The organism is Promicromonospora thailandica (assembly GCF_024171955.1).
GTDB lineage: Bacteria > Actinomycetota > Actinomycetes > Actinomycetales > Cellulomonadaceae > Promicromonospora > Promicromonospora thailandica.
In genome coordinates, this window is record NZ_JAMTCS010000001.1 from 110,991 (window position 1) to 225,462 (window position 114,472).

At 73.8% G+C, this 114,472-nt stretch carries 102 protein-coding genes and 2 tRNA genes (2 of these 104 only partly in view); 55 read left to right on the plus strand and 49 right to left on the minus strand.

The features are described from left to right. Positions 1–888, minus strand: the 5' portion of a protein-coding gene (locus APR03_RS00570) for a LacI family DNA-binding transcriptional regulator (protein ID WP_253831727.1). Its footprint begins 138 nt before the window's first position; the window shows 888 of its 1,026 coding nt (coding positions 1–888); the start codon lies at positions 886–888; the stop codon falls past the left edge of the window. A 167-nt stretch (positions 889–1,055) separates the two neighbouring features. Here APR03_RS00570 and APR03_RS00575 point away from each other — a divergent pair, with 167 nt between their 5' ends. The 5 genes from APR03_RS00575 to APR03_RS00595 are packed head-to-tail and all read left to right on the plus strand — an operon-like array spanning position 1,056 to position 7,839. Beyond that, a complete protein-coding gene (locus tag APR03_RS00575; RefSeq protein ID WP_253831729.1) occupies positions 1,056–2,378 on the plus strand; it encodes an ABC transporter substrate-binding protein in 1,323 nt (440 codons plus the stop codon). Between the two features lie 56 nt (positions 2,379–2,434). Beyond that, positions 2,435–3,364, plus strand: a complete 930-nt coding sequence (locus tag APR03_RS00580; RefSeq protein ID WP_253831731.1) for a carbohydrate ABC transporter permease — start codon at positions 2,435–2,437, stop codon at positions 3,362–3,364. A gap of 25 nt (positions 3,365–3,389) precedes the next feature. After that, the gene (locus APR03_RS00585) at positions 3,390–4,241 is read left to right on the plus strand and encodes a carbohydrate ABC transporter permease (RefSeq protein ID WP_253831732.1); all 852 of its coding nucleotides are present in this window, start codon (positions 3,390–3,392) and stop codon (positions 4,239–4,241) included. After that, a complete protein-coding gene (locus tag APR03_RS00590) occupies positions 4,238–6,538 on the plus strand; it encodes a glycoside hydrolase family 3 protein (RefSeq protein ID WP_253831734.1) in 2,301 nt (766 codons plus the stop codon). The genes APR03_RS00585 and APR03_RS00590 overlap by 4 nt, the downstream gene beginning before the upstream one ends. Further along, positions 6,535–7,839, plus strand: a complete 1,305-nt coding sequence (locus APR03_RS00595; RefSeq protein WP_253831735.1) for a glycoside hydrolase family 125 protein — start codon at positions 6,535–6,537, stop codon at positions 7,837–7,839. Before APR03_RS00590 ends, APR03_RS00595 begins: the two co-directional genes overlap by 4 nt. A gap of 196 nt (positions 7,840–8,035) precedes the next feature. Here APR03_RS00595 and APR03_RS00600 read toward each other — a convergent pair whose 3' ends face one another. Genes APR03_RS00600 through APR03_RS00610 form a run of 3 tightly spaced genes read right to left on the minus strand, consistent with a single transcriptional unit; the run spans position 8,036 to position 10,685 of the window. Further along, positions 8,036–9,142, minus strand: coding sequence for an AI-2E family transporter (locus APR03_RS00600; protein ID WP_253831737.1), 1,107 nt, complete (start codon positions 9,140–9,142; stop codon positions 8,036–8,038). 14 nt (positions 9,143–9,156) lie between these two features. After that, the gene (locus APR03_RS00605; RefSeq protein ID WP_253831739.1) at positions 9,157–9,930 is read right to left on the minus strand and encodes an ABC transporter permease; all 774 of its coding nucleotides are present in this window, start codon (positions 9,928–9,930) and stop codon (positions 9,157–9,159) included. Continuing rightward, positions 9,927–10,685: an ABC transporter ATP-binding protein gene (locus tag APR03_RS00610; protein ID WP_253831741.1), complete on the minus strand. Its 759-nt coding sequence runs from the start codon at positions 10,683–10,685 to the stop codon at positions 9,927–9,929. Before APR03_RS00610 ends, APR03_RS00605 begins: the two co-directional genes overlap by 4 nt. Before the next feature lie 112 nt (positions 10,686–10,797). Between APR03_RS00610 and APR03_RS00615 the strand changes: the two genes are divergently transcribed. From APR03_RS00615 to APR03_RS00625, 3 genes are read left to right on the plus strand one after another with little or no spacing between them, the layout of a single operon-like run. Continuing rightward, entirely contained in the window at positions 10,798–11,895 is a 1,098-nt protein-coding gene (locus tag APR03_RS00615) for a sensor histidine kinase (protein WP_253831743.1), read from the plus strand. Then, complete coding sequence (locus APR03_RS25120; protein WP_253831745.1) at positions 11,892–12,536, plus strand: response regulator; 645 nt, start codon at positions 11,892–11,894, stop codon at positions 12,534–12,536. Before APR03_RS00615 ends, APR03_RS25120 begins: the two co-directional genes overlap by 4 nt. Positions 12,537–12,561: 25 nt before the next feature. Continuing rightward, complete coding sequence (locus tag APR03_RS00625) at positions 12,562–13,290, plus strand: aminotransferase class IV (RefSeq protein WP_253831747.1); 729 nt, start codon at positions 12,562–12,564, stop codon at positions 13,288–13,290. Positions 13,291–13,369: 79 nt separating this feature from the next. On the opposite strand, the gene APR03_RS00630 is transcribed toward APR03_RS00625, so the two are convergent. Next, positions 13,370–17,410 (minus strand): S8 family serine peptidase, encoded by a 4,041-nt coding sequence (locus tag APR03_RS00630; RefSeq protein WP_253831749.1) that lies wholly within the window; start codon positions 17,408–17,410, stop codon positions 13,370–13,372. 500 nt (positions 17,411–17,910) lie between these two features. Here APR03_RS00630 and APR03_RS00635 point away from each other — a divergent pair, with 500 nt between their 5' ends. Next, on the plus strand, positions 17,911–18,339 hold the full coding sequence (locus APR03_RS00635) for a nitroreductase/quinone reductase family protein (protein WP_253831751.1): 429 nt from the start codon (positions 17,911–17,913) through the stop codon (positions 18,337–18,339). A gap of 3 nt (positions 18,340–18,342) precedes the next feature. Here APR03_RS00635 and APR03_RS00640 read toward each other — a convergent pair whose 3' ends face one another. Continuing rightward, entirely contained in the window at positions 18,343–19,368 is a 1,026-nt protein-coding gene (locus tag APR03_RS00640) for a helix-turn-helix domain-containing protein (protein ID WP_253831753.1), read from the minus strand. A 431-nt stretch (positions 19,369–19,799) separates the two neighbouring features. Here APR03_RS00640 and APR03_RS00645 point away from each other — a divergent pair, with 431 nt between their 5' ends. Beyond that, complete coding sequence (locus tag APR03_RS00645) at positions 19,800–23,297, plus strand: S8 family serine peptidase (protein WP_253831755.1); 3,498 nt, start codon at positions 19,800–19,802, stop codon at positions 23,295–23,297. Between the two features lie 291 nt (positions 23,298–23,588). Next, positions 23,589–24,422: an NAD-dependent epimerase/dehydratase family protein gene (locus APR03_RS00650; protein ID WP_253831756.1), complete on the plus strand. Its 834-nt coding sequence runs from the start codon at positions 23,589–23,591 to the stop codon at positions 24,420–24,422. On the opposite strand, the gene APR03_RS00655 is transcribed toward APR03_RS00650, so the two are convergent. The 9 genes from APR03_RS00655 to APR03_RS00690 form a co-directional block, all read right to left on the minus strand. Continuing rightward, positions 24,398–25,684: an MFS transporter gene (locus tag APR03_RS00655; RefSeq protein ID WP_253831758.1), complete on the minus strand. Its 1,287-nt coding sequence runs from the start codon at positions 25,682–25,684 to the stop codon at positions 24,398–24,400. The genes APR03_RS00650 and APR03_RS00655 overlap by 25 nt on opposite strands. Before the next feature lie 221 nt (positions 25,685–25,905). After that, the gene (locus APR03_RS25405; protein WP_372494718.1) at positions 25,906–26,610 is read right to left on the minus strand and encodes a PhnA domain-containing protein; all 705 of its coding nucleotides are present in this window, start codon (positions 26,608–26,610) and stop codon (positions 25,906–25,908) included. Between the two features lie 363 nt (positions 26,611–26,973). Continuing rightward, on the minus strand, positions 26,974–27,618 hold the full coding sequence (locus APR03_RS00660) for a DUF6226 family protein (RefSeq protein ID WP_253831760.1): 645 nt from the start codon (positions 27,616–27,618) through the stop codon (positions 26,974–26,976). Between the two features lie 560 nt (positions 27,619–28,178). Further along, positions 28,179–28,670 carry a hypothetical protein gene (locus tag APR03_RS00665; protein ID WP_253831762.1) on the minus strand — a complete coding sequence of 164 codons (492 nt, stop codon included), beginning with the start codon at positions 28,668–28,670 and terminating at the stop codon, positions 28,179–28,181. 479 nt (positions 28,671–29,149) lie between these two features. Further along, positions 29,150–29,491: a hypothetical protein gene (locus APR03_RS00670; protein ID WP_253831764.1), complete on the minus strand. Its 342-nt coding sequence runs from the start codon at positions 29,489–29,491 to the stop codon at positions 29,150–29,152. A 79-nt stretch (positions 29,492–29,570) separates the two neighbouring features. Then, the gene (locus APR03_RS00675; RefSeq protein ID WP_253831766.1) at positions 29,571–30,002 is read right to left on the minus strand and encodes a hypothetical protein; all 432 of its coding nucleotides are present in this window, start codon (positions 30,000–30,002) and stop codon (positions 29,571–29,573) included. Positions 30,003–30,163: 161 nt separating this feature from the next. Next, the gene (locus tag APR03_RS00680) at positions 30,164–30,616 is read right to left on the minus strand and encodes a hypothetical protein (protein ID WP_253831768.1); all 453 of its coding nucleotides are present in this window, start codon (positions 30,614–30,616) and stop codon (positions 30,164–30,166) included. Positions 30,617–31,090: 474 nt separating this feature from the next. Further along, positions 31,091–31,624, minus strand: a complete 534-nt coding sequence (locus tag APR03_RS00685) for a hypothetical protein (RefSeq protein WP_253831770.1) — start codon at positions 31,622–31,624, stop codon at positions 31,091–31,093. A gap of 145 nt (positions 31,625–31,769) precedes the next feature. Continuing rightward, positions 31,770–32,357 (minus strand): helix-turn-helix transcriptional regulator, encoded by a 588-nt coding sequence (locus APR03_RS00690; protein WP_253831772.1) that lies wholly within the window; start codon positions 32,355–32,357, stop codon positions 31,770–31,772. Positions 32,358–32,447: 90 nt separating this feature from the next. Here APR03_RS00690 and APR03_RS00695 point away from each other — a divergent pair, with 90 nt between their 5' ends. After that, on the plus strand, positions 32,448–33,401 hold the full coding sequence (locus APR03_RS00695; protein WP_253831774.1) for an NAD(P)/FAD-dependent oxidoreductase: 954 nt from the start codon (positions 32,448–32,450) through the stop codon (positions 33,399–33,401). A gap of 23 nt (positions 33,402–33,424) precedes the next feature. On the opposite strand, the gene APR03_RS00700 is transcribed toward APR03_RS00695, so the two are convergent. Continuing rightward, positions 33,425–33,985: a hypothetical protein gene (locus APR03_RS00700; protein WP_253831776.1), complete on the minus strand. Its 561-nt coding sequence runs from the start codon at positions 33,983–33,985 to the stop codon at positions 33,425–33,427. A gap of 221 nt (positions 33,986–34,206) precedes the next feature. On the opposite strand from APR03_RS00700, the gene APR03_RS00705 reads away from it, so the two are divergent. Continuing rightward, entirely contained in the window at positions 34,207–34,827 is a 621-nt protein-coding gene (locus tag APR03_RS00705; protein ID WP_253831778.1) for an amidohydrolase family protein, read from the plus strand. Between the two features lie 58 nt (positions 34,828–34,885). Beyond that, on the plus strand, positions 34,886–35,635 hold the full coding sequence (locus APR03_RS00710; RefSeq protein ID WP_253831781.1) for an alpha/beta fold hydrolase: 750 nt from the start codon (positions 34,886–34,888) through the stop codon (positions 35,633–35,635). Between the two features lie 154 nt (positions 35,636–35,789). Here APR03_RS00710 and APR03_RS00715 read toward each other — a convergent pair whose 3' ends face one another. Then, on the minus strand, positions 35,790–36,518 hold the full coding sequence (locus APR03_RS00715) for an SDR family oxidoreductase (RefSeq protein WP_253831783.1): 729 nt from the start codon (positions 36,516–36,518) through the stop codon (positions 35,790–35,792). A 59-nt stretch (positions 36,519–36,577) separates the two neighbouring features. Between APR03_RS00715 and APR03_RS00720 the strand changes: the two genes are divergently transcribed. After that, positions 36,578–36,955: a MerR family transcriptional regulator gene (locus APR03_RS00720; protein WP_253831785.1), complete on the plus strand. Its 378-nt coding sequence runs from the start codon at positions 36,578–36,580 to the stop codon at positions 36,953–36,955. A gap of 21 nt (positions 36,956–36,976) precedes the next feature. Here APR03_RS00720 and APR03_RS00725 read toward each other — a convergent pair whose 3' ends face one another. Then, a complete protein-coding gene (locus APR03_RS00725) occupies positions 36,977–38,167 on the minus strand; it encodes an AI-2E family transporter (protein WP_253831786.1) in 1,191 nt (396 codons plus the stop codon). Between the two features lie 37 nt (positions 38,168–38,204). Beyond that, the gene (locus APR03_RS00730) at positions 38,205–39,797 is read right to left on the minus strand and encodes a peptide chain release factor 3 (protein WP_253831788.1); all 1,593 of its coding nucleotides are present in this window, start codon (positions 39,795–39,797) and stop codon (positions 38,205–38,207) included. A gap of 89 nt (positions 39,798–39,886) precedes the next feature. Here APR03_RS00730 and APR03_RS00735 point away from each other — a divergent pair, with 89 nt between their 5' ends. The 5 genes from APR03_RS00735 to APR03_RS00755 all read left to right on the plus strand — a co-directional run bounded on the left by APR03_RS00735 (position 39,887) and on the right by APR03_RS00755 (position 45,167). Beyond that, positions 39,887–40,408, plus strand: coding sequence for a PadR family transcriptional regulator (locus APR03_RS00735; RefSeq protein ID WP_253831790.1), 522 nt, complete (start codon positions 39,887–39,889; stop codon positions 40,406–40,408). Next, positions 40,405–41,154 (plus strand): ABC transporter ATP-binding protein, encoded by a 750-nt coding sequence (locus APR03_RS00740; protein WP_253831792.1) that lies wholly within the window; start codon positions 40,405–40,407, stop codon positions 41,152–41,154. Before APR03_RS00735 ends, APR03_RS00740 begins: the two co-directional genes overlap by 4 nt. After that, positions 41,151–43,442: an FtsX-like permease family protein gene (locus tag APR03_RS00745; protein ID WP_253831794.1), complete on the plus strand. Its 2,292-nt coding sequence runs from the start codon at positions 41,151–41,153 to the stop codon at positions 43,440–43,442. The genes APR03_RS00740 and APR03_RS00745 overlap by 4 nt, the downstream gene beginning before the upstream one ends. A 197-nt stretch (positions 43,443–43,639) precedes the next feature. Next, the gene (erm, locus tag APR03_RS00750) at positions 43,640–44,461 is read left to right on the plus strand and encodes a 23S ribosomal RNA methyltransferase Erm (RefSeq protein ID WP_253831796.1); all 822 of its coding nucleotides are present in this window, start codon (positions 43,640–43,642) and stop codon (positions 44,459–44,461) included. A 91-nt stretch (positions 44,462–44,552) separates the two neighbouring features. After that, positions 44,553–45,167: a hypothetical protein gene (locus APR03_RS00755; RefSeq protein WP_253831798.1), complete on the plus strand. Its 615-nt coding sequence runs from the start codon at positions 44,553–44,555 to the stop codon at positions 45,165–45,167. A gap of 40 nt (positions 45,168–45,207) precedes the next feature. Here APR03_RS00755 and APR03_RS00760 read toward each other — a convergent pair whose 3' ends face one another. Beyond that, positions 45,208–45,537, minus strand: a complete 330-nt coding sequence (locus APR03_RS00760) for a nuclear transport factor 2 family protein (protein WP_253831800.1) — start codon at positions 45,535–45,537, stop codon at positions 45,208–45,210. A gap of 547 nt (positions 45,538–46,084) precedes the next feature. On the opposite strand from APR03_RS00760, the gene cysK reads away from it, so the two are divergent. From cysK to APR03_RS00780, 4 genes are all read left to right on the plus strand, one after another. After that, entirely contained in the window at positions 46,085–47,020 is a 936-nt protein-coding gene (cysK, locus tag APR03_RS00765) for a cysteine synthase A (protein WP_253831802.1), read from the plus strand. Beyond that, positions 47,020–47,616, plus strand: coding sequence for a serine O-acetyltransferase EpsC (epsC, locus tag APR03_RS00770; RefSeq protein ID WP_253831805.1), 597 nt, complete (start codon positions 47,020–47,022; stop codon positions 47,614–47,616). The genes cysK and epsC overlap by 1 nt, the downstream gene beginning before the upstream one ends. 76 nt (positions 47,617–47,692) lie before the next feature. Continuing rightward, the gene (locus APR03_RS00775) at positions 47,693–48,046 is read left to right on the plus strand and encodes a GntR family transcriptional regulator (RefSeq protein ID WP_253831808.1); all 354 of its coding nucleotides are present in this window, start codon (positions 47,693–47,695) and stop codon (positions 48,044–48,046) included. Then, on the plus strand, positions 48,043–49,056 hold the full coding sequence (locus APR03_RS00780; RefSeq protein WP_253831810.1) for an SdpI family protein: 1,014 nt from the start codon (positions 48,043–48,045) through the stop codon (positions 49,054–49,056). Before APR03_RS00775 ends, APR03_RS00780 begins: the two co-directional genes overlap by 4 nt. A gap of 12 nt (positions 49,057–49,068) precedes the next feature. Here APR03_RS00780 and APR03_RS00785 read toward each other — a convergent pair whose 3' ends face one another. Then, the gene (locus APR03_RS00785) at positions 49,069–49,461 is read right to left on the minus strand and encodes an MmcQ/YjbR family DNA-binding protein (RefSeq protein WP_253831812.1); all 393 of its coding nucleotides are present in this window, start codon (positions 49,459–49,461) and stop codon (positions 49,069–49,071) included. A gap of 99 nt (positions 49,462–49,560) precedes the next feature. Here APR03_RS00785 and APR03_RS00790 point away from each other — a divergent pair, with 99 nt between their 5' ends. Then, positions 49,561–50,673, plus strand: a complete 1,113-nt coding sequence (locus APR03_RS00790; protein ID WP_253831814.1) for an LLM class F420-dependent oxidoreductase — start codon at positions 49,561–49,563, stop codon at positions 50,671–50,673. A gap of 58 nt (positions 50,674–50,731) precedes the next feature. Here the strand turns inward: APR03_RS00790 and APR03_RS00795 are convergent, their stop codons facing one another. After that, positions 50,732–51,115 carry an MGMT family protein gene (locus tag APR03_RS00795; RefSeq protein ID WP_253831816.1) on the minus strand — a complete coding sequence of 128 codons (384 nt, stop codon included), beginning with the start codon at positions 51,113–51,115 and terminating at the stop codon, positions 50,732–50,734. Positions 51,116–51,192: 77 nt separating this feature from the next. On the opposite strand from APR03_RS00795, the gene APR03_RS00800 reads away from it, so the two are divergent. Next, entirely contained in the window at positions 51,193–52,509 is a 1,317-nt protein-coding gene (locus tag APR03_RS00800) for a GNAT family N-acetyltransferase (protein WP_253831818.1), read from the plus strand. Positions 52,510–52,546: 37 nt separating this feature from the next. On the opposite strand, the gene APR03_RS00805 is transcribed toward APR03_RS00800, so the two are convergent. Further along, on the minus strand, positions 52,547–53,560 hold the full coding sequence (locus tag APR03_RS00805; protein WP_253831820.1) for an Fpg/Nei family DNA glycosylase: 1,014 nt from the start codon (positions 53,558–53,560) through the stop codon (positions 52,547–52,549). After that, positions 53,553–54,005: a ribose-5-phosphate isomerase gene (locus tag APR03_RS00810; protein ID WP_253831822.1), complete on the minus strand. Its 453-nt coding sequence runs from the start codon at positions 54,003–54,005 to the stop codon at positions 53,553–53,555. Before APR03_RS00810 ends, APR03_RS00805 begins: the two co-directional genes overlap by 8 nt. A 49-nt stretch (positions 54,006–54,054) precedes the next feature. Here APR03_RS00810 and APR03_RS00815 point away from each other — a divergent pair, with 49 nt between their 5' ends. Next, a complete protein-coding gene (locus APR03_RS00815; RefSeq protein ID WP_253831824.1) occupies positions 54,055–56,052 on the plus strand; it encodes a M13 family metallopeptidase in 1,998 nt (665 codons plus the stop codon). A gap of 197 nt (positions 56,053–56,249) precedes the next feature. Then, on the plus strand, positions 56,250–57,296 hold the full coding sequence (locus APR03_RS00820; RefSeq protein ID WP_253831826.1) for a type IV toxin-antitoxin system AbiEi family antitoxin domain-containing protein: 1,047 nt from the start codon (positions 56,250–56,252) through the stop codon (positions 57,294–57,296). Between the two features lie 129 nt (positions 57,297–57,425). Here the strand turns inward: APR03_RS00820 and pepN are convergent, their stop codons facing one another. Then, positions 57,426–59,990, minus strand: a complete 2,565-nt coding sequence (gene pepN / locus APR03_RS00825; protein WP_253831828.1) for an aminopeptidase N — start codon at positions 59,988–59,990, stop codon at positions 57,426–57,428. Between the two features lie 209 nt (positions 59,991–60,199). Between pepN and APR03_RS00830 the strand changes: the two genes are divergently transcribed. After that, the gene (locus APR03_RS00830; RefSeq protein ID WP_253831830.1) at positions 60,200–61,261 is read left to right on the plus strand and encodes a hypothetical protein; all 1,062 of its coding nucleotides are present in this window, start codon (positions 60,200–60,202) and stop codon (positions 61,259–61,261) included. Positions 61,262–61,339: 78 nt separating this feature from the next. On the opposite strand, the gene malQ is transcribed toward APR03_RS00830, so the two are convergent. The 3 genes from malQ to APR03_RS00845 all read right to left on the minus strand — a co-directional run bounded on the left by malQ (position 61,340) and on the right by APR03_RS00845 (position 65,047). Continuing rightward, complete coding sequence (gene malQ / locus APR03_RS00835; protein ID WP_253832655.1) at positions 61,340–63,565, minus strand: 4-alpha-glucanotransferase; 2,226 nt, start codon at positions 63,563–63,565, stop codon at positions 61,340–61,342. Positions 63,566–63,653: 88 nt separating this feature from the next. Further along, a complete protein-coding gene (locus APR03_RS00840) occupies positions 63,654–64,676 on the minus strand; it encodes a mechanosensitive ion channel family protein (protein ID WP_253831832.1) in 1,023 nt (340 codons plus the stop codon). A 137-nt stretch (positions 64,677–64,813) separates the two neighbouring features. Continuing rightward, positions 64,814–65,047, minus strand: coding sequence for a PTS sugar transporter subunit IIB (locus APR03_RS00845; protein ID WP_253831834.1), 234 nt, complete (start codon positions 65,045–65,047; stop codon positions 64,814–64,816). A gap of 165 nt (positions 65,048–65,212) precedes the next feature. On the opposite strand from APR03_RS00845, the gene APR03_RS00850 reads away from it, so the two are divergent. Beyond that, the gene (locus APR03_RS00850) at positions 65,213–65,605 is read left to right on the plus strand and encodes a globin (protein ID WP_253831836.1); all 393 of its coding nucleotides are present in this window, start codon (positions 65,213–65,215) and stop codon (positions 65,603–65,605) included. Positions 65,606–65,638: 33 nt separating this feature from the next. Further along, positions 65,639–66,589 carry an acyl-CoA thioesterase gene (locus tag APR03_RS00855; protein ID WP_253831838.1) on the plus strand — a complete coding sequence of 317 codons (951 nt, stop codon included), beginning with the start codon at positions 65,639–65,641 and terminating at the stop codon, positions 66,587–66,589. Between the two features lie 51 nt (positions 66,590–66,640). Here the strand turns inward: APR03_RS00855 and APR03_RS00860 are convergent, their stop codons facing one another. The 11 genes from APR03_RS00860 to APR03_RS00910 form a co-directional block, all read right to left on the minus strand. After that, positions 66,641–67,291, minus strand: a complete 651-nt coding sequence (locus APR03_RS00860; protein ID WP_253831840.1) for a hypothetical protein — start codon at positions 67,289–67,291, stop codon at positions 66,641–66,643. A gap of 74 nt (positions 67,292–67,365) precedes the next feature. After that, positions 67,366–67,866 (minus strand): acyl-CoA thioesterase, encoded by a 501-nt coding sequence (locus APR03_RS00865; protein ID WP_253831842.1) that lies wholly within the window; start codon positions 67,864–67,866, stop codon positions 67,366–67,368. 43 nt (positions 67,867–67,909) lie between these two features. Next, a complete protein-coding gene (locus APR03_RS00870) occupies positions 67,910–69,595 on the minus strand; it encodes a GTPase (protein WP_253831844.1) in 1,686 nt (561 codons plus the stop codon). Beyond that, positions 69,592–71,520 (minus strand): GTPase family protein, encoded by a 1,929-nt coding sequence (locus tag APR03_RS00875; RefSeq protein ID WP_253831846.1) that lies wholly within the window; start codon positions 71,518–71,520, stop codon positions 69,592–69,594. The genes APR03_RS00870 and APR03_RS00875 overlap by 4 nt, the downstream gene beginning before the upstream one ends. 52 nt (positions 71,521–71,572) lie before the next feature. After that, positions 71,573–72,460, minus strand: a complete 888-nt coding sequence (locus APR03_RS00880) for a hypothetical protein (RefSeq protein WP_253831848.1) — start codon at positions 72,458–72,460, stop codon at positions 71,573–71,575. Positions 72,461–72,593: 133 nt separating this feature from the next. After that, positions 72,594–73,547 carry an aminoglycoside phosphotransferase family protein gene (locus tag APR03_RS00885; RefSeq protein ID WP_372494719.1) on the minus strand — a complete coding sequence of 318 codons (954 nt, stop codon included), beginning with the start codon at positions 73,545–73,547 and terminating at the stop codon, positions 72,594–72,596. A 139-nt stretch (positions 73,548–73,686) separates the two neighbouring features. After that, entirely contained in the window at positions 73,687–75,369 is a 1,683-nt protein-coding gene (gene ettA, locus APR03_RS00890; protein WP_253831850.1) for an energy-dependent translational throttle protein EttA, read from the minus strand. Positions 75,370–75,536: 167 nt separating this feature from the next. Continuing rightward, entirely contained in the window at positions 75,537–76,028 is a 492-nt protein-coding gene (locus APR03_RS00895) for a single-stranded DNA-binding protein (protein ID WP_253831852.1), read from the minus strand. 53 nt (positions 76,029–76,081) lie between these two features. Then, positions 76,082–77,662 (minus strand): GTP-binding protein, encoded by a 1,581-nt coding sequence (locus APR03_RS00900; protein ID WP_253831855.1) that lies wholly within the window; start codon positions 77,660–77,662, stop codon positions 76,082–76,084. Beyond that, positions 77,659–79,338 (minus strand): GTPase, encoded by a 1,680-nt coding sequence (locus tag APR03_RS00905; protein WP_253831857.1) that lies wholly within the window; start codon positions 79,336–79,338, stop codon positions 77,659–77,661. Before APR03_RS00905 ends, APR03_RS00900 begins: the two co-directional genes overlap by 4 nt. 64 nt (positions 79,339–79,402) lie before the next feature. After that, positions 79,403–79,479 (minus strand) — tRNA-Arg (locus tag APR03_RS00910). A 153-nt stretch (positions 79,480–79,632) separates the two neighbouring features. Here APR03_RS00910 and APR03_RS00915 point away from each other — a divergent pair. The 3 genes from APR03_RS00915 to APR03_RS00925 are packed head-to-tail and all read left to right on the plus strand — an operon-like array spanning position 79,633 to position 82,370. Continuing rightward, entirely contained in the window at positions 79,633–80,313 is a 681-nt protein-coding gene (locus APR03_RS00915) for a TetR/AcrR family transcriptional regulator (protein WP_253831859.1), read from the plus strand. A gap of 25 nt (positions 80,314–80,338) precedes the next feature. Further along, on the plus strand, positions 80,339–81,232 hold the full coding sequence (locus APR03_RS00920; RefSeq protein ID WP_253831861.1) for an alpha/beta fold hydrolase: 894 nt from the start codon (positions 80,339–80,341) through the stop codon (positions 81,230–81,232). Positions 81,233–81,281: 49 nt separating this feature from the next. Further along, positions 81,282–82,370, plus strand: coding sequence for a winged helix DNA-binding domain-containing protein (locus tag APR03_RS00925; RefSeq protein ID WP_253831863.1), 1,089 nt, complete (start codon positions 81,282–81,284; stop codon positions 82,368–82,370). An 85-nt stretch (positions 82,371–82,455) separates the two neighbouring features. Here the strand turns inward: APR03_RS00925 and APR03_RS00930 are convergent, their stop codons facing one another. Then, positions 82,456–83,313 carry an SDR family NAD(P)-dependent oxidoreductase gene (locus APR03_RS00930; protein ID WP_253831865.1) on the minus strand — a complete coding sequence of 286 codons (858 nt, stop codon included), beginning with the start codon at positions 83,311–83,313 and terminating at the stop codon, positions 82,456–82,458. 129 nt (positions 83,314–83,442) lie between these two features. Then, positions 83,443–84,315: an NmrA family NAD(P)-binding protein gene (locus APR03_RS00935; RefSeq protein WP_253831866.1), complete on the minus strand. Its 873-nt coding sequence runs from the start codon at positions 84,313–84,315 to the stop codon at positions 83,443–83,445. Between the two features lie 90 nt (positions 84,316–84,405). Here APR03_RS00935 and APR03_RS00940 point away from each other — a divergent pair, with 90 nt between their 5' ends. Together APR03_RS00940 and APR03_RS00945 are read left to right on the plus strand one after the other, a co-directional pair. Next, positions 84,406–85,128, plus strand: a complete 723-nt coding sequence (locus tag APR03_RS00940; protein WP_253831868.1) for a TetR/AcrR family transcriptional regulator — start codon at positions 84,406–84,408, stop codon at positions 85,126–85,128. Between the two features lie 62 nt (positions 85,129–85,190). Next, a complete protein-coding gene (locus tag APR03_RS00945) occupies positions 85,191–86,786 on the plus strand; it encodes an ATP-dependent DNA ligase (RefSeq protein ID WP_253831870.1) in 1,596 nt (531 codons plus the stop codon). A 136-nt stretch (positions 86,787–86,922) separates the two neighbouring features. On the opposite strand, the gene APR03_RS00950 is transcribed toward APR03_RS00945, so the two are convergent. The 5 genes from APR03_RS00950 to APR03_RS00970 form a co-directional block, all read right to left on the minus strand. Continuing rightward, on the minus strand, positions 86,923–87,261 hold the full coding sequence (locus APR03_RS00950) for a YciI family protein (RefSeq protein WP_253831872.1): 339 nt from the start codon (positions 87,259–87,261) through the stop codon (positions 86,923–86,925). Positions 87,262–87,481: 220 nt separating this feature from the next. Continuing rightward, positions 87,482–89,128, minus strand: coding sequence for a dipeptide ABC transporter ATP-binding protein (locus APR03_RS00955; protein WP_253831874.1), 1,647 nt, complete (start codon positions 89,126–89,128; stop codon positions 87,482–87,484). Continuing rightward, positions 89,125–89,973: an ABC transporter permease gene (locus APR03_RS00960; RefSeq protein ID WP_372494721.1), complete on the minus strand. Its 849-nt coding sequence runs from the start codon at positions 89,971–89,973 to the stop codon at positions 89,125–89,127. Before APR03_RS00960 ends, APR03_RS00955 begins: the two co-directional genes overlap by 4 nt. Continuing rightward, positions 89,970–90,911 carry an ABC transporter permease gene (locus tag APR03_RS00965; protein WP_253831876.1) on the minus strand — a complete coding sequence of 314 codons (942 nt, stop codon included), beginning with the start codon at positions 90,909–90,911 and terminating at the stop codon, positions 89,970–89,972. The genes APR03_RS00960 and APR03_RS00965 overlap by 4 nt, the downstream gene beginning before the upstream one ends. Before the next feature lie 38 nt (positions 90,912–90,949). Beyond that, positions 90,950–92,614: an ABC transporter substrate-binding protein gene (locus APR03_RS00970; RefSeq protein ID WP_253831878.1), complete on the minus strand. Its 1,665-nt coding sequence runs from the start codon at positions 92,612–92,614 to the stop codon at positions 90,950–90,952. Positions 92,615–92,899: 285 nt separating this feature from the next. On the opposite strand from APR03_RS00970, the gene APR03_RS00975 reads away from it, so the two are divergent. The 14 genes from APR03_RS00975 (at position 92,900) to APR03_RS01040 (ending at position 107,288) form a co-directional block, all read left to right on the plus strand. Next, positions 92,900–94,117 (plus strand): toxic anion resistance protein, encoded by a 1,218-nt coding sequence (locus APR03_RS00975; RefSeq protein WP_253831881.1) that lies wholly within the window; start codon positions 92,900–92,902, stop codon positions 94,115–94,117. Between the two features lie 20 nt (positions 94,118–94,137). Continuing rightward, positions 94,138–94,695 carry a hypothetical protein gene (locus APR03_RS00980; protein ID WP_253831883.1) on the plus strand — a complete coding sequence of 186 codons (558 nt, stop codon included), beginning with the start codon at positions 94,138–94,140 and terminating at the stop codon, positions 94,693–94,695. A 76-nt stretch (positions 94,696–94,771) separates the two neighbouring features. After that, on the plus strand, positions 94,772–96,199 hold the full coding sequence (locus APR03_RS00985; protein ID WP_253831885.1) for an AAA family ATPase: 1,428 nt from the start codon (positions 94,772–94,774) through the stop codon (positions 96,197–96,199). Then, positions 96,196–97,515: a GlnX family signal transduction membrane protein gene (locus APR03_RS00990; protein ID WP_253831887.1), complete on the plus strand. Its 1,320-nt coding sequence runs from the start codon at positions 96,196–96,198 to the stop codon at positions 97,513–97,515. The genes APR03_RS00985 and APR03_RS00990 overlap by 4 nt, the downstream gene beginning before the upstream one ends. Continuing rightward, a complete protein-coding gene (locus APR03_RS00995; protein WP_253831889.1) occupies positions 97,512–98,579 on the plus strand; it encodes a glutamate ABC transporter substrate-binding protein in 1,068 nt (355 codons plus the stop codon). The genes APR03_RS00990 and APR03_RS00995 overlap by 4 nt, the downstream gene beginning before the upstream one ends. Then, complete coding sequence (locus tag APR03_RS01000; RefSeq protein WP_253831891.1) at positions 98,576–99,679, plus strand: hypothetical protein; 1,104 nt, start codon at positions 98,576–98,578, stop codon at positions 99,677–99,679. The genes APR03_RS00995 and APR03_RS01000 overlap by 4 nt, the downstream gene beginning before the upstream one ends. Next, the gene (locus tag APR03_RS01005; protein ID WP_253831893.1) at positions 99,676–101,967 is read left to right on the plus strand and encodes a serine/threonine-protein kinase; all 2,292 of its coding nucleotides are present in this window, start codon (positions 99,676–99,678) and stop codon (positions 101,965–101,967) included. Before APR03_RS01000 ends, APR03_RS01005 begins: the two co-directional genes overlap by 4 nt. A 109-nt stretch (positions 101,968–102,076) precedes the next feature. Continuing rightward, the gene (locus tag APR03_RS01010; RefSeq protein WP_253831895.1) at positions 102,077–103,195 is read left to right on the plus strand and encodes a PP2C family protein-serine/threonine phosphatase; all 1,119 of its coding nucleotides are present in this window, start codon (positions 102,077–102,079) and stop codon (positions 103,193–103,195) included. A 26-nt stretch (positions 103,196–103,221) separates the two neighbouring features. Further along, positions 103,222–104,526 carry a VWA domain-containing protein gene (locus APR03_RS01015; protein WP_253831897.1) on the plus strand — a complete coding sequence of 435 codons (1,305 nt, stop codon included), beginning with the start codon at positions 103,222–103,224 and terminating at the stop codon, positions 104,524–104,526. After that, positions 104,523–105,470, plus strand: coding sequence for an FHA domain-containing protein (locus tag APR03_RS01020; RefSeq protein ID WP_253831899.1), 948 nt, complete (start codon positions 104,523–104,525; stop codon positions 105,468–105,470). Before APR03_RS01015 ends, APR03_RS01020 begins: the two co-directional genes overlap by 4 nt. Positions 105,471–105,628: 158 nt before the next feature. Then, positions 105,629–105,808, plus strand: coding sequence for a hypothetical protein (locus APR03_RS01025; protein WP_253831901.1), 180 nt, complete (start codon positions 105,629–105,631; stop codon positions 105,806–105,808). A 288-nt stretch (positions 105,809–106,096) separates the two neighbouring features. Continuing rightward, complete coding sequence (locus APR03_RS01030; RefSeq protein ID WP_253831903.1) at positions 106,097–106,246, plus strand: hypothetical protein; 150 nt, start codon at positions 106,097–106,099, stop codon at positions 106,244–106,246. A gap of 261 nt (positions 106,247–106,507) precedes the next feature. After that, positions 106,508–107,143, plus strand: coding sequence for an oligoribonuclease (orn, locus tag APR03_RS01035; RefSeq protein ID WP_253831905.1), 636 nt, complete (start codon positions 106,508–106,510; stop codon positions 107,141–107,143). A 72-nt stretch (positions 107,144–107,215) separates the two neighbouring features. Further along, positions 107,216–107,288: transfer RNA gene (locus tag APR03_RS01040), tRNA-His, on the plus strand. Between the two features lie 56 nt (positions 107,289–107,344). On the opposite strand, the gene APR03_RS01045 is transcribed toward APR03_RS01040, so the two are convergent. Continuing rightward, positions 107,345–108,241, minus strand: coding sequence for an ATP-grasp domain-containing protein (locus APR03_RS01045; protein WP_253831907.1), 897 nt, complete (start codon positions 108,239–108,241; stop codon positions 107,345–107,347). Between the two features lie 39 nt (positions 108,242–108,280). Further along, positions 108,281–109,318, minus strand: a complete 1,038-nt coding sequence (locus tag APR03_RS01050; protein WP_253831909.1) for an ABC transporter ATP-binding protein — start codon at positions 109,316–109,318, stop codon at positions 108,281–108,283. An 83-nt stretch (positions 109,319–109,401) separates the two neighbouring features. Between APR03_RS01050 and APR03_RS01055 the strand changes: the two genes are divergently transcribed. The 3 genes from APR03_RS01055 to APR03_RS01065 all read left to right on the plus strand — a co-directional run bounded on the left by APR03_RS01055 (position 109,402) and on the right by APR03_RS01065 (position 111,904). Beyond that, on the plus strand, positions 109,402–110,061 hold the full coding sequence (locus tag APR03_RS01055) for an ABC transporter permease (RefSeq protein ID WP_253831910.1): 660 nt from the start codon (positions 109,402–109,404) through the stop codon (positions 110,059–110,061). Next, positions 110,058–110,741: an ABC transporter permease gene (locus APR03_RS01060; RefSeq protein WP_253831912.1), complete on the plus strand. Its 684-nt coding sequence runs from the start codon at positions 110,058–110,060 to the stop codon at positions 110,739–110,741. Before APR03_RS01055 ends, APR03_RS01060 begins: the two co-directional genes overlap by 4 nt. Before the next feature lie 128 nt (positions 110,742–110,869). After that, positions 110,870–111,904 carry a glycine betaine ABC transporter substrate-binding protein gene (locus APR03_RS01065; protein WP_253831914.1) on the plus strand — a complete coding sequence of 345 codons (1,035 nt, stop codon included), beginning with the start codon at positions 110,870–110,872 and terminating at the stop codon, positions 111,902–111,904. Positions 111,905–111,973: 69 nt separating this feature from the next. Here the strand turns inward: APR03_RS01065 and APR03_RS01070 are convergent, their stop codons facing one another. Further along, a complete protein-coding gene (locus tag APR03_RS01070) occupies positions 111,974–113,503 on the minus strand; it encodes a dihydrolipoyl dehydrogenase family protein (RefSeq protein WP_253831916.1) in 1,530 nt (509 codons plus the stop codon). A gap of 141 nt (positions 113,504–113,644) precedes the next feature. Here APR03_RS01070 and APR03_RS01075 point away from each other — a divergent pair, with 141 nt between their 5' ends. Together APR03_RS01075 and APR03_RS01080 are read left to right on the plus strand one after the other, a co-directional pair. Further along, positions 113,645–114,355: a TetR/AcrR family transcriptional regulator gene (locus APR03_RS01075; protein WP_253831918.1), complete on the plus strand. Its 711-nt coding sequence runs from the start codon at positions 113,645–113,647 to the stop codon at positions 114,353–114,355. After that, a protein-coding gene (locus tag APR03_RS01080; RefSeq protein ID WP_253831920.1) for an alpha/beta hydrolase family protein crosses the window boundary here: on the plus strand, positions 114,352–114,472 show its beginning. The gene runs 824 nt beyond the window's last position; only the first 121 of its 945 coding nucleotides appear in the window; its start codon is at positions 114,352–114,354; the stop codon falls past the right edge of the window. The genes APR03_RS01075 and APR03_RS01080 overlap by 4 nt, the downstream gene beginning before the upstream one ends.

Genomic DNA, 114,472 nt, shown 5'->3' on the forward strand with positions numbered 1-114,472 from the left:
CGGGGCGTCGAGGGCGGTCAGGCGCGGGCGCACCAGCGTGGAGACCCAGGAGTCCTCCCACGCGACGACCGACAGCTGCTCCGGCACGCGCACCCCCAGCTCGGGGGCGTGCGCGACGATCTCCGCGGCGATCACCTCGCTGTCCACGAGGATCGCCGTCACGCCGTCGAGGCGGTCGAGCAGGTGGGCCACGGGGTCGGCGGCCGCGGCGTCCCAGACCGCGTACGTCGGTTCGATGCCCTGGTCGCCCGCGGCCTCGGCGAAGCGCTCGTCGCGCGCACGGGTGTGCGCCAGGCCCGGGGCGTCGTTGACGCGTGCGACCCGCCGGTGGCCCAGCTCCGCGAGGTGGGCCAGCACCGTGGCGAACGCGGCGTCGTCGCCCACGGTCACCGCGGGGACGGCGGGGTCGACGGACGCGCCGAGCACCACGGCCGGTGCGCCGATCTGCTGGACGAGCGCCAGGCGCGGGTCGTCCGTGCGCACGTCGACGAGCAGGAAGCCGTCGACGCGCTGCTCGGCCCACCACTCGCGGTACACGCGCGCCTCGTCGTCGACGGCGACGAGCGTGAGCGACAGCGACCAGCCGATGTCGGCCAGGGGCTGCGTGAGCCCGGCGAGCAGGCGCATGAAGAACGGGTCGCGACCGAAGGTGTCGCTCGCACGGGCGATCACCAGGCCGAGGCTGCGCCCGCCGCCGCCCGACACCTTGCGGGAGGCGTAGTTGGGGCGCCAGTTGAGCTCGTCGGCGGCCCGGCGGATGCGCTCGGCGGTGGCCGCCGACACGTTGGGCCGGCCGTTGAAGACGTGCGACACCGCGGACGGCGACACGCCTGCGCGGCGGGCGACGGCGGCGATGGTCGCGCGTTTCGGGGAGGTCTCGGACGTCACGACCCCGACACTAGGGGGTTGACCCTCCAAAGTAAAGCGGTATACATTCGCCGCCAGCCAGATTGTGTAGCGCTTTACACGCCAGTTTCCCGGGCTCGGCACGCCGACGTTCCCCGCCCGCTCGACCGATACACCGCAGTTCCGGATCGACAGCTCCAGGAGGTCCCGTGACACCGGGCACGACACAGGGCGGCACGCCCGGCAACTCGCACGGCATCACCCGCCGCACCCTGCTGGGCGCGGCGCTCAGCGGCGGCCTCATCACGCCGCTGCTGGCCGGCTGCGGCGCGCTCGTGCCCGCGTCCAGCGGTGCGGGCACCCTGAGCGTCCACACCCAGATCAGCGGCGCCGTCGCGGGCGCCCAGACGTTCGCCGACGTCGTGGCCGCCTACCAGCGCGACACCGCACGGCGGGTCGCGCTGCTCAAGAACGGCTCCGACCTGCCCATCGTCTTCGAGACGAGCACGCTGGCCGGCAAGGAGGCCGACGTCGCCGTGGTCAACATGATGGGCCGCACGCTGTCCTGGACCCGGCTGGGCGCCACCGTCCCCGTGAACGACCACCTGGACGAGTGGGGCCTGCGCGACCTGATCATCCCCGAGGCGCTGGCGGAGTGGACCGACGACGAGGGCCGCCTGCGCGCCTTCCCGTTCACCCGCACCAACTGGCCGGTGTCCTTCAACACCGCGCTGCTGGAGGAGGCTGGCGTCGGCGCGATCCCGACCACGTCGGACGAGCTGGTCGCCGCCGCCGACGCGCTGCGCTCGCACGGCATCGGCCCGGTGACCGTGGGCGGCTCGGACTGGAGCGGCCAGAAGCTGTTCCTCCAGGTCATCCAGGGTTTCATCAGCCAGGACGAGGCGCGCACCGTGTTCTCCACGGGCAAGATCTCCGAGAGCGCCGGGGCCGTCAAGGGCGTCGAGCACTTCGTCGAGCTGCGCGACGCCGGCGTGTTCGTCGACAACGTCCAGGGCTACACGTCCGACTCGGAGCTCACGCAGTTCAACACGCGCAAGGCCGCCGTCGTCCCCGCCATGTCGTCCGCGCTGGCACTCGTGCCGGCCGAGCGCGCGGCCGAGGTGACCGTCGGCGGGTGGCCCGTGCCGTCGAGCGGCGGTGTGCTGGAGCGCCCGAGCGTGATCCAGAGCTACAACGGGCACGGCATCTGGATCAGCGAGAACGGCGCGCGGAAGCTCGACCTCGTCCGGCCGTTCGTCCAGCACCTGTACAGCGCCGAGGTCACGGACCGGTTCATCCTCGAGTCCGGGCGCGACATGAGCCGGGTCACCGACACCGTGAGCCAGGACTTCCCGCTGGTCGCGCAGGCGTCCCGGCTCACGACCGACCAGGTCACCCCGGTGATGCTGCCCGACCTGCTCATCCCCGACGCCGTGTTCGAGCCGATGATCCAGGCCACCGCGCTGGCCTACGGCACGGCCCCCGCCGACCGCATCATCGACGCCTTCGAGAAGTCGTACCAGGCGGTCTGACCGCCCGCCCCGGACCTGTGCGCCCGGGGCCCCCGAGCCGGGAAAGGACCCCGCCCATGACCGCCCTCCTCGACACCGACGGGCCACGCACCGCCGTCGGCGCGCCACCACCCGCCGTCCGCCGCCGCGGCACGCTCCGCGAGCGGTTCCCCGGCCTCGCCCTGCCCGCGCTCGTCTGGTACGCGGTGTTCATGATCGGGCCCGTGGTCGCGATGTTCGTCATCGCGTTCCTCTCCTGGCCGGGCATGCTCACCACCCCGACCCCGGCGGGTCTCGACAACTTCGCCCGGGTGCTGACCGACGAGACCTTCTGGACCGCCACCGCGAACTCGGCCGTCCAGATCGTCGTCGGCCTGCCGGTCATGATCGCGCTCGCCTTCCTGCTCGCGTTCTACGCGGTGCAGAAGCCGCGGGGGCACCGCGTGCTGCGGTACCTGCTGTTCATCCCCGCCCTCATCTCCGCGCCGGCCACCGCCATGGTGTTCTACGCGATGCTCAACCCGGACGGCCTGGTCAACGGGTTCCTGCGCCCCCTCGGCCTGGAGGGCAACGAGTGGCTCGCCGACCCGGCCACCGCGCTCGGCGCCATCATCGCCGTCGAGCTGTGGAGCGGCATCGGCTACTCGGCGGTGCTCATCGCCTCGCGGCTCGACGGCGTCGAGGGCGAGATCGTGCAGGCCGCGCGGCTGGACGGGGCCGGCGACTGGCGGCTGGCCTGGCGCGTGTACTGGCCCATCGCGCAGGACTTCATCGGCGTGGTCGCGATGCTGCAGTTCCTGTCCATGCTGTTCAACTCGGCGCAGACCGTGCTGCTGCTCACGCAGGGCGGGCCCGAGAACGCGACCACGACGCTCGCGTACCTCATCTATCGCAAGGCGTTCGTCGAGACCGACCTGGGGTACAGCCAGGCCGTCGGCGTCGTGCTCTTCGTGATCGGCCTGGCCGGGATGTGGGCCATCCGCCGCCTGCTCCGCGCCACGCACTGATCCCCGATCCCGCCCAGGAGAACCCATGGCCCAGCGCACCGCCCTCCCCCTGCGCGACCGCATCGGCTCGATCACGAGCGGCACGCTCGCGTGGATCTACGCCGCCCTGCTGGTCGTGCCCTTCTACTACTTCATCGTCTCGGCGTTCAAGACGAACGAGGAGATCTTCGAGTCGCCCCTCGCCCTGCCGACGACGTTCGACCTGACCAACGTCACGACCGCGATCCGGCAGGCCGACCTCGGGCTCGCCGTCGCGAACTCCGTGCTCACCACGGTCGCGGCGCTCGTGCTCACGCTGCTGCTCGCGCTGCCCGCGGCGTTCGCACTGGCGCGGTCCACGGGGCGCGCCGGCAAGGTGGTCGAGGGCGTCTTCGCCCTGGGCTTCCTCATCCCGTCGTTCGCCGCGCTGTTCCCGACGTTCCTGCTCGCCGCGGCCCTCGGCCTGTTCCACACCCGCACGTTCGTGGTGTTCCTCCTGCCGGCGACGGCGCTGCCGCTGTCGATCGTCATCCTCACCTCGTTCATGCGCACCATCCCGCGCGAGCTCGAGGAGGCCGCGTCCATGGACGGCGCCTCCCCGCTGCAGGTGCTGCGCCAGGTCTACCTGCCCATCTGCGTGCCGGGCATCGCGACCGTGCTGCTGCTCAACTTCCTCTCCTTCTGGAACGCGTACCTCTACCCGCTGATCCTGATCGGCCCCGACACCGCGCAGCGCACCATCCAGGTGGCCCTGCCCACCCTCAAGGTCGACGCCGGCACGGACTACGGCGTGCTCATGGCGGGCACGCTCTTCACGCTGCTGCCGGTCTACCTCGTGTACACGCTGCTCCAGCGTCAGATGCAGCGTGCGCTCCTGTCGGGCGCGGTCAAGGGATGACCCGCCCCGACCCGAGCGCGGCGGCGCTCCCGCTCCGCACCCGCATCGGTCAGGTGAACCAGCGGCTCAAGGGCTGGGAGGCGGTGCGGTGGGTCGACGGCGCTCCCCGCGTCACCGACGTGCTGCGCCGCGAGGTGGACCGCTGGGGCGGCCTCGGGGCGGTGTACGGCGTACTGCGCGCCGACCCCTGGTCCGCCGTGCACTGGGGCAACGGCGTGCCGCCCGAGCGCAGCGCCGAGGCCTACGCCGCGGTCCAGGACCACGTGACCGCGTACGGCGACGGCATCCCCGTGCTGTTCGTCGAGGAGGCGCCGCACGGCCTCATGGCGCTCGGCGGCACCACGCTGCCGGTGAACCTCGCGCTGGGCGCCGGCATGGACGCCGACCTCACCGAGGAGCTCGCCGCCGCCGTGGCCGCCGAGGCCCGGGCGCGCGGCACGCACGTCGCGCTCGTCTCCGGGCTCGACGTGCTGCGTGACCCGCGTTGGGGCCGCGCCGAGGAGTGCTTCTCGGAGGACCCGGCGCTGGCCGCCGCGCTCGTGGCCGCCACGGTGCGCGGCATGCAGGGCACGACGTCGGCGAGCGACTCCATCGACGCGGCACACGTCGCCGTCGTCGCCAAGCACCTGGCCGGCCAGGGGGCGGGCATCGGCGGGCGGAACGGCTCGGGTGCGCCCGTCGGACGGCGGGAGCTCGGCGAGATCCACCTGCGCCCCGCCCACGCCGCCGCCCGCGTGGGCGTCGCCGGGTTCATGGCCGCGTACAACGACGTCGACGGCGTGCCGTGCAGCGCGAACGAGGAGCTGCTCACCGGCACGATCCGCGAGCGCTGGGGCTGGGACGGCGTGGTCATGGCCGACGGCACCGCGATCGACCGCCTCCGCGACAGCGCGCCGGACCCGGCCCGCTCCGCCGCGCTCGCCCTGCGGGCCGGGGTGGACCTCAGCCTGTGGGACGAGGCGTTCACCCACCTGGGGACCGCGATCGAGCGGGGCCTGGTCGACGAGGCGGTGCTCGACCGGGCGGTCGGCCGGGTGCTGGGGCTCAAGCGGCGGCTGGGGCTGCTCGGGGCGGTCGGCGGCGACGCTCCAGAGGACCCCGCACCCGTGCCCGCGCGCGACGTCGTCGCGCTCGCCGGGCGTGCGGCCCGCCAGGCGGTCGTCGTGGTCGACGACGACGGCGTGCTGCCCCTGCGGCCCGGTCAGACGCTGGCCGTCGTGGGCCCGAACGCCGACGACCTCGACGCCCAGCTCGGCGACTACACGCCCCCGCGCCCCACGCCGGACCCGGCGGCCTCGACCGTGCTGACCGCGCTCGCCGCGCGGTTCGGGGCCGACCGCGTACGGCACGCCACGGGCAGCCGGCTGCGCGGCCCGCTCGACGGCCCGACCGGCGGGTCCGGGGCGCTGGACGAGGTGCGGGCCGCCGCCGGCGGCGCGGACGTCTGCGTGGCGGTGCTCGGCGGTACCAGCCGACGCACCTACGAGGACGAGTTCGCCGACAACGGCGCGGTCGCCGGGCCCGCACCCGACACGACGAACGGCGAGGGCGTGGACCTGTCCTCGGTCGCGCTCCCGGAGGCGCAGCTCGACGTCGTCCGCGCGGCACGGTCCGCGGGGGTGCCCGTGGTCGCCGTCGTGCTGGACGGGCGCCCGCGCGCGCTCACGGCGCTGCGCGAGCTGGTGGACGCGCTGGTGGTGGTCCCGTTCCCCGGCCCGTCGGGGGGCGAGGCGGTCGCTGCCGCGCTGTGCGACGGCACCGCGTCGGGACGCCTGCCCGCGACGTTCCCCGCGGCGGACGGCGTGCTGCCCGTGGCCCACGACGAGCGGATGGAGACGGCGCGCGGGTACGTCGACGTGGACGTGCTGCGGCGGCTGCCGCTCGGCACGGCGCTGCTGCCGGACGTGGCGTTGCGGCTGCGCGGCGCAGAGCCTGCGACCGTGCCGGCAGCCGGGCTGGCCGACGGTGCCGCGCTGCGGCTGGTCGTCGACGTCACCAACGCCGGGACGGTCCCGCGGTCCCTGTCGGTGCCGCTGTATGGGCGCCGGCACGAGCCCGGCATCCGGCCACGCCGTCGGCAGCTGCTCGCCGTGCGGCGCGCCACCGTGCCCGCCGGCGGCACCGCCGCCGTACCCTTCGACCTGGGCCTGGACGAGCTCGGCTCGTGGGCGAGCGGCGAGCCCGTCGCCGCCCCCGTCACCCTCAGCGTCTGGTGCACGCCAGAACCAGACCCGCCGTCCGACGCCCGCACGGTCCGCGTGACCGACCAGAACGGAGCCACCCCATGGGAGCGATGACGCGACCCACGCTCGATCCCGCCGTCACCGCGACCGTGCGCGCTGCCGCCGACCGGGTCCGCGCGACGTCCGGGCCGCGTGTCGGCGACCTGGTCGAGTCCGCGCTGCTGCGCACGCTGACCGACACGGTCACGGTCGGCGAGGACGGCACCGCCTTCGTCATCACGGGCGACATCCCGGCCATGTGGCTGCGCGACTCGACCACCCAGCTCACGCCGTACCTGCGGTTCCTGACCTCGTGCCCACCGCTGGCCGACCTGGTGGCCGGCGTCGTGCGGCGGCAGCTCGCCTGCCTCGACCACGATCCGTATGCCAACGCGTTCAACGACGGCCCCACGGGCGCGCACTACGACCCGGACGACGTGTGCGACGACCCGCATGTCTGGGAGCAGAAGTACGAGATCGACAGCCTCGCCTACCCCGTGACGCTGCTGCACACCCTGTGGCGCGCCACCGGCCGCACCGACGTGCTCGACGAGCGCGCCCACCGGGTGCTGCGCACCGTCGTCGACCAGCTCCGTGCCGAGCAGGACCACGACACGTCGCCGTACCGGTTCCGGCGCGACACCGACATCCCGACCGAGACGCTGGCCCGCGACGGCCGCGGCACACCGGTGGGCCGGACGGGTATGAGCTGGAGCGGGTTCCGCCCCTCGGACGACGCCTGCACCTATGGCTACAACGTCCCGGCGAACCTGTTCGCGGCGCAGGCCCTCCTCGCCGTCGGCGAGCTGGCCGCCGACGTGCTCGGCGACCAGCCCCTGGCGGACGACGCGCGTGCCCTCTCGCGTGAGCTCGTCGCGGGTGTCGAGGAGTTCGGGGTGGTCGGGGTCCCGGGCGGTCCGGACGGCCGCCGCATGTACGCGTACGAGGTGGACGGGCTCGGCGGCGTGCTGCGCATGGACGACGCGAACACCCCGTCGCTGCTCTCCCTGCCGCTCCTCGCGCCCGACGTGCTCGACGCCGAGGTCTGGCGGACCACCCGCGCTGTCGTGCTGAGCCCCGCCAACCCGTACTGGTACAGCGGCTCGGCGGCGAGCGGCGTCGGCAGCCCGCACACGCTCCCGGGCCGGGTCTGGCCCATCGCGCTGGCCGTCGAGGGACTCACGGGCACGGCCGAGGACCGCGTGCGCATCCTCGACCTGCTCGCGCGGACCGACGGCGGCACGGACCGCATGCACGAGTCGTTCGACGTGTCGGACCCGACCGCCTACTCCCGGCCGTGGTTCTCCTGGGCGGACTCGATGTTCTGCGAGCTGGCCCTCACGGTCGCGGACGACGCCGACGCCCGTCGATCCTGAGGACCACCGTGCCGCGGGGCGCGTCTTGTCTTTTCGCCGGGTGCCGGCTGGGCTGAATCTCGTGCACCTGAGCAAGCCCGGATCACGCTGTGCCTCATTGTTCGGCTCAACCGAACTGCGTGCGGTCAGGCCGGACACAGTCGAGCGCTGCCGGCACCCCCACGAGACGCTCGGCGACGCGCCGGGGCGCTCGCCCTCAGCGACGCTCCTGGTACGGGAGCACCACACGGTTGACGACCAGGAGGCCCGCCGCCGCCACGGGGACCGCGACGAGGGCGCCCAGGATGCCGCCCAGCGCCGCACCCGCGAGCGCCGCGACGATGACCAGCGCGCCGGGCAGCGCGACGGCGCGGCTCATGACGCGCGGCGCGAGCACGTAGGCCTCGACCTGCATGTAGATGAGCAGGAGCGCCGCGACGACGACGGCGGTGACGGGGCCGACCGTGAGGGTGGCGAGCACCACCAGGATGGAGCCGATGACGGTGCCGACGACGGGGATCAGGGCCAGCACGAACGCCATCACGGCGAGCAGGATCGGCGCCGGGCTCCCCGCGAACAGGGTCAGCAGCAGCGTGAACGTCGCGTTGACGGTGGCCAGCGCGAGCTGGCCGGAGACGTACCGGCCCACGGAGTCCAGCACCTCGGTGAGGAGCGAACCGGTCAGGTCGCGGCGGGAGCGCGGCACGAGCCGCAGCAGCCCGGCGACCATGGCGGGCAGCGTGACGGCGAAGTAGATGGTCAGGGCCGCGACGACGACGACGGCGGTGACGCCGTTGATCAGCCCGCTGCCGACCTGGAGCACGCCGCCGGCGATCGCGGTGAGCTGCTGGGGGTCGGTGAGCAGCTCGGTGGCCGACGCGAGCAGGCCGTTGAGGTCGAGGGCCACCAGGTTCTCGGTGACCCACTCGTACCAGGGCTGCCGCGGCAGGTCTCGCAGGGCTCCCACCAACAGGTCCACGAAGATCCCGACCTGCTGCACCGCGAGCGGCAGCACCGTGACGACGAAGAGTGCGATGAGCAGCACGAAGCCCAGGATCGCGACGGCGGCGGCCGCCCAGCGCGGGAGCCCGCGCGCGGCGACGAACCGGATGGCGGGCTCCAGGGCGAGGGCCAGGAACAGGGCGAGCCCGACGTACACGAGCACCGTGGCGACGGCGGCGAGGGCACCGAGGATCGCGACGCCCGCGCCGACGCCGAGGGTGGCGAGCATGGCGTAGCCGAACGGCTGTGCCGGCAGCCCGACGACCGGCTCGCGCCGCCGGACGGCACGAGCACGAGCGACGCGGTGCGGCATGCGGGCCATTCGCCACACAGTACTCAGGTCCAGCGGAAGAACGCGGCTGACACAGCCGCACCGACCACCACCGTTCCCGCGAGCGCGAGCAGGTGCGCCGTGTCGACCGGTGCGCCGACCCAGGCCGCCGCAAGGGCCTCGACCGCGGCACCGAACGGCAGCCACTCCCCCACGGCGGCCAGGGCGGGCGGCAGGGTCGACCGTCCGCCGAACATCCCGCCGAGCGCGCCGAGGGCGAAGAAGCCGATGAGCCCGATCGCCACCGCGGAGTTGGGTGTCGGCGCGACGGCGGCCACGACCATGCCGACCGCGTACATCGCCGCCATGGCCAGCGCGTAGACGCCGAGGGCCGCGGCGAGGTGGGCCGGGGGCCGGGCGCCGAGGACCCCGAATGCGACGGCCAGGGCTCCGGCGAGGCCGACCAGTGCCTGGGCCACGCTCACGACGACCTGTGCGACCAGCACCATGGCCGGGGAGGCCGGAGTGGCGGAGAGTCGGCGCAGCACTCCCGTGCGCCGGTAGTAGGCCAGGAAGCTCGGCATGTTGATCACGCCGATCGTGCCGAGCACGATGGTGAGCACCAGCGGCAGCACGAACACGTCGAGGGCGGTGTAGCCGTCGGCGACGGGCTGCTCGGCGGCCGAGCCGGCGCTCATGACGAGGATCAGCAGGGGCAGCACGACGGGCACCACGAGCCCCGCGGTGTCGCGCACCACCATCTTCGCCTCGCAGACCACGAGGACCAGCCACGACCGGAGGGCGGGCCGGCGGGCGGCCACGGCGTGCACGGTGCTCATTCGACGTCCTCCAGCTGCTTTCCGGTGAGGGTCACGAAGGCGTCGTCGAGGGTGGTCGCCCCGGCCCGGGCGACGAGTCCCGCGGGGGTGTCGGTCGCCACGACACGGCCCGCGTCGAGCAGCACCACCCGGTCGCAGAGCCGCTCGACCTCCTCCATGGCGTGACTGACCAGCAGGACGGTCACACCGTCGTCGCGCAGGCCCTCGACGGTGGCCCACATGCGGCGCCGGGCCCGGGGGTCGAGACCGGTCGTGAGCTCGTCGAGGACCACGAGGCGGGGTGCGCCCGCGAGCGCCAGGGCGATGGAGAGGCGCTGCTGCTGCCCTCCGGACAGCTTCTCGAAGCGGACGTGGCGCTGCCCGTCCAGGCCGACGAGCCCGAGCAGCTCCGCGGCCGGCCGCGGGTGGGGGTAGAAGCTCCGGTAGAGCCCGACGAGCTCGGCGACGGTCAGCGCGCCGTGCAGGTACGCGTCCTGCAGCTGGACGCCGAGCACCTGCCGCACCCGGGCGCGGTCCCGCTGCGGGTCGAGGCCGAGGACGCGGACGGTGCCGCCGTCGGGGCGGCGCAGGCCGGCGATCATCTCGACGGTGGTGGTCTTGCCGGCGCCGTTGACGCCGAGCACGCCGACGATCTCGCCCCGGTGCACGCGCAGGCTGACGTCGTGCACGGCGGTGGTGCCCCGGTAGCGCTTGTGCAGGCGCTCGGCGACGATCGCGGGCGCACCGCTCGGCTCGGCGGATGTTGGTGGGCTCATGGCAGTGACGCTAGGTGTGCCGGGTGCCGCTTCGCCTGTGCCGATGGTCAGGTATCCACAGCATGACTTTCGGCACCTGCCCGCGCCGGGTGTGGACCGTACTGTGGTCGGCATGCGACGACTGGGTACGGATGAGTGGTCGGGACTGGCCATGCTCGCCGTCTCGGTGGGGGTGGGTGCACCGGTGCTGTTCGGTGCCGCGGACCCGGTGATCGCCCGGGGCTGGTGGATCGCCCTGTTCGGGGCGCTGATCGCGGCACTGCTGGTGTCCCTCGCCCTCACCGCGGGGCGGGGGCGGTACGCGGTGTTCGCGACGGCGGTCGCCCTGTCGTGGGCCGTGGTGCTCACGGCGCCGCGGATGGGTCTGCTGCCGATCCTGCTGGTGATCACCGCGGCGCTGAGCGTCTACGTCATGCCGCTGCGCGCCGGTTTCGTCGTGGCCGGGCTGAACACGGTGGTGGTCGCCCTCGTGATGGTCACGGCGCACCGGGGCCTCACGGACACCCTGGTCACGGTCGTGTTCTACCTGCTCATCCAGGTGGCGACGATGCTGAGCTCCGCGACCCTCATCCGGGAGCAGCGGCTGCGGCAGGAGCTGAGCGTGGCGCACGTCGACCTGCAGGCCGCGTCGGCCCTGCTGGCCGAGTCCGCCCGGACCGCGGAGCGGCTGCGCATCTCGCGGGAGCTGCACGACCTCATCGGGCACCAGCTCACGGTCCTGACCCTCGAGCTGGAGGCCGCCCGGCACCGGGAGGGCGACCGGGCGCGCGAGCACATGGAGCGCGCGAACCAGGTGGCGCGGGAGCTGCTGACCGACGTCCGGCACACGGTGGGCGAGCTGCGGACCACGTCCGCGGACCTGGGCGAGACGCTGCGCGGCGTCGTGCGCGACCTGCCCGAGCTGGCGGTGACCGTCGACGTGGAGCGCGAGGTGCGGGTGGACGAGGAGCAGGCGTCGGCGGTGGTGCGCGCCGTGCAGGAGATCGTCACCAACACGCTGCGGCACGCCGAGGCCCGGGCGCTGCGGATCGAGGTCGCGGCGCGGCCGCCCGGGTTCGTCCTGACGGCGTCCGACGACGGGCGGGGGTTCCACGAGCTGGTGCCGGGAAACGGCCTGCGGGGCATGACCGAGCGGTTCGAGGCGCTGGGGGGCGAGGTGGAGCTCGACGGCACGGACGGGTTCCGGGTCACCGCGCGGGTGCCCGCGTGACGCGGGTGGTGGTCGTCGACGACCACACCCTGATGCGGCAGGGCATTCGCACTCTGCTGGAGATCGCGGAGATCGACGTGGTGGGCGAGGCGGACGACGGGCGGTCGGCGCTGGCGGTGGTCGAGGACACGACACCCGACGTCGTGCTGCTGGACCTGCGGATGCCCGGGTACGACGGCCTGTGGACGCTCCGGGCCCTCCGAGACCGCGGCGTCGACATCCCGGTGCTGGTGCTAACCACGTTCGACGACGACGCCCTCGTCCTGGACGCGCTGCGCGCGGGAGCGCGCGGATACCTTCTCAAGGACGTCACCGTCGAGCGGCTGACCGGGGCGGTCCGCACCTTGGCCGGGGGCGGAACCCTCGTCGCGCCGTCCATCACCAGCCGGATGCTGCGCGCGCTGCGCACCCTCCCGGACTCCGCCGGGCCCGACGCGCCGCCCGCCCAGGCGCTGACCGAGCGGGAGCTGGAGGTGTTGCGACTCGTCGCCGAGGGCTGGACCAACCGCGAGATCTCCCGGGCGCTGTGCGTCGTCGAGGGCACCGTCAAGAACCACGTCTCCGCCATCCTCCTCAAGCTCACGGCACGGGACCGGACCAACGCCGTGCTGCGGGCGCTCCACATGGGGATCCTCGGCTGAGGCGCCGGATCGGTAGGGTCGCAGGGTGCGCATCGAGACCGACGGCCGCCCCGCCGAGCCCGGCGACCTGTTCAGCACCTACGGCCACTTCACGGCCATGCAGGTGCGCGGCGGCGGCGTCCAGGGCCTGGCGCACCACCTGGACCGGCTCGACGCCGCGCACCGCGAGCTGTTCGACCGGCCCCTGGCCGGCGACCGGGTGCGGGACCTGGTGCGGCACGCCCTGGCGGGCACGGCGGATGCCTCGGTCCGGGTGACGCTCCGGGACGCCGACCGGGTGCTGGTGTCGGTCGCCCCGCCGAACACCCCGCCGTCCGCGCCGCAGCGCCTGCGGTCGGTGCCCTACCTGCGACCGTTCCCGCACCTCAAGCACCTCGGCGGCTTCGCGCAGCTCGAGTGGGCCCGCCGCGTGCGCCGGGACGGGTTCGACGACGCCCTGCTCACCGGCCCGGACGGCGCCGTCGCGGAGTCCTCGATCGCCAACATCGGCTTCTTCGCGGCGGACGGCTCCGTGGTCTGGCCCGACGCCCCGCAGCTGCACGGCACGGCGATGCGCCTGGTCGAGGCGACGACGCCGTCGTCCCGCCGCCGGGTCCTGCCCGACGACCTGCCCGGGTTCGCCGGGGCGTTCCTGATCAACTCGATCGGTGTGGTCCCGGTCGCCTCGATCGACGACGTCCCCCTCCCGGACCCGGCCCCCCACCTGGCCGCGGTGACGGCTCGTCTCTCGACGATCCCCTGGGACCACCTGTAGGTCGGCCGCGAGAACGACCTGCGGGACGGGATCGGGGCCTGACCCGTCCCGCAGGTCGTTCTCGGACTGTCAGCGGTGGCTAGCCGCAGTACTCGTCCAGCTCGAAGTCGTGCACCACCGTCTGGCCCTTGATGATGCGCGCGTTCTTCGACTCCGGCGGGTACCCCGACGCCGAGCTGAGCAGGCTCAGCCGGTTGTTGGAGACACCCATCCAGCGGGCGTAGCCGCCGTCCTCGCCGGTCACGAGGGTGACGTCGTACTCGGATCCGTCGATGACCACGAACGCGCCCTCCAGGGGCACGGTCTCGTCGTCGCACGTGGCCCCGGTGACGGTGCCCGCGATCTTGCCCCAGCTCGCGGGCGGCGTGACCGACAGCGACACCTGCACCCGCGGCTCGGCGTACGGCGTGCTGCCGTCGGCCACCACCGCGGAGGTGTAGGTGCCCGGCTGGTCCACCCGGCTGCTGTCGAGGTCGAGCAGCACCGTGGCCGACTCGCCCGGGTCCAGCGTGAACGCCGGCGGCTGGACGTCGAGCCACGGCACCTCGACCGTGGTCTCACCGGTCACGTTGAGCACCGTGTGCATGTCGGGGAACCCGAGGTCCGCGACGGTGCTCGGCTCGGGCGTCCCGCAGTCGTCCGAGGCGATGTACGACGGCGCCGTCTCCGGCTCGGCGTTCGAGCCGATGAAGAACTCGCCGGCGGCCCCGATCACCTCGACCACGAGCGTGCTGCCCGCGGGCGCGGTGCCCGTGACCGGCACGTCGACCATGGTGAGGTCCTGCGCCTCGAGGGTCGCGTCCGCGGAGCCGAGCAGGTTCATGTTCGCGTAGACGAACTCCCCGTCCAGCTCGTAGAGGTTGACCGTGACCTCGGTGTCCGTCGCCGTCTCCACGCCGAAGGACACGTTGGTCACCGCGAACTCACCCTCGATGTCGAAGTCCTCGAGGGTGAAGGTGCGCAGGAACTGCGTCGGGCCGGCGAGGCACGCCACGGAGTTGCCCGCCGTGACGTCCTGCGACGACGAGTGGGTGATGGTGGTCCCCTCCGCGAGCAGCACCGGCGGTGCCGCCGGCGTCACCGTGCGGCCGGGCTTGCCGTGGCGGCCGAACCGGTCGTCCTTGGCCGCGGCGACACCCTTGCGGGCGGACGTGCCCGCGGTGCTCACCTCGGTCGTCTCCGACGTGGCGCCCTGGATGACACCCGTGCGGGACGCCGAGCCGAGGATCTCGAAGTCGGACGACGCAGGCGCCACCTCGACGTCCGCGGGCGCGGTGCCCTCGTTCGTCACCGTGAACCGGCCGGACCTGGTGCCGCCGAGCCGCACCTCACGGTTGATCTCGCCCGGCGAGACGGTCAGGAGCGGAGCGGCGAGCTCCACGTCCTGGCGGGTGATCTCGTCGGCCGCCACGGTGACGGTCGCCTCGGTGGCCGCGTAGTCCTTGGCCGTGTAGCCGAGCTGCTGCTCGCCCGCCGAGGTGAACAGCGAGTAGTAGCCCGCACCCACCGTCGGGTTCTCCGGGTCCGCGGACGTCGCGGTCACGTCGCCCGCGGTCACCGTGGCGCCGTTCACGCCGTCACCGGTGTTGAGGTCCTGGACGAACCCGGCCACGAGGCCGCCGTCGACCGGCTCGCACGAGCCGACCCCGACGTTGTCCACCTGCCACCAGAGCGCCCACGCCCCGTCGCCGTAGTGGAACCGGACCTGCACGTCGGACTGGCCGCCCGCGCCCGGGAGCGCCACGACCGTGCGGCCGAGCGCGTCGGACGTCTGGTGCAGCACCGTCTCCCAGGTCTCGCCGCCGTCGAGACTGAGGTCGACGTCGGCGAAGTCGCCCAGCGCACCGTACGACTGGTCGAACGTCAGCAGCGGCTCCTCGAGGCCGCTCAGGTCGAAGGACGGCGACGTGAGCGTCGTGTCCTGCGTCCCGTCCGGACCGTAGCCGTCGCTGTTCACCTCGGCGAACAGGCCCTCGCCGCCGGTCTGGTTGGTCGCGCCGAACCGGTCGTCGAACGTCCAGACCTGCTCGGTGCCGGCCAGGTCCTCGACGGTCCAGCCGTCGGGCACGTCGCCGGACTCGAACTCCTCGGTCGCCCCCGCACCGGACAGGGCGTAGCCCGGCGCGGTGCACTCGGCGAGCACGTCGAGCGCGGCGTCGGCCGTGGTCGGCTCGGTGCCCACCTCGACGTCGCCGGTGAACGTCGCGTACCCCGCGACGGACGGACGCACCACGAGCGTGTGCGTGGACGACTGCGGCAGCTCCAGCGAGTACTCGCCGGTGAACGGGTCGGTCCAGGCCACGACGCTGCTCGGCGCGCCCTGCACGGTGACCCGGGCGTCCAGCGGCCAGCCGTGCTCGCCGCCGTCGGTGACGGTGCCGCTCACGGTGGTCGTCGGTGCGGTCTCCAGCGTGACGTCGAGCGTGGTCTCCTCGCCCTCGGTGACGTCCACCGAGGCCGTCGCGTCCAAGAAGCCGAACGCCGAGACGGTCACGTCGTGCGAGCCCTCCTCGAGGCCGAGGCGGAACGCGCCGGTCGTGTCGGTCGTGTCGGAGCGCTCGCCGGCGACGACCCGTGCCCCGGCCACCGGCTCGCCGTCCGGACCGGTCACGGTCCCGGCCAGGAAGCCGTAGCCGTCGATCGGCGCGTTCTGCACCAGCGCCTGGACGTCGAGCTTGCCCTCGCCCCAGACGTTGTTGTCGGCCGGGGTGCCGCCGCAGGAGTCGTCGTCGACGTCGACCGAGGTCGAGTCGAGGAGCGCCTGGGTGCCCTCGATGTCACCGACCAGGGCCGGCGAGGCGCTCCACAGCAGCGCCACGGCGCCTGCGAGGTGCGGGGACGCCATCGACGTGCCGCTGAACTCGGCGTAGTCACCGCCGGGCACCGACGACCGCACCTCGTCACCGGGGGCGGCGAGGTTCGGCTTGGTCTCGCCCTCGGCACCCGGGCCGCGCGAGGAGAACGCGGCGATCTCGCCGTCCTCCCCGAACGCGCCCGCCGCGTAGGTGGCCACGTTCGCCCCGGGCGACGACGTCGACTGGCAGCCCGCCTGGCCGGCGTTGCCCGCCGCCCACGCCCCGAAGATGCCGGCCGCTTCCCAGGCGTCGATCTCCTCGGCCATGAAGTCGTCGATCAGGCCCGGCTGCTGCTGACCCCACGAGTTGTTCACGATGTGGGGGCGCTGGGCCGGGTCCGGGTCGGAGCCGTCGGCACGCGTCGGGGCCAGGATCCACTGGCCGGAGGCCAGCAGGTCGGCGTCCGAGCAGCTGGCGCAGCCGTTGGCCGCGATCCAGTCCGCGTCGGGCGCGACGCCGATCTGGTTGCCCGCGCCGTCGTCGCCCACCATGGTGCCCATGACGTGCGTGCCGTGGGCGTCGACGTCGCAGGGTGCACCGTCGCAGAAGCCGCCCGCGTCGAACCAGTTGTAGTCGTTGGTCAGGCCCTCGTCGCCCTGGTAGCCACGGTAGTGCTCCAGCAGCGCCGGGTGCTCGACGTCGACGCCGGAGTCGATGTTGGCCACGGTGATGCCCTCACCCGTGTACCCCTCGGCCCAGACCGCGGGGGCGTTGATGGCGTCCAGGCCCCACTCGGTGGCCAGCGGCGCGTTCGCCGTGGGCGCCTTCCGCTCGACCGGCTCGATCTGCTGGGCCGCGAAGCGCTCGTGGACCTGCTTCACCTCGCGGCTGCCGGCCACCTGCTTCGCCAGCTTCGCCGTGCCGTCCTCGACCAGGATCGCGTTGCTGATCCAGTACGACTCGTAGTCGACGCCCGCCGCCTCGAGGTCGGCGACGACACCGGCCTGGGAGGTCTTCGCGGTGCTCGTCAGGGCGTCGTAGACGAACTGGCCGCGCTCGGCCCAGTCCGTGATGTCCTTGGCCGGCTCGAGGTCCGGCGTGTCGGTGAACTGGATCCAGAAGTCCGCGGACTTCTTGGCCTCGAACCGCTGCTGGACCGCGGGAGTGATCTTGTCTGCGGCCTTCTCCGGGGTGTCGGTGCTGGTGACGGCAGGCTGGGGGCCCGTCGTCACCGGAGGGCTCGCGAGCGCTGGTACCGCGCTCACGGTTGCGGCAACGAGAGCGCCGATCGCCGTGAGGGCGATCGGCGCACTTCTGGCTGTCATGCGACCGTGCATTCTTGCCTCCGGGGTGCAAGCGCTCCCAGCCGGGAGCGCGACCACAGGCCCACGAGCGTGCGCCTGGTCACACTCTGGGGACAGCGGGCGAAAAGAGCAACGAAAGTCAGGGAACCACCCATATTCATGGACCGGTCCGCCGCGGCCTCCGGCCGGCGACGCGCGGCAGGTCGCTTCGTCTTCTGCGACTGGCCGGCTCAGCGTGACCACGTACGGCTGAGCGCCGCTCGATCCAGCCCTGCTGAACTATTCGGCTGACCCGAACTGAGCACGGCTGAGCGGTACGCCGTTCACCCGACGCGGCACCCGCTCCGCGACGAAGTTTCTCTCCGGGCCTGGTTTCTCTCCGGACCTGGTTTCTCTCCGATCCTGGTTTCTCTCCGGGCCCGCTGCCGCGAGCGCGGCGGGCGCAGCTCGCGCGGTGAGCGAGACACCGGGCGATGCGCCGACCGCGGGATGAGGGGAGCGTCCCGGCGCGTTCCCCCGGCATGGACTTCAACCAGCAGATCATCGACACGTTCCGCGCCAACGGCGGCGTCGTCGACAACCCCGTTCAGTTCGGCAAGGGCCTCGTGCTCGTGCACGTACCCAAGAAGGACGGCTCCGTCCGCGTCGCACCCCTCGCGGGGCTCTCGGACGACGGCGCCTGGCACGTCGTCGCCTCGGCCGGCGGCTCGCCGAAGAACCCCGCGTGGGTCTACAACCTGCGGCGCGCCGCGGACGCCGGCACCGCGATCGACGTCGAGGTGCCGGGCGAGCCGGTCCGCACCGTGCCGGCCGCGGTCGAAGAGGTGACCGGCGCCGAGCGCGACGCCCTCTGGGAGCGCTTCAAGCAGCGGTCCAGCGGCTTCGCCGCGTACGAGAGGACGGCGGAGGGCCGCGCCTTCCCGATCTTCCGGCTCGTGCCCACGGCGTGACGCTCACGCCCCGGCGTACTCCGGGGCCGCCGCGGCCTGCGGGCGCAACCAGCCGTGGGTCGCGGCGTGCCAGCCGAGCTGGACGCGGGTCTCGACGTCCGCGAGGTCCATCAGCGCCCGTACGCGGCGCTGCACCGTCCGCAGCGACGTGCCGAGCTGCTTGGCCACGGCCTGGTCCGTGAGGCCGGAGAGCATCAGCCCGAGGATGCGCGCGTCGTCGTCGTCCACGTGGTCCGCGACCTCGCCCGCCAGGCCGGACGCCCCGAGCAGCAGCGGGCTCGCCTGTTCCCACACGATCTCGAACAGCGCCATCAGTGCGTCCAGCAGCGTGCTCTCGCGCACCAGCAGGGCGCCCACGACGTCGCCCGACGACGTGAGCGGCAGCAGCGCGAGCTCCCGGTCCACGACGATGAGCTTGAGCGGCACGCGGGCGGCGAACCGCACCTCCTCGCCCGCGTCCGTGGCCTCCACCGTCTCCTCTACGGTCACGTCCTGGCTCTCGAGCATGCCGCGCTCGACGACGACGCGGTACTGCACCCCGCGGGCCACCGCCTGGTCCTCGGCGGAGTTCTCCTGGCTCGACGTGACGATCACGGGCGGCCGCACGAACGCGTCGACCGACTCCCGCGCCCCGAGCTGGAGCTGCTCGAACCGGTGCCGCACGGCGTCGTCGCCGCGCACCACGTCGATCACGTCCGTCGGCCCCCGGCCGGCCGCCGCCACACGGTAGATCTCCTCGAGCCGGTTCAGCTCGACCTCGGCGTTGCGCACCTCGTCCTGCCGCCGCGCGAGGAGCGCACCGAGCGCGATGGCCGGCGGCGCGGCGGAGAACCGGCGCTCGTCCCCCGTGATCCGGGCGACCAGCCCGTGGTTCTCCAGTCGCCGCAGCAGGCGGTGCGCCTCGCCGAGCGACGTCCCGTAGGGGCTGAGCGCCGCCGCCAGGTCGGCGACCGTGGCCGAGGGCATGGCGACGAGCTCGCTGTACGCGATGGTCTCGTCAGGGGTCAGTCCGAGCACGTCGCCGAGCATGGCACTCCTCCGTCACGTCGATGGCCGCCCTACTCTGGCGGAGTCACGCCATGCCGTAAAGCCGCCACGACCCGGATCTTGTGACGTGTCGCGCCCGCTGGTTGTGTCCACCCCCATGAGACCCAGACTCCGGCGGACCGCGCCGGCCCTCACGAAGGCCGCCGCGACGTTCGCGGCGGCCGCGCTGGTCGCCACGATGGCCACCACCGCGCACGCCACCCCCGAGCCCTCGACCGGCACGCCCGCCGACGCCGCCGGGCCGGGCTCCGGCGACGCCGTGACCGCCCCGGACACCGTCGCCCTGGCGGACGGCAGCACCACGGTCACCCTGGTGACGGGCGACGTCGTCGACGTCACGACCACCGACGACGGCGCGCTGACCCTCGGCCGGCGTCGAGCCCGCCGGCGACGGCGCCGTCCGCACCCAGCAGGTGGGCGACCACGTCTACGTGCTGCCCGACGCCGCGCTGCCCTACCTGGCCGCGGGCACCCTCGACCGCCGCCTGTTCGACGTCACCGCGCTCCTGGAGCTCGGGTACGACGACGAGACCCGGACCGCGACCCCCCTCATCGTGGAGCACACGGGCGCCCGCACCCGGGCGGCGCTGCCCGGGACGACCCGCACGCTCGACCTGCCGAGCATCGACGCCGCCGCCCTGTCCGCCGACAAGGACGCGACGCAGCGGCTCTGGGCGACCGTGACGGGCACCGCTGCCTCGTCCGGCGCCGCGAGCGCCCGCACGGCCCGGACGGGTGCGTTCCACGGCGGCGTGGAGAAGATCTGGCTCGACGGCAAGGCCGAGGCGACGCTGGACCGCAGCACCGCGCAGGTCGGGGCGCCCGAGGCGTGGGCCGCCGGGTTCGACGGGACGGGCGCGACGGTCGCCGTGCTCGACACGGGCATCGACGCCACGCACCCGGACGTGACGGACCAGATCGCGGGGTCGACGTCGTTCGTGCCGGGCCAGGAGGTCACGACCGACGTGCAGGGGCACGGCACGCACGTGGCCTCCACGGTGCTCGGCACGGGCGCCGCGAGCGACGGCCTGTACCGGGGTGTGGCGCCCGGCGCCGACCTGCTGGTGGGCAAGGTGCTGGACGACGACGGTTACGGCCTGGAGTCCTGGATCATCGCCGGTATGGAGTGGGGCGCCGCGAACGCGGACATCGTCTCCATGAGCCTGGGCGACTCCAGCCTCAACGACGGCACCGACCCGATGGCGCAGGCACTGAACGTGCTGAGCGAGGAGACGGGGGCGCTGTTCGTGGTCGCGGCGGGCAACAGCTACACCGAGGGTTCGCTCGGCAGCCCCGGTACGGCGGACGCGGCCCTCACGGTGGGCGCGGTGGACGACGACGACGTGCGCGCCGACTTCTCGAGCTACGGCCCGCGCGTGGGTGACCACGCGATCAAGCCCGACCTCACGGCGCCGGGCGTGGGCATCGTCGCGGCGCGCTCGCAGCAGTCGGGCGGTGCGGGGTCGTACGTGTCGATGAACGGCACGTCGATGGCCACGCCGCACGTCGCGGGTGCGGCGGCGATCGTCAAGGGGGCGCACCCGGAGCTCACGGGGGCGCAGCTCAAGGCAGCGCTGGTCTCCTCGGCCGCGGACATCGACGCCCCGGCGTACGAGGTGGGCACGGGGCGCCTCGACGTGCCGGCGGCCCTCGACGGCGTGGACGGTTCGGGCGACGGGTTCCTCGGCTTCTACGGCTGGCCGCACGACGGCGACGAGCCCGCCACGGGCACCGTCACCTACACCAACTCGACCGACGCCGACGTGAGGCTCGCGCTGAGCACGGACGTCGTCGGCCCGGACGGGGAGGCGAGCGACCTGGTGTCGCTGTCCGCCTCCGAGGTGGTCGTGCCGGCGGGCGGCAGCGCCGACGTCACGTTCTCCGCCGACGCCGACGACGCCGCGCCGGCCGGGAAGTACAGCGGCGCCGTCGTCGCGACGGACGCCTCGGGCGACGTCGTGGTGCGCACCGCGACCGCCCTGGTCAAGGAGGAGGAGCGGTACGGCCTGGACATCACGGCGCTCGACCGGTCGGGCAGGCCCGCGTCCGGGTACGTCGACTTCTACCGGTACGGCGACCAGTTCGTGAGCACGCTGCCGATCGACCCGGCCACGGGCGAGGTGCCGACGCAGCGGCTGCGGCCCGGCGTCTACTCGGCCACGGCGTTCCTCGACGTCGCCGGGTCGAAGGGTCAGGGGTCGACCGGCGTCGCGCTGGTCGGCGACCCGCAGGTGGTCGTCTCCGACGCGGACCGGTCGCTCGTGCTGGACGCCCGCGAGGCCACCGAGCTGACGCTCGACACGCCCCGCGAGAGCGACGTCGCCTTCCGGCGGTTCCAGTTCTTCAACGACTCGGGCATCGGCGGGCAGTACGCGACGTTCGGCGCCACGTACACCGTGCCGGCCGACGTCGACTCGTTCTACGCCGCGCCGACCGGCGAGGTGGACAGCGCGGAGTTCGACTTCGCCGTGCGCTGGCGGGCCACCGAGCCCGCGCTCGACGTGCGGGCGTGGACCCCGGCGCCCGTCGCGTTCGACCCCGTCTACCAGACCTGGTCCATGCGCCTGGACGGCCGGGTGTCGCTGCGCGGCGTCACGGCCGGGACGGGTACCCCTGCCGAGTACGCGGGCGTGCCGGCGAAGGGCCGCGCCGTGCTCGTGACCCGCGACGACGCGGTGTCGGCCGCGGAACGTGAGGCGGCGGCCGCCGCGGCAGGGGCCGCACTGCTCGTGGTCGTCAACGACCGGCCGGGCCCCCTGGTCGAGCGCGTCACGCAGGAGGACCTGCCCGTCGTCTCGGTGTCGCAGGCCCAGGGCGTGCGGCTGCTCGCGGCGGCGGGGAAGGGACGACTCACACTCACGGGCAGCGCGGTGGAGTTCCCGTCGTACCTGTACGACGTGTCCCGGAGCTGGCCCGGCGAGATCCCCGCGACGCTGGGTCTGGCCCCGACGAAGCGCCAGCTCGCCACGGTGCACAGCCGGTACACCGACACCGAGGGCCGGCTCGCGCTCGACGACCGGGCCGACTGCCGCGACTACCAGTGGCCGCCGTGCCTGAGCGTGCTCGCCGAGCAGCCCACGGGTACGGAGCGCACGGACTACGTCTCCACGTACGACGGCGTCACCTGGTACGAGAACGTGGACCACGAGAGCGGGTGGGGTCAGCGCGGTGTGCGCCAGGCGTACGAGCCGCGCGGCACCACGGTGCGTGACTGGTTCGCTCCCGTCACGGCGCCCCGCACGGGCGACGGCTACTGGGGCCCGTGGCACGAGGGCGACTGGTTCGCGGTCAACGTGGCACCGTCCGGCGGCCAGGACGGCCTGACCGGCGGCTTCCCGTGGGGCGAGACCCCGGTGACCTCGCGCCTGTACCAGGGCGACACCCTGGTGGACGAGGGCATCGGCCAGGCGGTCCAGACCGACGTGCCGGCGGCCGAGGGTCCGCAGACCTACCGGTTCGAGATCGACACCGACGCCGCCGACGACACCCACCGGTACTCGACCCGCACCCGCACGTCGTGGACCTTCGTTGCCGACCAGGCCGACGCCGACGTCCCGGGCGAGACCGGCACCCCGCTGCCGCTGGTCCAGCTCGACTACGACGTCGACACGGCGCTGGACGGCACGGTCCGCGCGGGCGCCGTCGTCCCGTTCGCGGTGGAGCCGTACACGGTGCCGAACGCGCCGCGCGCGGGCGACGTGACGGCCGCGACGCTCGAGGTGAGCTACGACGGCGGCGCCATCTGGACGACCGTGCGGCTCCGCGAGGACGACGGCCGCTGGGAGGCGCGCCTGCGCATCCCGTCGCGCGGCGCCGACCTGGTGTCGCTGCGCGCGACGGCGCAGGACGACGCGGGCAACTCGGTGACCCAGGAGGTCACGTCGGCGTTCGGGATCGCCGGCCGCCGGTAGGTCTCTCGCTACCCGCGGCGGGCACACGAAGGTGCGCTTCTACCCAGTCATCGGGCCCAGGATCGCTGTGATTCTGGGCCTGATGACTGGGTAGAAGCGCACTTTCGCAGCGGGGGCAGCGTGGGCGGGGCGACGCCGCGTGTGGGGCCACCTTGCCGCAGAGACGTTGCGGAGAGTAGACAACGTCTACGCAGAGTGACCGACCTGCGCGAGCAACCCTCCCCGCCGGGCCAGCAGCCGCACCAGGCGGGGCCTACGGAGGAGGACGTCATCGCCGTACAGCGTGTTCTCGTGACCGGCGCGGCCGGCCGGATCGGGCGGGGTGTCCTGGACGTGCTCGCCCGCGAGTCGGTGGCCGCGACGGCCCTCGTCCTCGAGGATCCCGGCGACCTGGCCGCGGACCGGGTGGTCGTGGGCGACGCCGGGTCGCCCGAGGTAGCGGCACGCGCGGTGGAGGGTGCTGACGCCGTCGTCCACCTCGCCGCCATCCCGACGCCGATGGCCGACCCGCCCGAGGTCGTGTTCGGCACCAACACGATGGCCACGTTCGCGGTGCTCGACGCCGCGGGCCGGGCCGGCGTGCGCCGGGCCGTGATCGCGAGCAGCCAGGCCGCGTGGGGCACCGCCTTCGCTCAACGGGAGCTGCACCCCGTCTACCTGCCGGTCGACGTCGACACCCCCGACCAGGCCGCCGACCCGTACGCCCTGTCCAAGCGCACCGACGAGCTGACCGCCGACATGATGGCCCGGCGGCACGGCATGTCCGTGGTGGCGCTGCGCTACCCGTTCGTGGGCGGCATGGACGAGCGGCTGCGGGCACGCGCGGACGAGGTGGCGCGCGACCCGGGCCTCGGCGCGCGGAACCTGTGGGCCTACCTCGAGACCCGGGACGCCGCCGAGGCGGCCTGGCTCGCGCTCGCCCACCGGGCCGACGGCGCCCAGGTCGTCTACGTGGCCGCGCCCGACACGCTGGTGCCCATGCCGACCGCCGAGCTGCTGCGCCGGTACCACCCGGACGTGCCCCTGCGACGGCCGGTCGAGGGGTACGAGGTGCCGATCGACCTCGGCCCCGCCGAGCGGCTGCTGGGATTCCGCGCTCGTCACCTGGTGGTCGGCACGCCCTGACCGTCGGGTCGGACGCCGTTCACCGCGGGCGTGATCCGCCGTCCGACCGCGAAGGCCATGGCCGCGATGCCCGCACACCCGACCACGACGACGGCGATGAACGCGCCGGCGAGGCCGTGCTCCAGCAGGAAACCGGCGGCGACCGGCCCGACGATGGTGCCCGCCTGGAACGCCCCGGAGCCCAGCGCGTTGTATCGGCCGCGCAGGTGCGCGGGCGCCATGTCGTTGGTCAGGGCGGGCAGGGTCGACTGCATCAGCGTCTCCCCCACGCCGAACACGGCGTGGAAGGCCAGCACGATGACGACGGCGGTGGTGCCGCCCGGCACGATGCCGGTGACGCCGAGCAGGAGCCACGCGGTCGCCCAGACAGCAGCCATGACGGCAAGCACGCGGGTGCGGCGTCGTCCGCTCACGCGGTTCATGACCCAGAACTGCAGCGCCACGATGGCCACGGTGTTGACCACGAAGGCGAAGCCGATGGTGCGCGTGGACACCTCTGCGACCTGCCGCGCGAACGCCGGGAACCCGCCCTCCATCTGGCCGTACCCGACGAACGCGGCGAGCAGGCCGAGGCCCGCGAGCCACAGCACCTCGGGCCGACGCAGGATGCTGAGGTAGCCCTCGGCCGCGCCGGCGTCGTCCGGCCGCTCGGCCCGTCCGTGCAGGTGGCGCAGCGGCCCGAGCAGCACGGCGACCGGCGCGAGGAACGTCGCGGCGTTCACGAGGAACGCGGCGACGAACGTGCCGGGACGATCGACGTCGACGACCAGACCCCCGACGACACCACCCACACCGACACCCAGGTTGAGCAGTGCGAAGTTGACGCCGTAGTAGCGCTGGCGCAGGTCGCCGTCGACCACCGTGGCCACCAGCGCGTTGACGGACGGCCAGCCCACGCCGAGCTGCACCCCGAACAGGGCGAGCCCCACCGCCGCGACGACGGGCGTGGTGGCCAGCGCGAGCACGGAGTACCCGGCGACCGCGAACACGAGGCCGACGAGCATCACCCGGCGCGCGCCGTACCGGTCCACGAACGCACCGGCCGGGCCGGTGACCAGCAGGCCGACCACGGCGATCAGGCCCATGAGCGTGCCCGACAGGCCGAGCGAGAAACCCCGCACCTCGTGCAGGTAGATGATCGTGAAGGGGAGGGTCAGACCGCGGCCGAAGAACTGCACGACCACGGTCGAGAGGAGCCAGCGGCCGTCGGTCGGGAGGTCCGACCAGAAGGCCAGGGCGCCGGAGCGGGGGGAGGATGTCACACGTCGATCCTCACCCCTGGCCGGGCGGGGCGGCGAGCGGTTTTCGGACGGGGTGTGGGCCGGACGTGGTACGGGGCATGGGCCGCTACCGCAACCTTTGGCGCCCACGAACCGCTACATGACAGCAAGAGTGGGGCCTGACAACGCGAAGTTCGAGGTGATTCGGGCTTGCGAGCCAACGGACAGCGTCGCGGTGAGACGCGATCCCTCGATGCCTGTGCTCATGTGTGCTTCTTGACCGACCCCGATCGTAGATACACCCAGCCCTGGCCGTCCACCCTGACGCCCACGACGCGATCGTCGGTCCTGTCGCGCGCCAAGCGAATCCCTCCCACGACAGTTCCCTTCTTCAGGATGGCCGGCGAGTTACGGAACCTGATATCGCGCGTTATCACAACGGCGCCTCCATCAACCAAGGCATCACCGTGCGCGTCTGTCACTACGAACGGTTCCTCACCCTCATGGCCAGGAGCAGGCGCTGTCAGCGACCCTGCGCGGGACTGCAGGTTCTCACGAGCATCGGATTCCCGAACCAAATCCAACCGACGCCGATACTCGCCAGGCTCCAGAAATGGTTCTCCCGCCCTGCGGACGACACGGTTCGTACGCGGGTCTACCTGGCTCAGGTTCAGATGGTCACCCTTCTTGGTCGTATATCCCGCCCTCCTCTCTGCCGGATCGACACGGTAGGTGATGACAGCGCTACACAGTGCGCCAACACTACCGGCCACGCCGATGAGCACAATAACAGTCGTCAGGAAGGGCGATCCGAGGTACCCTGTGCCGCGCAATGCGAGACCAAGAACAAACAGCAAGATTAGCATAAAGAATACCGCGGCGGCCACAATCCCGCAGATCGACAAGGTCCGCACGGAAGGACCAGAGGCGCGTTTTATCTTTATCTGCGGATGCCATTCTCCTACCATCCCGGAAGCCCCACCTTCGAGTCCACCCAGTTCCCGAACTGCCCGTCCAGATGGAACAGGGAGGCCACTCCGGTCGAGAGTTCACGGGCAAACCTCACAGCCAGCCCTCCCATCCCCGAGCCTATAGATCAAACCTACCGTCCGTCCCACTGACGGTTCAGCTTCCTCCTCCTCTGCGGATTTGCATCCGCGCAGACGTTGCGTGCGATGGGTCGGAACATGGCTCATAGATGTCCCGACTCATTGCATGGGATTGGGCTGGCGATTCTTGGCCCCCGGAAGAAGTTTTTTGCGTTGGCGCCGAGTCCACCACAGGCGGGCCCGTCGAGAGTCTTGGTCGTGCTGCGACCTATGGCTAATGCGTCACACCCAGGGGCTGTTCACCAGAACCCTGACATCCTCGGGAAACGAAACATTCTCTCCCCTGGAAAGCTGGCGGCCCCATGCCATTATCTGGTCAAACCCTGGGTGTCCAGGCCTTCCCCCCACACCTCCACCGTCGGGCGTCCATATGCCGCGCCAGTTGGCACCAAGCATGAGGACCATCCCGTTGAGCGCTTCGACGATAGTCTCATCGAGACCCTTCACCAAGTTCGCCGAACCAAAATCACATGCATCGCACCCGCAGTCGGGCACGCGCTCTATTTCTATGTCGGGTTCTGCCACACTGACACAAACCATCGGGGAGTCCCCAGTCTCGGTTAGATCTCTCTCGAGAAGGAGCAGAGGCAGCGTGTCCGCTCTCCGAGAAGTCAAGCGCACCCCTCTGTCGAAATGCGAGCCGAGCAACTCAACTTCGAGAGGTTCTGCATCGATATCGGGTAGAGGCCCGAGCACGTGTACCCAAGCTCGCGCGCGGAGTAGCGTAATGAAGTACTTCTCCGGATTGGTCACCCGCGAGTATTCCTCGGCGGTCGCCTCTCGATCCTGATGGGGGTCCGGCCACGACGTCGAATTGGAGCGCGCATAGATCGCGTTCACACGGTCGGTCAGCGCCGAAGACTTCACCTGGTGATCATAGCGGGACGTTAGCCGGGTTTTTGTCGCTGCCAACATCAACGTGGGTCAGGAACTCGATCTGTGGTATTTAGCCGCGATTCTGCACCTGGCGGGTAGCCAGGGCCCCGTCAAAGTCAGGCCTGTAGAGCTTGACGGGGTGGGTCTCGTTCCTGGCCATCTGACGGTTGGCTTCGGCGATGTTGCCGAAGCCTGCTGCGTGGACCAGATAGTTCGCGAAGCTGCGCAGGGTGGCCCTGACCTGGGGAGCGTGGCGGTGCGGACCAGAGAGCGGTCCTCGTCGTAGGTCACGGCACGCACGTGGTGCAGTCGGTTCTCCCCGAACCATGTCTGGCTGTGGGACACCTCCGAGCACCCCACCGCCCGCTCGTCCGTGAGATGGCCGCGACCGGCGCCCCGATCAGGGTGCCGGTCGCGGTGGCGTACCGGGTCCTGGGCTAGCTGTACTGATTCAGGAGGTTGTTGACATAGCGATGGCCTCCGGGTCGAGTGGGAGCTGTCTAGCGGTTAACGGACGCGGTGGCGCCGGTCCCAGCGGGGCCTGGCCGCTGTCAGGAGGAGCTCTTGTACGCGTCGTAGAGCGCCAGGACCGCCTTCTTCTTGCTCGTGCTCTGCACGCTCCGCCGGGCTTCCGTGACCCGCACGAATCCCGGCTCCCACCGCAGACGCCGTGGAACCAGGATCTTGGGCCAGTTGAGGTAGATGATCGTGAAGTCCGCGGCCACCCCGAGAAGGAGCAGGAGCATGCCGCCGAGGGCGACAAACCATTCGAACGGGCCCGGCGGGTCGAAGGCGTCCGAGACGAAGACGGCCACCGCGGCGACGGCCATGCCCCACGCGGAGATGTTGGTCGCCAGCGGCCCCCGGAGGTGCCCTCGCACCTTGTCGGCATCCGCCGAGAACACCGACATCGCCGTGGTCATCCGTTCCACCGTGCGGGGATCGCCCCGCCAGTAGCCGACCACCATGACGAGGTGCACGGCCGCGGCCGACACCAGCGCCAGTGCCAGTACGCCCGTCAGAGCAGGAGACTCACTCAGCACCTCGTCCACCTCCCTGATGCTCGACCGGGATCCACCCGTCCGGGCCGACCCTGCGCGGACCGGCGGCGAGCTCCCTGGCCGCCACCACGACAAGACCCAGCGCCCCGAGGACCACGAAGCCCCGGCCCGGTGCTCGCCCGGATGACGCGGGTGCTCCGCGGGTCGACGAGCGGCACCCAGGTGGGTCCGTCGCCGGCAGCGGTGTACCCGTCGCGGATCTCCCGTGATCGTCCGGGAGACGGGACGCCGGGTCAATGCATCAAGCGGCGCCGCCGCGAAAGTTCACCCTCGACACCAACGGCACACGCGCCACCCGGGATCAGAGCTCACTTCGGCGTCGCGCAACTCGCAGCCCAGGATCGTCTCTCATGTGTGGAGACACGAGGAACCCGGGCTTGTTGAAGTACACGATGACTGCCCAGACGATCAGCAGGATCCCGTTGACCGGGATCGACAGCAGAACCAGCCGACCCATGACATCAGGAAGTGCTCCACCGGGGGTCCGTGAAGAAGGTCAGCGCGAATCCGTCGAGAACGGTGTTCGCCCCGATGACGCAGATCACCGGCAAAGCTCTGACATGCCCCCGGGAGAGTTCCAGGTCTCCGCGCCCGATGCCGTTCTTCATCCGGGACACAAGGACATCGGTCCACCGTTCGTCGATCCACGACCGGAGGGTCGCGTAGACGGCATAGATGATCGCCGTGCCGAAGACCGTGAGTGCCACGACGGCAAGCGGAGACCCTGCTTCGACGCCTTGATCGTGCCCGTAGCCGCCCGAGATCAGCAGGATGCTGCCCTGGATCGATATCTCGCTCGCCATCTCACCCATTCTCGACCACCCATCCGTTCGCCAGGTCGGTGGAGCTGTCGGGCACGTTGCTCGCCACGGCGGCCTTGGCTCACTCGTCGCGTGCGAAAAGGCTGCGGTCGCGCCGCATGTGCGGCGGGACGAGAAACTTCGGGCGTGCGAACAGGCCGACGATTCCAGCCAGGAGCATCGACAGCGCCACGCCCGCAAGACCGACTTCCAGCATCACCGACCCGTACTCCGGCCCCACGAGCCCTGACACCGCGCACATCAGAACGAACGCCATCATGACGAGCGTCGGGACAAAGGCTCGAACCCAGCCTCGCGCCACCCGTTCGTTCCCGAGGCTCAGCCGCATCCCCAGGATGGCCGCTGTCATCCGGTCCGCCACAGAGGCCCGTCGCCAGAGCGTGACCGCAGCCCAGACGTAGACCGGGAGCGTGACGCCGATGACGACGGCGAAGCCGGCGAACGCCGCAGTCCCTTCCATCTCTCCTCCGTACCGGCAGACATCGAGATCCACCCACGCCGCGTGTCCCGCGATCGTCCTGGATGTGATCGCGCAGGTCAACGCACCGGGAACACGCCCGAACGAACTTCACCCGTGCGCCAGGAGTCGTGGGCCGCGGCGACGACGGCGAGCCATGTGCCACCTCGTCCCACCCCGGCTGCCCCCCCACCGCTTCACTCGCGCGTCACCTCCTTGCGCGCACGCCGCGCCCGGAAGCGCACCACGAGCAGCCCGGGCACGTGGCGAACCTCGCGGGGCACCGCCAGGTTCGGCCGGCCGAGCTGCCGTGCGGTCACGGTCCAGACGGCAACAACGGCCAGCGCGTTGCGCCAGTGCGACCAGTCGTCGACCTGCATCCTCGAACCGAGAACTGCCATCGCGAGGAGCTGGACGGCCGTGGCCAGCGCGCCGAGCATCGCCGGGAGGACCGTCCGGACGTCGGCGGCAACGCGGTAGATGTCCTCCCCGCGCTCCGACCCGATCTGCTCGAGGTCGACGCGCAGCCCGCGGCGTCGCCGCTGCCGCATCTCACGCGGTACGGCCACGAGGATCCAGAGTAGGAACATCGCCGAAATGCCCATCGCCGCACGGAAGACGGGGCTGCTGACCAGCACGTCATAGGCCACGACGCACACCTTCCCGGGCCCGGTCGGCCCTTCGCACAAGCCGGAGAGCCGTGTGCTCCCGGTCCCTGGTCCCGTGATCGTCCTGGACGCGGAACTGCAGGTCAATGCATCAACCGGTGGCGTCGCGGCCCTCGCCCCCGGACGCCGACAGGTGCCGGCGCCGGCCACCTGGCGGAGTCGTACGTTGAGGCAAAGGCCCAGACCAGCCTCGTGCCACCCGCTCGCTCCCGAGGCTCAGCCGCGTGCGCGGACCCAGGATCCGGCGAGGGTCGCCGCCGGCGGGAGTGCGATCCGCACCACTCCCACGCACTCAGCGCCGCGACGGCGTGGAGCGGCATCCGGCCGGCGTCGCCTCCGGTCCGCCTCGTCCGAGATCGTCGGCGACCGCCTCCGCCACCCAGGCCTTCCGCATCGCACGATCGTCCGGGACCTGATCGCGCAGGTCGACGCACCAGGAGCACGCCCCGACGCGCATCACCCGTGCGCCAGCAGCTTGAGAGCCACGACCCCCATCGCGAGCAGCGCGAGCACGCCCAGCGCCAGGAGCCGCGCGGGCCACGGCACCTTCACGCGCCGCACGCCCAGCCACGAGATGAGCACGAGCGAGGCGATCAGGATGCCCGTGCCGACGCGGAGCGCCGTCGTCACCTCCCACCAGCCCAGCCCTGCCGCCGCGAGCGCGATCAGGGGTGCCACCAGCGTGACGAGGGCGCCCGCACTCGTGCGGGTCATGGCCGTCAGGTGGGGGCGGTCGGGGAACCCGCCGTGCGCGGCGAGGTGGCCGATGAGCTGGGCCAGCCAGGCCGCGGCGACCGTGCCGACGGCGGTGATGGCCAGGGATGCCGCCGCGGTCCCGGCGCCGAGCCCGTGGGCGTGCGCGAGCAGCGTGAGGACGACGGCGAGCGACGCGAACGTGACGTAGACCCGTTCCCTGAGCCGTTCGGCGAGCTCCTCCTTCTCGGCGGCGCTGAGCGTGGCGGGATCCTGGTGCGACCGACGGCGAGCCATGCCACCCATTCTCACCCGGGCCGGCCCGTGGAAGCCCGCCGCGAGCAGGCGGTTGCGCAGGGTTTCGGCGCCGGAACCCTGCCCGATCGCCTGCTCGCGGCGGACCTTGGGGGCGGGAGGGGCCCGGGCGTGCCGAGCGGCCCGGTCAGGGCCGGGGGGTCGGGCCGGGCTCGGTCGGGTCCCGGTGTCCTCGCCGGGCGTCGCGGTCGAAGATCGCGACGATCTCGCACGGCCCGCCCTCGGCGCCGATCGCGTGCGGCAGCATCGTGGGGAACTCGGCGGCCTGGTCGGTCTCGACGCGCAGGCGGCGGTTGCCCAGCAGCAGCGTCGCGGTGCCGCTGAGCACCACCAGCCACTCCCGTCCGGGGTGGGCGCGCAGGCGGGAGGCGTCCGCGGGCGCCGGCCGGGTGAGGCGCTGGCGCACCACGGTCAGGCCGGGGTCGGCGCGGACGGGCCAGCGCTTCAGGTCGCGGGCGGCGTCGACTGTGGGGTTGACGACGACGTCGTCGGTCCCGGTCTCGACGAGCTGGTCCAGGGAGGTGTCGAGGGCACGGGCCAGGGTGACGAGCTGGTCCAGGGCGAGCCGCCGCTGCCCGTTCTCGATCCGGCTGAGGGTGGACTGGCTGACCCGGGCCCGGCGGGCCAGCTCCTCCAGCGACCAGCCCTGGGCGAGCCGCAGGCCGCGGATGCGCTGGCGTACGAGGCCGTCCAGCTCGCCATCTTCTTGCGTCATACGCAAGATCGTATGTTTCTGCGGCAAGGCGTGCCTACCGTCGACGGAGTACCGGCCCGACCCCGAGCGCCGGCACCCGAGAGGAGAACCATGCCTGAGACCCACCTCGTCGACGCGATCGTGATCGGAGGCGGCGCCGCCGGCCTGAACGGTGCGCTGATGCTGGCCCGGTCGCGGCGGTCCGTGGTCGTGATCGACAGCGGCGAGCCGCGCAACGCCCCCGCCCAGGCCGTGCACGGCCTGCTCGCCCGGGACGGCACGCCCCCGGCCGAGCTGCTGGAGCAGGGCCGCGCGGAGGTCCGCCGGTACGGCGGCACCGTCCGCAGCGGCGAGGTCGTCAAGGCGGTCGCCGCCGAGCCCGCCCCGGACGGCGACCTCCGATTCTCCGTCACCCTGGCCGACGGCGACACCCTCGCCGCCCGCCGGATCCTGGTCGCCACGGGTCTGCGCGACGTGCTGCCCGACGTGCCCGGCGTGGCCGCGCACTGGGGCGGCGCCGTCGTGCACTGCCCCTACTGCCACGGCTGGGAGGTGCGCGACGAGCCGATCGGCGTGCTCGCGACCGGCCCCGCGTCGGTGCACCAGGCGCTCCTGTTCAGCCAGCTCACCAACGACCTCGTCTACCTGTCCGGCGGCACCGCCCTGGACGACGACGCGCGGGCGCGCCTCACCGCGCGCGGTGTCCGCATCGTCGAGACGCCCGTCGACCGGGTGATGTCCGACGCCGAGGGCCGGCTGGCCGGCGTCGTCCTGGCCGATGGTCAGCTCGTGGCGCGGCGGGTGCTCGCGGTCGCGTCGCGGGTGCACGCGCGCCTGGACGGGCTCGAGGCGCTCGGACTGCCCGTGGAGGACCTGCCGAACGGCCTGGGCAACCGCGTCGTCAGCGGCCAGGCGGGCACCACCGCCGTGCCGGGCGTGTGGGTGGCGGGCAACGTGACGGACCCGTCCGCGCAGGTGGGCTCGTCGGCGGCAGCGGGCGCGCTCGCCGGGGCGCACATCAACGCGGACCTGGTCACCGCCGAGACCGAGGCGGCCATGGCCTGAGCCCGCGGCCGCCCGGGCCGACCTCAGTCGCAGTCGCAGCGGCCCGTCGCCGGCAGCTGCATGTAGCAGCTCGGGCAGCTCGCGGGCGCGGCGTCGGGAGCGTGCGCGAACGAGCTGGTCTGCTTGCCCGAGAAGCCGGCCATCAGCACGCGCTCGTACCCGCCGTCGGGCTGCTGCACGTCGACGAAGCCCTTGTTGAAGTACGCGCTCGCCTCGTGGCCGGGCCCGGCCGAGACCGCGACGTAGGAGCGGGACGACGGGATCCACACCCGCGTGGTGTCGAGGCCCTCGGCGATCACACGCATGGCGGGCCGGTGCGCCGCCGGGACCGGGAGCGCCTCGAGCGCGGCGTCGAACGAGTCGAAGTCACCGCGTCCGGGGCCGGCGAGGGACACGAGGCACTCCTTGCACACCGTGAACTTCTGCCGGTCGAGCTCGGTCGCGGGCAGCAGGGCGGCCTGGTGGTCGGCCGACAGGCGCCGGCAGCCCCGGCCGTGCAGGACCCTGCCGCGGGGCACCCGGAAGAGCAGGTCTGCCGGGATGTCGGTGCCTGCCGCAACAGGGGCCGTGCTGGACGTCGTCATCACCCCAGTATGACCCCCTCGAATGCCCCCTGATGCCACACAACCCCACCCCCCGATCGCCGAACGTAGGGCTCGTCGGCGTATAAGCCGGTGGTGGACCGACGAACCCTACGTTCGGCGGCGGGACGCCTGTGCGCGGCTCGTGTCGAGGTGAGAGCGGGCCAGGCGGGCGGCGGTGTCGGCGTCGCCCGCACGCACCGGCCTCCATCGACCGCGACCCCGTGGGCCAGCTCGACGGGCTGTTCGACATCGCGGAGCGGCACGGCGTCGGCATCGACGTGCACCTGCACGACGGCGGCGAGCTCGGCGCGTTCCAGGTCGAGCTGATGATCGACCGGACCCGGCGCGCCGGCTTCGCGGGCAAGGTGAACGTGGCGCACGGCTTCGCCGTCGGCCAGCTCCCGGCCGCGCGCCAGGCCGACCTGGTCGCCGCGATGGGCGAGGCCGGGATCACGATGACCACCGTGGCGCCGATCGGCGCGGCGCCCCTGCCGCTGCACGCGCTGCGCGACGCCCGCGTCGCCGTCGGCCTCGGCACCGACGGCATCCGCGACCTATGGTCGCCCTACGGCACGGGCGACCTGCTCGGGCTCACCACGCAGCTCGCGCGCCTGTCCGGCTTCCGGTACGACGGCGACCTGGTGACCGCCACCCGGATCGCCTCGTCCGACGCCGCACGCTTCGTGGGCCGGGCCGTGCACGACCTGGTGCCGGGCGCCCCCGCCGACGTCGTGCTGGTCGACGCCGAGAACGTGCCCGACGCCGTGGTCCGCGCCCCGCGACGCGCGCTGGTGGTCGCAGCGGGCCGGGTCGTCGCCCGCGACGGCGAGGTGCTGGTCTGAGCCGGGGCCGCCGCTAGGCTCGACCCGGATTCATCGGACGAGCTCGGCGGAGGCGGTCGTGGCGGAGCTGTGGTCGGTCCGGGAGGGCCCGGACGACGCGCCGGTCGTGCTCCTCCTGCACGGCGGGGGCGTGGGCGCATGGATGTGGCGCCACCAGGTCGCCGCCCTGCGGGACCGCTACCGCGTGATCGCGCCCGACCTGCCCGGCCACGACCACAGCGCGGCCGACCCGTTCACCTCGGCGGCCGACCTCGTGGAACGCCTCGCCGGCCTGCTGCGGCCCCTCGCGGACGGCCGCGAGGTCGCGGTGGCCGGGTTCTCCTTCGGCGCGCAGCTGGCGCTCGCGCTGGCCACGGCGCACCCGGACCTCGTCTCGCGGGTCGTCGTCGTGAGCGCGCTCACCGAGCCGGTGCCGTTCACGCGCGCGAGCCTCGCCCTCGTCCGCACGACGGCACCCCTGGGCCGGCAGCCCTGGTTCGCGCGGCTCCAGGCGCGGTCCATGTCCGTGCCCGACGCCCTGTTCGACGACTACCTGCGCACCGTGCGGGCGCTGCCGACGGCCGACCTGGTGGCGCTGCTCGCCGAGAACGCCGCCTTCCGTGCGCCGACGGCCTGGCCGGACTTCCCCGGGCGAGCGCTGCTGCTGGCCGGCAGCCGCGAGCCCCTGGCGCTGGTGCGCGGCATGCGCACCCTCCACGAGCGCCTGCCCGGCACCGAGCTGGAGGTGGTGCCCGGCGCGGGCCACGGCCTGCCCCTGGAGCGTCCGGAGTGGTTCACCGCGCGGCTCCTCGCCTTTCTGAGCTCCTGACACGCGACAGGTCGACACCGGCAGCCCTAATCGGCCGCGACGTCGACGCCCTGGCCGCACTGACCGTTGAGTGCGGGATCTTCGCCCTCCTGGCACCCGAAAAAGGGCGAAGATCCCGCACTCAACGGTGTTACTCGTAGGGGTGGACCGCCCGTCAGGCTCCCGCCATCGCCGCCAGACCGCGGGCGATCTGCGCGTCCCGGTCCTCCGGTGCAAGCTGGACCCAGGACTTGACGTCGCGGCTCCACTGGTCGGCGAGCACCTCCGTCGATCCTGCCTCGACGCCGTCGAGCGCGGCGTCGGCCAGGTCGGCCGGCGCGATCTTGGCCACGTTCATCCCCGCGGCCATGTCGGTGTCGGCCAGCCCCAGGTGCACCGCCGTGACCAGCGTGCCCTGCTCGGCCAGCTCGAGGCGGACGCCGTTGGTCATGGCCCAGGCCGCGCCCTTGGCGAGGTGGTAGGCGTTCGCCCCGCTGACGCCGAACCAGGACATGGCCGACAGGACGTTGACGATCGCTCCCCCGTCGTTCGCCGCGAGCGCCGGCGCGAGCTCCCGGATGGTCGCGAGGCTGCCGAACATGTTGGTCTCCAGCTCGAACCGCACGTCGTCGAGGGAGCCGGTCACGAGACCGGCGCCCGTGGAGATGCCCGCGTTGTTGACGAGGAGGGTGACGTCGGACGCGGCCTGGGCGGCGGCGCGTACGGAGGCCGGGTCGGTGACGTCGAGGGCCAGGACCTCGACGCCGGGCAGGTCGACCGTCTCCGGCCGGCGGGCCGTGGCGTAGACCTTCCGGGCGCCTCGGTCGAGGAGCCGCTGGGCGAAGGCGCGGCCGAGCCCGCGGTTGGCGCCGGTGACGAGTGCTACGGAGTTCTTGATGTCCATGTCGGGTACGCTAAAACCTGACGCTGACGTCAGGGTCAACCAGCGAACCGAGGAGTGTCATGACGATCACAGAGGTGGCGGCCGAGCCGCTGATCCGCATCGGCGAGGTCGCGCGGGCCGCCGGCGTCTCGGTGCGTGCCGTGCGCTACTACGAGCAGCAGGGACTCATCTCCGCCGAGCGCAGCCCGTCCGGCCAGCGCCTCTACGCCCCCGGCACCGTGGACTACGTGCGGTTCTTCCAGCAGATGTACGCCGCCGGCCTGACCAGCCGGACCATCGCGGAGATGCTCCCCTGCATGGAGTCCGGGCACACGGACGCCGCCCAGCGGGCCATCCTGCGCACGGAGCGCGACCGCATCCAGGCCAAGGTCGACGACCTGCAGAGCGCCCTGGACCGTCTCGACGAGATCATCGAGGTCACGAACGCCCATCCGTAGGCGACCCGCCACCCGGGCCGGTCAGCCCGCCGTCCCCGGGTCGCGGAGCATGTGCGACTCCACCAGCTCGTGCCGCCGGAAGTACGTGGTGGCGACGGCCTGGATCGTCGCGGCGACGGGCAGCGCCAGGAACGCGCCGAGCACCCCGAACACCGCGCCGAAGGCCAGCACGACCAGCAGGCTCACCGCGGCGTTCATCTCCAGGGCCCGCGCCGACACCTTGGGCGCCAGGTACAGGTTCTCGAACTGCTGGTACGCGATGACGAACGCGAGCACACCCAGCGCCTGCGGCCAGCCCTGTGCCGTCAGGGCCACCATCGTGGGCAGCGCGCCACCGAGGTAGGCGCCGATCGTCGGCACGAACTGGGACACCACGCCGACGAAGACGGCGAGCGGCACGGCGTACGGCGTCTGCAGAACCGCGAGGAACACGAACGTGACCACCGTGGAGACGGCGGCCAGCACCACGCGGGAGCCGATGTAGTCGGACACCTTGCCCTGCGTGACCTCCCACAGGTGCAGCATCTCCTGCTGCCGCGCGGGCGTCAGCCACCCGCAGACGGCCGCCCGGAACCGCGGCCCGGCGGCGAGCAGGTAGTACGCCACGAGCAGGATCGTCAGGGTCGCCAGCAGCCCGCCCACCAGCGTGGTGCCCACGAGCAGCGCCCCGGACGCGACGTCGTCGCCGAACTCGTCCAGCGCCTGGCGCAGCAGGTTGTCCGAGTCGGGCACCACGACGTCGAACCTGCCCTCCACGAAGGTCTGCAGGCTCGTGTAGAGCCGCGGGACCGACTGCGCGAGCGCGACGAGCTGCTGCACGAAGAGGTTGCCGAACAGCGTCAGCAGCACGGCCACCACGACGAGCGACCCGAGGAGGGTGGTCGCCGCCGCCAGGCCCCGCCGCCACCCGCGCCGCACCAGCCAGACGGTGCCGGGCTCCAGGGCGAGCGCGATGAAGACGGCGATGAGCACGTTGACGAAGAGCCCCTCCAGGGCGCCCATCGCGTTCCACGTGAAGATGCCGAGGAACACCGCGGCCACGGCCATGAACAGCGCCCGTGGCAGCCAGCGGGGCGGGCGCCGCGAGTCCGGGGCACCCGGCGGTGGTTCGGGCGGGTCCACCGGGGCAGGTCCCGGACCGGAGGGCGCCTGGGGTTCGGGCGGCCCGTCGGGGCCGGTCCCACCGGGCTCGGACGAGCGGGACGACGTCATGCCCAGACCGTAGTGCTCCGTCCGCCCGGGCGCGGCGCTACACGCCGCTGGCGACCAGCGGGACCAGCGGCACGTCCGGGTGGGCGCGCTCGAAGGCCCGCGCGTGCCAGACGTCGCGCAGCAGCACCAGCGGCGTGCCGTCGCCGCGCCGCACCACCTCGACGCCCGGGTAGGCGGCCACCGTGTCGAGGTGCGCGGGCGCGACCTCGCGGGCCAGCGAGAGCCCCAGGGTCTCCATCCGGATGGGCGCCGAGAACTCGTGCTCCATGCGGAACGTCGCCACCTCGAACTGCAGCGGGCCCACGGCGGCGAGGATCGGGTTGCCGTCGCCGCGCACCTCGGACACGAGCACCTGGACCACGCCCTCCTGCTCGAGCTGGGCGATGCCCTTGCGGAACTGCTTGGACCGGCCCGGGTCCGCGACGCGCGCGGCGGCGAAGTGCTCGGGCGCGAACACGGGCATGGGCGGGAAGGCGACCTTCGGGCCGGCGGCGTCGAACACGGTGTCGCCGACGGCGAGCGTGCTCGCGTTGACGAGGCCCACGACGTCGCCCGGGTAGGCGTCCTCGACCGTGGAGCGTTCCCGGCCGAACACCGACAGCGCGTACTTGGTGGCGAACGGACGCCCCGTGCGCTCGTGCGTGACCACCATGCCGCGCTCGAACCGGCCCGAGCACACCCGGATGAACGCGACGTGGTCGCGGTGGTGCGGGTCCATCCCGGCCTGCATCTTGAACACGAAGCCGCTGAACGGCTGGTCGACGTCGCGCGGCGCCCCCGCGGCGTCCGGCCGCGCGCCCGGGGCGGGAGCGAGGTCGACGACGGCGTCCAGGAGCTGCCGCACGCCGATGTTGGCCAGCGCCGCGCCGAACAGCATCGGCGAGGTCGTGCCGGCCAGGAACGACTCCCGGTCGACCGGGTCCAGGAGCTGCACGCTCTCGACGGCCTCGGTGTGGTCGTCGCCGAGCTCCCGGGCCGCGTCGGCAGCGGACAGGAGCGTCTCCTCCGCGATCGACGCGCCGCCCGGCGCGCGGCGGTAGGTGCGCACCTCGCCGGTGACCCGGTCCAGCAGGCCGACGAACCGCCCGGCCTCGCCCACCGGCCAGGTCAGGGGCGTGGGGCGCAGGTCGATGCGCTCCTCCAGCTCGTCGCACAGCTCCAGCGCCTCGCGGCCGGGCCGGTCCCACTTGTTGACGAACGTGATGACCGGGACGCCGCGGCGGCGGCACACCTCGAACAGCTTGAGGGTCTGCGGCTCCAGGCCCTTGGCCGAGTCCAGCAGCATGACGGCGGCGTCGACCGCCGTGAGCACGCGGTAGGTGTCCTCGGAGAAGTCGGCGTGGCCGGGGGTGTCCAGCAGGTTGATCACGACGTCGCCGTACGCGAACTGCAGTGCCGCGGAGGTGATCGAGATGCCGCGCTTCTGCTCCATCTCGAGCCAGTCGGAGACCACGCCGGCGCGGTTGCCCTTGCCGTGCACCGCCCCCGCCTCCTCGATGGCGTGCGCGTGCAGGGCCAGCGCCTCGGTCAGGGTCGACTTGCCCGCGTCCGGGTGGGAGATGACGGCGATGCTGCGGCGCCGCGCCGCCTCGGCCGCGACCGGCCGGGCGTCAGAGGTCAGGACGGTCACGTCGGACCACTCTACCGGTCCAGCTACCGGCCCAGGCGTCGCAAGCGCAGGGTTCACCGAGTGTATACACCGTGTGTATAGTGCCGCGCATGAGTGTTGGACACGCACTGCTCGGGCTGCTCGAGGGCGGCCCCCGCCACGGGTACGACCTGAAGCGCTCCTACGACGAGCGCTTCGGCGCCGACCGTCCCCTGGCCTACGGTCAGGTCTACTCGACGCTCGCCCGGCTGCTGAAGAACGGGTTCGTCGAGGTCGAGTCGGAGCCCGGGGCGGGTCCCGAGCGCAAGCGCTACGCGGTCACCGACGCCGGCGTGGCCGACGTCGCCGCCTGGCTCGCCCAGCCGGAGAAGCCCGAGCCCTACCTGCAGAGCACCCTCTACACCAAGGTCGTGCTCGCGCTGCTCACGGGGCACGACGCCGACGCCGTGCTCGACACGCAGCGCGCCGAGCACCTGCGCCTCATGCGCGAGCTCACCCGCCGCAAGGACGGCGGCGACCTCGCAGACCAGCTCGTCTGCGACCACGCCCTGTTCCACCTCGAGGCCGACCTGCGCTGGCTCGAGCTGACCGCGGCCCGCGTGCAGCAGCTCGCCGCGCACGTGCGGCCGTGACCCGCACCCCGCCCACGCCCACGCCCACGCCCACGCCCACGCCCACGCCCCGGGAGACCACCATGGCCACCGAACCCCTGCTCGTCGCCGAGAACCTGCACCTGCGGTTCGGCACCACCGTCGCCCTCGACTCGGCGTCCGTCGCGGTGCACGCCGGCGAGGTGCTCGCCCTCATGGGCCCGTCCGGGTCCGGCAAGTCGACGCTGCTGCACTGCCTCGCCGGCATCCTGCACCCCGACGCCGGCCGCGTGACCTACGCGGGCCGCGACCTGACCGCCATGCACGACTCCGAGCGCAGCGCGCTGCGCCGCACCGAGCTCGGCCTCGTGTTCCAGTTCGGCCAGCTCGTGCCCGAGCTCACCTGCCTGGAGAACGTGGCCCTGCCGCTGCGCCTGAACGGCGCCCCGCGCCGCGCCGCCCTGCGCAGCGCGGCGGCGTGGCTGGAGCGCCTGGAGGTGTCCGACGTCGCGGGCAAGCGGCCCGGCCAGGTGTCCGGCGGACAGGGACAGCGCGTCGCCGTGGCGCGGTCCCTGGTGACCCGGCCGCGCGTCGTGTTCGCCGACGAGCCGACCGGCGCGCTCGACAGCCTGAACGGCGAACGCGTCATGCAGCTGTTCGTCGCGGCGGCGCGGGAGACCGGGGCCGCCGTCGTGCTCGTGACGCACGAGGCGCGCGTGGCCGCGTACTCCGACCACGAGGCCGTCGTCCGCGACGGTCGCGTGCGGACCATGGAGCACGTCCGATGACGCGCTGGGCGGCCGACCTCGCCCTCGGCGTGCGCCTGAGCGTGGGCGGGGGCCGGTCCGGCTGGGTGCGGCTCGGCCTGATCGCCGCCGGCGTGGGGCTCGGGGTGACGATGCTCCTGGTCGCGGCGGCCCTCCCGGCGGTGCTCGACGCCCGTGCCGACCGCGCGGACGCCCGCTGGGTCGAGACGCAGCAGACCGTCGACGCCGGCGCCCCGACCGTGCTCACCGCGCCCGTCCGGTCCGTCTACCACGACGCGGCCGTGGAGGGGCGGCTGCTCCAGCCCGAGTCCCCCGACGCCCCGCTGCCCCCGGGCGTGGACCGGCAGCTCGCGCCCGGCGAGATCGTGCTCTCCCCCGCGCTCGACCGGCTCCTCGCCTCGAACGACGGCGCCGCGCTGCGGGGCCGCTGGGGCGAGGAGGTCGTGGGCCTCATCGCCCCCGAGGGTCTGACCGGCCCGGGTGAGCTGACCTTCTACCTCGGCACCGACGAGCTCACGCCCGACACCGCCGATCGCCTCCAGACGTTCGGCGCCCCGCGGGGGGACGCCGAGGCCATGAGCCCCGTGCTCGTGCTGCTGGCCCTGGTCGGCATGGTCGTGCTCCTGCTGCCGGTCGGCATCTTCGTCAGCACGGCGGTCCGCTTCGGCAGCGAGGGCCGGGACCGCCGGCTGGCCGCGCTGCGCCTCGTCGGGGCCGACGCCGCCATGACCCGCCGGGTCGCCGCCGGCGAGACGCTGGCCGGCGCCGTGCTCGGGCTCGGCCTCGGGGCGCTGCTGTTCGCCCTGGTCAGCCGGGTGGCCGGCAGCCTGGTGCCGGGCAACCTGAGCTTCTACCCGCAGGATTTCCGGCCGGTGCCGTGGCTGGTCGGCCTCGTCGTGCTCCTGGTGCCGGTCACGACCGTGCTGGTGACGCTCGCGGCCCTGCGCCAGGTAGTGGTCGAGCCGCTCGGCGTGGTCCGGCGCAGCGGCGAGCGCCGTCGTCGGCTGTGGTGGCGGCTCGTCGTCCCCGCCGCCGGCGTGGTGCTGCTGCACCCGCTGGTCACGGGCCTCGACGCGAGCGCGGGCACCCAGGTGATGATCGTGGCGGGCCTCGTGCTGCTGCTCACCGGCGTGGCGCTGGTGCTGCCGTGGCTCGTGGAGGCGACCGTGCACCGGCTCGGGCCGGGCGGCGTCGCGTGGGACCTCGCGGTCCGGCGCCTGCAGCTCGACAGCGGCACGGCGGTGCGTGCGGTGTCCGGCATCGCGGTCTCGGTGGCCGGGCTCGTCGCTCTGCAGGGGATCGTGGGCGCGATCGGCGCGCTCACGGCCGAGACGACGGCGGACACCACCACGTACCAGGCGAGCGTGCTGGACATCGACGCGGACGCCGACGAGGTCGCGGCCTGGACCCGGGAGCTCTCGGCGGCGCGGGGCGTGACCGACGTCGGCACCCTGACCTCGCTCGCGGCGGAGCCGGCGGGAGGTGGGGCTCTGGGTCCCGACGAGGTGATCCTCGAGTCGGGCCCGTGCGCCGTGCTCGCCCAGGAGGCCCAGGTCGGGGCGTGCACCGACGGCGACGTCTTCGTCGTCGTGCCGGACGGCGCCGCCGCGCCCCCGGCCGGCAGCGCGTACGTGCTCGACGGCGGCGGCTCCGCGCCGTGGACGCTGCCGGCGTCGACCCGGTCGGCGGACCCCGCCCCGGGCACGGTCGCCGTGATGGACGGCGGCGGTCCGGCCCGCATCCTCGTCACGCCCGGGGCCCTGGCCGGCGTGCGCCCGGAGGTCATGGCGGTCACCGCCTACGTCGCCCTCGACCCGGCGGTCCCCGACGCGCTCGACCTCATGCGCACGGCCGCGGCCCAGGTGGACCCGCGGGCGTACGCGGCGTCGATCGAGGCCCGCGGCATCGCCACCGCGCTCGGTGGCATCCGGCAGGTGCTGCTGGTCGGCACGGTGGCGCTGCTCGTGCTGATCGGGGCGAGCATGCTCGTCAACGTGGTCGAGCAGCTGCGTGAGCGGCGCCGGCTCCTCGCGGTGCTGGTGGCCTTCGGCACGCGACGCCGCACCCTGAGCGCGTCGGTGCTGCTCCAGGTGGCCGTGCCCGTGGCGCTCGGTCTGCTCCTGGCGGTGGCGACGGGCAGCGTGCTCGCGCTCGGGCTGCAGGTCGCGGTCGAGGCGCCGCTCTCGTTCGACTGGGCGGGCGTGGGCACGACGGCGGGCGTGGCGGCCCTCGTGGTGCTGCTCACCACCGCGGCCGGTCTGCCCCTGCTGTGGCGGCTGACCCGCCCGGAGGGCCTGCGCAGCGAGTGACGAAAAAACCTGGTGCCTGTCGCGTGCCGGCTCCTAGGGTCGGTTCCGCTATGAACGCCATGATCAGGCAGCGTTCCGCCCGCTAGCGGCGCGGAACGCTCACCACACCCAGCGCGCTCCGCGCCGCCGGCATCCGCCGGGCGGCGCGTTCGTGCTGCCCGGATTCCTCTCAGCCGACGAATCCTGGAGCACGCACCATGTCGCGCAACCGTTCCGTACGCACGCCCGTCTCCCGGCCGGCCTCTCCGCCCGGCCGCGCCACCGCCGGCGCCCACGAGCTGGGCCAGAACCTGCTGGTCGACCGCGAGGTCGTCGACCGTGTGGTCGACCTCGTCCCGGACGCCGACCGTCCGCTCGTCGAGTGGGCCGCCGGCCGCGGCGCGCTGACCCTGCCGCTGGCCCGGCTGGGCCGTCCGGTGGAGGCCGTCGAGATCGACCCGCGCTCGACCGCCCGGCTGGCCCGGGTCGTGCCGGCGAACGTCACGGTCACGCGCGCCGACATCCTGCGCCACGCACCGCCGTCCGACCCCTACGACCTGGTGTGCAACGTGCCGTTCCACCTGACCACCCCCGTGCTGCGGCGCCTGTTCACGCTGCCCGACTGGCAGCGTGCCGTGCTCGTCACGCAGTGGGAGGTCGCGCGCAAGCGCGCCGCGGTGGGCGGCGCGACCCTCCTGACCGCGCAGTGGTGGCCGTGGTTCGCGCCCCGGCTGGACCGGCGCGTCCCGGCCGCGGCGTTCCGCCCCCGGCCGAGCGTCGACGCGGGGATCCTCCTGCTCGACCGCCGCGCCGAGCCGCTGCTGCCGGTGGCCCGCCGCCGCGACTACCAGCGCTTCGCCGCCGCGGTGTTCAACGGTCCGGGTCGTGGCCTGCACGAGATCCTCGTGCGGCAGGGGCTGTCCCGGGCCGACGTGCGGCGCTGGGCCCGCGAGCACCGGGTCGCGCCGGGTGCGCTGCCGCGCGACCTGGACGCCCGGGCGTGGGTGGTGGCGTTCACGGTCGCGAGCCGCGGCCGATGACCCCTCCTCGGTGACCCTTCGTGGTGAGCCGTCACGGGATGCCCCGCGGTTCGCCATCGCTCCCGCCGATCCGTGGGGTCGAATAGGGGCCATGTCGTCGAACATCGCCGTCGCCCCGAGCGCACCCACCCGCCCCCGCCGCCGCTGGATCATCGTCGTGGCCACGGTGGTGGGGGTGCTGGTGGTGCTCGGCGTCGTCGCCGAGGTGGTGCTGCGCGGCCTCATCGACGACCGGATCGGTACCGCCGCGCGGGAGCTCCCCGCCGGGGTGACGGTCGCGCGCGACGACACGCCCGCCCTCTGGCAGGTCGCGACGGGTGCGGTCACGCTCCGCGTGCACGTCGCACCCGAGTCCCTGACGGGCATGGCGCAGTCCGCGACGGAGCTGCCCGGGCTGGAGGTCGCCGCCGAGGCCGGCGCGCTCGTGGCCCGGGTGCCGCTGCCCGTGGGCGGCAGCACCCAGACCGTGGACGTGCTGCTCGACGTGTCGGCGGAGGACGGCCGGGCAGTGGTCCGCGCGGACACGGTCCGGTTCGCAGGGCTCAGCCTCCCCGTGTCGGCGGTCGCGGACCAGATCGGCGACCCCCGGCTGAACCAGCTCACCGAGGGCGTCACGTTCCCGGAGGGCGAGAGCCAGGTGGCCATCTCGTCGGCCCGGGCCACCGAGGACGGGCTGGAGCTGGGCGCCGAGGTCGCGCTCTGGTAGTGCTTCGGCTCAGGTCTCAGCTCACGCCTCAGCTGAGGACTCAGCTCAGGACGAGGCTCGCGATCTTCCCGTCGCGCACCACGAACTTGAACGGCCCGGTGCCGTTGAAGCGGTTGCTGGCCACCGTGATCGTGGCGGTGTACGCGCCGGGCTCGGAGCCGGGCTCCGCGGAGACCAGCTCGAACTGGCTCTTCATGCCGATGTTGTCGGTCTCGTTCCAGCTGCGCACGCCGTCGTGGCCGTGGAACTCCCGGCCCCAGTCGTTGAGGTACGCGTCGTCGGTGAACGTGGCGACGAACCGCTCGGTGTCACCCGCGTTCGTGGCGTCGATGAACTCCTGGACGACGGCGGGAAGGTCGGTCTGAGCCATGTCGGGCCTCCATGCGTTCCGATCGGCATCTGCTCGGTCGGCACGACCATAAGCACGCTCGCGCGCGACAGCCAGGGATCGGTGGTCCCTCTCAGGCGGTGGTGCGGAGCTCGTAGAACCGCCAGAGGCACGAACCATCGAGATGATCGATACCTGAGACAGATCTTGTCTCAGGGTCGTGCCCCACGTAACCTGCTGCAGGCGAGCCCCCGGGCCCGCCGAGGACCACGCACCCGCGGGCCACCCGGCCCGCCTCACGCAGGGAGGACGTCTTGAGCACCGTGCGCTCCGCACTCCCCACCGCCGTCGGCCCCGACGCCGCCGTGCGCCGGACGTGCGTGTCGGACCACGACCCCCGAGGCTGTCTGTAGAGCGTCCGCGCGCCCTCACCCCCGGCCCCCGAGCCGAGGTCCGGCGGCGCGCGTGCCGCTCCAGCCCCTCGCACCCCGCTCCAGACGCTCCGCGCCGGTACCGGTTCGCCCGTGCACGAGCCCGGCGCCGACGTCGTACGACCAAGCCCCACCCGCCACACAGCGAAGGAAGAACAATGGCCCGCATCTACGACGACGCGACCAAGCTCATCGGTTCCACACCCCTCGTCAAGCTCAACCGGCTGACCGAGGGCCTCGAGGCGACGGTGCTCGCCAAGCTCGAGTTCTACAACCCGGCGAACTCCGTCAAGGACCGCATCGGCGTCTCGATCATCGACGCGGCCGAGGCGTCCGGCGAGCTCAAGGAGGGTGGCACGATCGTCGAGGGCACCTCCGGCAACACGGGTATCGCCCTGGCCTGGGTGGGCGCCGCCCGCGGCTACAAGGTCGTCCTGGCGATGCCCGAGACCATGTCCAAGGAGCGCCGCGCACTGCTGCGGGCGTACGGCGCGGAGCTGGTGCTCACGCCGGGTTCCGAGGGCATGAAGGGCGCCGTCGCGGCGGCCGAGAAGATCGCCCAGGAGCGTCCGGGCGCCGTCCTGGCCCGGCAGTTCGCCAACGAGGCCAACCCGAAGATCCACCGCGAGACCACCGCGGAGGAGATCTGGGCCGACACCGACGGCGCCGTGGACATCGTCGTGTCCGGCATCGGCACCGGCGGCACCATCACCGGCGTGGGCCAGGTGCTCAAGGAGCGCAAGCCCGAGGTCAAGGTCGTGGCCGTCGAGCCCGAGGAGTCGCCCATCCTGAACGGCGGCGCGCCCGGCCCGCACAAGATCCAGGGCATCGGCGCGAACTTCGTGCCGGAGATCCTGGACACCACGGTGTACGACGAGGTCATCGACGTGAACGTCGGCACCGCCATCGAGTTCGCGCGGCGCGCGGCCCAGGAGGAGGGCCTGCTCGTCGGCATCTCGTCGGGCGCCGCGCTGTCCGCCGCGCTCGAGGTCGCCAAGCGCCCGGAGAACGCCGGCAAGACGATCGTCGTGATCGTCCCGGACTTCGGCGAGCGCTACCTGTCCACCCCGCTGTTCGAGGGCCTGGTCGACTGATGGCGGGGGTGCGCGCGCTGTTCCGGGTTCTCGCCGAGGACCTGGACGCCGCGCGCGCCCACGACCCCGCCGCGCGGTCCCGGCTGGAGGTGGCCCTCGCCTATCCCGGGGTGCACGCCGTCTGGGCGCACCGCGCGGCGCACCGGCTGTGGCGCAACCCGGCGCTGCGGCTCCCCGCGCGGCTGCTCTCGCAGCTCGCGCGCGCGACCACGGGCATCGAGATCCACCCCGGCGCCCGGCTGGGCCGCCGGCTGTTCATCGACCACGGCATGGGCGTCGTGATCGGTGAGACCACGGTGGTGGGCGACGACGTGATGCTCTACCACGGCGTCACGCTCGGCGGCCGGTCGCTGAACCGCGGCAAGCGGCACCCCACGCTGGGCGACCGCGTGACCGTCGGCGCGGGCGCCAAGGTGCTCGGGCCGGTGTGGGTCGGGGACGACGCGCAGGTCGGCGCCAACGCCGTGGTGGTCAAGGACGTGCCCGCGGGCGCCGTCGCCGTCGGCATCCCGGCGCGCGTCCGGGTGCCGCACGCGCCCGTCGCGGAGCGGTCCCGCACGGAGGACCCGTCGGAGCTCATCGAGTACATCATCTGACGCCGCGGGTTGATCTCGTCCGCCGATCGCGGCGAGTACTTGTTCTAGTTCGAGTAGAGCAAGTAGAGTTAGGGCCATGATGTTCCGGATCGACCCCAGCAGCGACGAGCCGCTCTTCGAGCAGCTCGTCGCCCAGGTGCGCGTGGGCGTCGCCAAGGGGAACCTGGCGCACGGCGAACGCCTGCCGGCGGCGCGCGAGCTGGCCGAGGCGCTCGACGTCAACGTCCACACCGTCCTGAAGGCCTACCAGGTGCTGCGGGACGAAGGCCTGGTCGACCTGCGCCGGGGGCGGGGGGCCGTCGTGACGGGTCGCGCCCAGGCCGACCTCTCGGCCGTCGAGCGGGCGATGGCCGACCTGATCCGCGCCGCCCGGGCGGCGCACCTCTCCCCCGATGCCACAGCGACCCTCGTCAAGGAGGCGATGAGATGACCACGGGAATCCTGCTGCACCGGCGGTTCGGGCACAGCCGCGCGGGGCAGATCGCGATCAGCGCGCTCTGCGGCCTGTCACTGCTCGGCGTGGCCGCCGGCCTGGCCCTCTCCTGGCGCGACAGCCTGCCCGACCCGGTCGCGACGCACTGGCCGGGTGACGGCGGGCCGGACGGGTTCATGTCGCTCGGCGCCTTCGTCACGGTGCTCCTGGTCACGGGAGCGATCCTCGTGGCCCTGTTCTCCGCGATCGGTTTCTTCGGCGGCCGGTCCGCGGGCGCCCGCCGGCTCTCGGTGGGCCTGAACGTGTGGATCGGCGGTTTCCTGGGGGCGGTCCTCGCGGGCAGCCTGTGGGTCCAGCGCGGGCTCGCGGACGCGTCCGGGGCGGTGACGCCGGGCTGGGTGCTGCTCGGCGCCGTCCTCGGCCCCGGCGTGCTCGCCCTGGTCGCCGTGATGCTCGTGCCGGCCGATCCGCGTGCGCCCGCGTCGGGCCCGCTCGCGCCTGGTGTGGAGCGGGCGGACCTGGCGTCCGGGGAGCGGGCGGCCTGGATCGGCCGGGCGACCATCGCCCGCCCGGCGGTGGCGATCCTGGCGGCCGTGGTGCTGGCGACCGCCGCGGCGGCGGTCCTGAGCCGGACCTGGGTGCTGCTCGCGGTTCCGGCGCTGGTCGTGCTGCTCGCGCTGGCGATCTCCGCGGTCACCGTGCGGGTCGACCGGGACGGGCTCACGGTGCGGTCGGCGCTCGGCTGGCCGCGTACTCGGATCCCGGCGGACGAGGTGGTGCGGGCGACGGTGACCGCGGTGGACCCGCTGCGTCACTTCGGCGGCTGGGGGTGGCGCATGTCGTTGGACGGGTCGGGCCGCACGGGCATGGTGCTGCGCCGGGGCGAGGGCCTGGCGGTGGAACGGACCGCGGGCCGGGGGTTCGTCGTCACGGTGGACGGCGCCAAGGACGCGGCGGCCCTCCTGAACACGATGGCGGAGCGGGCGCGGACGCCGTCCGGGTCGTGAACGGGACCGGCGTCACCGCAGGCGGTCCGCGTGGCGTTCGGCGAGCGGCCGGGGCGCGGTGGCGAGCCAGGCGTCGACCAGGGCCTCGCGGAGGGCCGGCTCCGGGACGCGGTCGAGCTGGAGGAGCAGCGCCGGGTAGCCGTCGAAGTGGGTGATGGTGAAGAAGCCCGGCCTGCCTTCGGCCAGGATCGCGTCCTTCTCCTCGAGGTCCTCGACCCGCACCCCGAGGATCGGCCCCTCGGGGACGGGGTCGTCGCCGAACCGCTTGAGGTCGGCCTTGGTGAACGGGCGCTCCCACGCGAAGGCCTTGCGCCCGACCGACCAGGAGCGGTTGCCGTGGCTCAGTCCCTCGGCCGTGTCGGGCAGCGCGAGGGCGAGCCGGGCGGCGTCGTCGATGGTGGCCACGTGCCCACCGTAACCAGGGGTGCGCGGGACCGGTAGGGTGTGCGCAATACCTGGGACGCGCCGTCCCGGGTAAGCCGTCCCCCACGACGAGGTGAACCCATGCGCATCGGATTCCAGACCGGTTACTGGTCCCGCAGGCCCCCGAAGGGCATCCAGCAGTTCATCCTGGCCGCCGACAAGCTCGGCCTCGACTCGGTCTGGACCGCGGAGGCCTACGGCTCCGACGCCTTCTCGCCGCTCGCCTGGTGGGGTGCGCGTACCCGGAACGTCCGGCTCGGCACGGGGATCGCCCAGCTCTCCGCCCGCACGCCGACGGCGACCGCCATGCAGGCCCTGACCATGGACCACCTGTCGAAGGGGCGGTTCGTGCTCGGGCTCGGCGCCTCGGGGCCGCAGGTCGTCGAGGGCTGGTACGGGCAGCCGTACAAGCGCCCGCTGGCCCGCACCCGCGAGTACGTGGACATCGTGCGGCAGGTGATGCGACGCGAGGCGCCCGTGACCCACGACGGCTCGTTCTACCAGCTGCCCCTGTCCGCCGAGGCGCCGGGGGCCACCGGGCTGGGCAAGGCCCTCAAGCCGACGGTGCACCCGTACCGGCCGGAGATCCCGATCGTGCTGGCCGCGCAGGGTCCCAAGAACGTGGCCCTGGCCGCCGAGATCGCCGACGGCTGGATGGCCGGCTTCTACGCGCCGCGCATGGACGGCGAGTTCCGGGCGCTGCTCTCCCAGGGCTTCGACGCCCGGTCGGCGGAGCGGTCGCCGTCCGACGGGTTCGAGGTGTGCGCCACGGTCCCCGTCGTGGTGCGGGACGACGTCGAGGCGGCCGCCGACGTCATCCGCCCCTACGTCGCGCTGTACGCGGGCGGGATGGGGGCCAAGGAGGCCAACTTCCACAAGCAGTCGCTCGACCGGCTCGGGTACGCGGAACCGCTCGACAAGGTGCAGGAGCTGTACCTCGCGGGCCGCAAGGACGAGGCCGCCGCGGCCGTGCCGACGCAGCTCGTCGAGGAGATCGCGCTGGTCGGCCCGATCGACAAGATCCGCCGCGAGCTGCCCACCTGGGAGAGCACCGCGATCACGACGATGCTGGTGCAGGGCGACCCGTCGTCGATGCTCGCGCTGCTGGCCGCGACCCAGGACGCCTCCCTGGCCGGCCGCACCCGCGCCACGGCCGGCACCCTGCTGGCCCGGCTCGCCCCCACAAAGCCCTGACCGCTGAGTGCTGGACATTCGCCCTCTGCCGCGTGCCGGAGGGGCGAATGTCCAGCACTCAGCGGGGCGGATCGTCGTCCGGGAACCACACCGCACGGCGGAGGTCGACGCGCTGCCCGTCCCGGGTCAGCGGGCAACCCTCCGCCCGCAGCGCGTCGAGGGCCTCGGTCAGGTGGTGCCGTGGCGGGGAGCCCGCGGCGTTGACGACGCGCCACCAGGGCACCTCGCCGGCGTCGTCCGGCAGCAGGTGCGCGTACCGGGTGCCGGAACCCGCCATGACGCTGCCGACCTGCCGCGGGCCGCCGCGGCCGAGCTGCTCGCCGACGATCTCCGCGACGAGCCCGTACGTCGTCGCGCGGCCGGAGGGGACGCGCAGCACGACGTCGAGCACCGCGGCCGCGTACTCGTCGGGGCCGTCGCCCGGGCTCTCTGCAGCAGTCACGGCTCGATGCTAGACGGAGCCTCTGACGGTGCTCCCGAGACCGATATCCGCTTGCCCCGCGGTGCGAGGATCGGACCATGGCACTTCCCCGGACCGCCCTGCCCGCGGGGTACCGCTGGCGCACGCTGACCTCCGCCGACCGGCGGCTCGCCACCGAGCTGGACGCCTGGGCGTTCCCCTCCGCGCACTCGCCCGACGACCTCGACTCCACGCCGTCCCCGCTGACCTGGGAGCGCACCGTCGGTGTCGAGGCCGACGGCGCCGACGACCTCGTCGCGTTCCACGCGTCCTACCCGTTCGCGCGCTTCCCCGTCCCGGGCGCCGAGCTGCCGACGGCGGGCCTGACCTGGGTGGGCGTGCACCCCCAGCACCGGCGTCGCGGGCTGCTCTCGGCGATGATCGACCTGCACCTGGCGCGCTGCGTCGAACGCGGAGAGCCGCTCAGCGCCCTGTTCGCCGCCGAGGCCGCGATCTACGGCCGCTTCGGCTACGGCCACGCCGCCAACGACCTGCGCCTCGACGTCCCGCGCGGCGCCGCCCTGCGCGACGTGCCCGGCGCGGAGCAGCACACCGTCCGCGTCGAGGTGGCCTCCCGCGAGCGCCACGGCGAGATCGTCGACCGGCTGCACCGCGCGGCGGGGGCGGCGCCCGCGGGCGTGCCCGGCCTCAACCGGCCCGGCTGGGTCACCCGGGAGACCGAGGAGCTGCAGGCCGTGCTCTGGCACGACGCGCCGCTGCACCGCGGCGGTCGTGAGGCGCGGCGCATCATGATCGTCGAGCTCGACGGCGAGCCGCGCGGCTACGTGACGTTCCGCCGGAGCCTGGCCTGGGAGCCCACCGGTCCCCGCGGCCAGGTCAGCACCGGCGAGGTCGTGGCGCTGGACGCCGCCGCGGCGCGGGCGCTGTGGGGTGCGCTGCTCGACCTGGACCTGACGAACGAGGTCAGCCCGTTCGTGCTGCCGGTCGACGACGTGATCACGCAGCTCCTCGTGAACCTGCGCGCGGCGGCGCCCCGTACGCCGGACAACCTGTGGGTCCGTCTGGTGGACGTGGCCGCCGCCCTGGCCGGACGCCGGTACGCCGCCGACGTCGACGTCACGCTCGCGGTGACCGACTCCCGGCTGCCGGCGAACGCCGGCGTGTACCACCTGCGGGCCGAGGCGTTCGGCCCGGCCACGGTGGACCGCCTCGACGGGTCGGACCGCCTCGACGGGCAGACGACGGCGGACCTGTCGCTCGACGTGCGAGAGCTCGGGGCGGCCTACCTCGGGGGCACGTCGCTGGCGACGCTGGCGGCGGCGGGCCTGGTCACGGTGCACCGCCCCGAGGCGCTCCCCCGGGCGAGCGCGGCGTTCGGCTGGCCGGTGGCACCGGGCGCCTCCTGGGTGTTCTGACCGCGCCGGTCGTTCTCGGACGCCACGCCCACGCGGGTCAGGGCTGGCAGGTGGGGCACCAGAAGAGGTTGCGGCCCGCGAGCTCCTTGACCAGCACCGGCGTACCGCAGACCCGGCAGGGCAGGCCGTCGCGGTGGTAGACGTAGAACGCCTGGTCGGAGGGGACGGACCCGGGGGTGCCGTCCGTGTTCTGCCGGGTGCGGCCCGGCGCCGGGGCACCGTCCGGCGAGACCGGGGTCCGGTGCTCCGGGCGGGTGGTGACGATGGCGCCGTGGTCGGCGCCGTCGCGCATCAGGACCACGAGGTCGTCCCAGATCTCGCGGACCGTGGCCGCGGGGACGTCCCGGCCGGGCCGCAGCGGGTCCACGCCGGCCCGGAACAGCACCTCGGCGCGGTAGATGTTGCCCACGCCGGCGACGACGGCCTGGTCCATGAGCTGCTGGCCGATCGTCACGCGGGACCGGCCGACAGCCGCGACGAACGCCGCGGGGTCGCCGTCGTCCCGGATGGGGTCGGGGCCGAGGCGCGCCTCGACCGCCCGCTTCTCCTCCGGCGTGACGACCTCGCAGGCCGTGGGACCGGTGAGGTCGGCGACGGCGTGGTCGCCGAGCAGTCGCACGCGCACCTGCCCGCGCGGCGCCGGCACCTCCCACGTGTCGGACGCTGAGGTCACCCGGGCGACCTGAGGGCCTGGCACGGACGGGATCGAGTCGCGTTCGCCGATGCGGCGGCGCGGGGCGCCGATCGCGTGCGCCACCTCGGGCGCGTCGGGCGCGCCTGCGAAGGTCCACGCGCCGTACAGGCCGAGGTGCGTGCGCAGCCAGAGGGTGTCGGGCCCCGCGGCGGACGGGCCGGCGGCGGAACGGTCGGCGCCGGCGAAGCCGAGGAAGAGCTGCTTGCCCCAGGCCTCGCTCGCCACGAGACGCCGGCCGTCGAGCACCGCGGCGCCGTCGGCGAACCGCCCCTGCGGGCTGCTGACCCGCAGGACCTGGCCGTCGAACAGCGTGGCGAACGTCCGCGCGAGCCGGTGGACGGTATGTCCCTCAGGCACGCTTCGACTCGTAGTCGGCGAGCTGGTCGATGCGGCGCTGGTGCCGCGGGTCGCCGCTGAACGGCTCGGCCACGAAGGCCTCGACGAACGACGTCGCCTCCTCCAGCGTGTGCATGCGGCCGCCGACGGCGATCACGTTCGCGTCGTTGTGCTGGCGGCCCAGCTTCGCCGTCTGGATGGACCACGCGAGGACGGCGCGGACCCCGGTGACCTTGTTCGCGGCGATCTGCTCGCCGTTGCCCGAGCCACCGATCACGATGCCGAGCGAACCCGGCTCGGCGACGACGGCCTCGCCCGCCGCGATGCAGAACGCGGGGTAGTCGTCCTGGGGGTCGAGCTCGTGGGCCCCGTGGTCGACGACGTCGTGCCCGGCGGCGGTGAGGAACTCCGCCAGGTGCTGCTTGAGGTCGTACCCGGCGTGGTCGGCGGCGATGTGCAGGCGCATGGGAACATCTTCCCCCATCCCGGGAGCGCGTGTTGCGTACCCTGGCGCCATGACCACCGACGCCACAGGCCTCACGTCGGGCATCGACCTCGACGCGCTCGACCCCGCCACCCGCCCGCAGGACGACCTGTACCGCCACGTCAACGGGCAGTGGATCGACTCCCACGAGATCCCGGCCGACCGGGCCATGGACGGCGCCTTCCGCGCCCTGTACGACCAGGCGGAGGTGCACGTCCGGGAGATCATCCAGGACGCGCCCGCCGGTTCCCTCATCGGTGACCTGTACGCGAGCTTCATGGACACCGCCCGCATCGCGGAGCTCGGCACCACCCCCCTGGACGAGGACCTCGCCCCGATCCGGGAGGCCGCCGACACCGCCGCCCTGACGCGGGTGCTCGGCGCGCTGCAGCGTACCGGCGGCGCCGCCGGCGTGCGCTTCTGGGTCGACAACGACGCCACCGACCCCGAGAAGTACGTCGTCTACCTGCGGCAGTCCGGCCTCGGTCTGCCCGACGAGGCGTACTACCGCGAGGAGCAGTACGCCCCCATCCGGGCGAAGTACCTGCCGCACGTGGCCCGCATGCTGCGGCTCGGCGGCGTCGAGGAGACCTTCGGGATCCCCGCTGACGACGCCGCGGCGCGCGTCGTCGAGCTGGAGACCCGGCTCGCCGGCCACCACTGGGACGTCGTGCGCGACCGCGACGCGACCCTCACGTACAACCCGACCACGCTGGCGGACCTCGCGGCATCGGCGCCCGGCTTCGACTGGGCCGCCTGGGCCGACGCGCTCGGGGTGCCCGCCGGGGCGTTCGACCAGCTCGTGGTGCGCGAGCCGAGCTTCGCGGAAGGCTTCGCCACGCTGTGGCAGGAGCTGCCGGCGCAGGACTGGCAGCTCTGGATGGCGTACCACGTCGTCAGCGCCCGGGCCCCGTACCTCACCGACGAGCTCGTCGAGGCCAACTTCGACTTCTACGGCCGCACGCTCACCGGCGCCCAGGAGGTGCGCGAGCGGTGGAAGCGCGGCGTGGCGCTGGTCGAGGGCGCGCTCGGTGAGGTGGTCGGCGAGGAGTACGTGGCGCGGCACTTCCCGCCGTCGCACAAGGCGCGCATGGACAAGCTGGTCGAGGCCCTGGTGGCCGCCTACCGCGAGTCCATCGAGGGCCTCGACTGGATGACGGACGAGACCAAGGCCAAGGCCCTGACCAAGCTCGAGAAGTTCACCCCCAAGGTCGGGTATCCCGTGAAGTGGCGCGACTACTCCGGGTTCGAGGTGGACGCAGCCGACCTCGTGGGCAACGTGCGCCGCTCCAACGCGTTCGACCAGGACTACGAGCTCGCGAAGATCGGCCGCCCGCTGGACCGCGACGAGTGGTTCATGACGCCGCAGACGGTCAACGCCTACTACAACCCGGGCATGAACGAGATCGTCTTCCCCGCCGCGATCCTGCAGCCGCCGTTCTTCGACCCCGAGGCCGACGACGCCGTCAACTTCGGCGGCATCGGCGGCGTCATCGGGCACGAGATCGGCCACGGGTTCGACGACCAGGGCTCGAAGTACGACGGCGACGGCCGCCTCGAGGACTGGTGGACCGACACCGACCGTGCCGAGTTCGAGAAGCGCACGAGCGCGCTGATCGCCCAGTACGACGAGTTCCGCCCGGCGCAGCTCGCGGCGTCGTCCGAGGCGGAGGCCGCCGACGCGCACGTCAACGGCAGCCTCACGATCGGCGAGAACATCGGTGACCTGGGCGGCCTGTCGATCGCGATCAAGGCCTACCGGATCGCGCTCGGCAAGCCGCTGGAGGAGGCCCCCGTCGTGGACGGGCTGACCGCCCTGGAGCGGATCTTCCTCGGCTGGGCCCAGGTGTGGCAGTCGAAGGGCCGCGACGAGGAGGTGCTGCGCCGCCTCGCGACGGACCCGCACTCCCCCAACGAGTTCCGCTGCAACGGCGTGGTGCGCAACGTGGACGAGTTCTACACGACGTACGGCGTCGCACCGGGCGACGCCCTCTACCTCCCCCCGGAGTCCCGCGTCCACATCTGGTAACCCCACGCACCCTCGCCGAAGTAGAACCAGGGCGAAGTAGAACTGCAGCGAAGTAGAACTGCAGCGAGCTGGACGGAACCACCCACCGACCCGCGTCATGACGGCTCAAGGGTCGGAGCTCCACCACAGGCACGCCCGTCCACAGGCGGCGGCCGACCGGCACACGGTCGGCCGCCGCTTCGTCGCATCATCAGCAGGTGACAACGCCCCACGCGCTCGCTCTGCGCCGGATCGCGGTGCAGATCCAGTCGCTCACCAACGGCGAGGCTCCGCACGCTCGCTTCTACTCCGCCGACAACGAACCGCCGAGGATCCCTCCGGCCGTGCGGTACGACCGGTCGACCAGACCGATGGTCGCCGACGCCGTGGCGGCGGAGCGGGTGCTGCGCGTCCGCCGAGGTGTCTACGTGGAGCCGTCACCGATGGACCGGCCGTTCGACGCCGAGTTCCTGGCGCAGGTCAGGGGCGTGGTCGAGGCGCTCAGCACCGAGTACTGGGTCAGTCACACGGCGGCGGCCCGGCTGCACGGCCTGTGGACGTTCCGGGACCCCGGAAAGGTCCACGTCACCCAGGAGCGCAACCCCTGCGTCAAGGAGGAGGGCCGGCTGGAACGTCATTGGACCCGGGCCCTGCCGGCCCGTGACAAGACGGTGCTCGGCGACGTGCCCGTCACCACCCTCGAGCGCACCATCGTGGACGTCGCGTGCAGTGCTCCGCTCCCGTGCGCGGTCGTCACGGCGACGTCGGGGTTTCGAGCGGGCGCCGTGCCCGCGGTCGTCGAGCGCATTCTCGACGAGCGCGCCGGTGGACGCGGCGTCGTGCAGGCCCGGAGGGTGATGGAGCTGTGTGACCCGGACTGCGCTGCGCCCGGTGAGGCGCTGGTGCGTCTCGCGGCGATCGAGGGCGCGTTGCCGCTTCCCCAGGTGCAGGTGCCGGTCGCCATCCCGACCGGGACGGCATGGCTCGACGTCGGATGGCCGGTGATCAAGGCAGGACTGGAGTTCGACGGCGCGGTGAAGTTCTCCGGCGCCTTCGGGAACCCGGCCGCTGCCCGCGATCACCAGGCCGTGCGCGCAGCCGGCCTGGAGCAGGCGGGGTGGTCGGTGGAGAGCGTCGTCTGGGCCGAGAGCCTGGACTTCCAGGCGCTCCAGGAGCAGGTTCAGGGCTTCTACCGGCGGGCCGTGGCTCGCTCGGCCCGGGCCGAGACCCGCAGGCGAGGTGTCGTGGTGTCCGCTGGAACCTGACGCCCGCGGCAGACGAAAGGCCCCGCCGACCACACGGTCGGCGGGGCCTTCTTCTGGTCTGCAGTTCTATCTCGCTGCAGTTCTACTTCGCTGCAGTTCTACTTCGCTGCAGTTCTACTTCGGCGGGGGTCAGGCGTCTGTGGACTGGGCCCTCAGGGCGCGGTCCGTGCCCGCCAGGGCCTCGACCACCAGGCGGCGCAGGGCCGGGGCGGCGTCCGCGTTCGTGTCCAGCCACGTCCTCGTCGCGTCCCGGAGCTCCGCCGACGCCAGCGGCGCCGGGTAGAAGCCCTCGATGATCTCCTCGGCGATGTGGTAGCTGCGCTCGTTCCACACCTTGAGCACGGCGTCCAGGTACGGCTGCACGACGTCGGCCAGCGGGGTCGGGTCGTTGACGTGCAGGAACCCGAGCCCCGTGTTCCGGATGATCGCGTTCGGCACGTCGGAGCTGTCCACCACCGAGGACAGGGCGGCGAGCTTGCCCTCGACCGTCGGCTTCGCGGCGCGGGCCCGGGCGGCCGACTGCCGGCCCGTCGCGGTGTCGTCCGCGGCCAGCGTCGCGTCGATCTCCTCGTCGCCCGCCGCCCCGTTGAGCACCAGGCCCTCCAGGAGCTCCCAGCGCAGGTCGGTGTCGATCTCCAGGCCGTCGAGCGCGACCGACCCGTCCAGCAGCCCGGACAGCGTCGCCACGTGCGCCGGCGTCGAGGCCACGTGCGCGAAGAACTTCACGAGCTGGAACTGCGTGTCCGAGCCGGGCTCCGCGTCGCCCACGAGCGACCAGAGCGTGTCGCCCACGCCTCCGAGCGTCTCCGCGCGGGCCGCCGGCGCCACGTACTGCTTCGCGGCCAGCACGAGCTGGTTGAGCGTGGTGCGCAGCGTGGTCGACTCGGTCTCCCGGGCCACGGCGCCGAGCACGAGCCGCACGTAGTCGGACGCGGGGACCTCGCCGTCGCGCACCGCGTCCCAGACCGAACCCCACACGAGGGAGCGGGCCAGCGGGTCGGCGATGTCGGCCAGGTGCTCCAGCGCGACCCGCAGCGAGTCGGGGTCGAGGCGGATCTTCGCGTACGCGAGGTCCTGGTCGTTGAGCAGGACCAGCGCCGGCCGGTCGAGCTCCACCAGCTCCGGCACCTCGGTGCGCGCCCCGTCGACGTCCACCTCGACGAAGCGCGTCCGCACCAGCTCGCCGCCGTCCGACAGGCTGTAGAAGCCGATGCCGAGGCGGTGCGGGCGCAGCGTGGGCCACTCGGCGGGCGCCGTCTGCTCGACGACGAACGACATGATGCGGCCGTGGCTGTCCGTCTCGACCACGGGGCGCAGGGTGTTCACGCCCGCCGTCTCGAGCCAGAGCCCCGACCACGCCTTGAGGTCGCGGCCGCTCGTGGCCTCGAGCTCGGTCAGCAGGTCGGGCAGCTCGGTGTTGCCCCACGCGTGCTTGGCGAAGTACGCGGAGACGCCGGAGATGAATGCCTCCCGCCCCACCCACGCCACGAGCTGCTTGAGCACCGAGGCGCCCTTCGCGTACGTGATGCCGTCGAAGTTGACCTGGACGTCCTCGAGGTCCTTGATCTCCGCGACGATCGGGTGCGTGGAGGGCAGCTGGTCCTGGCGGTAGGCCCACGACTTCTCCATCGCGGAGAACGTGGTCCACGCCGCGTCCCACTCCGTGGCCTCGGCCGTGGCGAGCGTCGAGGCGTACTCGGCGAACGACTCGTTGAGCCACAGGTCGTTCCACCACTTCATGGTGACCAGGTCGCCGAACCACATGTGCGCCAGCTCGTGCAGGATCGTCACGACGCGGCGCTCGCGCACGGCGTCGGTCACCTTGGAGCGGAACACGTACGACTCCGTGAACGTCACGCAGCCCGCGTTCTCCATGGCGCCCATGTTGTACTCGGGCACGAAGAGCTGGTCGTACTTGGTGAACGGGTACGGCACGCCGAACGTGGACTCGTAGAACTCGAAGCCCTGGCGGGTCTTCTCGAAGATGTAGTCGGCGTCGAAGTGCTCCGACAGCGACCGGCGGCAGAACGCGCCGAGCGGGATCTCGCGGCCGTCCGACGACGTGAGCGACGACCGCACCACCGCGTACGGGCCGGCCACGAGCGCCGTGATGTACGTCGAGATGCGGCCGGTGGGCTCGAAGGTCCAGGTCGCGGCCTCCACGGCGCTGTCGGTGGCGTGCTGCGCGACGGTCGGCTCCGGCGTCGGCTCGTTGCTCACGACTTCCCACGCGGCGGGCGCCGTGACCGTGAGCTGGAACGTGGCCTTGAGGTCCGGCTGCTCGAAGCACGCGAACACCCGGCGCGCGTCCGGCACCTCGAACTGGGTGTAGAGGTAGACCTCGCCGTCCACCGGGTCGACGAAGCGGTGCAGGCCCTCGCCCGTGTTCGTGTAGCCGCAGTCGGCCACCACCACGAGCTCGTTGTCGGCCTCCAGCCCGTCCAGGGCGATGCGGGAGTCGGCGAACACCGCCGCGGGGTCCAGCTCGCGACCGTTCAGCACCACGGACCGCACGGCCGGGGCGACCAGGTCCACGAAGGTGGACGCGCCCTCGGTCGCGGTGAAGCGCACCGTGGTGGCGGACGCGAAGGTCTCGGGACCGGTGGTCAGGTCCAGCGCGATCTCGTACGACTCGACCGCCACGACGCCCGCACGCTCGACCGCCTCGGCGCGGGTCAGGTTCTCTCCGGGCACAGGCCCTCCACGTCTGTCTTCTCGTGGGCGCCGTCGGGCGCCCTGCGCGTCCGCTGGACGCGCCTTCTCGGTTGAAGTGTCGTCCGGTCTGTGAACTACCTGCGACGACTCGTCGATCATGCCACGCAGGAGTAACAGCGAGTAACGCGTTTGTGTACGATCGACCGCGGTCGCCCAGACCGACCGTTTTGACCTGAGGGAGTTGCCCGATGTCCGGCACAGTGCCGCCCCCGCCCCCGCCGCCAGACGGGGGTCCCGACGAGGAGCCGGGTGCGCCGTCCCAGGAGGACCCGCCCACCGCGCCCACCCCTGTGCAGCAGGGGCCGGTCCAGCGTGTCTCCGCGTCGAACCGCATGCCGCCGGCGATCTCCCCCGCGAACCAGTTCGCACAGGCCGTGACCCCGGCGCCCGCGGCGCCGGGCGCCCCGGTGGTCCAGTCCGTGCACAACGGCGCGACCGACCCCGGCCTGACGCAGCAGTACTACCCCGCCCAGGCCCCGCAGCAGTACCCGGGTTACGCGCAGCAGCCCGCCCAGGGCTACGCGCAGCCGCAGGGGTACGCGCAGCAGACCCCGCAGGGGTACGCGCCGCAGCCGCAGGCCTACGCGCAGCAGGCCCCGCAGACCGGCCAGTACGCCCCGCAGGGCTACCCGCCGGCGCAGGGTTACGACCAGTACGGCCAGCCCGTCTACGCGCAGCAGGCCGGGTACGCGCCCGAGCCCGAGCAGGCCCGGCGTCGGCTCAGCCCGGGCTGGATCGCGTTCATCGCCCTGGACATCGTGCTCGTGGTCGCCGCGATCGTGTTCGCCGTCAGCCTGTTCTCGTCGTCCGGCGAGGAGCCGTCCGGCGGCACGTCGCCGGTCGCGGAGCAGTCCGCCGAGCCGTCCGCGGACGGTGGCCTGGAGACGAACGGCGGTGCCGGCGTCGAGACCTTCGCCGCGCCGTCGCTCAACATCACCTGCACGCTCTCGGCCGACGCCGCCACCTGCGGCATCGCGCAGCTCGACCAGAAGCCCGCGCCCGACGCCTCGTGCGACGGCGCCTCCGGCTACGTCGCCAAGGTCGACCCGACCGGCAACGTGACGCAGCCCTGCGTGGGCAAGGCCGACCAGCCGAAGAAGGCGAAGAAGGACGTCGCGATCCTGCAGTACGGCACGTCGAAGTCGGCGCACGGGTTCACGTGCACCAGCGCGGAGAGCGGCATGACCTGCGTCTCCGACCAGACGAAGACGGGCTTCTCGATCGCCCGGGCTGGCATCGGCCAGGCCTGACCCGGCCCGGAGCCCCCGTCGCGTGCCCTGGGCACCCGACGGGGGCTCCGGCCGTTCCCGAGCGTCGTTCCCGCGCCGTCAGTCCTCGTTGAGGACCGTGACCAGGGACCGCAGCCGGGCGTTGCTGAACAGGTCCTCCAGCAGCACGACGGCACCCGCCGAGTCCGCCAGCGGCACCTTCCAGTTCGGGTACTCGGTGTCGGTCCCGGGCTGGTTCTGGGCGCGGCGCTCGCCCACCGCGTCGGTCAGGTAGACGCCGACGAGTGCGGACGGTGTGTCCTTGAGGTACCGGTGCAGGCCCTCGACGAGCTCGCGCTCCGACGGGTCGAACGTCGTCAGGCCGCGGCGGGACAGCGCCTCGACCAGCGACTCGCGCTCGGCACGCGCCCGGCCCCGCAGCACCGTGGCGTCCTCCGTGAGCAGCCCGAGCCGCTCGCGCAGGTCCACGTGCTCGCCCGCGAGGTAGCCGGCCGTGGGCGGCAGGTCGTGCGTCGTCACGGTGGCCAGGGCCGCGCTGCGGTAGGCCTCCGGCTCGATGGGCACGCCCTTGGCGTCGCGCTCGAAGAGCAGCACGGACGTACCCAGGATGCCCCGCTCGGCGAGGTAGTCACGGATCCAGGGCTCGAACGTGCCCAGATCCTCCCCGACGATCACCACGCCGGCACGCTGCGCCTCCAGGCACAGGATGCCGATCAGCGCCTCGTGGTCGTAGCTCACGTAGGCGCCGGCCGACGCGCGGGCCCCGCCGGGGATCCACCACAGCCGGAACAGCCCCAGCACGTGGTCGATGCGCAGCGCGCCGCAGTGCCGCAGGGCGGTGCGCAGCAGGTCGCGGTAGGGCCCGTAGCCGGCCTTGGCCAGCGCCCGCGGGTGCCACGGCGGCTGGGACCAGTTCTGGCCCTGCTGGTTGTACATGTCCGGCGGGGCGCCCACGGACACGCCGCGGGCGAGCGCCGCGGCGTCGGCCCAGGCGTCGGCACCGTCGGCCGACGAGCCGACGGCGAGGTCCTTGAGCACGCCCAGCCGCATCCCGGCGTCGAGCCCGGCGCGGTGCGCGGACCGCAGCTGCTCGTCGGCCACCCACTGCAGCCAGCAGTAGAACTGGACCCGCTCGGACCGGGCGTTGCGCAGCGTCGCCACGCCGGGCGACGTCGGGTCGGCGAGCTCCGGCGGCCAGTCGCGGCCGTCCAGGTGCTCCGTGATGGCGCACCACGTGGCGAAGTCGATGAGCCCCTTGCCCTGCGCCAGCACGTACTCGTCGAACGCGGTCTGGCGGGCCGCCGAGCGGGGCGCGGTGTACACGACCTCCAGCGCCGCCTTCTTGGCCTCCCAGACGGCGTCGCGGTCGATCGGCCCGGCGTCCTCGGACAGCTCGCGCACGGGTTCGGCGGCCCACTCCACGAGCGACCGGTCCGCCGCCGAGAGGTACGCCGTCTCGCGGATGTCCTCGACCCGGATGTACAGCGGGGACATGAACCGGCGCGACGTCGGCAGGTACGGGCTCGGCGTCAGCGGGGTCACCGGCTCGGTGGCGTGCAGCGGGTTGATGCCCACGAAGTCGGCGCCACCGTTGTGCGCGGTCTGCCACGCGAGGTCGCCCAGGTCGGCGAGGTCCCCGATGCCCCAGGAGTCCCGCGACCGCACCGAGTAGAGCTGGACCATGAAGCCCCAGGCCTGCTTGCGGGTGATCTTCTCGGGCAGCTCCAGGCGCCGGGGCGTCACCACGAGCTGGGTCTGCGCCGTCTGGCCGCCCGACTCCGCGTGCAGCGTGTGCCAGCCGAGCGGCAGGTCGTCGGGCACGACGAACGTCGCGCGGCCCACCTTGCGGCTGTCCACGGTGCGCGGCTCGGTGTGCACGTCGGCCTGGCGCAGCGGGATCCGGGCGCCCTTGACGGTCGCGAACGAGCCGGTCGCGGTGCCCTGCTGCGGCGCCGTCACGCGCCACGGGGTGGCGCTGGCGGGCATGACCGGCGTCTCGGACAGCTCGAGCTCCACCCAGACGGACACGTCCGCGCCGTCGGCCACGTGCACCGGCACCTGGACCTCGGTGCCCTCGCGCAGGACGACGGCGGGGGGCAGCATGCTGCGCCACGCGTCGTCCCGGCTGCGCTCCAGGCTCGCGACGACGGCGGCGGGCGTCGACGCCGGGACGTCGAGCGCCTCGAGCACCGCGACGATCGTCGAGGCGCTGACCTGCTGCAGGTTGCCGTCGTGGTCCGTGTACTCGCACTGGACGCCGTGAGCGGCCGCCAGCTCGGCGAGCTCCGGCGGCACGGTGGAGCCCTCGGGCGTGGGCTCTTTCATCGGTTCGTCGGTCACAAGGAAAGATCCTGCCATCAACCGGCGCCCACCGGGCGTAAGGCGGGCGTGTCCGACGAATTGACGGACGCTGTCAGCTCACCCCGGGCGTGTCCCCGACGGCGTGCTCCTCGGTGGGCGTCGGTGCCGAGCGTGCCACGATCCCGGCGCTGAGCAGCTCGGCGTGGGCCGCGACGCGCAGCGACCGGGCGACGGCCCACTGCTGGGCCGGCCGCACCTGGGCGTGCAGCGTGAAGGTGAGGCCCGCCCCGTCGACGGCGTCGACGCCGCGCACCGACGGCGTCTCCAGCAGGTGCTGCGCCAGCTCCGGGTCGTCCTTGATCCGGTCGGCGGCCCGCCCGAGCGCCGCGCGGACGGCGTCGACGTCGGTGCCGAGCGGAACCTGCACGGAGGCCACGGCGCGGCTCCACTCCTGGGTGCGGTTGCCCGCACGCAGGATCTCGCCGTTGCGGACGTACCAGAGCGTGCCGTCGAACGCACGCACCTGGGTGAGGCGCAGCCCCATCGCCTCGACGGTGCCGATCACGCCGCCGCCGAGGTCGACGTTGTCGCCGACGCCGAACTGGTCCTCGATGAGCAGGAAGATGCCGGAGATGAAGTCCTTGACGAGGGTCTGCGCGCCGAAACCGATGGCGACGCCCGCGACCCCGGCCGTGGCGATCAGCGGCGCGATGTTCATGCCGATGACCTGCAGGATCCACAGCACCATGACGGTGCCGATCACGACGTTGATCGTCGAGTTGAGCACCGAGCCGACGGTCCGGGCCCGCTGGGCGCGCCGCTCGGCGGCGCGCGGGTTGGCGGCCACCAGGGCGTCGGCCAGGGCCTGCGGCGTCATCAGCACGTTCTTGCGCCGCCGCTTGGCGCCCGGCACGTCGATCCCGGGAGCGCCCACCGGGTCGGCCTGCTCGACCACGGCCCGCGGCTTCTGCCCGGCGGCGATGCCCTCGGCGAGCGCGGTCACGACACGGCGCAGCACGCCGATCGCGATGGTGCCGAACAGCAGGATCAGGATGATCGTCAGCGGCTTGTCCAGGAACCAGGCCCAGAAGTCCTCGGCACTGTCGAACACGGAGGCGGCAAGAGACTCGAACACGGCCCCAACCTACCGGGGCGCGCGCCCGGGTCCGGCCTGGTCGTGCGAGGTACGAGCGACTCCCGCGCGACCTTCACAGGCCGTTCGCGTCGCGGTCTCCGGCACACGGGGCCGGGCCGCGACGCGAGCGGCGTGCCTCACACCCTGAGCGTGTCGAGCTCCGCCGCGAGGTTGTCCGCCTCGGGCCCGACGATCACCTGGACCACGCGGCCGGACCGGACCACGCCGAACGCTCCGGACGACTTCAGCCCCGGCTCGTCCACGAGGGCGGGGTCGCTCACCTCGACCCGGAGCCGAGTGATGCACGGCTCCAGCTCGACGACGTTGGACGTCCCCCCGAGTGCCGCGAGGATCTGGTCAGCCTTGGACATGTCTCCACTCCCACCGTGCGTCGCTGCAGGTCTTCGACCAGCCTATCGGCACAGGCAAGCCTTCTGCCGGACCGGCGCACGATCGGCCCCGCCGGGTGTCGTCTCGCTCACACGCGGGCGTGGTCCGGCGCGACCGGCGACGGGGTGTCACCGGCGGGTGGCAGGATGACTGGCGTGACAGAGGAATCCTTCTTCGACGCGGTCGGCGGGCACGACACGTTCGTGCGCCTGGTCGACGCGTTCTACGACGGCGTGGCGGACGACCCGGTGCTGCGCCCCATGTACCCCGAGGAGGACCTGGGGCCCGCCAAGGAGCGCCTCACGCTCTTCCTGGAGCAGTACTGGGGCGGCCCCACCACCTACTCCCAGCAGCGTGGCCACCCCCGGCTGCGGATGCGCCACGCCCCGTTCAAGGTGAACCCGGACGCCCGCGACCGCTGGCTCGCGCACATGCGCACCGCCGTGGACTCCCTGGGGCTCGCCCCGATCCACGAGTCGCAGCTGTGGGACTACCTGGAGCGCGCGGCGTTCAGCATGATCAACACGTTCGAAGACTGAGCAGCACCACCGGCACCGAAGGAGACGCCCCCTGTGGACGCCACCACCCCCCACCCCGGCGAGACGCCGGACGACCAGCCCGACGCCCTCGACCGCCTGCTGCAGGTGCTCGAGCTGCGGCACCTGGAGGGCTGGGGCCCGCGCGGCGAGGAGGACGTGCTGCGCGGCACCAGCGTGCCCGGCCCGGCCGACCGCGCATACGGCGGGCAGGTGCTCGCGCAGGCCATCCTGGCGGCGGACCGCACCGTGCCGGAGGGCCGGCTGATCCACTCGCTGCACGGCTACTTCCTGCGCGAGGGGCGCCTGGAGGAGCCGATCGACTTCGCGGTCGAGCGGCTGCGTGACGGGCGCTCGTTCAGCGCACGCCGCACCCACGCCATCCAGTTCGGCAAGCCGATCCTGTCGATGATCGCCTCCTTCCAGGAGGACCAGCCCAGCTACGAGCACCACATGCCGATGCCGCGCGACGTGCCCCCGCCGGACGCGGTGCGCTCCGCGTTCGACGAGCTCGCGGACCTGCCGCCGGGTGCCGACGTCCGGGCCCGGTTCTGGTCCGACTCCGCGTTCGAGCTGCGGCACGTGGGGGGCTCGCTCTACCTGCACCCGGACGCCGCGGTGGCGGCGGGGACACGCCCGCCCGCCACCCAGATGGTCTGGATGCGCACGCGCCGCCCCCTGGGCATCAAGGAGCAGTCGATGCACCGCGCCCTGCTCGCGTTCGCGTGCGACCAGCTCATGCTCGAGCCCGCCCTGCGCGCGGCCGGCAAGTCGTGGCAGGAGGTGGGCGCCACGGTGCCCATGGCCAGCCTCGACCACGGCATGTGGTGGCACCGCGACGTCCAGGTGGACGAGTGGATGCTGTTCGTCCAGACGTCGCCCACGGCCCAGGGCGGGCGCGCCCTGGGCACCGCCGCGGTCTACACGCAGGACGGCGCCCTGGTCGCCACGGCGGGCCAGGAGGGCATGATCCGCCTCCCGGCCTGAGCCGAGCGAGCCCACCGGACCGGCCCGCCCTGTCGCCCCGGCCCGGCAGGCTCAGGCCCCGAGCTCCGCGAGGCGGTCCCGGGCCGCCTGCGCGGCGCGCCGGACCGCCTCGACCTCGTGCGGCACCGCGCCCACCTCGACCCGGAGCTCCAGGGCGCGCTCGAACAGCGCGAGGGCCTCACCGAGGTAGGGGCGGGCCTGGTCGGCGTGCACCTCGAGCGCCTGCTCGTACCGGCACCGGCCCCAGTCGTGCAGGGTGCGGTACTCCAGGCGCCGCGCGCGCTCGACGCTCGCGGTGTGCTCCCCGTGGTAGCGCGTCGCCTCCAGGGCCAGCCCGAACAGCAGGTCGGCCTCCGCGAACCGGTGCCGCCACTGCAGCACGTGGGCGAGCCGCAGCAGCGGGGCGACCGCCCCGAGCGGCACCTCGTCGGCGTTCGCGTGGGCGGCGGCCGTGTCGTCCGCGGGGCCGCCGGCCAGGTTCACGGCGTGCCAGCCGAGACGCTCCGCCTCCGCGAGGTGCTCCTCCGGTTCGTCCGCCTCCGGGGCGAGCACCCGCAGGAGCGGCACCTGGACGGCCAGCACGTCGGGGTCGTCGCCCGACGGCCGACCGGCCAGCTCGTCGAGATAGGCCCGGGCGGCCGGGACGTCGTCGAACACCTCGTGGAGCGAGACCGGGTCGACGTAGTGCGCAGGCAGTTCCACCATTCCTCCGTGTCCGAATCAAGACGGATGAAACTACCAATTCGGACACACGGAAACCACTCGCCCCCGTGGGGTCAGCCGCGGTGGCGGAACGTGATGGGTTCCTCCTCGAACTCCTTCCACGCCAGCCGCTCGGCCTCCGTGAGACGCCGGGGGTGGTTGGTCGCGGCGTCGACGAACACCAGCGTCGTGGTCGCGCGGGCGTACGGCTCCCCGCCCGACGTCGGGCCGGTGCGCGGCATGCTCGCGGCGCCGTCGTGCACCTCGTAGCAGACCTCCGCGCTGGCCCCGCCGATCCGGCCCAGCCACATCTCGACCCGCACCGGCGTGCGGGTGAACAGCAGCGGGCGCAGGTACTCGATGCGCTGGCCGGCCACGAGGGTGTGCGAGTCGGCACCGGGCCCGGTGGGCACCACCGCCGTCGGCCAGCCCTCGCCCTCCGGCGCCTCGGGGTGCTGCCAGAACGCGGTGATGCGGGCGTCCTCCAGGAGGCGGAACATCGCGACGTTGTTGACGTGCGCGTAGGCGTCCAGGTCGGACCAGCGCAGCGTGACGGGGACGTGCAGACGTGTCATGCGACCATCCTCCCCCGCCGGCCCGCGTGCTCGGCCCGCGTGCTCAGCTCGCCGCGATCGTCGCGGCCGTGCGGCAGCTCGCGAGCCGGCCGAGCTCGTCGCCCACGGGGTCGCGCACCAGCCGGTCCGCCACCGCGGAGACCGACTGCCGCAGGCGACGTCGCGCCACCATCGCGCGCCGCCGGGCGCCGAGCGCCGCGAACGCGCGGCAGACCAGCGCGGTCAGCACGCCGAGCAGCGCGCCGCCGAGCACCATCAGGGTGGGCCACGGGATCCGGAAGGGGTCGACGTCGAGACCCCCACCTGGCTCGGGCGCTCCCGGGAAGACGACGCCGTCGCCGGACCACGTCGGTAGCGTCACCACCGGGGTGGGCGGCGCGGGGAGCTGCAGGTAGGAGAAGCCGAACAGCACCAGCAGCCAGAGCAGGCCCGCGGCCAGCACCAGCAGCAGGGCCCACTGCAGCACATCGACGGCCGACCACCACAGCGGACGCCGGGCGGCCTCGACGCGGGTCGCGGCGACCGCCTGGTCGAGCGCGTCGGGCAGCTCGTCGATGCCCGCCTGCCCGCGCGTCCGCGCGGCCAGGACCCACGGGTCCGCGGCGCCGCGCGTCACGTCCTCGACGTAGCGCCGCACGGCCGAGGCCGCGGCCGAGCGCACCGCGGGGCGCGCCGTCGGGAGCGACGTGCGCAGCAGGTCCTCGCGGCCCGACGGTGCCCGGTGCTCCCGGTCCGCCGACCGCAGCCCGAGCCGGCGCAGCGGGTCCTTGCGCAGCCGCCCCAGCCAGCGGGTGAGCGGCCAGCCGGTCGCCGCGCGGGCGTCCCGGTTCGCCGAGGCCCGCACCGCGTCCACCACGGTGGGCACGCCCGCGGCGGCCTCCAGGGCCGCGACCAGGTCGCCCCGGGCCTGGTTCCCCTGCCGCGACGGCGGCGGCGTGCCGCACTCGTCCACGATCCGCAGCGCCACGGCCCGCTCGTCCACGGCGAGCCGCGCCGTCGCCGCCTCGCGCCGGGCCGCGGCCTTCGCGAGCAGGCCACGCAGGTCGTCCATGCCCTGCCCGCTCCGCGCGGACACCGCGAGCACCCGCGCGCCGTCCAGCCCGTCCTCGGCCACCAGGCGCCGCAGGTCGGCCAGCATCGCCGACGTCTCGTCGGCCGTCAGACGGTCGGCCTGGTTCAGCGCCACGACCACCACCTCGGCACGGCCCGCGAGCGGACGCAGGAAGCCCTCGTGCAGCGCGGCGTCGGCGTACTTCTGCGGGTCCACCACCCAGACCAGCAGGTCGGCGCGCTCGACCAGCCGCTCGGCGCGCACGCGGTGCTCGGTGACCACCGAGTCGTGGTCGGGCAGGTCGAGCAGCACCAGGCCCGTCGCGCCGCCCACGGCCGCGGGACCCATCTGGTGCCGCCGCCCCACCTCCAGCCAGTCCAGGAGCGGGTCGGCCCCCTCGCCCCAGACGGCGGCCATGGCGTGCGACGTCGTCGGACGACGGACGCCCGGCTGCGCGATGTCGACGCCGGCCACCGCGTTCAGCACGGACGACTTGCCCGAACCCGTGGCCCCGGCCAGCGCCACGACGGTGTGCTCCGCCGACAGCCCGCCCCGCTCCCGGGCCCGGTCCAGGACGGCGCGCGCCTCGTCCAGCAGCCCAGCGTCGATGCGCCCGTCCGCGGCGTCGACGGCGTCGCCGAGCGCCGCGCCGCGGGCCGCGAGGTCGAGCCGGCTCACCGGTCGCCCTCACCGAAGAGCCGCTTCCAGAAGCCCCTGCGCGCGGGCTCGTCGGCCAGGTCGGGCCGGCCGGCCGTCAGGTTCTCGTCGGGGGGCCGGGCCGTCACGCCGCGCAGCCCGCGGCTCTCGGTGAGGTCCGGGGCGCGGCCCGCGCCGTCGGGCGCGGCCGGGGTGCCTGTCGCGCGCGCCCGGCGGTCCGCGGCCGCCGCTGCCGCGACGTCGTCGGCCGCCGCCCGCAGGCCGGCCCCGCTCGCCTCCGCCGAGCCCAGCGCGTCGAGCTGCGCCGTGTACCGGGCCGCCTGGCCGTCCATCACGGCCTCGATGCGCGCGCGCAGCCGGTCGCGGGCCTGCAGAGCCAGCCGGCGGACGGCGTCCTCGCCGAACACCGCCTCCAGGAGGCGCTGCGCGAGCACCGCCGAGCCGCCCGCGATACCGACCTCGATGCCGGTGAGCCCGCCCGTGGAGGCGAACACGAAGATCATCAGCGCCACGCCGAGCCCGTTCACCCCGAACGACAGTGCCCGGGCCCGCCCTCGCTTCGACTCGCCCTGCTCGCGCACCAGCTCGAGCACGTCGCCCTGCCAGCCGCGGATCTGCTCCCCCACCTCGGCCCGCAGCGCCGACGGCGTGCGCAGCAGCTCCAGGCCCTCCAGCAGCGCGGCACCCGCCGCGTCGCCGCGCCACGCCTGGTAGGACCGCTCGGCCGCCTCCTCCGCGGCGTCCAGCACCACGGACTCCAGCCCGTGCGCGATCGCCTGCTCCACCTGCGGGGCCTCGCGCGGCTTCCCGCGGAAGAAGCTCGACACCGCGTCCCGGAACCGGCCGATCCCCTCCTCGACCGCGCGGAAGAACTCGCCGGTGCCCACGAAGTCCTGCCAGCGGGCGAGCACCTCGCCCCGCAGGAGCGCGCCGTCCGACGTCGCCGCCGTCACCTGGGTCACGGCGTCCGCGTAGGCCCGCTCGACGGCGTGCCGCAGGCGGGCGTCGGCGGCCCGCTGCTCGTCGGCGGCGTCAGCCAGCTCGCCCGCGCGCAGCACGAGCGCGTCCACCACACCGTCGCGGGTCGCGGAGATGACGCGGCGGCGGGCGTCGGCGTCGCCGCCCAGCCCGGTGAGCCACCGTGAGACCTCGCCCACGCTCTCCTCGGGCAGCAGCCCGTCGGTCAGGCCCGACTCCGCCACCACGAACAGCGGGCTGTCCGCCAGGCCGTTCTCCGCCATCATGTCGCGCAGGTCGTCGGCCGTGGCCTCGGCGCCCGGGTCCACCCGGTCCAGCACCATCGCCACCTGGGCCTTGCGCGCCGACGCCTGCCGCAGCAGGTCCCACGGCACCGCGTCGGCGTACCGGGCGGACGTCGTGACGAACAGCCACAGGTCGGCGGCCCCCAGGAGCTGGGCCGCGAGCTCGCGGTTGGCGGTGTCGACCGAGTCGATGTCCGGGGCGTCGAGCAGCGCCAGGCCCTTCGGCAGCGCGTCGCTCGCCACCAGGCGCAGCGTGCGGCCCGGCTCGGGTGCCGCGCCCGTGACGCGGGCCAGGCCGGGCAGCACGCGGTCCGTCGAGAACCAGCGCGCGTCCAGCGGGTGGTGCACGAGCACGGGTGCCTTCGTCGTGGGCCGCAGCACGCCGGGCCGGGTCACCTGCTCGCCGAGCAGCGAGTTGACCAGCGTCGACTTGCCCGCACCCGTCGACCCGCCGACCACGACGAGCAGCGGAGCCTTCTGCGCGCGCAGCCGCGGTAGCAGGTAGTCGTCGAGCTGGTCCGTGGCCCGGCGCAGCTCGGTGCGGGCCGCAGCCGCGCCCGACGTCTCCAGCGGCAGGGGCAGCGCACCGAGCCGGGCACGCAGCACCTCCAGCGCCGCGGTCAGGGCTGAGCCGTCAGCGGGTTCCGGAGGCGTACCGGGCGCGGCGTCGGGCTGATCGGTCATGCCGCACAGTCTGCCGCAGACACCCAGGTCAGGCGCGTCCGTGCGCGCGGGCTCAGTTGCCGAGCCGCGAGCGCAGCCACTCCAGCGCCGCGTGCGCCACCTCGCGCTGCACGGCCCGGCCGTGCGGCATGCCCGGCTCCGGGGGCCGCATCGACTCCAGCACGAGCGCACCCGCCGTCGCGGTCACCGCACAGGTGAGCGCCTCGGGGTCGGCGTCGGGCAGCGGGTGGTGGTCCAGCAGCACCTCGGGCGGCGGGGCGCCGTCCACCCGGAGGTGCGGCAGCAGGAGGACGACGTCGAGGAACGACGCCCCCTGGGACGGTGTGAACCAGTCGACGGCGTGCGCGCTGGTGGCGTCCCAGCCGTGGTCGGTGATCATGATCGACTCCCGGCGCAGCGCGCCGTGCACCACCGTCTTGCCCGCCATGGCCTCGCCCGCGTGGCGCGCGATGTCGGCCAGGTGGTCCACCTTGTCGGCCAGCCAGGGCGTGAACGCGGCCAGTCCCGGGGGCCGGGTCTCGGCGAGCGTCGCCCACGCGCCCACGTCGATCACGTCGGCCGTGTCGGGCAGGCCCGGCGGGGCCTCGATGGTGCCGATCTGGATGGCGAGCTCGACGGCGGCGGCCAGGTCGGCCTCGTCCCACGGGTCGTGCGGCGGGCGGACGGGCTCGTTGCGGTACCCCAGCACGACCCAGCGGCCTGCGCCGGGGAGCACCTCGTCCACGAACCACTCGCGCGCCAGGGTCGGCACGTCGTCGGGCAGCATGGCCAGGGACGCCGCCTCGGCGGCCATCCGGTCCTGCGTCAGGGGCGCCTCGGGCCCGACGGCCCGGACGATCGAGCGCCCCGTCGCCGTCTGGAGCACCTCCAGCTGCCCGGACGCCTCCGTGCCCGTCAACGGGGCGGAGCCGATCACCCGTCCCCCCATGGTCTCGCTCACGCGGGAACGGACGGACGGGGGAAGGTCGGACCAGGCCGGCCGACGGACAGCACTCATGGCCGGAGTGTGCCGAACTGGGCTTTCACCCGCAAACCACAAACCGCATGCGAGACGGACCAGGTCCGGTGTCCGCTCAGTACCCGAGGCGTGTCTGGAGCCAGGCCACCGCCGCGCGCGCCAGCCGGTGCTCGGCGGCGCGCACCTCCGGCATCTCCGGGGGCGGCGGTTCCAGCGACGAGCGCACGTAGTGCCCGGCGAGCACCGCGATCCAGCAGGTGACCGCGTCCTGGTCGGTGCCCGGCGGCAGTCCGTAGCGGCGCAGCGTCGCCTCGGGCGGTGGTCCGCCGTGGACGCGGACGTGCAGGAGCATCGCGACCAGGTCGAGGAAGGGTGCCCCGGCACCGCCCCGGATCCAGTCCGTGACCAGCGGCGCCTCGTCGGGCGCGAGCGGCAGCAGCACGTTCTGCACGCGCAGCAGGCCGTGCTGCAGGCCGGTGCCGGCGATGGCCTCCGGGGCGTGCGTGGCGATCTCGGCGAGGCCCTCCAGCCGCCCGGCGAGCCACGGCGAGTGCTTCGCCAGCCCGGCCGGCCGCCGGTCCGCCAGCGTCTCCCACGCGTCCGTGGGGAACGTCTTCTCCTCGGGCAGGAACATCGGGTCGTCGGGCGCCTGGATCTCACCGATCGACCGCACCGCCCGGACCAGCGCCGCGACGTCGTCCTCCGGCCAGGAGAGGTCGATCGGGCGCACCGTGGAGCGCATCCGGTAGCCGACCGCGACCCAGCTGCCGAGCCCGGGCAGCTCCTCGTCGACGGACCACAGCAGCTCGGGGCCCGGCGCCTCAGGGGGCAGCAGCGGGTTGAGCGCGATCTCCTGCCGGAGCAGGTCCAGCGGGCCCTGGCCGGCGGCCCCGAGGGCCTTGACGAAGGCGTTCCCCTGGCTGGTCTGCACCTGGATCTGCGCACCGGGCAGGACGCCGGAGTCGCCCGACACGCTCGACGCGATCACGCGAGCGCCCAGCAGGTGGTTGATCCGTGCTCTCAACGCAGGCGGGAGGTCGTTCCAGCCCGATCGCCGCATGGGGTTCACTGCGGCATCTTGTCGGAGATGTCATGGTTCAGCAAGGATAGTATGTCGTAATCACCCATTTTGTCGGGTTACGCCCATGCCATAAGGTGCGCGCCCGGCCTCCCGAGCTGGTCGGGGGCCGGGCGCGCGGGTCCGCGGATCAGTCGCGGGTCAGCCTGCGGTAGGTGACGCGGTGCGGGCGCGCGGCGTCGGCGCCGAGCCGCTCCACCTTGTTGGCCTCGTACGACTCGAAGTTGCCCTCGAACCAGTACCAGCTCGCCGGGTTCTCCTCGGTGCCCTCGTAGGCCAGGATGTGCGTCGCCACGCGGTCGAGGAACCACCGGTCGTGGGAGACCACGACGGCGCAGCCCGGGAACTCCAGCAGCGCGTTCTCCAGCGAGCCGAGGGTCTCGACGTCGAGGTCGTTGGTCGGCTCGTCGAGCAGCAGGAGGTTGCCGCCCTGCTTGAGCGTCAGCGCCAGGTTGAGGCGGTTGCGCTCACCGCCGGACAGCACGCCCGCGGGCTTCTGCTGGTCCGGACCCTTGAAGCCGAACGAGGCGACGTAGGCCCGCGACGGGATCTCGACGTTGCCGACCTTGATGAAGTCGAGCCCGTCGGACACGACCTCCCACAGGGTCTTCTTCGGGTCGATGCCGCCGCGCGACTGGTCGACGTACGAGATCGACACCGTCTCGCCGACCTTGAGCTCGCCGCCGTCGAGCGGCTCCAGGCCCACGATCGTCTTGAACAGCGTGGTCTTGCCGACGCCGTTCGGGCCGATGACGCCCACGATGCCGTTGCGCGGCAGCGTGAACGACAGCCCGTCGATCAGCACGCGGTCGTCGAAGCCCTTCCTGAGGTCCGTGGCCTCCAGCACCAGCGAACCCATGCGCGGGCCCGCGGGGATCTGGATCTCCTCGAAGTCGAGCTTCTTGGTGCGCTCCGCCTCGGCCGCCATCTCCTCGTAACGAGCCAGACGGGCCTTCGACTTGGTCTGTCGGCCCTTGGCGTTGGACCGCACCCACTCCAGCTCCTCCTTGAGGCGCTTGGAGAGCTTGGCGTCCTTCTTGCCCTGGACCTCCAGGCGCGCCTGCTTCTTCTCGAGGTAGGTCGAGTAGTTGCCCTCGTAGGGGTACAGGCGGCCGCGGTCGACCTCGCAGATCCACTCCGCGACGTGGTCGAGGAAGTACCGGTCGTGCGTCACCGCGAGCACGGCGCCGGGGTAGGAGGCGAGGTGCTGCTCGAGCCAGAGCACCGACTCGGCGTCCAGGTGGTTGGTGGGCTCGTCCAGCAGCAGCAGGTCGGGCTTCTCCAGGAGCAGCTTGCACAGCGCCACGCGGCGGCGCTCACCACCCGAGAGCACCTTCACGTCGGCGTCCGGCGGCGGGCAGCGCAGCGCGTCCATCGCCTGCTCGAGCTGGGAGTCGAGGTCCCACGCGTCGGCCGCGTCGATCTCCTCCTGCAGCGTGCCCATCTCGGCCAGCAGGGCGTCGAAGTCGGCGTCGGGCTCCGCCATGAGCGCGGAGATCTCGTCGAACCGCTGCTTCTTGGCCAGGATGTCGCCGACCGCCTCCTGGACGTTGCCGAGGACGGTCTTCTCCTCGTTCAGCGGCGGCTCCTGCTGCAGGATGCCCACGGTGTAGCCGGGCGACAGGCGGGCCTCGCCGTTCGACGGGGTGTCCAGCCCGGCCATGATCTTGAGGATCGTGGACTTGCCGGCGCCGTTGGGGCCGACGACGCCGATCTTCGCGCCGGGCAGGAAGTTCAGCGAGACGTCATCGAGGATGACCTTGTCGCCGTGCGCCTTGCGCGCCTTGTACATGGAGTAGATGAACTCAGCCACTGCCTGTGATCCACCGTTCGGGGTAGGTACTCGTGATTCGTGCTCGTGATTCGTGCTCGGGTCTCGTGCTCGGGGCGGGGTGCGCTCGCGCGGAGCGGGTGCCGGCGGCGAGCGCCCGGGGACCTGGCCCCGGCACCCGCTGACCGCGGAGCACGACTACCCCAAGCCTACGCGTTCACCAGCTCCCGCTGCCCCTCGCCCTCCGGCTCGGGCGCGGCCCCGGTGTCCGGCGCGGGCTCGTCGTCGCCCGCCGGCGCGTCGACCGCGAACGGGTCGGGTGCGCCGAGCGGGCCGTGGTGCACCATCCGGCTGAACTCGACCTTGCCGCGCGTGGCGTCGATGCCGACGGCGGACGCCGCGATCTCCAGCGTCATCCGCTCCTGCCCGTCCGGGCCGGTCCACTCGTCGATCTCGAGGCGGCCCGTGACGACCACCGGGTCGCCCTTGCGCACCGAGCGCGCCACGTTGGCGGCGGCCGCCTGCCACGCCTTGACCGTGAACCACAGCGTCCTGCCGTCGGTCCACTCGCCGTCGTCGTTCACGTAGCGGCGCGTGCTCGCCACGCGGAACGTGGTCCACTGCCGGTCCTTGGCCGGGTTCACGTGCAGCGCCGGGTTGTTGCCGACGAAGCCCGACACGGTCACCATGACGTCCTTCATGGGGCCCTCCTGGGTGTCCCGGACCGGCCCCAGCGGCCGGTCCGTACCCAGCATCAGGCGCGGACGGGACCCAGGTCGGTCAGCCGGACGGTACCTGTGGACGACGGCCCCGGACGGCCACCTGTGGTCACGCTCTGCTCCAGGCGCAGCGGTGCGGAGGGTCCGTCGTCGCGCGCGCTCTGTGCGAGCTCGCGGACCGCGCGGTGCTCGTCGAGCAGCTTCTGGGTGGGCACGCCGAGCGTCTGCCGCAGCACGCGCTCGAGCGCCGCCCGGCCCGACGCGATCACGCCCTGCTCCCGGCGGCTCGCCAGGGCGCGCCGTACCTGCATCCCCACCAGGAACACCACGAGCGCGGTCACGGCGGCGGCGACGGCCAGCACGCCCAGCACCGTGGTCCAGGTGTCGCCCGCGGGCAGCACGTCCACCGCGGCCAGCACCGTCGCGAGGCCCAGCACCACCGCGAGCAGCACGAACCCGAGCGCGAGCCGCCGGGTCAGGCGCTGCGTCGTCGGCCCCCGGGTGTCGAGGCTGATGCCCTGCAGCGCCGTGGCCACCGCGGTCGCGAGGTCCTGCGCGCTCGCGACGCTCGAGGCGAGCGAGCGCCGCCAGCCGGGCTTGAGCGCCTCCCCCGCGCCGGTGAGCCACCGTGACCGGGACAGGGCCGTGGCGTCGGCGTCGGGCGCGCGGAACTCCGGCGACCCGTACCCGTTGCGCACGGCCGCGGCCACCTGCGCCGCGACCGACTCCAGCCCCGCCGCCCGGGCCAGGGCGTCCACCTCGCGCTCCAGCACGGTGTCGATGTGCCAGGGCACCTCCGCCGGGGTCTGGCTGAGCAGGAGCGCCGCGGCGGCGTCGAGCTCGCCCGCGGCCCGCCCCGCCGAGACGGACCGCCGGGCGACGGTCTGCTCCAGCAGGCCGCGCAGGTCCGCGATGCCGATGTCCGTCTTGGTCGAGGCGGCCACCACGGGCACGTCGTCCAGGCCGTCGTCCCGCAGCAGCCGCTTGACGTCGTTGACGAGGTTGTCGCGCTGCCCCACGGGCACCGTGTCGATCTGGTTGAGCACCACCACGGTGGACGCCTGCATGCCCGAGGAGTCGCGCAGGTACCCGGTGTGCAGGGCGTCGTCGGCGTACTTCTGCGGGTCCACGACCCAGACGAGCAGGTCGACCAGGGGCAGCACCTTGTCGACGACGTCGCGGTGCCCCGGCGCCACGGAGTCGTGGTCCGGCAGGTCCAGCAGCACCAGCCCGGCCAGGCTCGCCTCGTCGGCCGCGTCCAGCTCGCCCGCCCGCGTGATGCGCCGTTCCCGCTCGACGCCCAGCCAGTCGAGCAGCGCCGACGCGTCGTCGCTCCACGAGCAGGCCGTGACCTTGGCGGTGGTGGGGCGCTTGACGCCGACGTCCGCGAACGAGAGGCGGGAGATCTTGTTGAACGTGCTCGACTTGCCCGACCCCGTGCCGCCCGCGAGCGCCACGACGGTGTGGTCGACGCCGAGCGCCAGCCGCTCGCGCACGCCGGCGACGGAGCTGGCGACCTTGCCGAAGACGGCGTCGGCGAGGCGCGACCCCGCGATCTGCAGCGCGCGGCCGAGGTCCTCCGTGCGCGCGCCCAGCGTCGCATCCTGGCTCGTCATGTCAGCCTCCTGAGCTCGGCCAGCCGCACGCGCAGCGGTGCGGCCGCGTCATCGGCGAGGGCGGGGACGTCAAGGGCACTCTGGACAGAACGGGCCTCTTCCGCAACCGCTAGCGCCACTTTGTCCGCCAGGTCGTCGCGAAGCGACTCGATCTGGTCCCCGGTGATCTCGCCGAGGACCCGGTCGACCAGCCGCGCGCAGTCCTCGTTGCCCAGCGCCGTGCCGAGCAGCAGGGTGGCCAGCCCGCGGTCGCCGAACGCCTTGCGTGCGCCCGCTGCGCGGTCCTCCGCGTCGAAGTCGGGGCTTTCCGCGGCCGCGACGTCCAGCTTGCCCACGAGCTCGTCGCCGAGCCGGCACCACTCCCCCGCGGTCTCCTGCCCGCGGGCGAGCCGCTCGGCGGCCCGCTCGGGGTCGGAGTCCAGGAGCAGCTCCCCGGCGGGCGGGGCACCCGGACCCGACAGGACCGACCGCAGGCTCTCCTCGGTGCGCACGCCGGCCGCCACGACGGCGCGGGCCGCGGCCGCCTCGATCTCCTCGCGGAGGAGCTCGAGCGCGGCCTCCCGGGCCTTGCCGGCCCGCTTGGTGGTGCGCGTGACCCCCTCGCGGACGGTGACGCGGGCGATGTTGCGGGTGCTCGCGAGCTCCGCGAACCGCGCCGCCACGGTGCCCTCGCCGGCTGCCCCGGACAGGACCGCGGTGCGCGCGGCGAGCTGGGCGTCGGGAACCACGGCCTGCACGGCGTTGCGCAGGTCGAACGCGGCCGTGCCCTGCTGCTCCACCGCGGAGACCAGCCCCATGACCCAGTCGGGCAGCGCCCCGAGGGCGCCCTTCAGGGTGCGCAGGATGATCGTCCGGGACCGTTCGGGGCCGGCCATCAGGCCCAGCCAGCGCTGGATGGGCTCGACGAGCCTGTGGTCGAGCAGCCCCTCGTGCGGGCCCACGTCGGGCACGATGAACAGCGGGACGTCCTTCATCCCGCGCTCCTTGAGGCGGGTGTTGAGGTCCGCGCGGATCGTCGTCAGGTTCTCCCGGGGCACGCGGTTGAGCACCATCGCGACGCTCGCGCCCCGCTCGCGGGCCCGGTCCAGGGCCTGCCAGGGCAGGGCGTCGCCGTAGCGGGCGGCGGTCGTGACGAACAGCCACAGGTCGGCGGCCTCCAGGAGCTGGTGCGCCGTGGAGCGGTTCTCCGACAGGAAGGAGTCCAGGTCGGGCGCGTCCATCAGCGCGGTGCCGCGCTGCACGCCCTCGTGCTTGACCAGCCGGGCCAGCTCGGTGACCGGGCCGGGCGTGAGCGTGTCGACGTCACGCGGGTGCACGCCCACCACGGGCTCACGGGTGGTGGGTCGCAGCACGCCCGCCTCGGACACCTCCTCGCGCAGCAGACTGTTGAAGAGGGTGGACTTGCCGGCGCCCGTCGAGCCCGCCAGCACGACCACGGCCGGGCTGGACAGCTCGGCCAGGCGGGGCAGCAGGTGCTCGTCGAGCTGTGCCAGCAGGCGTTCGCGGGAGGCCTCGGCCTCGTCCGCGCCGTCGATGGGCAGGGGCAGCGTCGCTGTGGCGACGTCGCGGCGCAGGTCCTGCACGACGTCGTGCACCGTGAAGCCGAGCTGCTCCGCAACGTTCGGGTCCACACCACCCCGACGTCCGAGCACTGCGGAGCGTGTTCCTGGAGTCACGGCTTCATCCTGATAGGTCAAGAACGTTCTGCCAAGCCGTGCCACGCGGTTGGTGTGCAGGAAATGGCGCCCCCGGCAGGATTCGAACCCGCGACCTAGTCATTAGAAGTGACCCGCTCTATCCAGCTGAGCTACGGAGGCAAGCGGACCGAGTTTAGCCTAGGTCGGCCTGGGCTTGACCCGCGCGAAGAGCGGCCTCGACCAAGGACGTCGCGGCATCCGGCAACCCCGCCCCGGGCCTCCTGTAGGCTCCGTAGTGACCCGAACTCATGATCCAGTCACTACGGAGGTTCCGTGCCCCGTCCCCGCATCGCCGACCGGCGCGGGCGCATCCTCGACGCCGCGCGCGAGCTGGTCCTCGACCGCGGCTGGGCAGACGTCACGGTGGCCGACGTCGCCGCCCGGGCCGGCATCGGCAAGGGCGCCGTCTACCTGGAGTTCGCCGACAAGGCCGCGATCCTGGCGGGCGTGCTGACCCGGTCCGCGCGCGCCCTCACCGCCGAGGTGCACGCGCGGGTCCTCGGCTCCCCCGGCCTGGTGGACCTGCCGGCGGTGTACCGCTTCGGCGTCGACGCACTCCTGGGCGACCCCCTGATGCGCGCGCTCTACCTGGGCGACGAGGGCGTGCTGGGCCGGCACGTGCACGACGTGGCCGACGACCGGTACCTGCGCCGGATGGGCTGGCTCGCGGACTACGTGACCGGCCTGCAGCGCGCCGGCGTGCTCGACCCGGACGTCCCGGCCGCCACGGTCGTCCGGGTGCTGAGCCTGTTCACGCTCGGCATGGTGCACGCGCCCGGGGTGCTCGGCGCGACCAGCGCCGAGGACCTGTCCGCGGCGGTGGACCTGTTCGCCGATCTCGTGGGGCGCGGGCTGGCCGCCGGCGGACCCGCCGACCCCGACGCCGCGCGCGCGGCGCAGCTCGCCCTGCTCGAGAGCCTCGACGCCCAGCTCGGTCTGCTCGGCCCGGCCTGAGCCCACCCCGACGAAGGAGCGCTTCATGACCGACCTCTTCGACAGCCCCACCGACCTGACCGTCTCCGGGGGTCCGGTGCGGCTCTACCGGGCCGGCGACGCGGGGCCACCGGTGCTGCTGCTGCACGGCGCCATGCTGGACACGGCACAGGGCGTCTGGCGCCACGTCGGGCCCGCGCTCGCGACGTCGTACCGCGTGCACGCCGTGGACCTGCCCCGGCACGGCGGCAGCCGGCCCTGGCCCGGCGTGCTCGACGACGCCTTCCACCGCCGCTTCCTCGACGACCTGCTCGACGCGCTCGACCTGCCCCGCGTGGCGATCGTCGGCCTGTCCATGGGCGCGGGCGTCGGCGTGGGCTACGCCCTGGACCGGCCCGACCGGGTCAGCGCCCTGGTCGCCGTCGGCCCGGGCGGCATCGGCGCACGGCGCCGGGCGCAGCTGCTCACCTGGCTGTTCCTGCGCACCCCGGGCGCCCTGCGCCTGACCACCCGCTACCTGGCCCGGCACCCCGAGGCCGTCCGCAGGTCCCTCGCGACCAGCCTGACGGCGGGGGCGAGCACGCCCGGCTTCGAGGACATCGTCGACCTGGCGGTCGAGGAGGCCCGGGCCAAGGAGCGGCACGGCGAGCCCGCCCTGGACGACTGGCAGGTCCGGGCCTACGGGCCCTTCTCGATGCGCCTGGACCTCCTGCCCGACCTCCCGCGGCTCGCCGCCCCGACCCTCTGGGTGCGCGGCGACCGGGACACGCTCGTCGGAGCCGCGGAGCTGTCCGCGGCGGCCGCGGCGGCGCCCGGCTCACGCCTGGTCACCGTGCCGGACGCCGGGCACATCGTCACCTACGACCAGCCCGCCGCGTTCACCCGGCTCACCCGGGACTTCCTGGCCACCACGCTCGACCCGCTCGACCCGCACGGCTGAGGCGACCCCGGCCCGGGGCGTGTCAGGGGTGGCACGTAACCTGGCGGGCATGTCCGTGGCACCGGTCCCGCTCGCACCCGACGTCGCGCGCAGGCTCCGCCTGCACGCCCAGGGCGTCGCGCCCGCCGACCCGTCGCGGGCCGACGACGGCCCCGTCGACGTCGTGCGCCGCATGGTCGCACTGCAGGGTCAGGACCTGCCCGCCGTGCTGCGCGCCATCGCCCTCCGGTCGCGGCCCGGCACCACGGTCGACGACGTGCGCGCGGCCTTCGACGCCGGCGACCTCGTGCGCGGGTGGACCCAGCGCGGCACCCTGTTCGCCACGACCCCGCGCGACCTGGCGGCGCTCGTGTCGCTGACCGGCGAGCGCATGCTGCACACCGGCCGGCGCGTCCGGGACGCCGAGGGCCTGGACGACGCGGTCGTGGACCGCGCGGAGGCCGTCGCCCGCGAGGCGCTCGCCGACCCGGGACCGGACGGCGGCGTCACCCGCACCGCGATGACCGAACGCTGGCGGGACGCCGGCGTCCCCGTCGAGGGGCAGCGCAGCTACCACCTGATCGTCACGCTGGCGCTGCGCGGCCTGCTGCACTGGGGACCGTTCGCGGGCGCGCAGCAGGTCATGGTCCCGACGCCGCGGCCCGCGGCCCCGGAGCAGCCCGACGCCGCCCTGCGCCGCATCGCCCGTTCGTACCTCGTCGCGCGCGGTCCGGCGTCGGCCGACGACCTCGCCTGGTGGCTCGGGCTCCCGAAGGTGCCCGTGCGCGCGGCCGTCGCGGCGGCCCGCGAGGAGCACCCGGAGGCCCTGGCCGACGTGGTGGTGGACGGGCGCCCGATGCTCGCCGCGCCCGTGCGGCACAGCCCCGGACCCGTGGGGGTGGTGCTCGTGCCCGGGTTCGACGAGACGGTGCTGGGCTACCAGGACCGCACTCTGGTGGCCGACGAGGAGACCATGCGGCTCGTCGTGCCGTACTCCAACGGCATCTTCCGGCCGGCGGTCCTCCTGGACGGGCGCCTCGTCGGCACCTGGCGCAGGGCACCGAAGAAGGGTGAGCCCGCCTACGAGCTGGTCCCGTCGGCTGCCGCGGGCACCCGTGCGGCGGTCGAGGACGCCGTCGCGGCGTGGCGTCACGGCTGAGCGCACGGGTCCGGGCACGAACGCGCCGGGGGCCGGCCGTGCCGGCCCCCGGCGGGATCGTTCGCGCCCGCAGGGGCGGTCGGCGTCAGACGCCGGCGATGTCCGTGGTCACCGCGAGGGCGCGCGAGGCGTCGATGGCCTCGGTCAGCCCCTTGACGCGGGCCTCGGCCAGGCCGAGCGAGTCCGAGCCGAGCAGCTGGTGGATCGGGGCCTCGCCGGTGGTCGCGACCGTGATGATCGCCTCGGCGGCCTTGGCCGGGTCACCGAGCTGCGTGCCCGGCATCGCCAGGTGCTGCTCGACCATCTCGCGGACGGCGGGGTACGCGTCCGTGGTCGACTCCGGCAGGCCGATCGAGACCGGACGCAGGAAGTCGGTGCGCATGTAGCCCGGCTCGACCAGGTTGACCTTGATGCCGAAGTCGGCGACCTCACCGGCCAGCGAGGCGGTCAGGCCCTCCAGCGCGAACTTGCCGGCGGCGTACAGGCCCCAGCCCGGGAAGGCCAGCAGGCCCACGATGGACGACACGTTGATGACGTGGCCGCTGCGCGCCTCGCGGAAGCCCGGCAGCACGGCGCGGAGCACGTTCCAGGCGCCGAAGATCTGCACGTCGAACATCGAGCGCACCTCGGCGTCGGACACCTCCTCGACCGCGGCCAGGAAGCCGTAGCCCGCGTTGTTCACCACCACGTCGATGGTGCCGAAACGCTCCTTGGTGCTGTTCACCGCGGCGACGACCTCCGGCTCGCTACCGAGGTCGACCGCGAGCGGGAGCAGGCGCGTGGTGTCGGTGCCCTCCAGCGAGCCGACGAGGCGCTCGGTCGAGCGGGTCGTCGCGGCGACGTTGTCACCGCGCTCGAGCAGCTTCTTGACGAGCTCGAGGCCCAGACCGCGGGAAGCGCCGGTGACGAACCAGGTGGCGGGACGGTCGGTGGGGTAGGTCATGGTGGTCTCCTTGTGGAACGGGGTCGGCGTTCCTGCCGACGTGTTCCAGCATTCCGCGGTAACACGCCCTCCGGAGGGCCATAGAAGGCCCGCCGCGTCCTGGACCGCGCGTGACCAGGACGCAGCGTCCTACCCTCGGCCGGCAGGCCGCGGCGCCGCGTCCAGGGTCGAGGCGAGCACGTCCCGGAACGTCGCGGGCCGCCGTCCGACGAGCTGCTCCAGGGTGGGGTCGAGGACCGCGAACTCGCCCCGCCGCGCGGCGACGAAGATGCCGAGGAAGAACCTGCTCAGCTCTTCGGTCATCCCCGACGCCCGGGCACCGGCCAGCCACTCGTCGTCGGGCACCCGCACGTACTCGATCTCGCGCCCGGTGACCTCCGAGGCGATGGCCGCGAGCTGCTCGAAGTCGAGCAGCTCCGGCCCGGTGAGCGGCGGCGTCACGCCGTCGAGCCGCCCCGGCCCGGTGAGCGCGACCACCGCCGCGTCGGCGAGGTCGGCGTGCGCGGTCCAGGACGCCGGTCCGTCCTCGGGCAGCACGAGCCGGCCCGAGGTGAGGGCCTGCCCCATGAGCTGGATGGCGCTCACCGCGTAGTAGCCGTTGCGCAGCGCGGTGTACGCGACCCCCGCCTCCGCCAGGTCACGCTCGGTCCGGGCGTGCTCGACGGTGGCCGCGAAGGCGGACGCCGGGTCCGCGGCCTGGTGGCTGGTGTACAGCACGCGCTCGGCTCCGGCCGCCACCGCCGCCCGGAGCACGGGACGGTGCAGCTCCGCGTCGGCGGGGCCGGAGACGACGAGGACCTGGGTCGCGCCGTCGAAGGCGTGCGGCAGGGTCTCGGGCGCCGCGAAGTCGGCCTCGCGGACGCGCACCCCGCGGTCCGCCAGGTGCGTGGCCCTGCTCGCGTCCCGCACCGCGACGCCGACCTCCGCGGCCGGCACGCGGTCCAGCAGCCGTTCGACGACCGCGCCGCCGAGCCGCCCGGTCGCTCCCGTGATGACGATCATGATGCGCCCTCTCTCTGGTATCAGTGGAACCAGATGAACGATACCACCGGAACCGGGCAGCGTTACCACGGGCCCGATACCATCGGAACCATGGCCTCCTCCACCGCCCCGAGCCCGGCACCCGACGACGGCGCCACGGCCGCCGTCAGCACCCGTATCGTGCGAGCCGCGGCACGCCTGCTCGCCGAGGGCGGGCGGGAGGCCGTCTCCACGCGGGCCGTGGCGGCGGCCGCCGGCACCAAGCCCCCCGCCATCTATCGGCTGTTCGGCGACAAGGACGGCCTCCTCGACGCCGTCGCCGAGCACGGCTTCGCCACCTACTACGCCGACAAGGCGGCCCGCCGACCGGAGGGCGACCCCGTCGAGCGCCTGCGCGCGGGCTGGGACCGGCACGTGCGGTTCGGCCTCGACAACCCGGCGCTGTTCGCGCTCATGTACGGCGACCCACGCCCGGCGCACACCTCGCCCGCCGCGGTCGCCGCCCTGGGCATGATGCGGGCGACCGTGCACGACGTCGCCGCGGCCGGCCGCCTCGCCGTCTCGGAGGACCTCGCCGGCGGCATCCTGCACTCCGTCGCCACCGGGACGGTGCTCACGCTCCTCGACCGGCCCGAGGACGAGCGCGACACCGGCCTGTCCGCGACCAACCGCGAGATGGTGATCGGCCGCATCACCACCGACGAGCACGCCCCCGGCCCGGCCGGCCCCGTCGCCGCGGCCACCACGCTCCACGCGCACCTCGACGCGCTGACCGCCCTGTCCGACGGCGAGCGGCACGTGCTGCGGGAGTGGCTCGAGCGCGTCGCACGCTGACGCCGGGACCGGATCCGGGAGCACATCGCTGCGGGCCGCGCCCGGCCGGGCCAAGATGGAGCATGCTGCTCGCCGAGGTCGCCGCCACGTCCGACGCCGTCGCCGCCACGCGCTCACGGCTGGCCAAGCGGGCGGCCCTCGCCGACCTGCTGCGCCGCTCCGCGGCCTCCCCCGACGCGTCCGACGACCTCGAGATCGTCGTGGCCTACCTGTCCGGGACGCTCCGCCAGCGCCGCACGGGCCTCGGCTACGCCGCGCTGCGCGACCTGCCGCCGCCCGCCGACGCGCCCACGCTCACGGTGCACCACGTCGACGCCGCGTTCGCCGCCATGGCCGAGCTCGAGGGGCCGGGCTCCGCGCAGGCGCGGTCGACGTCGGCCACGGAGCTGTTCGCCGCCGCCACCGAGCGCGAGCAGGCGCTGCTGCGCGGGCTCGTCTCGGGCGAGCTGCGCCAGGGCGCGCTCGACTCGGTCATGGTCGACGCGGTCGCCGAGGCCGCGCAGGTGCCCGCCGACGCCGTCCGCCGCGCCGTCATGATGCGCGGCGCCACCGGGCCGGTGGCGAGCGCCGTCCTGCTCGCCGACGACCCGCTCGCGGCCCTGGCCGGCTTCACGCTCGAGGTGGGCCGCCCGGTGCGGCCGATGCTGGCGCAGTCGGCCTCCGACATCGGGGCGGCGTTCGAGAAGCTCGGCTCGGGCGGCGCACCCGCCGACCTCTGCGTCGACGTCAAGCTCGACGGCATCCGCATCCAGGTGCACCGCGACGGCGACGACGTGCTCGTCGTCACCCGGTCGCTCGACGACATCACGGCACGCGTCCCGGAGATCGTCGAGGTGGTGCGGGCCCTGCCGACCCGGCGGCTCGTGCTCGACGGCGAGGCGCTGGCCGTGGGCGACGACGGCGTGCCGCGACCGTTCCAGGAGACCGCGGCCCGCTCGGCGACGCGCGAGTCCGGTGGTGGGCCGGGCGGCGCATCGGCTCGCGGCGCATCGGCCGAGGCGGAGCTCGCGGCCCGGCTCCGGCTCACCCCGTTCTTCTTCGACGTGCTGCACGCGGACGGGCAGGACCTGGTCGACGCCCCGCTGCGCGACCGGCTCGCCGTCCTTGACGAGGTGGCCGCGCCGCACACCGTGCGGCGCCTGGTGACCGGCGACGCCGAGGCCGCCGCCGACTTCTTCGCCGGAGCACTCGCCGAGGGCCAGGAGGGTGTGGTGGTCAAGACCCTGGACGCGCCCTACGCGGCCGGACGGCGGGGCGCGGGCTGGGTCAAGGTCAAGCCGCGCCGCACGCTCGACCTCGTGGTGCTCGGCGTCGAACGGGGTTCGGGCCGGCGCCAGGGCTGGCTGTCCAACATCCACCTCGGGGCGCGGGACCCGGAGGGCGGCTTCGTCATGCTGGGCAAGACGTTCAAGGGGATGACCGACGAGACCCTGGCCTGGCAGACGGAGCGGTTCCGGGAGCTGCAGGTCGAGGACGACGGGTGGGTCGTGACCGTGCGCCCGGAACAGGTCGTGGAGATCGCGTTCGACGGCGTGCAGCGGTCGCCGCGCTACCCCGGCGGCGTCGCGCTCCGCTTCGCGCGCGTGATCCGCTATCGCGACGACAAGTCCCCGGCGGAGGCCGACACGATCGACACGGTCCGCTCGTACCTCGCCTGACGCCGCGGCTCCGGCCACCCGCGACCCGCCACCGATCACCTTCGAGACCGAGGTTACTCCGCTTTGAGCGGCTCCAAGACGAAGCAACCTCGGTCTCGAAGTGCTGCCGCACAGGTGACCGCGGTGAGCGGGCCGGTCAGGACTCCGGGTCGTACATCAGCTCCCGGACCTCCTGGGCGCAGCGGCAGCCCTCGGCGATCCGGGCCGCCCACTCCAGGGCCTCCGCGCGCGTGGGCACCTCGATGATCGCGAACCCGCCGAGCACGGCCTTGGTCTCGGGGTAGGGCCCGTCGGTCACGGTGCCGTCGGTGGCGACGACGCTCGCCTGCTGCCGCTGCAGGCCGGCGCCGAAGATCCACACCCCGGCATCCTTGGCGGCTCGCACCACCGCGTGCGAGGCCTCGGCCACGGCAGGCAGGTCCTCCTCGGGGAACGTCATCGCGCCGTCGTCGAACGAGATCAGGTAACGCGTCATCGCAGTCCTCCGGGTCCGGTCAGCGGGTCGGGTCGATCGCTGTACCGGCGGCAGACGGCCGGTACCCGCGGAACTCATCGGCCGCGGCAAGCGACGTGCTCTCGCAGACGTGTTGCTCTGTGTAGACGCTGTCTACCCAGAGCAACACACGCGCGGGAGCAACCGTCTTCCCGGAGCCGCCTCGACGCGCGGAGCACCGGCCCGGGCTGACGAGAGCGAGCTACGGCCGGACCGCGTCCCGCAGCCGGCGGGCGTAGGGATGCTGCGGGTCCGCGAAGACGCTCGACGCCGGCCCCCGCTCCACGATGCGGCCCTCCTGCAGCACGGCGATCTCGTCGCTCATGTGCAGCGCGACGCCGAGGTCGTGCGTGATGAGCAGGTAGGCGAGGTCCCGCTCGCGCTGGAGCCGGTCGAGCAGGTCGAGCACCTGGGCTTGGACGGAGACGTCGAGGGCGGAGACCGGCTCGTCGAGCACGAGCACCCGTGGGTCGCCCGTGAGCGCCCGGGCGATCGACACGCGTTGCCGCTGACCTCCCGAAAGGTGCAGCGGACGGCGGTCGGCGACGTCGGGGTCGAGACCGACGGTGCCCAGCAGCTCCGTGATCTCGCGGCGCACGCGTCCGGGCCGGACGGTGCGGCCGCGGGTGAGCGCGTCGGCGAGCACGGCGCCGACCGTCCAGCGGGGGTCGAACGAGCTGAGCGCGTCCTGGAACACGGCGCCGACGAGCGGACGGCGGGTGCGGCGGGCCTTCTCGGGCAGCGGGCTCCAGGGTTCGCCGAGCAGGGTGACGGCGCCGGCGTCGGGGGGCTCGAGGCCGAGCAGGATGCGGGCGGTGGTCGACTTGCCGGAGCCCGACTCGCCGACCAGCCCGAGGGTGCGCCGGGCCCGGAGGGTGAACGAGACGTCGTCGGCGGCGACGATGTCCCGTGCCCCGACATGAAACACCCGCCGCACCCCGTGCACCTCCATGAGCACCCCCGTGGCCGGGTCGTCGAGCGTAGGAGTCGTCGGTGTCCCGGCGCCGGAAGACCGATCATCCCTACGTTCGGCGGCGGAATCGGTGGGCGGCGCGGACAGCCGGGTGCCGCGGGGGCGGCCCGCCGGGACGGCGGCGACCAGCGCCTTCGTGTACGGGTGGTGCGGGTGCTCGAAGACCTCGGCCGGGGTGCCCTCCTCGACGAGCACGCCGTCGGTCATGACCAGCACCCGGTCGGCGACGCCCCGGACCACCGACAGGTCGTGGCTGATGAGCAGCACCCCGGTGCCCTCGTCGCGCAGCTCACCGAGCAGTCGCAGCACACCGGCCTGGACGGGCTGGTCGAGGGCGGTGGTGGGCTCGTCGGCGATGACGAGGCGCGGTTCGCCCGCGATGCCCGCCGCGATGAGGGCGCGCTGCCGCTGGCCGCCGGAGAGCTGGCCGGGGCGCTGGCGGGCACGCAGCTCGGGGTCGTCCAGGCCGACGCGGCGCAGCAGCTCGAGGGTGCGCTCGCGTCGGGCGGCGGCGCCGAGGTCGGTGTGCAGGGCGAGGGTGTCGCCGATCTCGCGGCCGACCGGGCGCAGGGGGTCGAGCGAGACGAGTGCGTCCTGCGCGATGAAGCCCACGGTGCCGCCGCGCAGCCGCCGCAGGCGTCGCCCGGGCAGGCCGAGCACCGGCTCGCCCGCCACGGTCAGCTCGGTGGCGGTGACGCGGGCGCCTTCGCCCGCCAGGCCGAGGACGCTGCGCGCGCTGACGCTCTTGCCCGAGCCGGACTCACCGACGATCGCCACGCACTCGCCCGCCGCGACCTCGAGGCTGACGCCGTCCACCACCCGGCGTCCGCCGAAGCTGACCGCCAGGTCACGTATGCGAAGCACCGGCTCGCTCATGACGCGCTCCTGTTCCGCTTCTGGATGCCGCGGCCGAGCACCGTCGCGGCGGCCGCGGCGGCGACGATCGCGAGCCCGGGGAAGAACGTCATCCACCAGAAGCTGGCGATGTAGGTGCGGCCAGCGGCGAGCATCGCGCCCCACTCCGCGGCGGGCGGCACGGCGCCCAGGCCGAGGTAGCTCAGCGACGACACCCAGATGACCGCCTGGCCCAGCCCCAGGGTCGCGAGCACGAACAGTGCGGCCGTGACGTTGGGCAGCACGTGCCGCGTCACGATCCACACCCGGCCCCGGCCCAGCACGCGGGCGGCCTCGACGAACTCGGCGGACGCCGTCCGCCGCACCTGGGACCGGATGATGCGGGCGTAGCCGGGCGCGGTCGCCAGGCCGACGGCGATGGTGGAGCTCAGCACCCCGGGACCCGTGACCACGATGAACAACAGCGCCAGCAGCAGGCCGGGGAACGCGAACAGCACCTCGACCAGCCGCGTGGTGCCGAAGTCGAGCCAGCGCGGCCCGAGGCCCGCGAGCAGGCCGAGCACCGTGGCCAGCCCGATGCCGATCGCGGTGGCCAGCGCGCCGATGCGCAGCGACTCCGCGGCCCCGTGCACCACGCGCGTCCAGATGTCGCGGCCGGACTCGTCCGTGCCGAAGACGTGCGCGAGCGACGGCGGCTGGAACGCCTCGGTGCGCGACACGGCCAGCGGGTCCCCCGGCGCGAGCAGGCCCGGCCAGATCGCGGCCACGAGCAGCAGCACGAGCACCAGGCCGGCGAGCGCCTCGGCGACGGTGGGCCGGAACCCGGCGGCCCGGCGGCCTGCCCCGGACCGCCCGACGCCGCTCACCGCGCCACCGCCCGCGTGCGCGGGTCGACGAGCCGGTCCGCGACGTCGGTGACCAGGGTCATCACGGTGTACGCGAGCGCCACGACGAGCACGATGCCGGTCACGAGCGTGACGTCGCGCAGCTGTACCGCGGAGAGCAGGCTGCGGCCCAGGCCCTGCCGCGCGAAGACGGCCTCGACCACCACGGCACCGCTGATCAGCGACCCGAAGGCCCAGCCGGACAGGCCGACGGCGGGGATCGCGGCGTGCCGCAGCGTGTGCCGCCAGAAGATGCGCACCTCGCTCTCGCCACGGGCCCGCGCGGTGGTGACGAACGGCGACTCCATCGCGGTCAGCAGCGACTCGCGCATCACCTGACCCAGGAAGCCGGCGAGCGGCACCGCCAGGGTGAGGGCGGGCAGCACGACGCCGAGCGGCCCCGGCACGCTGACCGGCGGCAGGATGCCCAGCGTGGTGCTGAACAGCAGGATCAGCACGGTCGCGAGCCAGAAGTGGGGCACGGCCGCCGCGACGAGCTCGAGCCCGGAGCCGATCGCCCAGGCGACGCGGCCGCCCCGCACGCTCCAGGCCGCGAGCGCGCAGGCCAGCACCCAGGCCAGCGCGAGCGCGCACACCGCGAGCGTGAGGGTGGCGCCGAGCTGTTCCCCGATCGCCGTCGCCACGGGCTTGTGCAGGGAGTACGACTGCCCCAGGTCACCGCTGACCAGCCGCCCGAGGTAGGTGAGGTACTGGACCGCGAGCGGCCGGTCGAGGCCGTACTCGCGACGCACCTGCTCCAGGGCCTCGGGCCCGGCCTGGGAGCCGGGCCCGCCGAGGATGGCCTCGGCGGGGTCGCCGGGAACCAGCCGGAGCGCGAAGAACGTGATGGTCGCGGACGCCCAGAGCACGAACAGCACGCCGCCCGCCCGCAGGAGCAGCCAGCGCCGGGTTCCCGGCACCGGCCTCCTGCGGGCCCCGGTGGTGGGGACGGGAAGGGTCAAGACGCCAGCCAGGCCCCGGCGAACGTCGGCGTCGACACGGTCGGCATGGCGCGCAGGCCGTGCACCGACGACGAGTGGAGGAAGTGGTTCTGCTGGTCGTACAGCGGCAGGATGTAGGAGCCGTCGAGGATGATCCGCTGCGCCTGCTCGTACAGGCTGGCGCGCTCGTCGTCCCGGCTGGTGGCGGCGGCGCGGGTCAGCAGGTCGTCCAGCTCGGGGTCGTCCACCTGCGCGAGGTTGGCGAAGTAGCCGCTGGGCGCCGGGGTGATCGAGTCGGAGTGGTACAGGATCCGCAGCACGTCCGGCCCCACCTTCGTGTACGGGGCGCTGACCAGGTCGTAGTCGTTCTCGGCGAGGGCGCCGTACCAGCTCGACAGGTCCAGCGGGTGCAGGCGCACCTCGAAGCCCGCCGTCTTCGCGTCCGCCTGGACCTGCTCGAACAGCGACTGCTCGGCCGGGATCGACTGGTTGGTGCTCACGGGGAAGTCGAGGGTGAGGCGTTCGCCGGCCTTGACGCGGTACCCCTCGTCGTCGCGCTCGGTCCAGCCGGCCTCGTCGAGGAGCCGGGCGGCGGCGTCGGTGTCGACGGTGAACAGGTCGGGCTCGCTCAGACCGAGCGGCTCGACGCTGGACAGCGGCGAGTAGGACCGCTCCGCGGTGCCGAAGAACAGGCTCTCGATGCCGGCCTCGACGTCGACGGACCGGATGAAGGCCTCGCGCACGCGCTCGTCGTCGAAGGGGGCCTTGCCCGAGTTGAGCTCGATGCGGTTGGACGCGCCGGGGCGCGGGGCGTCGAGCTCGACGATCGCCTGGTCGTCGCCCGCCGAGACGATGGTGTCGGGCTGGGCGTTGTCGATGACCTGGACCTCGCCGGACTGCAGCGCGGCGTAGCGGCTCGCGGAGTCGGGGATGAACCGCCACACGATGCCGTCGAGGTAGGGCAGGGTCGCGCCCTCGGGCACCTCGACGTCGGCGGGCGGGGAGGTGTACCCGTCGTTGCGCACGAGCGTCACCGACTCCTGGCGGTCCCACCGGTCGACGACGAACGGCCCGGTGCCGACCGGCGCCGCGCAGTTCTCCTCCTGGCTGCGCTCCAGGGCCTTCGGCGACTCCATCGCGACCCACACCTGGGACAGCGACTCCAGCAGCGCGCTGTCGGGAGCGCTCAGCTCGAGGCGCACGAGGTGGTCCTCGACGGCCACGACCTCCTGGATCTTGGCCAGCGCGAGGTAGCCGGTCGACGACGCCGTGGCCGGGTCCTGCACGTGGGCGATGTTCGCGGCGACGGCCTCGGCGTCGAACGGCGTGCCGTCGGTGAACGTGACGTCGTCGCGCAGCCGGAACTCCCACGCCATGCCGTCGTCGCTCTCGCTCCACTCGGTGGCGAGCCAGGGCACGACCTCGCCGTCCTCGTCGAGCGAGACCAGCGACTCGAGGTACTGGGTGGCGATGAGCGCCTGCGGGTAGTTGCCGCCCACGTGCGGGTCGAGGCAGGACGGCTCCGCGTCACCGGAGGCGTAGGTCAGGGTGCCACCGGCCACCGGTTCGGCCGACTCCTGTCCGGGTGACGTGCCGCCGGACGTGCAGGCGGCGAGAAGGAGTGCGGCGGCCGCGACGACGACGGCGGCGGCACGCGGGCGGGTGAACCGGCGCGAGGGCATGGCTTCGAGCACATCCTGTCTGGAGGTAGTCCGAACGACTGGTGTTCATGCTGCCAAACCCCGGGTCCCGGCGGTCGTATTCCGGGTCGGGAGCCCAGGTGAGGCGCGCCACACCGGGTCGACGCGGCCTCCGCAGGGCACCGTGCGGCGCCCCGTCCGCGGACGCCGGGAACTCGGCCCCGCGCCCTCGCGTTCACAGGGGGCCGACCAGCCTGTTTCCGCACGTACGCGGGCGCCCCCGGCATATACTCGCGGCGTTCGGACGCCCTATCGCAAGGAGCACCGATGACCGAGCCGACGCCGCTTCAACCCCCAGCACCAGCCGAGCCGCTCGTGCTCACCGCGCCCGACCCCGTGCAGCCCGTCGCCACGACGCAGGCGCCCGCGATGGCGCCCAAGGTCGACCCCGCCGTCGCCCCCGCGCTCGACCGCAAGGTCGCCACGTACCTCGACGGCCTGCTGGCCACCGACACGAAGAGCCCCGAGTTCGCCCGGCGTGCGGACGACGTGCGCACCATGGGCGACCAGGACATCCGCCAGGCCGCCGACTCCAGCAACCGCCTGCTGGCCACCCCGGTGCGCGCGCTCAAGGAGGGCGGGCTCGCCGACGGCTCCAAGGTAGGCCAGACGCTGCTCGAGCTGCGCCGCACCGTCGAGGACCTGGACCCGTCCGAGGCGAGCGTGGGCCGCAAGATCCTCGGGCTCATCCCGTTCGGCGACAGGCTGCAGGACTACTTCCGCCGCTACGAGTCCGCCCAGGGCCAGCTCAACGCCATCATCCAGGCCCTCTACAACGGCCAGGACGAGCTCCGCAAGGACAACGCCGCGCTGAACCTGGAGAAGCAGAACCTCTGGGACACGATGACGCGGCTGAACCAGTACATCTACGTGGCCGAGCGCCTCGATGCGCAGCTCTCCGCGAAGATCGCCGAGCTGCAGGTCGCGGAGCCCGAGCGCGCGAAGGCCCTGTCCGAGGACGTGCTGTTCTACGTGCGCCAGAAGCACCAGGACCTGCTCACCCAGCTCGCCGTGTCGATCCAGGGCTACCTCGCGATCGACATCATCATCAAGAACAACATCGAGCTCACCAAGGGCGTCGACCGTGCCACCACGACGACGGTCTCGGCGCTGCGCACCGCCGTCATCGTGGCCCAGGCCCTCGCCAACCAGAAGCTCGTGCTGGACCAGATCGGCGCCCTCAACACCACGACGTCGAACATGATCGCCTCGACCTCCAAGATGCTCGCCGACCAGTCCGCGACCATCCAGGAGCAGGCCGCGAGCTCGACCGTCGGCATCGAGCAGCTCCAGGCCGCGTTCGCGAACATCTACGCCACGATGGACTCCATCAGCGACTTCAAGACCCGGGCGCTCGACTCGATGTCGCAGACCATCGGCGTGCTGCAGACCGAGACGACCAAGGCCGCCGAGTACGTGGAGCGGGCCCGGCGCACCGACACCGACGGCGTGGCGAGCGGTTCTCTCGACCTCAGCACCCCGTGACGGCGGGTCCGGAGGCAGGCATGAGCTGGTGGCGACGGCTCCTCGGCGGGGGACGGTCCGGCGAGCGGTCCGGCACGGAGCAGCCCGCCGCGATCCCCGCGCCGCCCACGACCGAGCAGATCGTCACGTCCGTCGACGCCGTCATGGCGCGCGCGACCGGCCGGGCGCCCGCCGCCGTGACGGCCCGGGTGCAGCGGGTGGCCGAGACGGTGCACGAGATGGCGCCCCGCCTGGACCGGCTCGGCGCCGGCTCCCAGCAGGCGCACACCGTGGTCGCCACGGCCACGAGCTACCTGCCGGAGGCCGTCGACGCGTACCTGCGCCTGCCCCGCGACTTCGCCGACCGGCGCGTCGTCGACCGGGGCAAGACGTCGCTCATGATCCTGTGCGACCAGCTCGACCTGCTCGGTGCCACGCTCGACAAGATCTCGGACGCCGTCTCGCGCGCCGACGCCGTGGCCCTCGTGGCGCACGGCCGCTTCCTCGAGGAGAAGTTCGGCACGTCGTCGGGCCTCGCCCTGCCGGGCCCGTCGTCCGGCGGCCCGACGCCGGGGCCGGCCCCGCTGGAGGCACCGTGAGCTCCCGGCCCCCGGAGCGCGCCCCGCTCACTGGAGCGCCCGCGGCGGCGACCCCGGTACGCCCGGCGGTCGCCGCATGACGGCGGCGACCGCGCTCGCCGCCGCCCTCGACGCACTCGCGGGCGCCGGCGCCGCCGCGGGGCTGGACGCCACGGCCGCGCGCACCGAGGGCGAACGGCTCGCCGCGGCCGTGGCCGAGTCGTCCCCCGGCGCACCCGCGGACTGGCTCGCGGGCACCACCCCGTCGACCGCCGCACACGACACACCGGAGCGGCCCGACGACGCCCGTCCGGCCGCACCCGGCGGCCTGCAACCCTTCTTCGACGCCGCCGTGAGCGCCCGGCGCTGGCGGTCCGCGCCGACCGACCTGCTCGCCGCCCTGGTCGCGGCCGGGTCACCGCACGGCCCGGCGTACGCGGAGGCGCTGGCCGCCGTCGTCGACGCCGCCGCGGCCCTCGGCGACCCGAGCATCAGCGCGATCGCCGCGGCCGAGGGGACCAAGGCCGTCCACCGCGGTGCGGCCCGGGGCCTCGACCGGGCCCCCGCGCCCCGCCCGGCCGTCCCGGACGATGTGCGGCGTTCCGGCCCGGCCGACCCGCCGCAGACCGGCCTGACCGCCGACCCGCCCGCACGGCCCCCGGTGCCCGAGCCCGCCCCCGAGCCCGCCCCCCAGGAGAAGTCCCTCGCCGAGCTCCTCGACGAGCTCGACGCGCTCACGGGCCTGGCGAGCGTCAAGAACGAGATCCGCCACCAGACCGAGCTGCTGCGCATCGAGCGCCTGCGCCAGGAGGCGGGCCTGAGCGCCCCCACGCTGACCCGGCACCTGGTGTTCGTGGGCAACCCCGGCACCGGCAAGACGACGGTGGGCCGGCTCGTGGCCGGGATCTACCGCGCGCTGGGCCTGCTGGAGAAGGGGCACCTGGTCGAGGTGGACCGGTCGGAGCTGGTCGCGGGCTACCTGGGGCAGACGGCGGAGAAGACGACCGCCGTGGTGCAGCGGGCCCTGGGCGGCGTGCTCTTCATCGACGAGGCCTACGCGCTCGCCGAGGACCAGTACGGCCGTGAGGCGGTCGACACCCTGGTCAAGGACATGGAGGACCACCGCGACGACCTCGTCGTGATCGTGGCCGGCTACCCCGGGCCCATGGCCCGGTTCGTGGGCACCAACCCGGGGCTGGAGAGCCGGTTCGCCCGCACCATCACCTTCGAGGACTACTCGGCGGCGGAGCTGCGGCGGATCTTCGAGAGCATGGCCCGCTCCGCCGACTTCGAGCCGCAGGAGGCCACCCTGGAGCGGTTCGACCGGCTCGCGGCCGGGCAGGCCCGCGGTGAGGGCTTCGGCAACGGCCGCTGGGCCCGCAACGTGCTGGACTCCGCGATCGCCCGGCACGCCTGGCGCCTGCGAGACGTTGAACGACCGACGCTGGACCAGCTGCGCACGCTGGTCCCGGAAGACCTGGAGGATGTCGTGGACATCGGGACAGACGGCGAGGCCACCCCATGAGCACGCCGACGACCACGCCGACCACCGTGGGCGCGCCGACGACCGCGGCCCCCGCCGCCGGGACGACCCCGGCGCCCGCCTCACGGTTCTCGGCCGGCCTCGCGACGACTCCGGGCCGCCTCGCGCTGGCCACCGTGGTCGCCGTGGCGGCCTGCCTGCTGCTCGCCGTGACGGGCTTCCTCGCCGGGAACGGTCAGGCCGCGGCCCTGCAGGACGCGCAGCGCGACGCCGCGCAGCTCGTCGGCACGCAGGAGCTGCGCAACGACCTCGTGTCGGCCGACGCGACCGCCACCAACGCGTTCCTCGTCGGCGGGCTGGAGCCCACCGAGGCGCGGGAGCGCTACGAGACGAGCCTCTCGGAGGCGGCGGAGGCCGTCCCGGCGCTGGCCGCGACCGCGCGCGGGGACGGCGAGGCCGACGACCTGGCCACGGTGGCCGACTCGGTGCAGCGGTACGCGGGCCTCGTCGAGTCCGCCCGCGCGAACAACCGGCAGGGCTTCCCCGTCGGCGCCGCCTACCTCGACCAGGCGTCGGCCGCGCTGCGCGACGAGGTGCTGCCCACCCTCGACCGGGTCGCCGTCTCGACGTCCGAGCGGGTCGACGCCGACATGGGCACGGTCTCGCTGTCCCAGCTGCTGCTCCTGCTCGTGCTGCTGGCGCTCGTGGCGCTGGCCGCCGTCCAGCTCTGGCTGGCGCGCCGCACGCACCGCGTGCTGAACACAGGCCTCGCGGCGGCGAGCGTCGCCCTGCTGGTGGGCGGCCTGGTGGCCACCGCGGCGGTGGTGGGCGGCAACGGCGTGGCGCGGTCCGTGGCGAGCGGCCCGTACGCCGCGACGGTCGCGACGTCGCAGGCCCTGTCGCTGGCCACCGACGCCAAGTCGATGGAGTCCTTCACGCTGATCAAGCGGGGCTCCGGAGCCGAGTTCGAGGAGTCCTACCAGGCGTCGATGGACCAGGCCACGGAGCTGCTGACCACCGCCGAGGCGGCCGACGGCGCCGGCTCCGACCCGCTGACCCTCCTGGAGGAGTACGACGCGGCGCACGGCGCGATCCGTGAGCTGGACGACAGCAGCCGCTGGGAGGAGGCCGTCGCGGCGGCCACCGCCACGACCGACGACTCCGCCGGTGCCGCGTTCGCCGCGTTCTCGGACGCCGCCCACGCCGACGTCGAGGCCACGAGCGAGGACGCCGTGGACCGGCTCGGCTCGGCCGCGACCACCGCGCGCATCGCGGCCTGGGTCGCCCTCGTGCTCGGGGTCGCGGGCGCCGTCGCCGCGGCCGCCGGGATGAACGTCCGTCTGAAGGAGTACCGATGAGAACCCGCGCAGCCCGCAGACCGCTCGTCACGGCGCTGGTGGCGCTGACCCTCGCCGGCACGGTGGCGGCCTGCGCGCCCGAGCCGACGACGCACCTGCTCACGGGAGCGGCCGGCGTCGGTTCGGCCACCCAGGGGTCAGCACGGGAGTCAGCACAGGAGTCGGCCCAGAACTCGGCCCAGGACTCGGTCGAGGGCGCGGCGCCCGAGGCCCAGGCCCCGGCGTCCGGCACGGCGACCGCGCCCGCGGAGTGCGCCGACGGCCTGCCCGCCGTCGCGTCGACGAGGCCCGGCGGCAGCCCCCGGGTCACGCCCGGCTCCACCATGGCGGCCGTCCGGGAGCGCGGCGTGCTCAAGGTCGGCGTCTCGTCGGACACCCTGCTCATGGGGTCCCGCGACCCGTTCACGGGTGAGATCGAGGGCTTCGACATCGACGTGGCGCGCCAGGTCGCCGCGGCGATCCTGGGCGACCCCGACAAGATCGAGTACCGCGTCATCACCTCGGGCGACCGGGAGACCGTGCTGGCCGACCACGAGGTCGACATCGTGGTGCGCGCCTTCACCATCAACTGCGAGCGCTGGGAGAACATCGCGTTCTCCGCCGAGTACTACCACGCGGGCCAGAAGCTCCTGGTGCCGTCGACGTCGCAGGTCACGGGCATCGACGACCTCGAGGGCCAGCGCGTGTGCGCACCGGACGGCACCACGACGCTCGAGCGGCTCCAGGCCTGGGAGGGCGTCGAGGCGGTGCCCGCGGCCACGCACACCACGTGCCTCGTGCTGTTCCAGCAGGGCGAGGTCGACGCGATCACGGGCGACGACACCGTCCTGGCCGGGTTCGCCGCGCAGGACCCGTACGCCCGGGTGGTCGGTGACGCGGTGAGCGACGAGCCGTACGGCGTCGGCATCCCGGCGGACCGGCCCGACATGGTGCCGTTCGTCAACGGCGTGCTGGAGCGGATGATCTCGAGCGGGCAGTGGGCGGCGTCCTACGAGCGCTGGCTGGGCGACGCGCTGGGCCCCGCCCCGGCGGCACCGCGGCCGGTCTACGGACGGACGCCGTGAGCCGGACGCGGCGCGCGCCGGCGCCGCCCGGCGCCCTGGGCGTGGCCGCCGAGCCGGCCGCGCTCCTGACCTACCTGACCGACCTGCAGGCGTGGCTCGACGCGCGCCGGGCCGACCTGGACCGGCTCGACACCGCGGCCCGGCAGTCCGGGGCGGACGGCGTCACGGCCGACGTCGTCCTGGCGCTCACCCTCTGGCAGGCGGTGCGCACGCGGGCGGACGAGCTGGTCGAGGTGTGGGACTCCGGCAGGGCCGACGCCGTGGCTCGCGAGCGCATGTCGCAGCTGGTCTGGGGCCGCCTCGGCGGCGACCCCGCCACGTCGCTGCTCTCGCTGGTCGACGCCGCGCGTCTGTGCGACGCCCAGGCGGACCAGCTCGCCGCCCGGCTGTCGTTCGACCCGCACGCCGCGGACGTCACGGCCCGGTTCCGGGCGCTGGCCGCCGGCGTCGTCCGGGCGGAGGACGCGGCGCGCGCGACGGCCACCACCGAGGACGACGACGCCGTCGCCCGGCTCCGTGACCGGCTGGCCCGGCTCAAGGCCGACGCGGCCCGGGGTGCTGACGTCACCGGTCCGCTCGGCGCGCTGGAGAACGAGGTGGCGCGCACCGAGCGCGACCTCATCGTGGCCACGGCGCGGAGCCGGTCGCTGGCCCGGGACCGGGAGCGCGCCGTCGCGCTGCGCGCCGCGCTGGCCGACCGGGCGCCCGTGATCCAGCAGGTCGCCGACCGCTGCCGGCGGGAGATCGCGGACCCGCCGCGGCTCGCCGTCCCCGACGTGACCCGGCTCGGCGACGTGCCGCGGGAGCCGGACCGGCTGGCGACGTACGTCACGCGGCTGGGTGCCGTCGAGCGGGCCATGGAGCGCGCCGAGGACGCCTACACCGCACCCCTGCGGGAGCGCGCCGAGCTGCGCTACCGCGTCAAGAACCTCATGACGAAGGCCCAGGGCAACGGGCGGGCGGCGTCGTCCACCGTGAAGGCGGGCGAGGACGAGGCGCGCGAGGCGCTGGACGCCACCCCCTGCGACCTGACCCTGGCCCGGCACTTCACCGAGCAGCTCGAGACGCTCGTGCGCGATCTCCCGGAGGGACACCGATGACCACACAGGCCTGCGCGGAGCCGGGCTGCCCCGGCACGATCCAGGACGGCTACTGCGACGTGTGCGGCGCGCCCGCGGGCGGCAACCCGACGGGAGGCGCGCTCGCCGCCGTCGCCGCCTCCTGGGGTACGGGGACGGGCACAGGGGCCGCCGCGAGTGCCCCGGGCAGCGGCACGGCGGAGATGCAGCAGCCCGCCACGGGGCGCACCAGCTCGTCCCGGCTCGCGTCCACGGCGCTGGGCTCGGCCCGCATGGCGCCCGGTTCGTACCAGACCCGGCGGGTCGGTACGGGGTCGACGCGCCTGCGGGGCCACCGGCTGGGTGCGGGCCTGACCACCGTGCCGCACACACCGGTCGCCGACCCGCTGCAGGCCGTGATGGCCACGCCGGAGCTCGCCGAGAACAAGCGGTTCTGCCCCACGTGCGGGCAGCCGGTGGGGCGGGCGCGCGAGGGCGTGCCCGGCCGCATCGCCGGCTTCTGCGGGCACTGCGGTGCGCGGTACGACTTCGCGCCCGCGCTCACCGCCGGCGACCTGGTGGGCGGCCAGTACGAGGTGGTGGGCTGCCTGGCCCACGGCGGCCTCGGCTGGATCTACCTGGCGCGCGACCGCAACGTCAGCGGTCGCTGGGTGGTGCTCAAGGGCCTGCTGAACTCGGGCGACAAGGAGGCCTACGAGGCGGCCGTCGCGGAGCGCCAGTACCTCGCCGAGGTGGAGCACCCGCTCATCGTCGAGATCTTCAACTTCGTGCTGCACGACGGGCTGGGCTACACCGTCATGGAGTTCGTGGGCGGCAAGTCGCTCAAGGACGTGCTCAAGGAGCGCCGCGACCAGGGCGGCGGGCAGGCCCGTCCGCTGCCCGTGGACCAGGCCATCGCGTACATCCTCGAGGTGCTGCCCGCGTTCAGCTACCTGCACGACCACGACCTGCTGTACTGCGACTTCAAGCCGGACAACATCATCGCGCAGGGCGACGGCGTCAAGCTGATCGACATGGGCGGCGTGCGCCGCGCGGACGACATGACGTCCGCGATCTACGGCACGGTCGGCTACCAGGCGCCCGAGGTGCCGGAGATCGGGCCGTCCGTCGCGTCGGACATCTTCACGCTCGGCCGCACGCTCGCCTCGCTGGTGCTGGACTTCCGCGGCAACACGACGGTCTACCAGGCCTCGTTCCCGCCGGTCGCCGAGACGCCCGTCTTCCAGCGGTACGACTCGTTCTACCGCTGGCTGGCCAAGGCGTGCGCCCCGGCGCCGGCCGACCGGTTCGCGACGGTCGACGAGGCCCGCGTGCAGCTCCTCGGCGTGCTGCGCGAGGTGGTGGCCACCGACAAGGGTCCGGCGCACACGGCCACGACGTCGGCCGAGTCCCTGCTGTTCGGCGTGCCGCCGCTCGACGGCGCCGAGCGGCCGCTCACCTGGGACGAGCTCCCGCTGCTCAAGGTCGACTCGAGCGACCCGATGGCGTCCTGGCTGGCCGGCGTGAACGTGGCCGACCCCGTCGAGCGCATGGTCGCCCTGAGCGGCGCCCCCGAGGCCACGGTCGAGGTGCGGCTCGCCTTCGCGCGTGCCGCCATCGAGGCCGGCGACGGCGGACGCCTGCGGGCGCTCGTCGCCGAGATCCTCAAGGAGGACCCGTGGGAGTGGCGCGCGGCCTGGCTGGAGGGCCTGGGGCACCTCGCGTCGAACGACCCGGCGTCCGCCCGTGCGTCGTTCAACGCCGTCTACGGGCAGGTGCCCGGTGAGCCGGCGCCCAAGCTCGCGCTCGCCACGGTCTGCGAGCTGTCGGGCGAGCCGGGCGTCGCCGAGCAGCTCTACACGACGATCGCACGGGCCGACGCCAACTACACGGGCGCCGCGGCGTTCGGCCTCGCCCGGGTCCGGGCCGGGGCCGGGGCGCTGGACGGCGCCCTCGGCGCGCTCGACCTCGTCGGCCCCACGCGCGGGTCCTACCCGGACGCCCGGCTGCGGCGGGCCCGGCTGCTCGTGTCCGCGCGGCGCAGCCTCCTCGACCTGTCGGACGCCGTCGCCGGGCTGGAGGCCGCGCACGTGCCGGACCGGCCCCGCGCCGAGGTCACGGTCGACGCCCTCGCCGGGGCGCTCGGCCTGGTCACGCGCGAGGGGCCCGACCCCGCCGTGCGCGTCGCGGGCGCCGAGGCCACGGAGCCCGCGCTGCGGGACCGCCTCGAGCTCGCGCTGCGCGACCTCGCCCGCCTCACCGAGGACCGCTCGGAGCGCGTCGCGCTCGTCGACCGGGCAAACTCCGTACGGCGGTGGACGTTGCGCTGACCGCGCGCCGGGCGGGCGCACGACACGGTCCACCGGGCGGCGCCGGTGACCCACCGAGAACGAGCCGCGGGGCGCGAGCCCTGACGAAGGCAAGGAGAACTACCCCGACATGAGTGCCGAAGACAGCAGCGACGTCCGCTGCCCCCGCTGCGGGGAGCACGCGGCGCCAGGCGCGCGGTTCTGCGAGAACTGCGGCACGTCCCTGGGTGCTCCCGGCCCGGACGCGGGTGCTCCCTCGGAGGTGACCCTCGAGCTGGCGCCCACCGTGGTGGACCCCGACCCGGCCACCGGCGACGCCTCGAACCAGCGGGCGTGCGCCGCGTGCGGCGGCGTGATCGCCCCGGACGGCTACTGCGCCGACTGCGGCACCCCCGGCCAGTCCGAGCGCGACCACTTCGAGGAGCGTCCGGCGGCCTGGGTGGCGGGAGTCTGCGACCGCGGCGTGCGGCACGCGCGCAACGAGGACGCGATGGCGCTGGCCGCCGGCGGCTCGTTCGCGGCCCTGGTGGTGTGCGACGGCGTCTCCAGCGCCCCCGACTCCGACGTCGCCTCGCTCGCGGCGAGCCGCGCCGCGCGGGACGTGCTCGTGGCCTACGGGCCCCAGGGGTCGAGCACGGTGCAGGGCGCCACGAGCCGCCGCGTGACCGGCTGGACCGACGCCATGGTCGCGGCCTCGCGGGCCGCGGGCCAGGCCGTGCGGGGCGCCGCGGAACAGCTCGCGGCCACCAAGGGCAAGGACGTGACGGACGACCCGCCGTCGTGCACCTTCGTGGCCGCCGTGGTGGACGGTGACCTGATCGTGGCCGGATGGCTCGGCGACTCGCGCGTGTACTGGCTGCCGGACGCGGGGCCGGCGGAACAGCTCAGCGTCGACGACTCGTGGGCGCAGGAGATGATCGCGGCCGGCGTGCCGCGCGCCCAGGCCGAGACGTCGCCGCAGGCGCACGCCATCACCCGGTGGCTCGGGCCGGACGCCCCCGACACCGACGCGCGCTGCGCCGCGACCGTCCCGTCGGGGCCGGGCTGGCTGCTGGTCTGCTCCGACGGGCTCTGGAACTACTGCTCGGACGCGGAGTCCATGGGCGAGCTGGTGCGCCGGTACGCCACCTCCGACGACCCGCACTCCACCGCCGCCGCGCTCGTGCGCTGGGCCAACGCCCAGGGCGGACGCGACAACATCACCGCGGCGCTCGCCCGCGTCTCCCCCACTGTCACCGGGCAGCGATAGCCTGCCGTTACCCGAGAGGAGCCACCGTGGCCGAGTTCTCCGCCGAGGTCTTCCAGAACGAGTTCCTGTCCGACGGCGCGACCGACGTGCACGCCGTCGTCTCCGTGACGTGCACGGGCGCGGGCGCGGGCGCCGCCGCCGGGACCGCCGGGCCCGCCGGGCCCGCCGCGGGCGGGGTCGCCGAGATCGTGGCGGTCGACACGTCAGGCTCGATGCAGGGCCGCAACATGGAGGCCGCCAAGCACGCCGCGGCCGTGGCCGTGGACCAGATCCCGGACGGCACGCTGTTCGCCATCGTGGGCGGGTCGCACGTCGCCACCCGGATCTTCCCCTACCCCAACGCGCGGGTGCCGATGGTGGCCATGGAGCCGGGCGCACGCGCCGAGGCCAAGCGGGCCATCGGCACCATGTCGGCCAGCGGCGGCACGGCGATCTCGACGTGGCTGCGGCTCGCGGACGAGCTGTTCGCCACCGTCCAGGTGCCGAACAAGCACCTGATCCTGCTGACCGACGGCAAGAACGAGTCGGAGCCGTCCGCGCACCTGGACCAGATGATCGCGAACGTGACCGGCCGGTTCCAGTGCGACGCCCGCGGCGTCGGCGACCGCTGGGTGGTCGAGGAGCTGCGCAAGATCTCGACGGCCCTGCTCGGCACGGTCGACCTCATCGCGCGGCCCGAGGACATCGCCGAGGACTTCGCGGCCCTGGTCCGCAAGTCCGTGTCGCGCGGGGTCGCCGCCGTCGACCTGCGCGTCTGGGCGCCGCAGGGGTCGCAGGTCCTGTTCGTGCGGCAGGTGGCGCCAGAGGTCGACGACCTCACGAGCCGCCGCACCGAGGTGAACCCCCTGACCGGCGCCTACCCCACGGGTGCCTGGGCCGACGAGACGCGGGAGTACCACGTGGCCGTCCGGGTGCCCGCCAAGCCCGTCGGCTCCGAGCAGCTCGCGGCCCGCGTGCAGGTGGCCGTCGGCGACGAGGTGGCGGCCTCGGGCCTGGTCAAGGCCAAGTGGTCGGACGACTCGACGCTCACCGCCCGGATCAGCCCCGAGGTGGCGCACTACACGGGCCAGGCGGAGCTCGCCTCCGCCATCCAGGAGGGCCTGGCCGCCAAGGCCGCGGGCGACGAGGCGACGGCGACCGTGAAGCTCGGCCGCGCCGTGCAGCTCGCCGCGGAGACCGGCAACGACGAGGCGACCTCGCGCCTGCGCAAGATCGTGGACGTGGAGAACGAGGAGGAGGGCACCGTGCGGCTCAAGCGGAACACCGCCAAGCTGGACGAGATGGCACTCGACACCGCGTCCACCAAGACGACCCGGGTCCGGCGCGCATGACGGTGACCTGTCCCGAGGGCCACGCCAGCCAGGCCACGGACTACTGCGACGTGTGCGGCGCGCCGATCGCCGCGGGCGGCGCCGCCGCGCCGGGTGTCCCGGAACCCGGCGCGGCGGCGCCCGCAGGGGGCAACACCGCGGAGACCGAGCCGGTGACCTGCCCGAACTGCGGCGACGTGTCCCCGGCGGGCTCCCTGTTCTGCGAGAACTGCGGCTACGACTTCACCACGGGCACGCCCGCGCCGCCGCCCCCGCCGCCGGGGTCGGGCCTGGACCTGGGCGCGCTGGGTGCGGCGGGCCACGGCGGCGCGGGCCCGGGCGGCGCGTCCGGTGCGGTGGCCGGGCCCGGCCCGACACCGGGTGCCGGCGGGACGGCGGCGTCGGCGCCCGTGCCTGCCACGCCGGGCGGCAGCCCGGCCGGTGCCCCCGGGCCGGGCGCGCCGGGTACGCCGGCCGCTCCCGGCCCTGCTGGTCCGCCGGCCGGCACGGCCGCGCCGTCGGGCGGCCCCGGGGGCCTGGCCGCGCCGCCCATCCCGGGCGACACGGCCTGGGTCGCGGAGATCTGGGTGGACCCCGACTGGTACGCGCACGAGCGGCCCGAGGACCCGCTGCCGTCGGCCGGGCTGCCCGGGCTGGTCACGCTCCGGCAGCGCAGCCTGCTGGTGGGGCGGCCGTCGCAGTCGCGGGGCATCCGGCCCGACGTCGACTGCGGCAGCGACCCCGGCGTGTCCCGGCGGCACTGCCAGCTCAGCACCGACGGTCAGCGCTGGTGGGTCGAGGACCTGGGCTCGTCGAACGGCACGTTCGTCGCGGCTGCGGGCGACCCGCTGCCGGACACGCCGCTGACGCAGGGCGTCCGGCAGGAGATCGAGGAGGGCGACCGGCTCTTCATCGGCGCGTGGACCCGGCTGGTCATCCGCAAGGCGCTCCCCGGTGAGGTGTGATCGCACGCTCGGATAAATGACGTGCGCGGCGCCCCCGCGCCCTGAGATGCTCCAGGCACACCGCGGTGACGTCCGTCCGGTCCGTACCGGGCGGTGGGCGAGGTCCGGCCAGACCTCACGCCGGGAGACCGGCATCCAGCGTCACGAAAGGCACTCACGTGCACACCGAGTTCGACCTGGCGCAGATCCTTCACAGGGAGCGCCTCCGGAACGCCGAGGAGAACCGGCGCTTCCGCCGGCTCCGCGAGGAGCAGAAGCGACGCAGGGCCGAGGCCCGCGCCGCACACCGGACCGAGACCCGCGCACCGGCACCCGCCCTGCGCGTGCGGTCCGCATGACCCGTACGGCGCCCGCCGGACCAGTTCCGGCCCCCGGCGCCCCCGGCATCCCGAAGCAGAGCGTGTGCCCGGCACACGCTCTGCTTCGTCGTTGTGCGCCAGGTCACCCCAGAAGTGGCCTCTGACCTGCGTAGGCGTGCTGCACATCACCTCTGTCCGCCTTGCGCGGGATTTCCGTAATCAGGGATGATGTAACACGACGGAAACACTGAGGAGCGCCGACCGCGACCCGGCCGGACGCGCCCGCTGCGACCGTCACCTCTCCCCACCCCTGGAAGGACAGCAGTCATGGATGCCCACTCCGCCTACTACATCGGCCGTGCCCAGGTCGCCGAGGTCGCCCGCCGCGCGGAGATCGCCGGTGCCCAGGAGCGCGCCCTGCGTGAGCGTCGCGAGCGCCGCGGCCCCAAGCGCGCCAAGCGTTTCCGGCTGATCTGACCGGCGCCCGCCCCCTTCGGGGCGCCCGTTGCACCCAGGCCCTTCCCTCGGACACCCCGGTCTCCGACGGAAGGGCCTCTCTGCGCCCTCTCTGCACTTTTCGGCACCTGGGCCATGGCTGATGGTCCGCTTCGAGAACGACCTCGGGGACGGAAAGAGCCCGGTTCCGGTCCCGCGGCTCGTTCTCGAAGCGGATCATCGGTCAGGGTCCGGACCACAGCGGGCAGAGGAGATCCGTCCGGGACGGAATAGGGTGGGGGCGTGAGCCTTCCCAACCCCAACGAGCGCATCGTCTGGATCGACTGCGAGATGACAGGACTGGACCTGCGCGCCGACGCGCTCGTCGAGGTCGCGGCGATCGTCACCGACTCGGAGCTGAACGTCCTCGGCACCGGCGTCGACGTCCTCATCAAGCCTCCGACCGAGGCGCTGGCCCAGATGGGCGACTTCGTGCGCACCATGCACACCACCTCCGGCCTGCTCGACGAGCTCGACGGCGGACTGACCCTCCAGGAGGCCCAGGAGCAGATCCTGGCCTACATCCGCGAGTGGGTCCCCGAGCCGGGCAAGGCGCCGCTGGCCGGCAACTCGGTCGGCACCGACAAGTCGTTCCTCGACCTGCACATGCCCGAGCTGGTGGAGTACCTGCACTACCGGATCATCGACGTGTCGTCGATCAAGGAGCTCTCCCGCCGCTGGTACCCGCGCGTCTACTTCGCCTCGCCCAAGAAGGACGGCGGGCACCGTGCACTGGCCGACATCCTCGAGTCGATCGACGAGCTGCGCTACTACCGCGAGGTGCTGTTCCCCGCCCAGCCCGGGCCCGACACGGCCACGGCGCGAGCCGCGGCGGCGCGCGTCGCAGAGACGTCCGTCACGAAGCAGCTCGCCCCATAGTTTCAAGTTCGGTCGGTGGCCACCGACCATGTATGCTTTTCGACGTTCGCCGGTCCGGGACCGGCGCACATGGTGGGCGTAGCTCAGCTGGTAGAGCATCGCGTTGTGGTCGCGAGGGCCGCGGGTTCAAGTCCCGTCGCTCACCCCGGACGAAGGGCCCCTTGCCTCGGCAAGGGGCCCTTTCGCACGTTCCCGGGCGGCTCAGCCCAGCAGCTTCACGACGGCGTCGGCGACCTTGTCCTCGACGCCCGTGCCGTACTTCATCCACAGCGACGGCTCGGTGAGCTCCAGCTCGAGGACCAGCGGCACGCCGTCGTCGCCCGACACGAGGTCGACGCGGGCGTAGGTGAGCTCGGAGCCCGTCGCCTCGCGGGCCACGTCCAGCGCCCGGCGGGCCACCTCCACCTGGGCGGGCGTCGCCTCGTACGCCGTCATCTCCTCGCGAGCGTAGAGCTCGCCCGAGTCCTCCGCGGGGCCCGTGAGCAGCGCGTTCTTGCGGACGGCGTGCGTGAGCTCGCCGTCGACGAAGACGAGGCAGGTCTCCCCGGTGGTGTCCACCGAGGTCACGTACGGCTGGATCATGACCCAGCGCCCGTCGTCGAGCAGCCGGGTCGCGTGCGCGATCGCCTTGCTGCGCGACTGCGCGGACACCGGCTGGTAGCGCCCCGTGTTCTGGGCGCCGGCGCTGACCACGGGCTTGACGACGAAGTCGCCGAAGGCCGGCATGCGCGTGTGCACGGCCCGCTTGGACAGGTGCCGGGCGGGGTCGAGCCAGATCGTGGGGATGACGGGCACGCCGGCCGCCTCCAGGTCGCGCAGGTACCGCTTGTCGGTGTTCCACGCGATGACGTCGGCTGAGTTGGCCACCTTCGGCAGCGACCGCGCCCAGTCGAGGAACTCGTCGTGCCGCGGCGAGTAGTCCCAGGTGGACCGCACCAGCACCAGGTCGTACGCCTGCCAGTCGACGGCCGGGTCGTCCCACACCGCGGGTTCGGCCGTGACGCCGCGCCCGCCCAGCGCGGCGATCAGCGGTACGTCGTCCGCGTCGAGGTCGGGGAGCTGGGAGCAGGTCGCGAGGGCTACGCGTGCGTTCGTCACGCCCCGAGACTATCGCCGCACCGGGCGCGAGCACCCTGATCAGGGAGCGGCGTCTGCCACAACGGCGTCCTGGATGCCCTCGTCGGACGCCGCGGCGTCCGCGGCCCGGCGCAGCGCGCCCAGGATCCCGTCGGCGGTGAGCGAGCCGACGACGTCGCCGGACTCCCCCACGACCGGGACCCGGCCCATGGCGGACCCGGGCAGCGCCGCGACGGCCTCGAACGCGTCGGTGAGCCGCGCGCCGAGCCGCACCGGGGCGGGCGCGGGCTGGACGATCCGGTCGGCGCCCTCCAGGTCGCCGGCCTGCACCCGCGCGAGCGCCAGCATGCGCGAGGCGGAACCGTCCCCGATGAAGTCGCGCACCCGCTCCGACGCGGGGTGCGCCAGCACCGCCAGCGGACTGGCCACCTGCTCGAGGTGCCCGCCGCGCGACAGGACGGCGATCCGGTCGCCGAGGCGGGCCGCCTCGTCGATGTCGTGCGTGACGAGGATCACCGTGGTCCCGGTCTCGCGCTGGATGCGCTGGAACTCGGTCTGCAGGTGCCGCCGGAACTCGGGGTCGACCGCACCGAAGGGCTCGTCCATGAGCAGGACGGGCGGGTCGGTCGCGAGCGCCCGGGCGACGCCGATGCGCTGGCGCTCACCCCCCGACAGCTCGTTCGGGTAGCGCTTGGCGTACGTGGCGGCGGGCAGGCCCACGAGGTCGAGCAGCTCCGCCACCCGGGCGCGGGTGCGCCTGCGGTCCCAGCCCAGCAGCCCGGGCACGGTGGCGATGTTCGACTCGACGGTGCGGTGGGGGAACAGCCCGACGTTCTGGATCACGTAGCCGATGCGCCGGCGCAGCTGGACGGGATCGGCGCGGGTGACGTCCTCGCCGTCGAGCAGGATGCGGCCCGAGGTGGGCTCCACCAGCCGGTTGACCATGCGCAGCGTGGTCGACTTGCCGCACCCGGACGGCCCGACCAGGGCCAGGACCTCGTGCTCGCGCACGGCGAGGCTCAGCCCCTCCACGGCCACGGTGCCGTCGGGGTACGCCTTGCGGACGGTGTCGAGCTCGATCACGGTGCGCTCTGCCATGTCCATGAACCTACACGCAGCCACCGACACCGCCCCGGCAGCCCTCGCGAGCGATGTCGGTGGCGCGCGGTAGGTTTTCTCGCATGCCCGGCAACCCGTGGTTCTCCTGGTCGTACGTGGTCGGCAACGCGCCGGCGCTCTGGCAGCGCACGCTCGACCACGTCGGCGTGACGGTCGAGGCGGTGGCGATCTCCACCGCGATCGCCGTCCCGCTCGGCGTGCTGATCTCGCGGTCCCGGTGGATGTCGGGGCCCGTGCTCGGCGCGGCCGCCGTCCTGTACACCATCCCGTCCCTCGGGCTGTTCGCGATCCTGGCGCCGCTCCTCGGCATCGGCCGCACGCCCGTGCTGATCGGCCTGGTCGTGTACTCGCTCCTCATCATCCTGCGCAACACCACCGCAGGGCTGGCCACCGTCGACCCGGCCGTCGTGGACGCTGCCCGGGGCCTGGGCTACGGCCCGGGCCGCCTGCTGCTGCAGGTCGCGCTGCCCAGCGCGCTGCCCAGCATCGTCGCGGGCGTGCGCCTGGCCACGGTGTCGTCCGTCGCGCTCGTCACCGTCGGCGTGGTCGTCGGGTTCGGGGGGCTCGGGCAGATCATGTTCCAGGGCTTCCGCAACAACCTCTACCGCGCCGAGATCATGACGGCCACCATCGGCACCATCCTGATCGCCCTGGTGCTCGACCTCGTCCTCTGGGCGGCCGGCCGGGCACTCACCCCGTGGCTGCGCAGGAGGTCCGCATGACCGCGGGCGACGGCGTCCTGAGCCAGGCCCTCGTCTGGCTCAACGACCCGCTGACGTGGACCGAGCAGGGCGGGATCCTCGAGCTGACCGGCGAGCACCTGCTCATGACCGCGGCCGCCGTGGGCGCGGCGGCCGCCGTCGCGATCCCGGTCGGCGCGTGGCTCGGGCACACCGACCGCGGCGCGGGCCTCGTCGTCTGGCTCACCAACGCCTCGCGCGCGCTGCCCACGCTGGGCATCGTCTTCCTGCTCGCGTCCGCAGGCCTGTTCGGCAACACCGCCACGGTCATCGCCGCCGCCTTCTTCGCCGCACCCGTGCTGCTGGTCAACACCTACGAGGGGGTGCGGGGCGCCGACCCGGACGCCCGCGACGCCGCCCGCGGCATGGGCATGAGCGACGGGCGCATCCTGCTGCAGGTCGAGCTGCCGCTCGCCGTCACGCTCGTGTCCGCCGGGCTGCGCACCACCATCGTGCAGGTGGTCGCCACCATCCCGCTCGCGGCGCTCGCGGGCGGCGGCGGGCTGGGCAAGATCATCACGTTCGGGCTCGGCACCCAGCGCTACGGCGAGGTGCTCGCGGGCGGCGTGATCGTGGCCCTGCTGTGCCTGGCGATCGACGGCGCGCTCGCGGTCGGGCAGCGGATCGCGACCCCGGCACCGCTGCGGGTCCGGAGCGGGTGACCCCCGGCCAGATGTAACGACCTCCTCACGAGCCGGTCCAGCCCTTGCCATCCACCGCGACCCGGGGTCGAATGGACCCGATCGGAGCCGTAGAACAGATGTACGTCACTCACACCCGGAGACATTCGATGAAGCTCCCCCGTACCCATGTGTCCTTGCCGCGCGCCCTGGGCGCGGCGGCAGCAGTCGCCTCCCTCGCGTTCCTGACCGCGTGCGGCGAGCCGGGCTCCGCCGGAGGCGGAGGTGGCTCGACGGACGCGGGCGGCGGCGGCAGCGTCGCGGCGTGCGAGGCCGTGCCGGGCGACGAGCTCGTGGTGCTCGACGACGACCAGCAGCTCCAGACCGTCGACAACATCATCCCGGCGGTCAACGCCGCGGCGGTGGAGGGCGACGACACCCTGATCCCGCTGCTGGACAGCGTGTCCGCCGCCCTGGACACCGACACCCTCATCGGTCTGAACAAGGCTGTGGACGTCGACCGGCGCACGTCGCAGGACGTCGCCGAGGAGTTCGTGGCCGACGCGGGCCTGGACGACCCGGAGCAGAGCGGCAGCGGGTCCGTCGTCGTCGGCGCCGCCGACTTCGCGGAGAGCGCCACGCTCGGCACCATCTACGCGACCGTGCTGAACGCGGCCGGGTACGACGCCGAGGTGACCACCATCGGCAACCGCGAGGCCTACCTCCCGGCGCTGGAGGACGGCAAGCAGGTCCAGGTGATCCCGGAGTACGTGGGCACCCTGACCGAGTTCATCAACAAGAACGTCAACGGCGCCGACGCCGAGCCGGTCGCGAGCAGCGACCTCGACGCGACGGTCGAGGGCCTCACGGGCCTCGGCGAGGAGGTCGGCCTCGTGTTCGGCGAGCCCTCCCCCGCGCAGGACCAGAACGCGTTCGCCGTGACCAAGGCGTTCGCCGACGAGCACGGCGTCACGACGCTCAGCGAGCTCGCCGAGGCGTGCGGCGGCCTGGTGCTCGGCGGCCCGCCGGAGTGCACGGAGCGCCCGTTCTGCCAGCCGGGCCTCGAGGAGACCTACGGGCTGGAGTTCGCGGAGTTCACGTCGCTCGACGCGGGCGGCCCGCTGACCAAGTCGGCCCTCCAGCAGGGCGAGATCACCCTCGGCCTGGTATTCAGCTCGGACGGCTCGCTCACCCCGAACGAGTGACCCGCTGAGTGCTGGACATCCGCCCTTCGCGAGGCATCAGAAGGGCGGATGTCCAGCGCTCAGCGCTTGCTACAGGCCGTAGGACTCCAGGAAGCGGAGCCAGACCTCGCTCACCGTCGGGTAGGCCGGGACCGCGTGCCACAGCCGGTCCAGCGGCACCTCGCCGACGACGGCGATGGTCGCCGCGTGCAGCATCTCGCCGGCGTCGGGGCCCACGAACGTCGCGCCGACCAGGACCTTGCGCTGCGTGTCGACGAGCACCTGCGCCCGCCCCGTGTACCCGGGCGACTCGACGCTCGCGCCCGCCACCCAGGACAGGTCGTACGACACCGCCTCGACGGGCAGGCCCGCCGCCCGCGCCTCGCGCTCCGTGGGTCCCACCCAGCTGACCTGCGGCTGCGTGAACACCACCTGGACGCGGGCGGTCCGGTCGGCGGTCGCGGCGTACCGGGACCACGGCGCGGGCTCCTCGCCCTGGGCCGGGGCCGGGTCGCCGTGGGTCGGGGCCCGGTCGCCCGCCTCCGTGCCGTAGCGCGCGGCCACCACGTCACCGACCACACGCCCCTGGTACTTGCCCTGGTGCGTCGTGGGCGCCCGGCCGGTGACGTCGCCGCAGGCGTACAGCCAGCCGCCCTCGACGCCGGTGACCTGCAGGGACTCGTCGACGACGAGCGCCCCGCCCCGGCCCAGCGCGGACTCGTCGAGCCCGGCGGCCTCCACGCCCAGGTCCGCCGTCCGCGGTACCCGGCCCGTGGCCACGAGGATCTCCGCGGCGGTGACCTCCCCGCCGTCCGACAGGGTGACGGTCACCGTGCCGTCCGCGCGCTGCACCGCGCTCGGCTCGACACCCAGGCGCACGTCGACGCCCGCGGCGCGCAGCGCGTCCGCGACCATCTCGCCGGCGAACGGCTCGGCGTTGGACAGCAGGCCGCCCCGGGCCAGCAGGGTGACCCGCGCGCCGAGGTCGGCGTACGCGTTGGCCATCTCCACGCCGACCACACCGCCCCCGACCACCACGAGGGACTCAGGCACGGCGTCGGACGCCGTCGCCTCGCGGCTCGACCAGGGCTCCGCCTCGGCGAGCCCCGGCACGTCCGGGAGCACCGGCACGCTACCGGTCGCCACGATCACCGCGTGCCGTGCCCGCAGGAGCCGCGTGACCGGGGCGTCGCCGAGGTCCGTGGCCTCGCCGAACCCGGCCGCCGGGCTGTCCTTGGGCGCAGTGACCTCCACGAGCCGTTCCCCGGCCAGGCGCCCGTGCCCGCGCACCAGGGTCAGGCCGGCGCCCTCGACCCAGGACACCTGCCCGGAGTCGTCCCAGCCGCTGGTGATCTCGTCGCGCCGGGCGAAGACCGCGGCCGCGTCCGGCGGCCCAGGGTCCGCCAGACCCGGGGTGTCCCGGGCGAGCGAGCGGACGGCACCGGCGCGCAGCAGCACCTTCGACGGCATGCAGGCCCAGTACGAGCACTCACCGCCCACCAGCTCGGACTCGACCAGCGCGACGGACAGGCCGGTGCGCGAGGCCCGGTCGGCCGCGTTCTCCCCCACCGGCCCGCCGCCGATCACGACGACGTCGAACGACTCCTCAGAAACTGTCATGCCGCCATGGTGGCCCTCCCTCGCGCGCCCCGCCAGACGCATCACCGGACTCCACCCGGACGCGCGTCCCCGCACCCGTGTGACAGGCGTCTCTATATCGGCGGTATACACGTGACGGGGCCGCGTGTATCGTCGGTATACATGAGATCCGGTCGAGAGAGCCTCCTCGCCGCGGCCCGCACCCTGCTCGCCGAGCGGCCCGAGCACGAGCCGACGACGCGCGAGCTGTACGAGGCGGCCGGCGTGGCAGCGCCCACGCTGTACCACCACTTCGGCGACAAGGACGGCCTCATCGAGGCCGTCGTCGACGACGCCTTCGCGGCCTACCTGGAACGCAAGCGTGGCGTGCCGAGCACCGGCGACCTCGTCGCCGACTTCGAGGCCGGCTGGGACATGCACATCGCGTTCGGCGTCGAGAACCCGGCGCTCTACGCCGTGATGTTCGGCCGCACGAGCGGACGCCGCTCGCGTGCGGCCGGGGTCGCGGAGGACGAGCTGCGGGCCGCGCTGGTCCGCCTCGCCGACGCCGGGCTGCTCGTGGTCGGCGTCGAGGAGGCCCTGGCGCTGACCACCGCGACGGCCGTCGGGTGCGTGGCCCAGCTCAACCACCTCGGCGAACCCGCCGACGGATCCCTGTCGCGCACCCTGCGCACCGTCCTCGTCGGCCACATCGCGGGCGCACGCCCGGCAGACGACACCTCCGAGCAGGGCGCGGCCCCGGCCGCCCGGACCCTGCTCGCACGACTCGGCCCCGCACAGGAGCCGTTCACGGCCGCGGAGCTCGCGCTCCTGCGCCAATGGCTGGGCACGCTCGCCGCGCGCCCGGCGCACGACGGAAGGAACCACTCATGACCACCACCGCACCGCACACGACGACCGACGCCGAGGCGACGGAGATCATCCGGCAGATCGCCGCGGGCTACGGCAGCATCCTGCGCTCGCCGGTCCTGGGGACGCCGGCCGACCAGG

What these genes read in the sequence shown, in the direction of transcription:
- APR03_RS00580 (WP_253831731.1), top strand. Translation starts at nt 2,435, where the DNA reads ATGACCGCCCTCCTCGACACCGACGGGCCACGCACCGCCGTCGGCGCG.
- APR03_RS00585 (WP_253831732.1), top strand. Translation starts at nt 3,390, where the DNA reads ATGGCCCAGCGCACCGCCCTCCCCCTGCGCGACCGCATCGGCTCGATC.
- APR03_RS00590 (WP_253831734.1), top strand. Translation starts at nt 4,238, where the DNA reads ATGACCCGCCCCGACCCGAGCGCGGCGGCGCTCCCGCTCCGCACCCGC.
- APR03_RS00595 (WP_253831735.1), top strand. Translation starts at nt 6,535, where the DNA reads ATGACGCGACCCACGCTCGATCCCGCCGTCACCGCGACCGTGCGCGCT.
- APR03_RS00600 (WP_253831737.1), bottom strand. Translation starts at nt 9,142, where the DNA reads ATGGCCCGCATGCCGCACCGCGTCGCTCGTGCTCGTGCCGTCCGGCGG.
- APR03_RS00605 (WP_253831739.1), bottom strand. Translation starts at nt 9,930, where the DNA reads ATGAGCACCGTGCACGCCGTGGCCGCCCGCCGGCCCGCCCTCCGGTCG.
- APR03_RS00610 (WP_253831741.1), bottom strand. Translation starts at nt 10,685, where the DNA reads ATGAGCCCACCAACATCCGCCGAGCCGAGCGGTGCGCCCGCGATCGTC.
- APR03_RS00615 (WP_253831743.1), top strand. Translation starts at nt 10,798, where the DNA reads ATGCGACGACTGGGTACGGATGAGTGGTCGGGACTGGCCATGCTCGCC.
- APR03_RS00630 (WP_253831749.1), bottom strand. Translation starts at nt 17,410, where the DNA reads ATGACAGCCAGAAGTGCGCCGATCGCCCTCACGGCGATCGGCGCTCTC.
- APR03_RS00635 (WP_253831751.1), top strand. Translation starts at nt 17,911, where the DNA reads ATGGACTTCAACCAGCAGATCATCGACACGTTCCGCGCCAACGGCGGC.
- APR03_RS00640 (WP_253831753.1), bottom strand. Translation starts at nt 19,368, where the DNA reads ATGCTCGGCGACGTGCTCGGACTGACCCCTGACGAGACCATCGCGTAC.
- APR03_RS25405 (WP_372494718.1), bottom strand. Translation starts at nt 26,610, where the DNA reads ATGGTAGGAGAATGGCATCCGCAGATAAAGATAAAACGCGCCTCTGGT.
- APR03_RS00670 (WP_253831764.1), bottom strand. Translation starts at nt 29,491, where the DNA reads ATGGCGAGCGAGATATCGATCCAGGGCAGCATCCTGCTGATCTCGGGC.
- APR03_RS00685 (WP_253831770.1), bottom strand. Translation starts at nt 31,624, where the DNA reads ATGGCTCGCCGTCGGTCGCACCAGGATCCCGCCACGCTCAGCGCCGCC.
- APR03_RS00690 (WP_253831772.1), bottom strand. Translation starts at nt 32,357, where the DNA reads ATGACGCAAGAAGATGGCGAGCTGGACGGCCTCGTACGCCAGCGCATC.
- APR03_RS00695 (WP_253831774.1), top strand. Translation starts at nt 32,448, where the DNA reads ATGCCTGAGACCCACCTCGTCGACGCGATCGTGATCGGAGGCGGCGCC.
- APR03_RS00700 (WP_253831776.1), bottom strand. Translation starts at nt 33,985, where the DNA reads ATGACGACGTCCAGCACGGCCCCTGTTGCGGCAGGCACCGACATCCCG.
- APR03_RS00715 (WP_253831783.1), bottom strand. Translation starts at nt 36,518, where the DNA reads ATGGACATCAAGAACTCCGTAGCACTCGTCACCGGCGCCAACCGCGGG.
- APR03_RS00720 (WP_253831785.1), top strand. Translation starts at nt 36,578, where the DNA reads ATGACGATCACAGAGGTGGCGGCCGAGCCGCTGATCCGCATCGGCGAG.
- APR03_RS00725 (WP_253831786.1), bottom strand. Translation starts at nt 38,167, where the DNA reads ATGACGTCGTCCCGCTCGTCCGAGCCCGGTGGGACCGGCCCCGACGGG.
- APR03_RS00735 (WP_253831790.1), top strand. Translation starts at nt 39,887, where the DNA reads ATGAGTGTTGGACACGCACTGCTCGGGCTGCTCGAGGGCGGCCCCCGC.
- APR03_RS00745 (WP_253831794.1), top strand. Translation starts at nt 41,151, where the DNA reads ATGACGCGCTGGGCGGCCGACCTCGCCCTCGGCGTGCGCCTGAGCGTG.
- erm (WP_253831796.1), top strand. Translation starts at nt 43,640, where the DNA reads ATGTCGCGCAACCGTTCCGTACGCACGCCCGTCTCCCGGCCGGCCTCT.
- APR03_RS00755 (WP_253831798.1), top strand. Translation starts at nt 44,553, where the DNA reads ATGTCGTCGAACATCGCCGTCGCCCCGAGCGCACCCACCCGCCCCCGC.
- APR03_RS00760 (WP_253831800.1), bottom strand. Translation starts at nt 45,537, where the DNA reads ATGGCTCAGACCGACCTTCCCGCCGTCGTCCAGGAGTTCATCGACGCC.
- cysK (WP_253831802.1), top strand. Translation starts at nt 46,085, where the DNA reads ATGGCCCGCATCTACGACGACGCGACCAAGCTCATCGGTTCCACACCC.
- epsC (WP_253831805.1), top strand. Translation starts at nt 47,020, where the DNA reads ATGGCGGGGGTGCGCGCGCTGTTCCGGGTTCTCGCCGAGGACCTGGAC.
- APR03_RS00775 (WP_253831808.1), top strand. Translation starts at nt 47,693, where the DNA reads ATGATGTTCCGGATCGACCCCAGCAGCGACGAGCCGCTCTTCGAGCAG.
- APR03_RS00780 (WP_253831810.1), top strand. Translation starts at nt 48,043, where the DNA reads ATGACCACGGGAATCCTGCTGCACCGGCGGTTCGGGCACAGCCGCGCG.
- APR03_RS00790 (WP_253831814.1), top strand. Translation starts at nt 49,561, where the DNA reads ATGCGCATCGGATTCCAGACCGGTTACTGGTCCCGCAGGCCCCCGAAG.
- APR03_RS00800 (WP_253831818.1), top strand. Translation starts at nt 51,193, where the DNA reads ATGGCACTTCCCCGGACCGCCCTGCCCGCGGGGTACCGCTGGCGCACG.
- APR03_RS00810 (WP_253831822.1), bottom strand. Translation starts at nt 54,005, where the DNA reads ATGCGCCTGCACATCGCCGCCGACCACGCCGGGTACGACCTCAAGCAG.
- APR03_RS00815 (WP_253831824.1), top strand. Translation starts at nt 54,055, where the DNA reads ATGACCACCGACGCCACAGGCCTCACGTCGGGCATCGACCTCGACGCG.
- APR03_RS00830 (WP_253831830.1), top strand. Translation starts at nt 60,200, where the DNA reads ATGTCCGGCACAGTGCCGCCCCCGCCCCCGCCGCCAGACGGGGGTCCC.
- malQ (WP_253832655.1), bottom strand. Translation starts at nt 63,565, where the DNA reads ATGAAAGAGCCCACGCCCGAGGGCTCCACCGTGCCGCCGGAGCTCGCC.
- APR03_RS00845 (WP_253831834.1), bottom strand. Translation starts at nt 65,047, where the DNA reads ATGTCCAAGGCTGACCAGATCCTCGCGGCACTCGGGGGGACGTCCAAC.
- APR03_RS00850 (WP_253831836.1), top strand. Translation starts at nt 65,213, where the DNA reads ATGACTGGCGTGACAGAGGAATCCTTCTTCGACGCGGTCGGCGGGCAC.
- APR03_RS00865 (WP_253831842.1), bottom strand. Translation starts at nt 67,866, where the DNA reads ATGACACGTCTGCACGTCCCCGTCACGCTGCGCTGGTCCGACCTGGAC.
- APR03_RS00875 (WP_253831846.1), bottom strand. Translation starts at nt 71,520, where the DNA reads ATGACCGATCAGCCCGACGCCGCGCCCGGTACGCCTCCGGAACCCGCT.
- APR03_RS00895 (WP_253831852.1), bottom strand. Translation starts at nt 76,028, where the DNA reads ATGAAGGACGTCATGGTGACCGTGTCGGGCTTCGTCGGCAACAACCCG.
- APR03_RS00900 (WP_253831855.1), bottom strand. Translation starts at nt 77,662, where the DNA reads ATGACGAGCCAGGATGCGACGCTGGGCGCGCGCACGGAGGACCTCGGC.
- APR03_RS00920 (WP_253831861.1), top strand. Translation starts at nt 80,339, where the DNA reads ATGACCGACCTCTTCGACAGCCCCACCGACCTGACCGTCTCCGGGGGT.
- APR03_RS00925 (WP_253831863.1), top strand. Translation starts at nt 81,282, where the DNA reads ATGTCCGTGGCACCGGTCCCGCTCGCACCCGACGTCGCGCGCAGGCTC.
- APR03_RS00930 (WP_253831865.1), bottom strand. Translation starts at nt 83,313, where the DNA reads ATGACCTACCCCACCGACCGTCCCGCCACCTGGTTCGTCACCGGCGCT.
- APR03_RS00935 (WP_253831866.1), bottom strand. Translation starts at nt 84,315, where the DNA reads ATGATCGTCATCACGGGAGCGACCGGGCGGCTCGGCGGCGCGGTCGTC.
- APR03_RS00940 (WP_253831868.1), top strand. Translation starts at nt 84,406, where the DNA reads ATGGCCTCCTCCACCGCCCCGAGCCCGGCACCCGACGACGGCGCCACG.
- APR03_RS00945 (WP_253831870.1), top strand. Translation starts at nt 85,191, where the DNA reads ATGCTGCTCGCCGAGGTCGCCGCCACGTCCGACGCCGTCGCCGCCACG.
- APR03_RS00950 (WP_253831872.1), bottom strand. Translation starts at nt 87,261, where the DNA reads ATGACGCGTTACCTGATCTCGTTCGACGACGGCGCGATGACGTTCCCC.
- APR03_RS00955 (WP_253831874.1), bottom strand. Translation starts at nt 89,128, where the DNA reads ATGAGCGAGCCGGTGCTTCGCATACGTGACCTGGCGGTCAGCTTCGGC.
- APR03_RS00970 (WP_253831878.1), bottom strand. Translation starts at nt 92,614, where the DNA reads ATGCCCTCGCGCCGGTTCACCCGCCCGCGTGCCGCCGCCGTCGTCGTC.
- APR03_RS00975 (WP_253831881.1), top strand. Translation starts at nt 92,900, where the DNA reads ATGACCGAGCCGACGCCGCTTCAACCCCCAGCACCAGCCGAGCCGCTC.
- APR03_RS00980 (WP_253831883.1), top strand. Translation starts at nt 94,138, where the DNA reads ATGAGCTGGTGGCGACGGCTCCTCGGCGGGGGACGGTCCGGCGAGCGG.
- APR03_RS00985 (WP_253831885.1), top strand. Translation starts at nt 94,772, where the DNA reads ATGACGGCGGCGACCGCGCTCGCCGCCGCCCTCGACGCACTCGCGGGC.
- APR03_RS00990 (WP_253831887.1), top strand. Translation starts at nt 96,196, where the DNA reads ATGAGCACGCCGACGACCACGCCGACCACCGTGGGCGCGCCGACGACC.
- APR03_RS00995 (WP_253831889.1), top strand. Translation starts at nt 97,512, where the DNA reads ATGAGAACCCGCGCAGCCCGCAGACCGCTCGTCACGGCGCTGGTGGCG.
- APR03_RS01005 (WP_253831893.1), top strand. Translation starts at nt 99,676, where the DNA reads ATGACCACACAGGCCTGCGCGGAGCCGGGCTGCCCCGGCACGATCCAG.
- APR03_RS01010 (WP_253831895.1), top strand. Translation starts at nt 102,077, where the DNA reads ATGAGTGCCGAAGACAGCAGCGACGTCCGCTGCCCCCGCTGCGGGGAG.
- APR03_RS01020 (WP_253831899.1), top strand. Translation starts at nt 104,523, where the DNA reads ATGACGGTGACCTGTCCCGAGGGCCACGCCAGCCAGGCCACGGACTAC.
- APR03_RS01030 (WP_253831903.1), top strand. Translation starts at nt 106,097, where the DNA reads ATGGATGCCCACTCCGCCTACTACATCGGCCGTGCCCAGGTCGCCGAG.
- APR03_RS01050 (WP_253831909.1), bottom strand. Translation starts at nt 109,318, where the DNA reads ATGGCAGAGCGCACCGTGATCGAGCTCGACACCGTCCGCAAGGCGTAC.
- APR03_RS01055 (WP_253831910.1), top strand. Translation starts at nt 109,402, where the DNA reads ATGCCCGGCAACCCGTGGTTCTCCTGGTCGTACGTGGTCGGCAACGCG.
- APR03_RS01060 (WP_253831912.1), top strand. Translation starts at nt 110,058, where the DNA reads ATGACCGCGGGCGACGGCGTCCTGAGCCAGGCCCTCGTCTGGCTCAAC.
- APR03_RS01065 (WP_253831914.1), top strand. Translation starts at nt 110,870, where the DNA reads ATGAAGCTCCCCCGTACCCATGTGTCCTTGCCGCGCGCCCTGGGCGCG.
- APR03_RS01070 (WP_253831916.1), bottom strand. Translation starts at nt 113,503, where the DNA reads ATGACAGTTTCTGAGGAGTCGTTCGACGTCGTCGTGATCGGCGGCGGG.
- APR03_RS01075 (WP_253831918.1), top strand. Translation starts at nt 113,645, where the DNA reads ATGAGATCCGGTCGAGAGAGCCTCCTCGCCGCGGCCCGCACCCTGCTC.